This window comes from Ruegeria sp. C6 (assembly GCF_056537625.1).
Genome location: NZ_JBQFRW010000004.1, coordinates 1 through 108,644, shown reverse-complemented (window position 1 = coordinate 108,644; position 108,644 = coordinate 1). Strand labels below are relative to the sequence as shown.

The window sequence follows — 108,644 nt, the reverse complement described above, 5'->3', positions numbered from 1 at the left end:
TTTTCAAGGGCACGAGACATGGCGCCGATCCGCACACGCCAATACCCGGACAGGGCTTCGGTGCAGGATGGAACGAGGATCAAATCGGCCTCGCTCAGGGCCCGACCCAAGAGAGGGAACTCACTGTCATAGCAGATCAGAACGCCGATTTTACCCAATGCGGTATCAAACAGTTTCAACGAACCGCCCGGGGCGATGTCCCAGGCCTCGCGTTCAAACCGTGTCATGATCTGCTTGTCCTGATGATCGAGACGACCGTCAGGAGCGTAGAACACTGCGCGGTTCACCGGGCGCCCTGGTCCGTCGATGACCGGGGCGGAAGCCCCCAGAATGTATGTGTTGTACATCTTTGCAAGGCGCGAATGCACAACTTGTACATCTTCCATCCGGTCGGAAACCGCCCGGATTGAGCGTTCGAGATCACCGGCCACCTTAGGGCCGTCGAGCGTCGACAACTCCATTGCGCCATATTCGGGAAAGACCAGAAGGTCGGCACCTTGTCCTGCGGCCTCGGAAACCCATGCCTCAAGCTTGTCTTCATATTGAGCCCAACTATCGAGCCAATCGAGGTCGTAGGCGGCGGTGGCGATTTTCATTCCCGAGTCCTATGTCTGGTCGCTGCGCGACACTAGAACAGCAGATCGTCCAGGGCTACTGCAATCGCGGCACGGGTGGTTTTGAAACCTACGTTGCGACTTACTGTTTCTAGGCAGGGGGCTGTGTATTGGCAGGCTTTCTCGGCCGCCGGTGCAGAGATTGCATCGAATGGCTGATAAGAGGTCGATTTGACCTATCGAAGAACCTGAACGAAACAGGCAAGGAACTCCACCTCGGGCATCAACTTTGCAACTTCTTCAAGCGCGCGAAGAGGCAGTTTTACATCAAGAACATTGGCCCCGGGGATATCGACTCACAGAAACAAGGCGTTGTCATTTGTAACGGTATCGTGCACCAAGGATGCGGCCAGAAGGGCAAATCCGGGGATCAGGTATGTCCTCGATCTGGTCGGTCAGGCTGGTTTGCGAAATCCCGAAAAAGCGGTGAAACGCTTTGTCCAGACCTTCGTGAATCTCGAACCCTTCATCGAAAGCGAGGAAGGCGAACCCCAGTGTAATCAGCAGCCAGATAATATGCTTGCGTTGCAGGAAAACCTGAAAATTAGCCAAGGCGACTTAATGGACGCGATCAGGCTGTCGCAAAACGGTCACTAACACGCGCTCTGATCGTCGGTAAACTGCGGCTCAATCGGGGCTTCAAGTTCATTTTGGGTGTGGATGTCGGGCTTGATTACCGGATCGGATCACTCGGGATTTTCCGCACGGAACAGGGCCCATGCGTCCTGCGAGGTGCCGTCCGGCTTGGTGCATATACCCACCTGACCCGAACCAGTGTCTTTGATCTTGTAGCTGCCTCCGGTCTCAAGGCAGTAGGCTGCTGCTGGGTTCACCACCTGATGCGTTTTTCCATGTGCCTTGCGGTACAGCTCCCATGCATCGGCGGACGTACCGTCGCTCAGTGCGCAGCGAGACGTGGTCAGGTCATATTCGCCTCCAATTGAGCCACAGTACACGGCGGCGGGATTTGCAAGGCCGACCGGCTTGCTGCCATCCGCGCCCGCATGGTGTTCACGAAAATAGGTCCAGGCATCGATCCGGGTGCCGTCGGGCAATTGGCAGATACCGCTCTGACCGTCCGGACCGTCATGGATACCGTAGAGCCCGCCTTGCGCGATGCAATATGTTGCCGCGGGATTGGCCAGACCGGTGTTGGCAGAGCTTGCGGCGGGCAGGGCCATTGAAAAGGCCATCGTCAGGGCCGCAATCGGGCCTGCGGAATTCAATAGACGCTTTGTCATGGTCACCTCGCAAAATTGTGGACAGGGCAGGTTCTGAGGATTTTCGCCGTTTTGCAGATCGATCCGGTCCTGCACGGATACTTGGATCAGAGTTGTTCCACCTTGATCGAGTCTGCGGGATAAAAGGCCAAGTGATCCTTGATTTCGGCCACCGCGTCGATCGGGTTTTCATAACTCCAAGCGGCGTTTTCGGTGACTGAGGATTTGTTTACGATCGAGAAATGCGTGGCGTCTCCCTTGCCTGCGCATTGGGTGACTTTGTTGGTCCGATCCAGAAAGGCCATCGCAATGTCCGCACGCGGGAAGTAGATAACCGGGTCTTTGTCGCCTTCCAGAAGTTCCAGCGCGTTGTTGGTTTCACCCAAAATCGCGCCGCCTGAACGGACGCTCCATTTGCCCGGTGCTTTGCGGATCGTGATGGTGTCTGTCATTCCTGTTCCTTCCCTCGTCGTGTCAGGGCTTCTCCTCTGCCCAAACTATGTAACAATCCGGTGTCAGACCGGTGCGGTTGCGGCATCCAACCACAGTTGAGCGGCGTCGCCCAGCCTTGGCCGGACTTTTTCCGCCACGTCGCGGTGATAGGCGTTCAGCCAAGCACGTTCCTCTCGTGACAGCATATCGACTACAATCAAACGCCTGTCGATTGGGACATAAGTCAGCGTACGCCAGTTCAGCATGGCGCGTTCGTCGTCACCGCTGGGCAGGTTTGGGGCCTCTTCCACTACGACAAGGTTCTCAAGCCGGATGCCAAAAGCACCCTCGCGGTAATATCCCGGCTCGTTCGACAGGATCATACCCGGCTCAAGCGGGACATGGCTGACCCGAGATAGGCGCTGAGGGCCCTCATGCACGCTGAGATAGGTACCGACCCCATGACCGACCCCATGGTTGAAATCCTGCCCGGCCAGCCACAGCGGCAGGCGTGCTACGCATTCGATATCGCGTCCTGCTAAGCCAACAGGCCAGCGTAGCATCGACATGGCGATCATTCCTTTGAGGACGCGTGTAAAGCAGTCCTTTTCCTCATCCCCAACATCGCCGATTGCAATTGTGCGGGTGATATCGGTGGTGCCGTCCAGATATTGCCCACCGCTGTCCAACACCAGCAGGTGACCGTTTTCCAGCCTGCTGTCGGTTTCCTCGGTCACGCGATAATGCATGATGGCCCCGTTCGGCCCGGTGCCCGCGATGGTGTCGAATGAGATATCCTGCAGCGCGTTGTCCCGGCGGCGGCTTTCTTCCAGCCGCGTTACTACCTGTGTCTCGGTCAGGGTGCCGGGCTTCTGCGCGTCCAACCAACACAGCAGTTCGATCACCGCTGCGGCATCTCGCAGATGTGCCTCGGCCGTGCCTGCGATTTCGGCCGGGTTCTTGCGGGCTTTGGGCAGGGCGCAGGGATCGCCGCCATCGACCATACGGTCCCCCAACGCATCCGCTACGATCTGCGGAACCGTTCCCGGATCGACCTGTACCTTGCCTTCAAGTGCCTCAACCGCTGTCAGGAACGCGTCGGGTTGGTGTTGGGTGACCTCCGGGCCCAGATGATCCTTAAGCCCGTTCAGTTTGGCAGCGGCCATGAACAGATCCACCCGCCCATCACCGTGCAGGATGGCAAAGCCATGGGCCACAGGGTTGTATGCGATGTCCGCGCCGCGGATATTCAACAGCCACATGATCGAATCCGGCAAGGTGATCACCGCTGCCGCGCGATCTGCGCTCTGCAGGTCACTCGCGAGGCGCTTGATTTTGCGCTCGGCGCTTTCACCTGCAAATTCAATCGGATGTGCCCTGACAGGATTCATCGGAGGGTCGGGTTGATCCGCCCAAATTCGGTCTACAAGGTTATCACAGCGCACCAGTTCGACGCCGCTGCCTTCAAGCTCTTTCTGTGCAGACGAAATCTGTCCTGCAGCGTGGAGCCACGGATCAAACCCGACTTTGCCGCCATTTGGCAATTGCTCTTTCAACCACGCGCTCAGGCTGACATCTGGCCATGGGACCGGCGTGTAATCCTGTGCGACCTGGGCCTTTACCTGAGTGCGATAGCGCCCGTCGATGAAAACCCCGGCAATGTCCGTGAGCGCCGCGCAAAACCCCGCAGAACCGGTGAACCCGGTAAGCCAGGCCAGCCTTTCATCCCGAGGGGCCACATATTCACCCTGATGCGCATCCGCACGCGGGATCAGGAAGCCCTGCAGGCCTTCGCGCGCCAGCTCGTCCCGCAAAGCGGCCAGTCGTGGTGGGCCTTGCTCGGGGCGTGCGGTCACTTCGAAACTCTGGAACATGGGCGGCCTCATTCGTCGGTCTTGCTGCGCGCAAACCTGCGGCCTGCGGTAGGAAATGTCCAGCGCCTCGGCGCACACTATTCTTCTGTCTCAAGAAAGCGTTGAATGGCCTGGATATACGGGTTGTAGGCCTCATTTCCAGGCAATGGTATCTGGTTGCCGGTCTCAAGGATCACAAGCGAGGCATTGGGGATTCCAGCCGCCAGTTTGCGCGCCTCGGACAGGGGGTGAACGGCTGTGTGCCGCCCGTGCAGAACCAGAGTGGGGCATTGCACCATCGGAAGAAGTTGCAGCACCGAGGTGCTATTGGCGATGTCACGGTAGTGAAGTCTTTCCTCGCTTGAATAAAGTGTCTGCAATTCATTGACCATGTGCCGAACGCTATCCAGCGGACCTTCTGGAAAATAGCTGAATTCAGCGCCCATAGCATAGCCGCTGCCCGGCGTGTTCCAGCCTTCCGCGATCAGTGACCGGATCGAGTCGGGTTGTTTGGTATCTTCCCGGTAATCTCGCCCTTCTGCCCATCCGCCGGAGATAATCAGCTTGTCAATCCGCTCGGGGTGCCTTGCGGCGAAGTGTAGGGCAGGGAAGGTGCCGCCCATTTCACCGAGAATGGAAAAGCGATCAAACCCCGCTGCATTCACGACGGTCAGGATTTCTTCTATTCTGCGGTCATACACCGCCTGATGGTCGATGTTTGAGCTGACGTCATTGTCCTTGTTGTAGCGTAACAGGCGGAAACGGTTTGCCATGTCCTGTAACCGGGTACGCTCGGACGGGATGCGCCATTCCGCCTCCAGATCGTGCACGACCGAACCGATGCGCAGCACCGGCAACCCATCACCGGAAAGCGTGTAGGGAACAGCGCGGCCCTTCGCACCGCGCGCGTAACGCAGCCGTTGCGTATGGTTTTCTACGCCTGAATCGGTGTCGGCGTCACAGGTCACATCCGCCGCCATTTGCAACCCGCGCCGTACGACTGTCCGAATGATCCGCTGCGCTTTGCCATCATCGCCGACTGCTTTACGCGCTGCTGCAATTCGTGCGCTGATGGTAGAATCCGAGACAAAGCGGCCACTCCATACCCGCGCGATGATCTCGTCCCGGGGCACCAGCTTACCTGGGTGCTGGGCCAAGAGGACCAACAGATCGAATACCTGAGGTTCGATTGCGACGGGCTCGCCCCGGCGGGTCAGGACGTGTCGATCCACATCCAGAATACAGTCTGCAAACTCATAGCGCATGGGGCAAATACACTCCGTTTCTCGCGGAACGACAAGGTTCAACAACAATCTCAAGGGTTTCTAGGGCGTATCTCAGGACCAGCTACAAGCAGGCCGGACAGGGTTGGGACACTATCCAAGCAGATAAACAGGAGAACGAATGATGTTCCTGCCCTTCGATATAGCGCTTATGCGCTATCCGTTACGCCACCATAAGCAAAGTCGCCTTCAGCGGTGCAAAAACTGGCTTGGATGGCACTAAGTCTGCACTGTCGAAGCAGGGCCGTCAACTGGCCCGCTTCATCCCCATCACGCGCGCGCGGGCGCGCGGGTCGCTGTCGAACAGTGCGGCCAACTGCTCGGTCATAGCACCTGCAAGCTGCTCGACATCGGTGATCGTGACGGCGCGGTCATAATAGCGCGTCACATCATGGCCGATCCCGATGGCCAGCAATTCCACCATCTTGCGTTTTTCCACCATCGCAATCACGTCGCGCAGGTGTTTTTCCAGATAGTTCGCCGGGTTCACGCTGAGCGTTGAATCATCGACCGGCGCGCCATCCGAGATCACCATCAGGATCTTGCGGGCCTCACGCCGCGCGAGCATCCGGCGATGCGCCCATTCCAACGCCTCACCGTCGATGTTTTCCTTCAGCAGGCCCTCTTTCATCATCAGACCCAGATTGGGTCGCGCGCGACGCCATGGGGCATCGGCGCCTTTGTAGATGATGTGGCGCAGATCGTTCAGACGCCCCGGTTGCTGCGGGCGGCCATCGTTCAGCCACGCCTCGCGCGCCTGACCGCCTTTCCAGGCCCGGGTGGTAAAGCCCAGGATCTCGACCTTGACGTTGCAACGTTCCAGCGTCCGCGCCAGGACATCTGCACAGATCGCGGCAATCGAGATCGGACGGCCCCGCATCGAGCCGGAATTGTCCAGAAGCAGCGTCACCACCGTATCGCGGAATTCGGTATCTTTTTCGACCTTGAAGCTTAGTGGCGTGGTCGGGTTGGCCACGACGCGCGCCAGACGTCCGGCATCCAGAATGCCTTCCTCGCGGTCGAACTCCCAAGACCGGTTCTGCTGTGCCTGCAAGCGGCGTTGCAGCTTGTTGGCGAGACGGCTGACCGCACCTTTCAGCGGCTCCAACTGCTGATCCAGATACGCACGTAGGCGCTCCAGCTCTGCCGGTTCCGCCAAATCTTCAGCTGCGATCTCTTCGTCGTGGGTGTTCAGATAGACCTTGTAATCCGGGTCCGCCTCGGACGCAGGTGGCGGGGCAGGCGGTTCTAGCGGAGCCTCGCCCTCGGGCATTTCAGCCTCATCACCCATCTCATCCTCGGCCATCTCGTCCATCGAGACCTGAGCCTGAGACTGGTCCTGCTGTTCTTCCTGAGTTTGTTCAGGGGTTGCATCGGCGTCCTGTTCGTCCTGATCATCCTGCCCGGTGCTGTCGGGATCGGGCTGCTCTTCGGCGTCATCTTCGGCCTGATCTTCCTGTTCGTCGTCCAGTTCATCCGGGTCATCACCCAGCTGATCGCCGTAACCCAGATCTTTGATCATCTGTCGGGCGAATTTGGCAAATTCGGCCTGGTCTGAGAGGATTTCGTCAAGGTTTTCCAGCGTCCCGCCGGCCTGTTCCTCGATAAATCCGCGCCACAGGTTCATGACATTCTCGGCGGCAGGCGGCATGTCGCGGCCCGTGGCCAGATGCCGGATCAGATAGCCTGCCGCCACAGCCAATGGCGCATCCGCAGGCTGTTTGCACTGATCATAGCCGCGCCGGATCGCCTCATGCCCGATCTTGACGTCGATATTCGACGCGGTGCCGGGCATGTCCCGCGCACCCATCGCCTCGCACCGGGCGGTCTCCATCGCCTCATAAAGATCCCGTGCCATATCACCCGGAGGGGCATATCGCGCATGGGTCGCGTCATCATGATATTTGCGTTGTAAAGCTAATGCGTCTGCCGTCCCGCGCGCCAACAGAACCTCTTCGCGCGTCATCCGGCGTGAGACCTGCGGCAAACGCATCGACTCGCCCGACAGGCCCGATGGATCAACAGTGTAGCTCACCGACAATTCGGGGTCGTCGGCCATAACTTTAGTAGCCTCGGCCAGAGCCTTCTTGAACGGATCAGCAGGATTGTCGTTCTTCTGCACCATGTTCAATCGCCCTTTGTGTTGCAGTGACCCGCCGCATCAATGCGAAATCGGATCCCCCTTCATTTGGCCAAAAATACCTCCGCCGGAGGCATTGCGCCCCGCAGGGCGCAATTCATATTGCTTAGCCCAAGCTCGCGCTCGCCGCGCTTTCCGGCAGTTCCTCATCAAAACAGCGCTGATAGAACTCAGCAACCGTCTGGCGCTCTAGCTCGTCACATTTGTTCAGGAACGACAGGCGGAAGGCATAGCCGATGTTGCGGAAGATTTCTGCGTTTTGGGCCCAGTTGATCACGGTCCGGGGGCTCATGACGGTCGACAGATCGCCGTTCATGAAGGCGGTCCGGGTTAGGTCGGCGACGGTGACCATCTGGCTGACGGTCTTGCGGCCCTCGGCGGTGTTGTAATGCGGCGCTTTCGACAGAACGATCATCGTCTCGGCATCGTGGCTGAGATAGTTCAGCGTCGAAACCAGCGACCAGCGGTCCATCTGCGCCTGGTTGATCTGCTGTGTACCGTGATAGAGGCCGGTGGTGTCGCCCAGACCCACAGTGTTGGCGGTCGCAAACAGGCGGAAGTTCGGGTTCGGTGTGATGATCTCGTTCTGGTCCAGCAAGGTCAGTTTGCCGTCATGTTCCAGCACGCGCTGGATCACGAACATCACATCCGCACGGCCCGCGTCGTATTCGTCGAAGACGATGGCAACGGGGTTGCGCAGCGCCCAGGGCAGGATGCCTTCGTGGAATTCAGTGACCTGCTTGCCGTCGCGCAGTTTGATCGCGTCCTTACCAATCAGGTCGATCCGGCTGATATGGCTGTCGAGGTTCACGCGCACGGCAGGCCAGTTCAGACGGGCTGCAACCTGTTCGATATGGGTCGATTTCCCGGTGCCGTGATAGCCCTGAATCATCACCCGGCGGTTATGGGTAAAGCCCGCAAGAATCGCCAGCGTGGTTTCGGGATCGAACTTGTAGGTCGGATCGATCACCGGCACGCGGTCGCTGCGTTCGGCAAAGCCTTTGACTGCCATATCGCTGTCAATGCCAAACACCTCGCGAACCGAAATGTCCTCGGTGGGTTTTGCGTTGATGTCGATTGATCCGTCAGCCATGCGCCTTGTCCTTATCCTTTGGCCCGTTCACCGGGTTTGAACCCGTGTGTGGTGCAACATATTGCGGGCAAGGGCAAGGGAAAGAGGTGACCGGATCACGTTAGCCAGATGTTTCTTTGAAACTGGCCTTATGTTGGCGCGGGTTCTAGTGAAAATCCCGGCTTGGGAACAGACGCTTGGCCTGTTCGCGCGGATGGCGGGCGCTTGGGCCGTTCTGCCGGGGGCGCGGGGTGTCATCCGCTTGCGGTTGGGTGATGCCGATGGCCTCATCCAGCGGATGCCCAAGCTCGGACAGTTTATGCGACATATCGGTGATTTCCTGCGCGATCAGATGCACGACGATCCCCTCGCGCTGCAGATACCCGCGGACCTGCAGCAGCCGCCCGCCCATCACGATGCGGCGAAATCGTTCATAGACCTTGGGCCAGACAACCACATTGCTGACACCGGTTTCATCCTCGAGCGTCAGAAAGATCACGCCCGAGGCGGTTCCCGGCCGTTGGCGTGTGATCACCAGCCCACACACGCTGTAGCGGCCCAGCGGGATGTCCTGCAGCGTGGCATGCGGCACAAGGCCGGGGATGGAGGGGCGCAACAGCTCCATCGGGTGTGAACGCAGGGTCAGGCGGGTCGAGACATAATCCTCGACAACCTCCTCGCCCAGATGCATCACCGGCAGGTTCACTTGCGGTTCGTTGATGCTCTCGCCATCGATGGGGTCATTGAACAGCGGCAGGGCGGTTCGGCTGCGGATGGCTTTGACATGCCACAGGGCGTCGCGTCGGGTCAGGTCCATGCCGGAGAATGCATCCGCTTCGGCCAGACGGGTCAGCACATCCGGGCGCAGCCCCGCCCGCAGCCACAGTGTTTCGGGATCCGGATACCCATTGCCGCGCGCGGCCACGATCCAGTCTGCGTCTTCCTGCTTAAACCCCTTGATCTGGCGAAAACCCAGCCGCAGGGCCAGCGCCCCGTCAGCACGGCGTTCCAGCAGATTGTCCCAGGTCGAGGCATTGACGCAGACCGGACGAATCTCGACCCCATGCTCGCGCGCGTCCCGCACGATTTGGGCAGGCGCGTAAAACCCCATGGGCTGCGAGTTCAGCAGCGCGCAGGCAAAGATCGCCGGGTGGTGGCATTTCATCCAGGCCGAGACATAGGCCAGCATGGCAAAAGCTGCGGCATGGCTTTCGGGAAAGCCGTAATCGGCAAACCCTTCGATCTGGCCAAAGCAGCGGTCGGCGACCTCGGGCGTATAACCATTGTTCAGCATCCCCGCGATGAACTTGTCACGATATGTGCCAATCGTCCCCATGCGCCGGAACGAGGCCAGCGAGCGGCGCAGGTGATCCGCCTCTTCCGCCGAAAACCCTGCACCAACCACGGCGATTTGCAGGGCCTGTTCCTGAAACAGCGGCACGCCCAGCGTGCGCCGCGTCACCTCTTCCAAGGCAGGGCCGAAGGGTTCGGATTTTTCCAGCCCGTTGCGCCGTCGGATATAGGGCTGCACCATATCGCCCTGAATGGGGCCGGGGCGAACGATGGCGACCTCGATCACCAGATCGTAGAATTCGCGCGGTCGCATCCGGGGCAGGAAATTCATCTGCGCCCGGCTTTCGACCTGAAACACGCCCACCGCATCAGCGGCGCACAGCATGTCGTAGGTCGCCGTGTCCTCTTGCGGGACGGTGGCGATGCTGAGGGTTTCGCTGTTGTGCTGTTGCATCAGGTCAAACGCCTTGCGGATACAGCTGAGCATCCCCAGCCCCAATACATCCACCTTCAGAATGCCAAGCGCGTCGATGTCATCCTTGTCCCATTCGATCACGGTGCGGTCTTCCATCGCGGCGTTTTCGATCGGGCATAGCTCATCCAGCCGCCCTTTGGTGATGACGAACCCGCCCACATGCTGCGACAGGTGGCGGGGGAAGCCGATGATCTCGCCAATCAGGCGAACCGTCTGCATCAGGCGCCGGTCTTTGAGGTCGAGGCCCAGTTCCTGCAGCCGCTCGGCATCAACGCCGCCATTGCTCATCCCCCAGATCTGGCCGGACAGACCTGCGGTGACGTCCTGGGACAGGCCCATCACCTTGCCCACCTCGCGGATTGCCGCGCGAGATCGGAAATGGATGACCGTGGCACAGAGGCCCGCGCGGTGGCGGCCATATTGCTCGTAAATCCACTGGATCACCTCTTCGCGCCGCTCGTGTTCGAAATCCACATCGATATCCGGCGGCTCGCCTCGGTATTTCGAGACAAAACGCTCGAACACCATGGCGATCATGTCGGGGCTGACATCGGTGATGCCCAGCAGATAGCACAGGATCGAATTGGCGGCCGAGCCCCGCCCCTGACACAGAATGCCCTGCGAGCGGGCGAATTGCACAATGTCATGCACGGTCAGGAAATAGGCCGGGAAATCCAGATCGGCGACCAGGGCCAGCTCTTTCTGCATCAATTGCAGCGCACGCTCGGGCGGGCCACCCGGATAGCGTCGTTTTAGCCCCTCGTGGGCCAAACGTTCCAGCCGCGCTAGCGGGGTTTCAGTGCTGGCGATCTCGTCTGGGTATTCGTAAGACAGCTCGCTCAGGTCAAAGCTGCAGCGGTCGGCGATTTCCAGCGTGCGGCGCAGCGCGCCGGGGTGGTCCTGAAACAGCCGGGCCATATCCGCGTAGCCTTTTAGCCGCCGCTCGGCATTGGGCAGGGCGCGGGTGCCGATCTGGTCAATCGTGATGTGTTCGCGCATGCAGGTCAGCACATCGGCCAGTTGGCGGCGGTTGCCACGGTGCATCAGCACATCACCTACCGCCACCATCGGGGCCGAGGCCCGCAGCGCCGCCTGCGCACAGGCCGCCAGATAGGCCCGGTCACTGCCGTCATAACGCGGCACGGCCCCCAGAAACACCGCATTGGGGAACTGCCGCCGGACGGTCTGAATGTCGGGGATGGCCTGTTTCAACCCTGCCTGAGGCAGCGCGATTAGGATCATCCCCTGACAGGCCGCCAGCATGTCCTGCAGGTCCAGATGACAGTCGCCTTTCTCGGCCCGTCGCTTGCCCAGCGTCAGCAGCCGGGTCAGCCGCTGATAGGCGGCTCGGTCGCGGGGCAGGGCCAGCCAGTGCACCGCGCTGTCGCGCAGAACCAGACGGCAGCCGACGATCAGCTTGGGCAGAGCGGGCACATCCGGTTTGTCGATCGGCTGCACATGCCCGACCTCTTGCCGGGATGAGGAATCGAGCCGGTGTTGCGAGCGGATTTGAACTGCGCCTTCCGCCTCGCGCCGCAGTTCTTTCAACGCGCTCCAGCCCCGGACCACCCCGGCCAGTGAGTTCCGGTCGGTGATCGCGATGGCCTTCAGGCCCAGCTCTGCCGCGCGGGTCACCAGCTCTTCTGGGTGTGAGGCTCCGGTCAGGAAGGTGAAGTTGGTGGTCACGCCCAGCTCGGCATAGCCGGGGTCCTGCGCGTGCGAGCTGGGCGGGTTCGGTTTGCTCATGCGAATTCCCCATGCACAAACCATCCCGGATTTTGCGGCGTGTAATACAGCCACAACCGCCGCCCCTGCCGGGTTTCAACCTGCCAGTAATCGCGCAAGCCCGTGCGCCAGTTCTCATCCTCCAGCCACCATTCGGGGCAGATGCGTTCGGGGCCGGTTGATCGGCCTGTGGTCAGCGACATGCGCCGCCAGCGAAAGCGGCGCGGCGGGTGCGGGCCTGATCCGGCGATAGGTTCTGGCGGAAACAGCTGCAGGGGGCGGGGGCGCAGGGCGACCCAACCGCCTGCAGGGTCGGAATAGGCGGCGGGCGAGATGATGAAGCTGCGTTCGGGGATATGGCTTTGCGCGGGCAGCAAGCGGTGGACCTGCTCTAGCCCGATCCGGGTGCCGATGCGGGTGATCAGGTCATCCAGTTGATCTTTGCCCCGGCTTGCGGCGCGGCTGATCTGGCGCACCGGCAGGGGTTCCACCAGCGTGGCCTCCAGCCGCAGCTGATCGACGCCAAAGCCTGCATCCACCTCGGTCAGTCCACGCTCAAACAGGGGCAGGATGCGATATGGATCACGCAAGGGGCGGGCCAGCCGCAGTTCGACCTGCTGATGATCCTGATCCACCCGGCGCAAGGTGATGCACAGCTTGCGCGCGCCCATTTCCTGCGCTTTCAGCTTGTCGCAGAGCCGTTCCAGCAGCCGTTCCGCCCCGGCCATCATGTCGGACAGCAGGCCAATGGGCTCGGGCAGGGTCATGCGCACGCCGTAATGGGGCGGATCGGCCAACGGGGTGATCTGTTCAGGTTGATCCCCCAAAGCCTGATCCAGCCGCATCAGTACCTCGGGGCCAAAGCGGCGTGTCAGCGGCGCGCGCGGGGTTTGCGCCAGCTCACCAATCCGGCGCAGGCCTAGCCGTTGCAGCGCGACCGAGGTATCCTCATCCAGCCGCAGCGCTGCCACCGGCAGGGCGCGGATGGCCTTCAGCGTATCTTGGGTTGCGACCCCCTCGCCATAATGTGCCAAGGCCCAGGCCGCGCCGCGTGTCGGGGCCAGACCGATCTGCACCGTCAGCCCGGCCCGGGCCAGACGCCTGCGCATGTCGGTCAGCATCATCTCTTCCCCGCCCGCCAGATGAGCCGATCCGGTGATGTCCAGAACCAGCCCGTCCTCACCTTCCAGCCCGACCCAGGGGCAATAGCGCGTGGCCCAGCGGCGCAGGGCGTGCAGAAACCGCTGATCCCCTTGCGGGTCGGCAGGATGGCTTTGCAGATCGGGGCAAAAGGCGCGGGCATCGGAATAGGGCATGCCGCTGTGCAGGCCCTGCCGCTGGGCCTGTACATTCAGGCAATACACCCGGTTTGCATTGTTCTGTTTCAGCGTCAGAACAAACGGCCCATCGACCGGGCGCACACGCAAAGCCCGGTCACTTGCCAGCCGGGGAAACCAGAGTGAAACGATGCGGCGCTGCATCCCGCCGAACATATAAAACCCCCAAATGTTCTACATTTGTTCTTATATGTTCTTGACCCTCAAAGAGTCGAGTCCTTGAGGGCCAGATCGTCAGGAATTCAGAGCCCAGGCGCTTACTTCAACGCCCGCGCCAAAAAGGCCTGCGTGGTCTGGTGCGAAGGGTGGTCAAACACCGCCTCGGGCGGGCCTTCTTCAATGATCCGTCCGCTGTCGAGGAAACAGATCTTGTCGGCGGCCTCGCGGGCAAAGCCCATTTCATGCGTGGCCATCACCATCGTCATGCCCTGTTTCTTCAGCATCAGCAGAACATCCAGCACCTCGCCCACAAGTTGGGGATCGAGGGCCGAGGTGATTTCATCAAACAGCATGACCTCGGGCTGCATGGCCAAGGCGCGTACGATGGCGACGCGCTGCTGCTGCCCGCCCGACAATTGGTCGGGATAGTTGTGCATCCGGTCGGCCAGCCCGAACCGGGCAAACAGCGCCTCGACCTCGGGCTGCAATTCGGCACGCGTAAGTCCACGCACCCGGCGAGGTGCGAGCATGACATTCTCAAGCGCGGTCATATGCGGAAACAGGTTGAAGCTCTGGAACACGATCCCGATCCGGGCGCGCACCGATTGCGGGTTGAGACCGGGGATCGAGATATCCTCGCCATCCAGAAAGATCGCACCGTCTTCGATGGGTTCCAGCAGGTTGATACAACGCAGCAGAGTCGACTTGCCCGACCCGGATGCGCCGATCAAGCAAACCATTTGGCCCTCATCAACGGTGAGATTAATCCCGTCACAGACCGTGCGGTCGCCAAAGCGTTTCACCACGCCCTGAAGTTCCAGTTTGGGCATCAGCGCCTCTCTCGCATTTGGCGGGCCATCAGGTGATCGGCGTAGCGTGTGGCGGGGATGGTGACGATCAGGAAGATGATCGCGGCCCCCACATAAGGGGTGAAATTAGCCAGTAGCGATTTGAATACCCCCGCCTGACGGAAGATCTCGACCGGGCCGATAAAGCTGAGCAGAGAGACATCCTTTTGCAGCGCAATCAGCATGTTCATCTGTGAGGGCACCACGTTGCGGATCGCCTGCGGCAACACCACGTCGCGCATCACTTGCCGTTCCGACAGACCCAGCGACAATGCGGCGGCGCGCTGGCTGTGGTGGACGCTGTCGATGCCCGAGCGGAAGATTTCAGCCACATAGGCCGAATAGGTCAGGATCAGCGCCAGCGAGCCCCATATGTAAGGCGAATTCCACGGGCGCGGCAGGCCGAGCCCCGGAATGCCGAAGCCGATCAGATAGACCGTCAGGATCACTGGCACGCCGCGGAAAATGTCGGTGAACGCCGCGCCAAAGATGCGCAGCGGAAACAGGGCGGGGGATTTGGCATCCCGCGCCAAGGCAATCAACAGGCCAAGCACGGCGATTGCCGGTGCGGACCACAAAAAGATCATCACGTTGATCCGAAACGCCTCAAGCAGTTTCGGGAAGGTTTTGACAAGCGTCTCGCCGTTAAAAAAGCTTTGCTGAACCTTCGACCAGCCCGGCGCGAGCGGCACCAGAAAGTAGATCGCGGCCACAACAGTGACCGTGCTAATCGTGGCGATCACCAACGACCTGCGTCGTTGGTGCGCCTCATACCGTTCGCGGCGGGTCATCCCCGCCGCCTTATGATCTGCCATGTTATTTGATCAGAGGGACACCGGTGGTGTCCTGCAGCCATACGGCTTCGATTTCGGCCAGTTTGCCGTTAGCTGCCAGTGCCGCCAGCGCCTCGTCCACGCAGGCTTTCAGAGGGTTGCCTTCTTCCATCAGCATGCCGAAATGATCCGGATTGTCATTTTCATCCGCCGGGAACTGACCGATGACCTTTGAGCCTTCGATCATCACTGCGCTCAGGAACAGGGCGGTGGGCAGGTCGAACAGGGCCGCATCGATCTGGTTGGCCGACATGGCGGCGTTAACGTCAGCATTGTCACCATAAAGCAGCGGATCGCTGTCGGGCTGGATGATGCTGGCCAGTTTCGGCACCGCCGTGGTCGAGCCGACGGCCCCCCATTGCAGGCCTTTCAGCGCTTCAAGCGTCGGGGCAGTGTCGGTCGAATTGGGGCTGACCAGAACTGCCATCGGGGCGGTGTAGTAAGGGGCAGAGAAATCGACCACCTGATCCCGTTCAGGCGTGATCGAATATTGCTGCATGTTGACGTCAAATTCCTTGGCGCCGGGCTGGATCGCCTCGTCGAAGGACGAGCGGACCCAAACGACATCATCAGCTGCAAACCCCATTTCTTCAGCCACGGCATAAGCAACGGCTGCCTCGAACCCTTCGCCGCTTTCTGGCGCGTCGTCGATCACCCACGGATAGTAGGCCGGGTTGCCCGTTGCGATGGTGAATTTGCCGTCTGTCAGCGTTTTGCCAGCAGCGCATTGTTCTTGCGCATAGGCCGCTGTTGACAAAAACAGAATTGAAGTTGCCGCGATCGAGAGTGTCTTGGACATCCGATACAAACCTCCTGTTGGATTGGGTTGCGGTCAAAGTAATTCTGCCTAACCCGACTGTCCAGCGGATGCTTGATCGTCGACCTGCGGGACGGGTTGGCGTTCATGTGTCCGATGACATTGTGCCGGTCTCTTCGCCTGCCATGAATCCCAGGGACGGCACAGGGAGGAAACCTTTTGAATAAGTGACCGCACGCTCGGCCAACGGCCGGAATGCGGCGCAGGAACTGGCAATATTCTGCCGGGGAACAGTTGGGCTCTTTTCTTTTTCCTAAAGATATTATTAAAACTGCTTCACCACTCAAACCGGCAAAGAACCTTCTTGCAGTACAACGCACGCAATACCGATACGATCTGGTCGCGCCTGCCCGGCGTCGCGCGAATTGCCGTTGTTTTGGGACTTTTCAGTCTGATCTCGGCCTGTGCCAAGAATCCGAATGAGGTGGACTTGGATCCCGAACGTCAGGCCATGGCGTTGCAAGAGGTCTCAAGAAAACATGCGCTGGGACAAAGAGTGTGGTGCGTGCCCTACGCACGAAATCTCAGCGGCATCGAAATTCGTGGCAACGCCAAGGATTGGTGGGGCAAGGCCCGCAATGGGTTTGACCGGGGTAATGAACCGGAGGTCGGTGCGGTGATGTCGTTTCGGGCCACCAGAGGGATGCCCCTGGGACATGTGGCTGTCGTGTCCGATATTGTCACCGAGCGGGAAGTCATTGTGAACCACGCAAACTGGCTCCGGAATAAGGTGTCGTTGCAGATGGGCGTGAGGGACGTGTCCAAAAACAATGATTGGACGCTTGTCCGGGTTGAAAGCCGGCCGGGCAGTTACGGCAGTTCGTACCCGGTGAACGGGTTTATCTATCCGAATTTTGGTGAGTAATCTGAGCTCTCCGCGCCCCGGCCGGTAGCTGGTACGGTGAAGCCGAGCGTCCGACGTGCCGCTGTCATCCGTGCGCGTGTGTTCGGTGGCGGGTATGTTTACATTGACACATGATCAATGACTGCAGGGCAGCGCAAAGCAGCCACTTGAAAACCAGGTGGCTTCCTCATCTAACGATATCCGTCTGGGTCGTTAGGGGTGTGTAGCAATGTGCCTTCAAACGCGTCGAGATCATCAGTCATTTGCAGCCAAGGCAATTTGCTTTGCTTGTTGACGTGAAAAGTCGGTTTGAAATCTTCCGGGTTTTCGAGCGACGCTGCGTAAAGGTGCATACCACCAGGATAATGATCGGCTTCAAATCCAATAGGTGATCCGCACGTCCCGCAAAAGTGCCTGAAAACGCCTTTGGAACTTTCATAAGTGCCGGGTTTATCGCCGGTCCACTCAAAGTTCTCTATCGGCACGCCTAACCAGGCAACCACCGGCGCGGCACAATTCCGACGGCAATCGTCGCAGTGGCAATAGCATGCCCATGTTTGACTGCCCTGGTAGGCCCAGCTCGTTCTTTTACACAGACAATACCCGTGCGTCGCCATTCGATTTCCCTCCCAACCTCCTGAAACATAGGACGCAGGTAAGTTTTGAGATGGATATTTTGGGACGTTTCATCAGCAGAAAACGTCGGCGCTCAGGGCCAATTTGGACTCTTTCCCGCCATTTGAATGAAAATTGAGTATCTTTGGCATCAGCTCATACGCTTGGCTGATGTCCTCATGAAAAGAAACCCGCCGAAATTTGGCGGGTTTCATGTGGTTCAATGGTAGTTCGTTGCCTAGATCAGCCGAACACACGCCCCAGCGCGCCGTCTACGGCGTCGGTGATCTGATCGATGTCGTCCGCTGTCGCGATCAGCGCCGGTGAGAAGCACAGCGTGTTGTTGCGGCTGGGGATCGAGCGGTTGGTGGCACCGATGATGACGCCCTGCGCCATACAATCTGCGACAACGGCCTGAACGCGCTTTTCGTCCATCGGATCCTTGGTGGTCCGATCGGTTACTAGCTCGGCGCCAAGGAACAGACCCTTGCCGCGCACGTCGCCGATGACTTTGTGCTTTTCCATCAGCGCCTGCAGGTTGCCCATCATGCGATCACCCATGTCGACGCAGTTCTGCAGCAGGTTTTCATCCTGAATGATGCGCATGTTTTCAACCGCTGCCGCCGGACCGGCAGTGCAGCCGCCAAAGGTCGAGATATCACGGAAATAGTTCATCGGGTCTGCCGCGTCGTCTTTGAACATGTCAAAGACTTCCTCGGTGGTGACCATGCAGGCGATCGCGGCATAACCCGAGGCAACGCCCTTGGCCATGGTCACGAAGTCCGGCTTGATGCCGTACTGCTGATAGCCGAACCACGTGCCGGTCCGACCTACGCCGCAGACAACCTCGTCAATGTGCAGCAGGATGTCGTATTTCTTACAGATCTCCTGCACGCGGGGCCAATAGCCTTCAGGCGCTTCGATGACGCCACCGCCTGCGGTCACGGGCTCAAGGCACAGGGCGCCAACGGTGTCGGGGCCTTCGCGCAGGATGACCTCTTCGATCTGATCTGCAGCCCATTCGCCAAAGTTCTCTTCCGGTGCGCCGTCCAGCTCGTGCTTGCGGTACTCCATGCAGTGAGGCACGCGCACGAAATCGGGTGCAAAGGGACCGTACTGCGCGGTGCGCTCGTCCTGACCACCTGCCGACATGGTCGCCAGGGTGGAGCCGTGATAGTCGCGGTCGCGATACAGGATCTTGGTTTTCTTGCCGCCATATTTCTTGTGCGCGATCTGGCGGATCATCTTGAACGCCTTCTCGTTCGCCTCAGAACCTGAGTTGGTGTAGTATACGCGGCTCATGCCCGGCATCTTGTCGATCAGCATTTCCGCGAAATTCGAACCGGGGATCGAGCCAGCGGTGTTGGCGAAGTAGCACAGCTTCATCAGCTGGTCATAAACCGCCTTACAGATAGATTCGCGGCCATAGCCCACGTTCACGGTCCAGACACCGCCTGATACGGCATCCAGGTGCTCTTTGCCCTTTTGGTCCCACACGCGCATGCCTTTGCCTTCGACAATGATACGGGGATCGTTGGTCTCAAACGGCTTGTGCTGGATCAGGTGATGCCAGAGGTGGGCGCGGTCGGCTTCGACGACGCGGGAAAGATCGTTTTCGTTGAACGTGCCGTCCATGACATGTCCTTTCAAAAGTGGGGCGCGCGGGGAATCAGTAGGTCCCGGCGGGCGCAAAGTGACGTGATACTGCAGATCAACGCGAATGGTGCGCGTGAAGTAGGGCCAGATTAGCCCATAGGATATCTCCAGTGTAGCTCAAACGCGTATTAATACGGGTTTGTTATGACGTAAACTTTGTGCTCAATACGACAATCTGACGAGTTTGGGAGGATCGCCGGATGACAGCCACACCTATCTACCAGCAACATCTGGATAAAACCCCGGCGAATTTCACGCCGTTGTCTCCGCTGAGCTATCTTGAGCGGACGGCGGCAGTGTATCCGGATTACCCATCCGTTGTGTATGGCGAGCGCCGGTATAGCTGGGCAGAAACCTATGCGCGGAGCCGACGTCTGGCCAGCGCGCTGACTACGCGTGGCGTAGGCGTGGGCGATACAGTCTCGATCATCGCGGCCAATATCCCCGAGCTGTATGAGGCGCATTTTGGCGTGCCCATGGCAGGGGCGGTGCTGAACGCGATCAACACGCGGTTGGATGCGCCGATCATCGCCTTCATTCTGAACCATGCCGAAGCCAAGGTTCTGCTGGTCGATCCCGAGTTTTCAGGCGTCGTGAAACAGGCGTTAGCGCAGGTGGATCACAACATTCTGGTGATCGACATCGAAGACGCCAGTTTTGACGGTGGCGAGCGATTGGGAGATCTGACCTATGAGGGTCTGCTGGCCGAGGGTGATCCAGAGTTCGACTGGTCTTTGCCCGCAGATGAATGGGATGCGATCACGCTGAACTATACTTCGGGCACCACCGGCAACCCCAAAGGTGTAGTCTATCACCACCGCGGCGCGGCGCTGAATGCAACGTCGAACATTCTGACATGGGGGATGCCGCAGCATTCGGTCTATCTGTGGACCTTGCCGATGTTTCACTGCAATGGCTGGTGCTTCCCGTGGACGATGGCGGCCAATGCGGGCACCTCCGTCTGCCTGCGCGCCGTGCGGGACGAACCGATCTATCGCGCCTTCCGAGAAGAGGGTGTGACCCATTTCTGTGGCGCACCGATCGTGTTGAATATGCTGGCCAACGCGCCCGATCATCTCAAGGATTTCACGCAGCAGATCAAGGCGATGACCGCTGGCGCTCCACCGCCGGCCAAGGTGATCGAAGCGATGGAAGGGATGGGTGTTGAGGTTACCCATGTCTATGGCCTGACCGAGACCTATGGTCCGTCCGTTGTCTGTGCATGGAAGGACGAATGGAACGAGAAAGGCGCGGAAGATCGCGCCGCGCTGAAGGTGCGTCAGGGGGTGAAATACGTCGCCCTGTCCGGGTTGATGGTGGCTGACCCCGAGACGATGGAACCCGTGCCTTCGGATGGCGAAACCATGGGTGAGATTTTCATGCAGGGCAACATTGTCATGAAGGGCTATCTCAAGAACGCTGAGGCGACAGACAAGGCCTTCAAGGGCGGGTGGTTTGCCTCGGGCGATCTGGGGGTGATGCATCCGGATGGCTATATCGCGCTGAAGGATAGGTCCAAGGACATCATCATCTCGGGCGGTGAGAACATCTCGTCGGTCGAGGTCGAAGATACGCTGTATAAACACCCGGCTGTGATGGAGGCGGCGGTGGTGGCCCGCCCGGATGAGAAATGGGGCGAAACGCCATGTGCGTTTGTGGAATTGAAGCCTCAGGCAGAGGCGAATGAGGCTGAGATCATCGCTTTCTGCCGGGATCATATGGCCCATTTCAAAGCCCCCAAGACGATTGTCTTCGGGGCGTTGCCGAAAACGTCGACGGGGAAGATTCAGAAGTTCATCTTGCGCGATCGCGCGCGTGAGCTGGGTTAATCAAAGATCGACAGATCAAGCTCCAGCATCTCGCCCATCCAAATGGCGCGATCCCGATGATCGGCCAAGTGATCGCCGGTTTCTGGATGGGTAAAGATGGTCAGCCCTTGCCGGTTTAGGATCAGCCAGGGAAAGACCTGATCAAAGGCTTCGGCGGGAAAGCCCAGCTGGCAACTCCAACGCGGATGAGGGCCAACGTTGCGCGCATGCATGCGGCCCATTTGCACGGTGGGAAACAGACGCGCGGCCTCTTCACAGACCTGCTGTGCCGTATCCTGCGTGTCGGCATCGAAATAGACATGGGCGTGGTAGCCGGTGATCTTGGGCATGGGGTTCTCCATCTGTCGTTGCATAGAAACCTAAGGACGGCGCGAGGATTTGTGCACCCGCACCGCCACACAGACTCTGTGCGCCGGTTCAGAGCGGAGCGTGCAGGTCAGGATGGGCTGCGGCAAAGGCCGAATGCTCGGCGCAGACGGCCTCGACCGCTGTCAGGCGTGGCATCTCGGATAGATCAACTTCCCACCGGCGCGCATTATAAAGCTGCGGGATCAGGCAGATGTCGGCCAGACCGGGCGCGTCTCCGGTACAGAACGGGGATTGATCAAAGCCACCCAGCAGCGATTCAAACGCGAGCAGACCCGGCCGGATGAAGTGACGCATCCAGTCGCCGGGCATGTCGCCTGCACCATCACTAAGCGCGGTGGCATGTTTGGCAACCGACAGATTGCAGACCGGATGGATATCCACCGCGATACTGTGCGCCAATGCCCGCGCCGCGGCTCGCTTGGCCGGATCGGCTGGCAGCAGACCCAGTTCGCGGGTCTCATCCAGATAATCGATGATCGCCAGCGATTGGGTCAACCGAACCCCATCGATATCCAGCACCGGGACCAGACCTTGCGGGTTGCGGTCCAAATGATCCGGGGCGCGATGCGCCCCGTTCACCAGATCCACGACGACCGGGCGGTAGGTGATCCCAGCCAGATTCAGTGCAATCCGCACCCGGTAACTGGCGGACGAACGCCAGTAATCAAACAGAACCACTTCGGACATACGATGGTTAGCCTTTGCTTAGTTCCTTGGCATGCAGCCAGTCGGCATGCTGAGGGGCTCGTTTGGTGCGCGACCATTCTTCGAGCATATCCCATTTGACCGAATCCAGCCGGGCCAGCATGGCCTCTTCCTCGGGGTCGGGGCAAGCCAGTTCCACCCGGTGACCGTTCGGATCGAAGAAATAGATCGAATGAAAGATCGAATGATCCGTGACACCCAGAACCTCGACGCCGTTGGCTTCGAGATGGTCCTTGAATGCGATCAGCTCATCACGGTCCTTCACCTTGAATGCGATGTGCTGCACCCAAATCGGCGTGTTGGGATCGCGCCCCATTTCCGGCTTGGTAGGCAGCTCAAAAAACGCCAGCACATTGCCATTTCCGGCATCCAGAAACAGGTGCATGTAGGGATCAGGTTCATGGGTGGAGGGCACATGGTCTTCGGCAATCGCCAGAATGAAATCCATGTTCAGCATCTTGCCATACCATTCAACGGTCTCTTTCGCGTCCTTGCAGCGATAGGCGACGTGGTGAATCTGTTCGATTTTCATAGGCTTACTCCTGTTTCAGGGCTGCGGCGTCCAACGCCTGCTTCAGCACCGCGTTGTCGCCGATGTGGTTTGCCAGAACCAGCACAAGGCGCGCGTTGAACGCATCGCTTTCGGCTTTCTCAAGCCCTTCATGGGCGGCCACCAGATCGGCATAGAAATCGTCTGCCTGGGTCAGATTGGATGAGAGGATCAGATCAGCCATGTCGCTTACTCCTTGCCTGTGGCGCGGCGCACCGCGTGCCGGAATGCATTTTCTTCGTAGGTGTCGCGGCGGGCGGCCACGTGCTGATCGGGACGGATCAGATAGACCGCTCCGCTGGCATCGCCCAGATAGCGGCGCTTCAGCGTCAGGGTCGGGTCGTCTTTGACCGAGAGTGCCAGGCGTTTGACGATGATGCCATCGACCTCGATCTCATCTGGTGCATCGGCGTCGATGGTCAGCAGCGTGAACTGTCCAGCCAGTTTAGGCAGTAGAAAGCCATCACCCAAAGGCGCATCGGGACAGGACGCTCCGGGACGCGTCTGCGTCGGCCCGTTCAACGCATCCGCCGAATTCAGCGACGAGCCGTCATAGACGCAAGGTACGCTCAGGCGGCCAGAATTCACCATCGGGCGGGCGAAGTCATAGTGCTCGCTCAAGTCCAGCACCGCGTCGCGCAGGATGCGGGACATCTGCGATTTCGGGGTGATGAAATCGGTCGAGCGGGTCGAGTTCAGGATGTTTTCGTCCGCACCGTGAATACGTTCCTGATCGTAGCTGTCCAGCAAAGATTCAGGTGCGCTGCCATCGATCACCAGTTTCAGTTTCCAGCACAGGTTGTCGGTATCCTGCACGCCCGAGTTTGCGCCCCGTGCGCCAAACGGGCTGACCTGATGGGCACTGTCACCGGCAAAGATCACGCGGCCATGGCGGAATTGCTCCATCCGGCGGCACTGGAAGGTGTAGATGCTGACCCATTCCAGCTCGAAATTTACCTCCTCGCCCAGCATGGCCTTGAGGCGCGGGATCACGTTTTCCGGGCGCTTTTCGCGTTCCTTGTCGATATCCCATCCCAGTTGCAGATCGATGCGCCAGACGCCATCGGGTTGTTTATGCAGCAAAGCAGATTGGCCTTTGTTGAACGGCGGATCGAACCAGAACCAGCGCTCCGAGGGGAAATCGGCCTCCATAATCACATCAGCGATCAGGAAGTTGTCTTCGAACACGCGGCCCACAAAATCCTTACCCATCATGGCGCGCATGGGTGAGCCCGCGCCGTCGCAGGCGATGACCCAATCCGCCTCGATGGTGTACGAACCCTCAGGCGTTTCGACCTCAAGCTTGACGTGATCGGGGTGGGTTCCAACGGCTTCGACCTTGTTGCGGCCGCGGATTTCGATCGGTGCACCCTGCGCTTGCAATTCGCGGACGCGGTCGACCAGAAACTGCTCGAAATAGTATTGCTGAAGGTTGATGAAGGCCGGGCGCTGATCGCCGCTGTCGGGCTGCAGGTCGAACTCGTAAACCTGACGTTCGTCGAAGAACACTTTGCCCTTGTTCCAAAGAACGCCTTTGTCGACCATCGGCTGCCCGCAACCCAGACGGTCGAGGATTTCCAGCGGGCGCTTGGCAAAACAAATGGCGCGGCTGCCGAAGCTGACCTTGTCGTTGTCGTCCAGCACCAGCACCTCGACCCCTTGCTGGGCCAGATCGATGGCGGCGGCCAGACCCACCGGACCGGCCCCGACAACGATGACCTTGTGGCGCACGGGCGCTGGCGCGGATTGATCCGGGCTGGCCTCGTAGGCATAAAGTGGAACTTCAAAAATCTTGTTCACTCTCTCTCTCCCATTTCTGGCGCATCGGGCGCACCTCATCTGTTCCCCGGCACAGTTGCGCCGGAGGTCTTGCGTTAGAGTTTCACTGTCAAATCCGGGCCGCCACGATCTGGATCAAATCCGGCCCGGAATTCTTAGCCCTGCAGGGCCTCCCACATCTCCAGATCGCGCTGGGCGGTCCAGATACGGGGCGTGTCGATGCCGCGGGCCTCGTCATAGGCGCGGGCAACATTGAAGGGCAGGCAGTGTTCGTAGATCGCATAGTCGGCGAATTTTGGGTCGCATTCTGCGCGCACGGCGTCCCAGGCTTCTTTCAGCGAACCGCCACGCGCCGCGACCTTTGCTGCCGGGCGGTAGGTGCTTTCCACGAAATCGCGGGTGTTTTCGATGGCCGCGTTGACCATGTCCTTACCGACCAGAGCGTCGCCGCGCCCCGGCGCGATAGCGTCTACGTCGAACCACTTGATCTCATCCAGCGTATCTCCCCAATCGCTGAAATGCCCATCGCCGCAGTAGCAGGCCGAATGGTATTCGACGATGTCACCGGTGAACATGACATTCTGATCGGGCACGTGGATGACGATATCGCCAGCGGTATGCGCACGGCCCAGATGCATCAGGTCGATCCGGCGGTTGCCCAGATAAACCGTCATTTTGTCGCTGAAGGTGGTGGTGGGCCATGTGAGGCCGGGGATGCTTTCGTGTCCTTCAAAGAGACGCGGGAAGCGTTGGAATTCGCTGTCCCAGTCTTCCTGACCGCGTTCAACCACCATGGCGCGCGCCATATCCGACATCAGGATCTGTTGCGCACCAAAGGCGCTCGCGCCCAGCACGCGTACTGCGTGGTAATGGGTCAGCGCCACATGGGTGATCGGCTTGTCAGTCACCGACCGCACGCATTCGATCACCTTGTTGGCCAGACGCGGGGTCGCCTGCGCCTCGACAATCATCACGCTGTCATCGCCGATGATCACGCCCGAGTTCGGGTCGCCTTCGGCGGTGAAGGCATAGAGCCCTTCGCCCACCTCGGTGAACGAGATTTTCTTTTCCGACATGTCCCCCTGGGACGCAAATGCCTTGGCCATATCAGTGATTTCCCTTCTGGACAGCGACTGGCTTTGATGATGTTGTCGCCATATGTTTGAACGTCGATTTTTGCCTTATTGGGCAACCGCTTGTGTTGTCATTGCCTGCGCCATCATCCTGCTGTGGATGGGCCGCGAACCGATTTGCAAATGCGGGTTTGTCAAGCTGTGGCATGGTGAAACCTTCAGTTCCGAAAGCTCGCAGCATCTGACCGATTGGTACACGCCCAGCCACATCATTCATGGCTTTCTGTTTTACGGTTTTCTGTGGCTGGTGGCGCGCCGCCTTGCCGTTGGCTGGCGGTTGTTCATCGCCACCTTGATAGAAGTCGCGTGGGAGATTTCCGAGAACACCAATGCCGTGATCGAACATTACCGCGCGGTCACGATCTCGCTGGATTACTACGGCGACAGTGTCGTCAACTCGATCGCCGATATTGGCGCGATGATGCTGGGGTTCTGGTTGGCGCGTCGCCTGCCGATCTGGATGACGGTCACCATTGCGCTGGGGTTCGAGATCGTGACCACCGCGCTGATCCGCGATGGTCTGACGCTGAACGTGCTGATGCTGCTTTATCCCATCGAGGCCGTTAAGGACTGGCAGAGCGCGCTCTGAATATGCGGACTGGACCTGCATCAATCTCTGGCGAATGGATTTTCGAGTGCGGGCAGCACGGTGCCGGTGCAATCGCCGAACCCGATGGTATAGCCGTCGCCCTTGGCTGCGCCGGTCAGGGTCAGCGTGTCGCCGTTCTCGATGAAGGTGCGGGTCTCGCCTGTGTCCAGCGTCAGTGGCTCTTTCCCGCCCCAGCTGAGTTCCAGAAGTGATCCGCGCTCTGGCTTGTTCGGCCCCGAAATGGTGCCGGACCCCAACAGGTCGCCCGTGTTCATCGGACACCCAGACGTCGAGTGATGCGCCAACTGCTGCGCCGCCGAGTAGTACATCTCGCGATAATTGGTTCGTGCGATGGTCGTGGCGTCTTTATTCTCGGGCGCCATCGTCACGGCCAAATCGATGTCATAGAGCATCGGGCCGCAATCCTTCAGGTGGTCCAGCAGGGCAAACTCACGATCGGGCGTATCGCAGCGGAACGGTTCCAGCGCCGCTTTGGTCACGATCCACGGGCTGATCGAGGTCGCGGTCGCCTTGGCCTGAAATGGCCCCAGCGGCTGGTATTCCCAGGCCTGAATATCGCGCGCGGACCAGTCGTTTAGCAGGACATAGCCAAAGATGTTGTCATCGGCTTCCTGCACTGAAATTGGGCCGTCAGACGGTGTGCCCACGATTGCACCCATCTCTAGTTCGATATCAAATCGACGGCTGGGCAGGAAAGCAGGCAGGTCCTGATCGGGCGATTTCAACTGACCCCAGGGGCGACGGATATCTGTGCCTGAAACGACAACAGACGACGCGCGGCCGTTATAGCCGATGGGGATGTGCAGCCAGTTCGGCGGCAATGCGTTTTCCGGGCCGCGGAACATGGTGCCCACGTTCTGGGCATGGTGGCGGCCCGCGTAGAAATCGGTGTATTCGCTGACGGCAAAGGGCATGTGCATCTCGGCCTCGTCCTGCGGGATCAGCAGACCTTCGATCTTGTGCTGTTCGTCCGAATCTTCAGCCAATAGCGTAGAAAGGCGGTCGCGCAATGCAGCCCATACGGCAGGGCCTTCTTCCATTAGCGGATTCCAGAAGGGCAGATCGAACAGCGGCTCATCCGACAGCGCGATTAATCCATCAGCTTCGGCAGCAGTCACGTCGAAGATCATGTCGCCGATGGCAACGCCGCAGCGGGGCTCGGTGGTTTCGGTCGAGAACACGCCATAAGGCAGGTTGTTCAGCGGGAAGGGGTGGTCGGCGGAATTGGCCGATGCGACCCAGGATTTCTTCAAAGGCATATTGCGTCCTTATGTCTTTCGGTTACGAGGCGGCGCGCAGGGATTTGAAGCCCAGCAGGACTGCCGCCAATATCATGAAGCTGCCACCGATCCGGTCGAGCCAAAGCCTTGCCGGCCCCTGCAGGCGCCGGGCCAGCCAACTGGCAGTGGAGCCATAGGCCATCAGAAACAACCCGTCTATGATCAGATATGTGGCCGAGAGGATGGCGAATTGCGGCCAGAATGGCAGCGCGCCATCGATGAACAGCGGAAACAGAGCGGCGAAGAACACCACCGCCTTGGGATTCGCGGCAGAGGTGATGAAGCCCTGCATCCAGAGCGCCTTGCGGCTGGCACGTGGCGCATCGTTGGTTTCGGCAACGCGTGCCTTCACGATTTGCTTGACGCCGAGATAGACCAGATAGGCCACGCCCAACCACTTGATCACGGTAAAGGCGGTCCCGGACGTGGCGATCAGGGCAGCCAGACCCAGACCGGCGGCCAACATTTGAAAGAAATTGGCCGTCAAATCACCCGCAGCGGTAAAAAAACCTCGCCGCAGCCCATTGGTTGCCGAGTTCGACAGCATCAGCAACTGGCTTGGCCCTGGTGTGCTCATCAGCAGCAACACCGTCGCCACATAGGTGATCCAGATATCAAAACTCATCTCGTCTCCGGTGATCCTTCAACTTGTCACTTGTCGAATAATAGTTGATTTTGTAACTAACAAGGATGACCCAGCCTAAAAATGACCAAAAAGATGAGTTTGATTTGCGAAATTTCCTGCCGTTCCTGTTGAATCAGGCGGCCGAGGAAAGTTCGCTTGAGTTTCAGCGCGTTTACAAGGATCGCTACGGAATGCTGCGCACCGAATGGCGGGTGCTGTTTCATCTGGGCAATCATGGTGAGATGACCGCACGCGACATTGTTGAGCGTGCCAAAATCCACAAAACCAAGGTCAGCCGTGCGGTCAGCCGATTGCAACAGCGCCGATATTTGCAAAGGTTGCGGGATGAAAATGACCGGCGGGTTGAGCGGCTATCGCTGACCTCGGCTGGCCAGAAGGTTTATCGCGAGTTAAGCGGTATCGCGCAGGATTATGATCAGAAACTGGCATCGCGTTTCACCACGGGTGAGGCCGCTTTGCTGCGCATGATGCTGCGACGTCTGGCCGGAATGGATTAGGGTACTGGTAATCCGGTACAGCTGCCCCCAGATCAACGTCATAACGGACACAGGAACGACACATGACAGCGCCGGATTCCCCAACGGCAAAATCCCATGATCTGATAGATTGGTTGGTGACCCGCGGCCTGGAAGGGGCCGACAAACAAGAACTTCTGGACGGGTATTGCACCCGTTTAGTTGATCTTGGTGTGCCCTTGATGCGCTTTCATGCGGCGCAACCGGCCTTGCATCCCGTCTATGGCGGAACGGGCTATAGCTGGTACCGCAGCAAAGGAAGTAATCTGGAAACCTTCGAGTATTCCGAAGAGCCCAGTGAAGTTTGGACACAAAGTCCGCTGTATGCCGTATTGCACGAAGATATCGATGCTATCCGTGAACGGCTGGTCGATCAGAACGAACCCAGCCGTTTTCCCCTGCTAAACGAGTTGCGGGAAAACGGAGCCACGGACTATTACGCGACTGGCATCAGCTTTGATGTGCCGGCTCAACGCAACCCCTATGATGCGAAAGAGGCAATCGACGGTGTCTTGATGTCCTGGTCCAGCAATGCGCCGGAAGGATTCTGCGACGATGATCTGGACGTGATCAATACGGCGCTACCGCATCTGGGGCTGGCTCTGAAGTCAGCCTCGAACGCGCGGGTGTCGAAAGATTTGATGCGGGTTTATCTGGGGCGCGATGCCGGTCGTCGGGTCTTGTCCGGTGAAATCCGTCGCGGGTCACTGCAGCAGATCGATGCGGTGATCTGGAACTTCGATCTGGAAGGGTTCACCAGCTTGTCGGAAGAGATGCCAGGGATCGAAGTCATAGATATGCTGAATGACTACCTGGGTGTGGTGGTCGATGTTGTTCATCAATGCGAAGGCAACATCCTGAAGTTCATGGGCGACGGTGTCATGGCGATGTTTGATGTCGGCGAGATCGATGCCGATGCCCGCGCCGCGCTGGCTGCGGCGACCATGCTGCAAGAGCGCATGGCCGAATTGAACACTCAGCGGAGTTCACGGGGGCAACCGGTTTCGAACTATACGCTGGCATTGCACTCTGGTGAGATCCTCTATGGAAACATCGGCTCCGAAAGTCGGCTGGATTTCACGGTAATTGGTCCGGCGGTCAACCAGACTTCGAGAATCGCGGGAATGCACAGGTCACTGGGGCAGCGCATCCTGATTTCCGACGATGTAGCCCGCGCGGCCCATCCCTGCGATCAGGATCTGATCTCGGTCGGTCGCTATATGTTGCGGGGCGTGGCAGAGCCGAAAGAGCTGTTTACGATTTACAGAACGGCGGGCTAACCGATCACTGACACCCGTGCCAACGCGTGCGACTGCTGCTGCGCACGATTTCATAGAATGAAATCGATCCGGAAACTTTTAAATTTTCCGGGGTCTTGGGCGGATATGTTGGGTAATTCGAGCTGTGGTCGCTCAGAAATCGATCTCAACACCCGGCAAGCTCAGTTCCTTCATCATGTCGCGCAATTCCTGGCGTGCGGCGATGTTGGAGATATTGAGCTGCTTGACCCCGATATCCTTGAGGTCCAGCAAAGTCAGTCCGCGCGGGAACAACTCGCGGAAAATCACTCGCTCGGAAAAGCCCGAGGCGACGCGGAAGCCGATGCGCTGTGACAGCATTTCGATCGCGCGTTGCATCTTCTCCTTGTTGACCATGCGCTGGGTCCCGACCCGGTTGCGCACCACTACCCAATCGATGGGTTTCAGCCCGGCCTGTGCACGCAATTGGCGCGCGTTCCAGACCATCTCGGAATAGACCGAGGGGCCAAGGATTCTCTCACCTTTGGAATCGATCCGCGCCAGCAGGTCAAAATCGATGAAACTGTCGTTCAGCGGTGTAATCAGCGTATCGGCCAGCGAATGTGCAACCTGGCTGAGTCGAGTGTGCGAACCGGGGCAGTCGATCAGGATGAAATCGCTATCGCTTTCCAGTTCGGCCACGGCGGCCGAAAGGCGGTGGTCATAGATGTTTTCACCGGGTTGCAGAGCGCTGGCGTCAATCTCGGGCAGGTCGTGGTGGCGTGGGCTGGGCAGAGACAGGTCCGAGCCGTTCAGGAAGTTCAAGCGGTTCTCGAAATAACGACCCAGACTGCGCTGCCGCAGGTCAAGATCGAGTGTGCTGACCTTGTGCCCCAGCCGTGCCAATGCAGTGGCCACATGCATCGACACGGTTGATTTGCCTGCGCCGCCCTTTTCGTTCCCGACCACAATGATATGTGCCATGCCTGTATTCCCAAGTCCCGCCGTGTTTGCCTACACGTTGTTGGCAGCCACTATATGTTGTGTAGGCCGGGAAGGGAAGAACCTCGGGCCGTCTTGAGCGCTATTATCAAGCCTCAAATTGGAAAAGTGCTTGGTACTTGGGGGTTAGGGTAAATCCTTGCCAAACACACACCCCTGTTTCACTGTCCATCCTATGGATTTGTGATCGAGGGCCGCCGTTGGACCATCTGTTTCTGAACGTTTTGAACGTGGTTCTGCCTGTCCTGATTTGCGCTGGAATCGGTTACGCTCTGGCTGTGATCAGGGCCCCTTATGACAACAAGGTTATTGGCGGGATCGTCTCGCGGGTCGGGTATCCGACGCTGATTATCTCGCACCTTTCAACCACCCAGATTGCGGTCGGCACCTTTCTTGATGTCATGATGGCCGCCGCTTTGGCGATTGCAGGTTTTGGGCTGTTGGGGCTTGTCGCGCTCAAACTGATGCGGCTGCCGGTGCGAGCATTTCTGACGCCACTGATGCATGGCAATGTCGGCAATATCGGCCTGCCCATTACCCTTTTGGCGCTGGGCGATGCGGGAATGGCCTATACGATGGCATTTGTGGTGGTTGTGCTGATCAGTATCTTCACGATCGGCATGTGGATTCCGGCCGGAGAATTCTCGCCCAAGAAACTGGCCACTTCGCCGATTATTTACGCGGTCGCACTGTCGCTGGTGTTGATGGCGACGGGCACCAGCCTGCCGCAACCGGTGGCCAAATCCTTTGATATTCTGGGTGGGCTCTCGATCCCGCTGATGTTGCTGACGCTGGGCCACACGCTGGCGACCCTGCGGATCAAAAGCCTTGGCCGAGCCGTTTTGCTGACAGCGCTGCACCTGCTGATGGCTGCGGTGATTGCCAGCGCGTTGGTCTGGAGCTTCGGCTTCACCGGGGCCGAGCGGGGCGCGGTGATCCTGTGCTGTTTGATGCCCTCCTCTGTCGCGACCTATTTGTTCATCGATCAGCATGTGCCGGAATACGGACCCGATGTGGCCGGGTTCATTCTGGTTTCGACTCTGTCCACGATCCTGGTGCTGCCATTGGCGCTGTCCTACTGGATCTAATAGGCGCTGCGCGCGCAGCGCGCTAAAAACAGTATCTATCAGCAAAAAACCGTTTAATAATAGGCACAACACGGTGCCCGAAGGGCCAGCGCGCTATTCCTGAACGGGGGACAGGCAGATGCCAAAAGACGTCACTGACGACATATCCGGCGCGGGAGGGGCACGTCTGGTTCTGGTGATGACCGCGCTGTGCATGATGGTTGTTGGCTTCAACACAACCGCCGTTGCGACGATCCTGCCAAATCTGAAGGCCGAGTTCGATCTGTCGCCTTCCAGCCTGCAATGGGTGATGGCGATCTATACGGTGGTTAGCGCGACCCTCGTTACCATCGTCAGCCGACTTGGCGATATCACCGGCAAGATGGGCGTCTTCTTTGCCGGAATGATCGTGTTCGGTCTTGGCTCGGCCCTTGTGTTGTTTTCACAGGATGCAGCCATGTTGCTGGCAGGCCGCGGGGCCCAAGGTGCCGGGGCGGCAGCGCTGTTTGGCACCTCGCTTTCGCTGCTAACTGCCGCCACGCCCGAGGAACAACGGGCCAGCGTCACCGGTGCCTGGGGCGCGATCGTCGGGCTGGCAATTGGTGTTGGTCCGATCGTTGGCGGCGCGTTTGCGCATTACCTCAGCTGGCGGGGCGTGTTTGCCACCGATCTGGCGCTGCTGATCGTGGCGTTTGCGGTCGGGTTGCGGGTCAGCAAAGAGCATTACGTCCCCGACACCCGTCTTGCAGGCGCAAAGTTCGATCTTGCGGGTGCAGTCGCACTGGTCCTGCTGCTTGGCCCGCTATCCTTCGCCCTCAGCAATGGGGAAAGCCACGGATGGGCCACAAGATCGACCCTGATCCCGCTTGCCGTGTCGGCTGTAGCGGTGATTGCACTGATCATCACCTCGCGCCGCAGCGCGGACCCTCTGATCGAGCTGCGCTACTTCCGCCACCCCCGTTATTTCATGGCGGCGGCAGGGATGTTCATTACCGGCTTCGCGCTGTTCAGCTTTTTCGTCTATTTCAACGTCTTCGTGCAATCGCCAGATGCGTTTGGCCTGTCCGCTGTTGGGGCGGGGGTGGCGATCCTGCCGTTGAGCCTCAGTATGTTCGTCGTGTCCGTGGTGGCTCCGCGTTTTCTTGCACCTTACAGTTTTCGATGGCCGGTGATCCTGGGCATGGGGTTCATGACCTGTGGGTTCATGCTGTTGACGACAACGACGAACACAACAGGCATGGGTGCGATTTGGTGGAAGCTGGTGATTATCGGGATCGGGCTTGGCATCGGTTTTTCGTTATTGCCGCGTCTCGGGCTGCGCTTGTTGCCGGAAGAACATATGGGGCAGGGCTCGGGCGTAGTGAATGCGTTCCTTTATTTTGGGGCCACGCTTGGTGCGGTTGTCGGCGGGTTGGCTGAAGCGATCACCACCCGGCGCGGCCTGACCGAAGTGATCAACGCCTTGCCCACCGGGTCCGAGCAACGGGCTGATCTGGCCCATGCGTTGACACATGGCACTGCAAGTCAGGTGCAACAGCTTATCGCTGGGCTTGATCCGACCACAGGCGAAACGCTGGCGCGTGCCCTGCGGGATTTGCAGGATGATGCATTTAACAGTGCCATGCTTGTCGCCGCTATCGCTGCGCTTTTGGGGATGATCCTGGCTGCCGTAATGCTGCGAGGCCCGGTGCCTCCACCGCACAGCGCGGTTGATCTGACAAAGGACTGATCGTCGGTGGGGCCACTTGTGACCGGCACTCAATCGGCCTAGGCTTTTGTCATGTGTGGAAAGTTTGCAGCCGGTCACCTGACGCAGCGGGAAATGCTGGCGATTACCGAGTATTTTCTCTACGGCAAGGTCTCGCCTGATCTGCCCGAGCAGCTGCCTTCGGGTGGGTACAATGTGTCTCCGACCAATCGGGTTGGCATGGTCCGTTGGGACGGCGATCAGGCCGAATTGGCTACTGCGCGCTGGCAAATCAAGGATCCGCGCAGCAAGAAGCCGATGATCAATTCGAAGATCGAAAATGTCAGCTTCTGGCAGCAATACTGGAACAAGGGGCGCTGTCTAATTCCGGCACTGGGATATTACGAGTGGCCCAAGGACCAGGGCCATGATTGCCCGGTCTACATCACGGTTCAGCGCAATGCCCCGGTGATGTTTTTTGCGGGGTTTTACCGAACGGATGATGGCAGCCATAGCTGTACGATCCTGACCCGGCCACCCAGCCCGCAGATCGCGCATATTCACAACCGCATGCCAGTGATCCTGACCCCGGATGAGATCGAAAACTGGCTATCAGGCGTCACGACCGCGCAAGAGGCGCAGCAGTCGTTGGGTGCGCAATACGAAGGCCGGTTTGAATATCACACCGTCAAACCCATCAAGCGCGGAGCTGAGGGCGAAGATATGATCGAGCCTTATACGCCCCCGGTCCAGACCGGGTTTGATTTCTGAAACAGCTGCAAAGTGCAGTGGGGTAATTCCAAACAAAAAAAGGCCGCCCAATTGGACGGCCTTTCGCATTTCAACCAAGTCGGGATTAGAAGCCCAGACCTTCGTATTTCTTCTTGAACTTCGACACGCGGCCGCCTGCGTCCATCAGGCGCGACGAACCACCGGTCCATGCGGGGTGCACGGAAGGGTCGATTTCCAGAGCCAGCTGGTCGCCTTCGCTGCCCCAGGTGGATTTCATCTGAACCACAGAGCCATCGGTCATTTTGACGTTGATGACGTGATAATCGGGATGGATGTCTTTTTTCATCTTTCCGCTCCTTACGCCTCGGCGCCCGCCTTGGGCTTGTAGTTGGTGACTTCTGCGATACGAGCGGATTTACCACGGCGCGAGCGCAGGTAGTACAGTTTGGCGCGACGAACGCGGCCACGGCGGACAACGGTGATGCTGTCGATATTGGTCGAATGCAGCGGGAACACACGCTCCACGCCTTCGCCAAACGAAATCTTGCGAACGGTGAACGAACCGGCGATGCCGCTGCCACCTTTGCGCGCGATGCAGACGCCTTCATAGTTCTGCACACGGGTACGCGACCCTTCGGTCACTTTAAAGCCGACACGGATGGTGTCACCGGCTTTGAAATCGGGGATGTCTTTCCCCAGGGCGGCAATCTGTTCCGCCTCAAGCTGTGCGATCAGGTCCATCGCAGTTACTCCTATCTGCTCGTGGTTGGTCCACGAAGTTTGGGCACGGCCTGAGAGCTCTTGGTCTTCACCGGGTCCTGCGTACAGCCCGCCAGAGGTCAGATCGAATGTTCCTTTTGGTCCGGTCCGCCCTGTCGCGCCGGTGCCGAAGAAAGCTGGGCGTCACGTCAGGATGCAAACCAAAAACACCGGAGTCGCGCAAAGCCACACCGGATTGCGCTGCTTTACGGGCTTTGCGGGCGGGGATCAAGCCTTATTCTTGGTGAAACAGGTGAGTTTTTGCCACCCGTCAATTCCACCGTTGCCTTGTTCACCAGATCAGGCATTCTGGGATTAATTATAAGAGCAGATTTTTGATACAGGATCATAAGATGCGCAAAGCACTTCTGCTGGCCGTTATGGCGCTTGCACTTGTCTCATGTGGTCGCCGCGGCCCGCAACCTCAGGTGGTTGAGCCGCAGGCCTTCGCGGACACGACCCCGCCTTCGATCATCTACCCCGCCTTTGGTGACGCTGACCCGCACCCGTGGGAGGGACGTCATCCCGGCCAGTACCCCGTGCACGGGCTGGATGTCTCGCGTTGGCAGGGGCCGATTGATTGGCGCACCGCACAGAAGAACGGTGTCAGCTTTGCCTTCATCAAAGCCACCGAGGGCGGGGATTTTACCGACCCGATGTTCGACGAGCACCGACGCGGCGCACAAGCTGCCGGAGTGCCGTGGGGGGCCTATCACTATTATTATTTCTGCCGTCCGGCCCATGAACAGGCGCGTTGGTTCATCCAGAACGTGCCCAAAGGGGCCGACCTGCCGCATGTGCTGGATATGGAATGGACGCCCCATTCCAAGACCTGCACCCTGCGCCCTGATGGCCGAACAGTTCGGGCCGAGGCGCAGCGGTTCCTTGATATTCTCGAGCGCCACTATGGCCGACGCCCGATTGTCTACACGACGGTAGATTTCTACGGCGACACCGATATCGGACGACTTCCCAAAACTGAGTTCTGGCTGCGTTCGGTCGCGGGCCATCCACGCAACGTTTATCCAGGCTCGGTCTGGCGGTTCTGGCAATACACCGGCACCGGGCTGGTGCCGGGGGTTCAGGGTAAGGTGGACATCAACACCTTCAACGGCACACCGGAAACCTGGGCGTTGTGGAAGGCAACCCGTTAGTCTTAGCCCTTATCTTCTGATTTTCGATAGGCGTCCCACAGATCGGGCCGCCGTTCGCGGGTGATCTGTTCCGACATTTCATGACGCCAATCCGCAATGCGTCCATGGTGGCCTGACATCAGGATCTCGGGGATCGGGCGGCCTTTCCAGTCGGCGGGGCGGGTGTATTGCGGATGCTCCAATAAGCCAGAGGAAAAGCTCTCCTCTTCGGCTGAGGCCTGATTGCCCAGAACGCCCGGGATCAGCCGCACGGTGGCGTCGATCAGGGCCTGCGCGGCGATTTCACCCCCGGTCATGACAAAATCACCCAAGCTGATCTCTTGCACGCCGTAATGTTCCAGCACCCGCTCATCGACGCCTTCGAAACGACCACATAGCAGGGTCATACCATCGCAGCGAGCCAGGTTTTGCATCATTTTCTGATCCATCCGACGCCCACGCGGGCTGAGGTAGATCAACGGCCAGTTGCCCCGGATGCCCGCCATCGTATGCTCAATGGCCTCACCCAGCACATCGGCACGCAGGACCATGCCCGCACCGCCGCCCGCAGGGGTGTCATCCACATTGCGGTGCTTGCCGATCCCGAATTGGCGCAAATCCACAGTTTCCAATTGCCATAGCCCTTCTTGCAGGGCCTTGCCAGTCAGGCTTTCGCCCAGAACACCGGGGAAGGCAGATGGGAACAACGTGATGATCTTGGCCTTCCACACCCCGTGCAGATCGGGCGTCGGCGTCATCAACTCGCGCGGCTTCAACGTTGGACGGATGGCTTTGCGGCCATGGGACTTTCCGGGTTTATCTGTCATCTCGAGCCGATCAGATCATTCTGGGTGCTTTGAACCAAAGCCGTCTTTTGATCGATCAGCGCAGCATCGTCCAGATCGGATCGGTTCATTTCCAGCATCTGCTGCAAGACATCCTCGGGCAGGCGTGGGTTTGATCGGGTCGGGCCTACCAATTCGGCGGCTTTGTCCGCAGGCAGGTCAAGGAATTCAGCAAAAGTGCTTCCAAGCCCATGTCGCTGGCCCTGCAGGTCTTCCAGCCATTCGGTGCGGACCGAGACCGAGGGCAAACGGTCGCGCACAGCCGCAGCAGCAATCTGAGGCGACGGCACCGGTTCAAGCCGGGCGCGAAAGGTCTCAAAATCCTGAATCAGGCGCGATCGTTGCAGATCATGCGCCCACAGGCTGCGCAGCCAGCTTCCCCGTTGGCGCAGCGAGTAGTAGATCGTGATATGCACCTCTTCCCCGGCAAATCGGTCGCGGATCAGGCCGACAAGGCACGAGGCAAGCTCGGGCGCGGCCTCATATCCCACCGCGACATTGCGGCTAGGGCGCAGGCCTGAGAAATTCTCTTCGCTCAGAACCAGCCCGCGCTTCTGGCCGAATTCCAGTGAATTCAGGAAGTGACGCATCTGATCCTTGAAATCGCTCATCGCGCCGGGGGTGCCGTAGACGGAATAGCGTGTGGCTGCTTCGGACAAGCCGGTTTTGCGGGTCCGATAGGGCAGGACCAACGCATGGTGCGGCCAGATCAGTGAGCGGTTTTCGAACAGAAAGGACTGTGCCGCCGTTGTCCCGGTCTTGTGCAGACCCAGATGCAGCAACACGCGGCGCATTACAGCAGGCCCTCGGGCGGGTCGGCGATGATGCGGCCTTTTTCCAGATCAACGGTCGGAACGGATTCGAGTGTAAACGGCAGCAGCACGGTGGCCTTTAAGCCCGGACCGTGCAGTTCCAACAGATCCGCCGCGCCGTGATTTTGAACCGATTTCACCCGGCCCAGCAGCGTGCCGCCGGTATCATAAACCTCAAGCCCGATAAGGTCGGTGTGGTAAAACTCATCATCCGGCAGCGACGGCAATTGATCGCGCCGCGCATAAAGGCGCAGACCGTTCAGCGCATCCGCCGCTTCCTTCGTCTCAATGCCACCCAGCCGGGCGGCAAAGCCGTTCTTGATCGCGCGGGTCAGGACTACGGGATAGCGCTCTTTACCTTCTTCGTCTGTCAGCGGCGAATAGCCTTCGATATCCTCGGGGACGGCACAGAAACTTTTCAGCCGCACCTCGCCGCGCACCCCATACGAGCCCGCGATGCTGCCTACGCAGATCAGATCACTCATTTCGACCATCCGTCACACATAGCCCGTCCCGCCATTGTCCGATCACCTCGCACGCCTCGCGCTGGTTCGAGCGTTCGAAGAATACGCCCACAATAAATGCGATCGCCAGCAGGATGGGAAGCCGTAACAAACCGAACATGACTAACGCACCTCGATCGGCAGAGAGGTGTCTCTGCATTCCCAGCCGACCTGCTCCAGTTCCGGCGTATCGGATTGGGCCTCGGGCCAGCCCAAGCAGAAATATCCGATCAACCGCCAGTCCTCGGGGACATCCAGATCGCGCACCAACTGGTCCGGGTCGAGGATCGAGACCCAACCCAGCCCCAGCCCTTCTGCCCGTAAGGCAAGCCAGAACAGGGTGATGGCAGAGACCACAGAATAGCGCCGCATCTCGGGCATAGTACCTGCGCCCAGACCTTGACCCTTGTCGGTGGCATCGTCGCAGAACACGGCCAGCTGCACCGGAGCTTCTTTCATCCCGGACAGTTTCAACTGGCTGTACAGCTGCGCCTTTTCGCCGGAATACCCGCTCAGCGCCCGCTCGTTGGTCGCTTGGAAATTCTTCAGCGCCGCGTCGCGCGCGGCCTGACTTTCGATGCGGATCACACGCCAGGGTTCGCTGAGCCCAACAGAAGGGGCCAGTCGAAACGCGTCGAGGCAGCGCGTAAGCACTGCCTCGTCAATTGCATCGGTGCGAAACCGGCGCACATCACGCCGGAGCCGCATCAACAGATCGAACTGCGTGCGAAAATCGTCGGAAAAGGCCTGATCCTGCACGCGCCCGACTGCTTATTCTTCTGCAGCAGCTTCTTCAGCCGGTGCAGCAGCCGCTTCGGCAGCTTCAGCAGCCTTGGCAGCTTTCTCTTCCGCGCGTTCCTGAGCTTTCTTGCCCGGAGTACCCTTGTTGGGGTTGTTGCGCTCGGCCTTGTCACGGGCGCCGGCAGCTTCCAGCATACGTGCGATCCGGTCGGTGGGCTGTGCGCCCTGATCCAGCCAGTACTGGATGCGCTCCATGTTCATTTTCACGCGCTCTTCGCTGTCTTTCGGCAGCAGCGGGTTGTAGGTGCCCAGTTTTTCGATGAAACGACCATCGCGCGGCATACGGCTGTCAGCCGCAACAATGCGATAGAAGGGACGCTTTTTCGAGCCGCCGCGGGCGAGACGAATTTTCATTGCCATGGTGGTATCTCCTTTGAATGGCGTATCCGGTGCTAGACCGGCTTAGTTCTGGTGTTTCTTGTGGTGTCGGATGACTTCCTGAATGATGAAATTCAGAAAAGCCTTGGCGAAATCGGGGTCCAGATCGGCCTCTTTCGCCAGGTCTTCTAACCGTGCGATCTGCGCAGCCTCGCGCGACGGATCGGACGGGGGAAGGTCGTGTGCGGCCTTGAGCTTGCCAACGGCCTGCGTGTGCTTGAACCGCTCGCCCAGCGTATAGACCAGGATCGCATCCAGCCGGTCGATGCTTTCTCGATGGTCTTTCAACAGCGCAGCAGCCTGTGTCACGGGGTTGTTCATTGGCCGGTCCTTTCGGTGGTCAAATCAATCTGCGGATGACGCCAGATCTGAGCGTGCTTGCCCAAAAGCTCGGCTCTCTCAATCTCCAGCGTTGCGCCCAGCCGTTCGGCCAGCGCGCGCGAGCGATCATTGGCATGGGCGATGTAAGAAATCACACCGTTAAGCCCCTGATGCCGCGCTGCATAGTCGCGTGCAGCCGCGGCGGCCTCAAAGCCCAGACCTTTGCCTTCGGCCTCGGCCATCAGCGTCCAGCCCAGCTCGGGCTCCGCCCAGCCGGGTACGTAGATCATGCCTGCCCATCCCACGAATGCGCCGCTGGCCTTTTCAGTCAGATGCCACAGACCATAACCGCGCAGCGCCCAATGACCCAATCTGTTCGAAAGAGAGCTCCAGCTTCCAAGCGCGTCCTTGGGACCACCAACCATATGGCTGCGCTCGGTCGCGTAGAACGCGGTCATCGCAGGCAGATCGTCCAGATGCGGCGCGCGAAGGATCAGGCGATCGGTTTCGACGGTGGGTATAGTGAACGAGGTCATGCATATGCCTCCACGCCACCATTTACCAGATCGGCAGGCGCAGAATGACGCCAGACCTGCATCGCCCCGAAAGCCGGGTGTTCGAACATATATTCAAACTGCGCGCCCAGCCGTTCCGCGACAGCCTTGCTGCCCAGATTATCCGGATCGATCAGCGAGATTGCGGTTTCCCAGCCCAGCACGTCATAGGCATGTGCACGTGCAGCCAGTGCCGCTTCGGTCGCATAACCCTTGCCGGTGGCGTGGTTCATAAGCGTCCAGCCAATTTCGGGCTCGGGCCAGCCGTGAGGGTTCCACAAGCCAACATGGCCTACATAGGTGCCGGTGTCTTTTTCCTCGACACCCCAGAAGCCATATCCCCGCATCGCCCAGTGGCCTAATAGCATCGCAACAGCGCGCCATGTCTCATCCGGGCGTTTCGGGCCGCCGACGAATTTCGAGGCGTCGCTGGCAAAAAACTCTGCCTCAGCCTCAAAATCGGCCTCGCAGGGGGGCCGCATGATCAGGCGTTCGGTTTCCAGCGTTGGTATGGCCATGGCAAGTGTCATGCCTGCACCTCGCCGTATCGCCAGACATGCTGGGTTGGGCCAAAGGCGCTTTCGGCAACGGCGTCGCGCGTTGCACCCAGACGCTGAGCCAAAGCGTTCGAACGAGCGTTGGATTGCGAAACGTAACTTACGAACTGGCCGGATCCGAGCAGATCAAGCCCAAAATCGCGAACGGCGCTGCACGCTTCGGTCGCGTAACCTTGCATGCGGAACTTGCTATCGAACATATAGCCAAGCTCGGGCTCGTGATCGTCCCATTCGAGGCCCAGAATGACGAAGCCAATGACCTGATCATCGTCTTTAAACGTGACGGTGAACAAGCCGTGACCATGCAAAAGCCAGCCTGATGTGTAGTAGGAAAACTCAGTCCAGGCGTCCTGCTCGGTATCGCCAAAGCTGTCCTTGCAGATCGATGTCCACACCGGCAGGTCGTCCAGAGTGGGTGCACGCAGAACCAGCCGCCGGGTCTCAATGACCGGCAGGGCCGCGCGATACTGCGCTGCTGCCATCGCCGCCTTTCCGGACGGGGGCTGGGTGCAGCGTGCTGACGTCACTTTTTCTTTCCAAAACCGCTCAACCCCGGGGGCAGGCCCATGCCGCCACCCAGTCCGGGCAGACCGCCGGGCATCTTACCGCCCATCGCTTTGGCGGCTTGTTCCAGCGCCTTGGGGTCCATGCCCGCAGCCATTTCCTCAGGCGAGGGGCCGCCTTTGCCGAACATGCCTTTCATGGCCTGTTTCAGCATCTTGCCTTTGCCCATTTTGCCCATCTTTTTCATCATGTCGGACATCTGCCGGTGCATCTTGAGCAGCTTGTTGAGATCGCTGACCTCCATACCCGAACCGGCGGCGATGCGTTTCTTGCGGCTGGCTTGCAGCAGTTGCGGGTTGGCGCGTTCGCGTTTGGTCATCGACTGGATCAGCGCGATTTGCTGGCGCAGGATTTTATCGTCCAGACCGGCCTGATCCATCTGCTTGGCCATCTTGTTCATGCCCGGCATCATGCCCATCATGCCCTGCATGCCGCCCATCTGGATCATCTGCTCCAGCTGCATTTTCAGGTCGTTCATGTTGAACTGACCTTTGACCATGCGCTTCATCATGCGCTCGGTCTGTTCCATCTCCATCGTTTCCTGGGCTTTTTCGACCAGAGCAACGATGTCGCCCATGCCCAGAATACGACCGGCGATCCGGTCCGGCTCGAAGGTTTCGAGCGCGTCCATCTTCTCGCCCAGACCAACAAAGCGGATCGGCTTGCCGGTGACCGCGCGCATCGACAGCGCCGCACCGCCGCGCCCGTCACCGTCCATACGGGTCAGGACCACGCCCGAGATGCCGACCTTGGCATCAAACTCTTCGGCCACTTCAACAGCGACCTGACCGGTCAGGCCGTCGACCACCAGCAGCGTCTCACGCGGGTCGACCACGTTACGAACCTGCTCGACCTCGTCCATCAGGACTTCGTCGATATGCAGACGGCCCGCGGTGTCGAGCATATAGACGTCATAGCCGCCCAGCGTTGCCTGTTGCTTGGCGCGCTTGGCGATATCAACCGGCGTCTGACCGGGTACGATCGGCAGCGTATCTACACCAACCTGCGTGCCCAGAACCGCAAGCTGATCCATCGCCGCTGGGCGATAGACGTCGAGCGAGGCCATCAGGACCTTCTTGCCCTCTTTCTCTTTCAGGCGTTTCGCCAGCTTACTGGTGGTGGTTGTCTTACCGGAACCCTGCAGGCCGACCATCAGGATCGGGGCAGGCGGGTTGTCGATCTTCAGCGCACCGGGGTCTTCTTCGCCGCGCAGTGTATCGACCAACGCGTCGTGCACGATCTTAACGACCTGCTGGCCGGGCGTGATCGATTTGGTGACAGCTTGACCGGTCGCTTGTTCCTGTACTTTCTTGACGAACTCGCGCGCCACCGGCAGCGAGACGTCGGCCTCAAGCAGGGCAACGCGGACTTCGCGCAGGGCGGTTTTCACGTCTTCTTCAGACAGGGCACCCTGTTTGGTCAGCCGGTCAAAGACGCCGGAAAGGCGTTCGGATAGATTTTCAAACATGCCTTCGGCCTCCTTAGCCGGTTATCTGGTGGCGTGCCCTAGATAGGACGCGTCGGTTAAATGCACAAACGCCCCCACGGGCGAAACTCGCTGGTGGGGGGCGATCCCTGAACGACTCAAGGGACCGGAAGATCAAACGCTTCCGGATGTTGGCGGCGATTTAGGCCGATTGGCTGGCAGAGTCAACCTTGCGTGCCGGAAGCCAATCGTTGACCGCATCCACCAGCCGATGCGCACCGCGCCCGCTGGAATAAGCCTCGACAATGGGATGCCGCCCGGCGCTCATGCCTTCATCCAGTATCAGGACAGGGCGATAGAGGGTCGATGTGCCATTGTCGCTACGTGAGGTCGTGCTTTCAGTTTCCGCGTGCGAGAGGTGCGAGAGCTCATGTTCCACCGCATCATATCCAAAGACTGACTGTCTGCGGATCAGGATGCTGTTTTTATTGCGATCCAGTATGACCTGCACGCGGCGGACAAAGGCGCAAAATGCACCAAAACCCATGCCTCCGCCGAATAGTGCGAAGAAAATGCCGAACAAGATACCCTCGCCACCTTCACTGGCCAAGAAGACGCCCGCGCCGACAAATGCAAGAATGAAGAAAACCAGCGTGATGCCGATGAACCATGGCGTATTGGACAGGATCAGTTGGCTCGGAGTGTTGCGCGTGACTTTCATGGCGGCACGCTAGCACCGAATGCCGCGCCTGTCGTGGCTTGAATTTACCTGTCGGTTGGGCGATGAGCGCGCCATACGAGGAGGTTCCCATGGACGCATCATCTGTCTTTCAGGATACGTTGCCGCTCAGCTCGGATGCGCTTTTGGCGCAGTTGGATGAATGGGGGCTGCCCTATCGGTTGCATACTCATATCCCGCTGCGCACCGTTGAGGATGCCAAAGGGGTCGAGGGCCAGTTCATGGTGCCGGGTGAAAACACACTGCGGCTCAAGAACCTGTATCTGCGCGACAAGAAAAAGCGGAATTATCTGGTGACGCTGGAACAGAGCCGCGAGATCGACCTCAAGGCGCTGGGCGCGGAGTTGGGGGTTGGCAACCTGTCCTTCGGCTCGGCGGATCGGCTGTTCCAGAACCTCGGCATCCGCCCTGGCGCGGTCAGTCCGCTGGCGATGATCAACGGCGTTGAGAACAACGTTAAGTTCTTCATGGACGCCGCCGCGCAACAGGCCGATGTCATCAACATGCACCCTTTGGTCAACGACCGAACCGTCGTTTTGTCGCGCGAAGAACTGATGGTGTTCTTTGATAAGATCGGGTGCGAGATAAACTGGCTGCCGTGATCACCCTTCAAGCGCTTCGTTCAAAGCGGCAGCGACATGGGCGGCGGAGGGGTTGACGAACAGGTGACCGTCCGCCTCGAACACCGGATCGTCCAGATGATCGGGGAAGGCCAGAGGCAACTCGGTACAGGCCAGCAAGATCGCGGTTCCGGGTGTGGCGTGTTTGTTGCAGAAGGCCAGCAGGCGCGCATGTGCGGTGTCGGATGCGCCGCCGTAGAAATCACTGTCGATCATCGCCTGCATCTCGGCGATCTCAGGCTCGGGCAGGCGTGTGTTTGCCGTGATACCCTCGGCGGCCAGCCGGTCGGCATAGTTTGTGGCCTGCATGGTGACTGCGGTTCCAAGGACCAAAGCATTGGTGGCACCGGTCGAGGCGGTCGCGTCGGCGGTTGCGTCAAAAATGCTGAGAATAGGCATGGAGACGCCTTCGCGGATCGCGTGAAGCCGCGCGTGTGGCGTATTGGAGGCGATGATGCCGAAATCGCAGCCTGCGTGTTCCAAAGTCAGCAGCGCTTCGCGGAACACCGCGTCGAAAGCGGCCCAGCTGTCTTCGTCACCGGCCACGCCGCGCAAGGCACGGGTTTTGGCTTGGGTGACGGATTCGATGGTCATGGGTGGGATGGGCAGCGGCGATCCGTGGCCGCGTTCGGCAAAATGCCGACCCGCGCCCTCAGCGATCGCCCGGTAGTAGTCGACAGTTGAGGCCCAGCCAACACCGCCCAATATTCCAATCTTTTTCATGTGAACCGCCCAGTCTGCCGATTTGCCTCGGCGCAGACTGGACGGTTCAAGGGGGTCAGGTCAATCAGGCTGCCAGCTTGGTGACAGCTTTCTGCGCATTGGACAGGGTTGTTTCGGGGTCCAGTGCCATGCGATCTGCGGCGATGACCTCGACATCATGGATGCCGATGAAGCCCAGAACATGCCGCGCATAGGTGGTGGCAAAGTCGATCTCGGAGCCCACCGCCGTACCGCCCGATGCAACAGCAAGGATGGCGCGTTTGCCTTCCAGCAGACCTTTCGGTCCTTCTTCGGAATAGGAGAATGTCAGACCGGCACGGGCGACCAGATCAATCCAGGCCTTGAACGCGGCGGGAACTGCGAAGTTGTAGATCGGCAAGCCGATGACGATCGTGTCGGCCTTTTGCAACTCGGACACCAATTCGTCCGACAGGGCCAGCAGGTCTTTCTGTACCGCGTCACGCTGGTCGGCGGGGGTGAAATTGGCGCCGATCCAGTCTTCGGTCAGCAGGGGCAGGGGGGTGGCCAGATCGCGGCGGATGATGCGGCTGGCGTTCAGGTGGCGAACCACGCGGTCGGACAGATCGCGGGTGGCAGATCCAGTGCGGCGGGCCGAGGCGTCGATATGCAGGATGGTTTTGGTCATTTCGGGGCGTCCTTTGTTGCGGAATTAGCTTCTGTTGCCCCAATATGGCTGTTGCGTGCATGAACAAAACTCGGATATATCAACAAGCATTGTTAGAATTTGCACATTGGATCAGATGCAATGGACAATTGGGATGAAGTGAGAACCGCCTATCAGGTGGCGCGCATGGGAACGGTCAGCGGCGCGGCGGATGTGCTGGGTGTGCACCACGCCACCGTGATCCGCCATATCGATGCGATCGAGGCACGGTTGGGCGTCAAACTATTCCAGCGTCACGCGCGTGGGTACACACCAACCGAAGCGGGTGAGGACTTGTTGCGGGTCGCGCAGGCAACCGAAGATCAATTCAACCAGTTGGTTGGTCGCATGAAGGGGCGCGGAGACGATGTCTCGGGCGAGATCGTGGTCACCTCACTGGCCTCACTGGCCCCGCTCATCGTACCGACGCTGACCGAGTTCCAGCAGACCCACCCGGGATTGATCGTGCGCTATCTGACCGGCGACCGCCTGTTCCGGTTGGAATATGGCGAGGCGCATGTGGCGATCCGCGCCGGGGCCGCGCCGGATCAACCGGACAATGTGGTGCAGCCGTTCATTCCACAAGAGGTCGGACTATTCGCTAGCAAGGCCTATCTCGCGCGCCACGGCAAACCTGCAAACGTTGCAGATTTCGCCAATCACTACTTCGTGGGCAATGATGATGAAAACAGCCGCGCGCCGTTTTCCCGCTGGCTGCGTGTCAACGCGCCGGAGCAGGCGATCACTTTCCGCTGCACCAATAATTTCTGTATGCGAGAGGCTGTTCTGGCCGGTGCAGGCATCGGCTTTATGGCCCGTTGGGAGGCCGCGCGCGATCCCGATCTTGTCGAGGTGATGGCACCGTTGCCCGAGTGGTCTGGCAAGCTGTGGCTGGTGACTCATGTGGATCTGCACCGGACCACTAAGGTGCAGGCTTTTCTATCCTTCCTGAAAGATCAATCCAAGGGCTGGCTGCCGTGACACCGCAGGCGCGCGGCCATCTGGCCATGCTGACATTCTCGGCTTTGGTGGCGGGCAGTTTCTCGCTTGGCTCAATGGCGGCAAATGAGATCGCACCGTCGGCGATCACGGCAGCGCGCTTTGCGATTGCGGCGGTTGTGATCGGCATCGCTGCGATTGCCACAACGGGCATTCCGCGCAGCGCGGCTCGGGCACCATGGCGCTATCTGGTGCTTGGCGGATTGTTCGGAGCCTACTTTGTCCTGATGTTCTACGGATTGAAAACCGCTCCCCCGGTCAGCGCGGCGGCGGTCTTTACGCTGACCCCGGTCATGTCGGCGCTGGCCGGGTGGGTGCTGCTGCGCCAGATCACCACCCCACGCATGGCGCTGGCCCTGACGGTCGGTGCGGTCGGTGCGCTGTGGGTGATCTTCAGAGCGGATTGGCAAGCCTTTCAGGTCTTCGAGATCGGAGGCGGCGAGATCATCTATTTCTGGGGTTGCGCCGCGCACGCCGTCTATACGCCGATGATACGGCGATTGAACCGGGGCGAGCCTGCGGTGGTGTTCACCTTCGGTACGTTGGTTGCGGGGTGTTTGATCCTGACGGTCTGGGGCTGGTCCGATATCCGTGCAGTAGATTGGGGCAACCTTCCCGGGATTGTCTGGGTGACGCTGCTTTATATCTCGTTGTTTGCGACCGCCGCCAGTTTTGTACTGGTTCAGTTTGCAGCCCTGCGTTTGCCCGCGGCAAAGGTCATGGCTTACACTTACCTGACGCCCAGCTGGGTGATCCTGTGGGAAATCGCCCTGGGACGTCCTGCGCCGACGGCATTGGTGTTGGTTGGTGCCGGGCTCACCGCTGTTGCGTTGTTGTTGCTGCTGAAAGGAGAAGACGCGCCTGCAAACACTCCGGTGCGCTCGAATTGAAGCTTGTGATTTCTACCTGATGTGGCAGCCTGCCTGTCACCACCAAGGAGCTGGGCCATGAAAACAATGTCACTTATTCCCGCATTGCTGGCGTTGTCCGCCTGTGCCCCCGGTGGCGCGAAAGACGCTGCAGAGGCGGACCTGCAAGCCAGCTGCGAAGCTCTGGTGGGCGCCGAAACCGGCACAGGGCCTGATGGTGTCAAAGCGATGTCTACCCAGTCCAGCCCGACAGGCTCGGTCACCAGTGTATTCGTGGCAGGGGCCGAGGCTCCGTGGCTCTGTCGTGCCGACCCAACGGGGGTTGTGACCGGGGTGGAATATAGCCGCGAGGGCTGAGCCTGCCGTTTGGATCGTCCCTACGGGTCAGACTGGCGAACCGCCCAGGTCGACATATCTCAGGATCAGGAGGACGCCAATATGTTCAAACACATCATGGTCCCGGTCGACCTGCACTTGCCGCCCGAGGTCAAGAAAGCCACCGAGGTTGCGGCGCAATTGGCCAAATGGCAGGGCGCAAAAGTGACCATCGTCAGCGTCACCGGCCCGCAGCCTGGGGATAGCCACCTGACAACAGACGCGATCAAACAAGAATTACTGACCTGCGCCAATGAAATCGCGATGCAAAGCGGGGCGCAGGTGGACACACGCAACATTCATTCGGTTGATGTCGCGGTCGAGATCGACAAGGACCTGACCCACGCAGCAGAGGAAATGGGGGCCGATCTGATTGTTGTGGGAACCCACGCACCCCGGATCACAGACTATATCCTGTCCAGCCACGCGGGATATCTGGCCAAACACGCCAGCATGTCGGTCTTAGTTGTGCGTTAGGCCTCATCCGGGGGCAGTTCAACTTCAAGAAACCGCTCGAACGCATCCAGATTGACCGGTTCGAACTGTCCGAACCCCTGCATCCAAACCGAGGCCGCTCGAAGCGCGTCGGGTTCTAGTTTGCACCACTTCACCCGTCCGCGTTTTTCCTGAGAAATCAGACCTGCTTTGGTCAGGATCACCAGATGCTTTGAAATCGCGGCTAGCGACATTTCGAACGGTTCGGCCACGTCGGTGACGGCCATGTCATCTTCCAGCAGCATCGCTAAGATGGCACGGCGGGTGGGATCGGCGAGGGCTGCGAAGACAGTGTCGAGGTCGTTGGACATGGTTCCGCTGAACCATAGCCTGTGAGTTTGGTCAACCATTTGGTTGAATATGCGGATTCAGGCTTATCCGCCCGGTCAGCGAACTATACGCCATCGGAAGGTTTCACGCGGTCTGTTATTTTAATATATAAATCATATACTTAGCGACGTTCATGCTGCGGCTTCATTGCCGTTGACTCTGCGCCCTCAGCCCCTTAGCACCCTACCCAAGACTGTGCGAGGGAAACGCCCGTGACCGAAGATGACCAAAAGCAGCGTATGGCGCAGCTGGAGGCCAAGATCGAAGCGGCGAAAAAGGCCAAAGCGCCGAAACCTCGTGCGGATGCTGACGTATCCGGAGGCGAGCTTGCCTGGAGGATGGTCATCGAAATGGTTTCCGGTCTGGGGATCGGATTTGGCATCGGATACGGGCTGGACAGCCTGCTCGGGACGATCCCGATCTTTCTGGTGCTGTTCACATTGCTGGGCCTTGTCGCGGGCGTGAAGGTTATGCTCCGCAGCGCGAAAGAGGTTCAAGAGAAACAAGCGGCCGCAAGCGCGACCGAGAAGGACGAGAGGGACTGAACGTGGCAACCGAGACCACCGCAGAAAAAGGCAGCAGCCTGGCTTTCCATCCAATGGACCAGTTTATCGTCAAGCCGTTGTTCGGCGACGGTGCGATTGCCTGGTACACGCCCACCAACGTGACCCTGTGGTTGTTCCTGGCGATTGCGGCGATCTTTGCCCTGCTGGTTCTCAGCACGTCCAAGCGCGCCATTGTTCCGACGCGGATGCAGTCGGTGGCCGAGCTGGCCTATGGTTTCATCTACAAGATGCTGGAAGACATCTGCGGCAAGGAAGGCGTAAAGTACTTCCCCTATGTCATGACCCTGTTCATGTTCATCGTCTGCGCGAACTTCCTGGGCATGTTGCCCATGTCCTTCACCACCACATCGCATTTCGCCGTGACCATCCCGCTGGCGCTGGCCGTGTTCCTGACCGTGACTGTTTTGGGTTTCGTCAAGAACGGCGCTGCGTTCCTGGGCTTGTTCTGGGTCTCCAGCGCGCCGCTGGCGCTGCGCCCTGTTCTGGCGATTATCGAGCTGATCTCGTACTTCGTACGCCCGGTCAGCCACTCCATTCGTCTTGCCGGTAACGTCATGGCAGGCCACGCGGTTATCAAGGTGTTCGCAGGCTTTGCCGCGATTGCCGTGATCTCGCCCGTGTCGGTTCTGGCGATCACCGCAATGTATGGCCTTGAGGTCCTCGTGTCCTTCATTCAGGCCTACGTCTTCACCATTCTGACCTGTGTGTATCTGAAAGATGCGCTGCATCCGTCGCACTAAGGTCCGAACCCCCAACATCGAAACTTCCAAATCGTAAGGAGAATTCTCATGGAAGGCGATCTCGCACACATCGGCGCAGGCCTGGCAGCAATCGGTTCCGGCGCAGCCGCAATCGGGGTGGGCAACGTTGCAGGCAACTTCCTGGCCGGCGCCCTGCGCAACCCTTCGGCGGCTGCTTCGCAGACCGCAACCCTGTTCATCGGTATCGCGTTCGCAGAAGCGCTGGGCATCTTCGCATTCCTGGTCTCGCTGCTGCTGATGTTCGCCGTATAATCTGCGGAACCTGATCCTTACGCGCAGATGGGCCCAAGCCATAGCGGCCCATCTGTTGTAAAGACAACGTTCCGACGGAGGACATCATGGCGACTGAACCCATTGCTGAAGAAGTAGTAGGCACATGCGTTGATTCCAGCGGCTACGCCGTCGGGATGCCGCAGCTCTGCTTCGATTGGTTCCCCAACCAGATTTTCTGGCTGGTCATCACGCTGGTCGTCATCTTTCTGGTCCTGTCCCGCGTGGCTCTGCCCCGCATCGCGGCAATCCTGGCTGAACGCCAGGGGACCATTACAAATGACCTGGCTGCGGCCGAAGATCTGAAGGCCAAAGCGGTCGAGGCCGAAGAGGCCTATAACAAAGCGCTGGCCGATGCCCGTTCTGAGGCTCAGCGTATCGCAGCGGAAGCCCGCGCCGAAATCCAGTCTGGTCTGGATGACGCGATTGCCAAGGCGGATGCGGAAATCGCTGCAAAGGCGGCTGAATCGGAAAAGGCAATTGCCGAAATCCGTGCCGGTGCGCTGGAAAGCATTCAAGTGGTTGCCAAGGATACGGCGGCTGAACTGGTCACAGCACTGGGCGGCGAGGCGGATGCCAAAGCCATCAACAGTGCAGTAGATGCGCAGACGAAAGGATAAGTGACATGCGGAACACTCTTGCCCTTATCCTGACCGTTGGTGCCGCCAGCCCCGCGCTGGCCGCAAGCGGCCCGTTCTTCTCGCTTGCCAACACTGACTTTGTCGTCACTCTGGGCTTCATCGTCTTTATCGCGGTCCTGTTCTACTTCAAGGTCCCCGGTATGATTGGTGGTGCGCTGGACAATCGCGCCGAAGGTATTCAAGCCGAGCTGGACGAAGCCCGCGCCCTGCATGAAGAAGCACGCAGTCTGTTGGCCTCGTACGAGCGCAAGCAGCGCGAAGTTCAGGGTCAGGCCGATGCTATCGTTGCCGCGGCCAAGGAAGACGCGGTTCTGGCGGCTGAACAAGCTAAGGTGGATCTGGAAAAATCCATCGCGCGCCGTCTCGCGGCAGCGCAGGATCAGATCGCATCGGCTGAGGCATCTGCTGTCAAGGAAGTCCGCGATCAGGCCATCACCGTAGCGGTTTCGGCAGCCAACGCCGTGCTGGCCAAACAGATGACCGCAACGCAGGCGAACAAGCTGATCGATGCATCCATCGCGGATGTGGGTGAAAAGCTACACTGATCGCCTGGATCATATGATTTGAAAAACCCGAGGGCTTCAGGCTCTCGGGTTTTTTCTTTTCGTGGCTTCCAGTTTGAAGGATCAGACCTCTCCAGTCTCGTGCTTCAAACGCTGTTGCGCGATCTCTTCATTGCGCAGGGCCTTCTGCTGATCGGCCATGCAGCTTTTGACAAAGTTCAGATGATCCTCGACCGCCTTCCGTGCCCCTTTCGGGTCGCGGTCCTGCAGGGCTGTGTTGATGGCGCGGTGCTGGTCCAGAATTGCGTCGCGGGTGGTGCGTTGCTGGAACATGATCTGTCGGTTGTAGAATACGCCCTGCCGCAGCAGATCGAACATCGACCGCATCATATGCAGCATCACCACGTTATGACTGGCCTCGATGATCGCCATATGGAACTGGGCGTCCAGATGCGCCTCTTCTTCGGCTGCATTGCGGGCGTGGGCGTCTTCCATCTTGTCCAGTATGGTCTGCACCACCTTCAGATCGCTGCCCGAGCCCATGCGGGCGGCACGCTCAGCCGCTAGACCCTCCATGTCACGCCGGAATGAGAGATAGTCGAACACTGCCTCGTCGTGATTGCCGAACAACCGGATCAAAGCTGGCGCGAAGGCCGAGCCCAGAACCTCGGCCACATAGATGCCCGATCCGGCCTTGGCAGTTAGCAATCCCTGCTCCTGGAGGTCCGAGATTGCCTCGCGCAGCGACGGGCGCGACACGCCCATCCGCTCGGCCAGCTCCCGTTCCGAGGGCAGGCGTTCTCCGGGGCGCAGAATGCCGCGCAGGATCAGCAGTTCGATCTGGCGCACAACAGCCAGTGACAGTTTTTCGGTTTGAACTTTTTGAAAAGGCATCTGGCTACCACTTGGAATTGGTCAAATCACTTGACCACGTTTGTAAGGGGCGTTCAAGTCGCTCACAGAGGTTGAAACATTAGGTCAGAATTATTGACATAAGAGGCGCATTGCCTAATCTGCGACCCAAGGGCGGAGGAGGCCCCCTACGATGGATCAGCTCTACGCCACCCGAACCGCTCGGATGAAGGCTTCCGAAATCCGCGAATTGCTGAAACTGCTGGGCGAGCCCGGTATCATTTCCTTCGCAGGCGGTATTCCCGACCCCGCTTTGTTTCCAGCAGAGGCTTTCGCCGAAGCGTTTCAAAATGCGCTTGGCCCAGATCAACAGGCGCAGGCGCTGCAATATTCGGTCAGCGAGGGCTATGCCCCGCTGCGTGAATGGCTGGCCGACCATATGCGTGGGATCGGCGTTACGTGCGGCATCGACAACATCCTGATCACCTCGGGCTCGCAGCAAGCGCTGGATTACTTGGGTAAGTTGTTCTTGTCACCGGGTGATACTGCGTTGGTTGGGTGGCCCACATATCTGGGCGCGCTCAATGCGTTTGACGCTTATGAGCCGCGCTTTGACCAGCTTAGCATCAATGGCAATCGTGGGGCTGCCGAATACCAGGCCGCCGCCGGCAACAGCCCGATCAAATTCGCTTATCTCTCCGCCGATTTTGCAAATCCGACTGGTGAGACGGTCGATCTGCGGGGCAGGGAGGCGCTGCTCGATCTGGCAGATGAATTGGATTGCGCAGTGATCGAGGACGGAGCCTATCAGGCGCTGCGCTATGACGGCGATCCGATCCCACCGATCCTCGCGTTAGAACAGGCGCGCAAGGGATCGATCGAGAACTGCCGGACGATCTATTGCGGCAGCTTCTCGAAAACTCTTTCACCGGGGTTGCGGCTGGGTTGGGTGGTTGCAGCAAAACCGGTGATCTCGCAACTGGTGCTGCTGAAACAGGCGGCTGATCTGCATTCTTCTACGATCAACCAGATGGCGGTGTATCAGGTGGCACGGGATCGCTTCGACACTCATGTCCCCATGCTACGCCAGACCTATGCCGCGCGCCGCGATGCGATGCTTGAGGCGCTCAACCAGCACATGCCCAATGGCGTCGACTGGACCCGACCCGAGGGTGGCATGTTCATTTGGGTCACTCTGCCCAAGGAAATGAACGGCGCCGACCTGCTGGCGAGGGCGCTGGAAACGGTCAAGTTGGCCTTTGTACCCGGTCAGGCTTTCTATCCCGACGACACCGGGTCGAATACCATTCGACTGAGTTTTTCCAACTCGGATGAGGACACGATCCGCGAGGGTATACGCCGGTTAGGAGAAGTGTTGCGCGCCTGAACCGGGGAAAGGTTTCATTAACCATATTGTCGCTAATAAAGCAGCATGATCCGCGTGCTCGCTTTCCTGTGCCTCGCCGCCTGCTCGGGTGGTACACCCTATTTTCGCGACTTGCCCGCAACGCGCGTCGCGGTGAATGGCAGTATCTTCGACGTCCGCGTCCGCAATGAACTGGCCGAGGCCGTCCGCGTGAACCCGCAATACGCGCCGCGTCTGGGTCCGATCCGTGACCGGGCCGCGCTGGCCATGGCGCAGGTCTCGGGCTGTCCGCTTCTGGACGTTCTTGGCGATGCGGCCGTCACTGTGGGCGTGCTGGGCTGCGACCAGGAACTGGGGAAAAAACTGATTTTCGGCGCACTCCTTCGCCGTCCCTATGAATGCGTTGATTACGGATATTACGAAGACTACGGATATCAGGTCTTTGAATGCTCGCCTTACTGAGATACGCGAGACTCCGCGTAGTTTTGCCAAGATGTTGTGGATAACTTGGTCCAATCTCCCATATCCTGCGCAATCACGTTGACACCTCCCCCATCCGTTGCGCAGACTTCTTACCCATAGGAATCATACCAAGAGCAGCCATTGCGCTTTAGCAAACTCAAACTGACAGGCTTCAAAAGCTTCGTGGACCCGACCGATCTGATCATCGCGGACGGGCTGACCGGAGTGGTTGGTCCGAATGGCTGCGGCAAGTCCAATCTGCTGGAAGCGTTGCGCTGGGTGATGGGTGAAAACCGTCCCAAATCCATGCGCGGTGGCGCGATGGAGGATGTGATCTTTGCGGGCGCTGCCACTCGGCCTGCGCGCAACTTTGCCGAGGTGGTCCTGACGATGGACAACTCGGAACGTTTGGCGCCATCCGGCTTCAACGACAGCGACCAGTTGGAAATTGTCCGCCGCATCACCCGCGATGTGGGCAGTGCCTACAAGACCAACGGCAAGGACGTGCGCGCCCGCGACGTTCAAATGCTGTTCGCGGACGCATCGACCGGTGCGCATTCGCCTGCGCTGGTGGGGCAAAACCGCATTGCCGAGCTGATCAACGCCAAACCTCGCGCACGACGTCGCATTCTGGAAGAGGCCGCCGGCATCTCCGGGCTTTACCAGCGACGCCACGAGGCTGAACTGAAACTGAAAGGCACCGAGGCCAACCTGACCCGTGTGGATGACGTTTTGGAACAGTTGGGCGGGCAGTTGGCGCAACTCGCCCGTCAGGCCCGTCAGGCAGCGCGTTATCGTGAGATCGGCGAGCTGTTGCGTCAGGCCGAAGGGATGCTGCTCTATCGCCGTTGGAAAGAGGCCGACATGGCCCGTCAGGCGGCCGAGGAAAAGCTACGCGACCGGATCACCGAAGCCTCTCGCGCCGAGGCATCCGCCCGTGAATCCGCCGCCAAACGCGCTGAGATCGAGGAAACCCTGCCGCCCCTGCGTGAGGAAGAGGCCATCGCCGCAGCCGTCCTGCAGCGCCAGCAGGTGCAGCGCGATCAGCTGTCGGATCAGGAAACCCGCGCACGCCAGACGATCGAGACTCTGACCAACCGTATCCAGCAATTGGGCAACGACATCGAACGCGAATCCGGTCTGAACCGGGACGCGGGTGAGATGATCGAACGGCTGGAATGGGAGGCCCGCGAGCTTGCAAAAGCCGCCGATGGCTATGACGAAAAGGTCGCTGAAGCTGCTGAAGTTGCGCGCGAGGCCGCGTCGGTGTTGCAGGATCGCGAAGATCACCTGTCGCAGGAAACCGAAGACATGGCCCGTCTGGTGGCTCGCCACCAATCGGCGCAACGACTGGTTGAAGACAGCCGCAAGACACTGGCTCGTTCCGAGGGCGAGGAAGAAAAGGCCCGCGCCGCCGTGGACGAGGCGCGCAATGCCCTTTCCCGCGCCAGCGAGGCGTTCGAGACCGCGCAAGAGGGTGAGGAAGAAGCCCGCGAAGCTGCTGAGGCAGCGGAAGAAGCACTGGCCGCCGCCGACGAGCTGCGCAACGACACGCAGGCGCGTGAGGCCGAGGCCCGCGCCAAACGCTCCGAGGCTGAGGGTGAACTGGGCGCGATAAGGGCCGAGACCACCGCGCTGGCCAAGCTGGTCGAACGCGACACGGCTGAGGGTGGGCAAGTGCTCGACATGCTGCGGGTGGCAACGGGCTTTGAAAAGGCGTTGGGGGCTGCGCTGGCGGATGACCTGCGTGCACCGTTGGTCGAGGGCGACGGACCTTCAGGTTGGGTGCAGGTAGCGGGCTATGACAGCGACCAGCCCTTGCCCGACGGGGCCGAGCCGCTGGCGTTGCATGTGTCCGGCCCCGACCGCCTAAGTCGCCGTATTGCGCAGATCGGTCTGGTCGATGCGGATCAGGGCGCGCGCCTGCAGGCGTCGTTGAAACCGGGTCAACGCTTGGTCTCACGCTCGGGAGATTTGTGGCGCTGGGACGGATTCCGCGCCTGGGCCGAGGATGCACCAAGCGCTGCCGCCCTGCGTTTGGAACAGCTCAACAAGCTTGAGGCGCTGAAACAGGAACTGACCCGCACCGAGGCGCAGGCCGAAGGTGCCCGCGCCGCGCATGAAGCGCTGTCACAGCAACTGGCCAATGTAACCGAGGCTGACCGCCGCGCCCGCGAGGCCCGCCGTGCCGCGGATCAGCGCATGGCGGAAACCGCGCGGATGCTCAGCCGGGCTGAGGCGGATCGAAATCTGGCGCAGGGCAAGCTGGAAACACTGACACTCGCGGTCGACCGTCATAAGGAAGACGCCATGTCCGCCCGCGCACAACTGCGTGAGGCTGAAGGCGCGTTGACTGGCCTGGGCGATCTCGACAGCGCCCGCGCGCAGGTCGAGGACATCAAGCAGACTGTCGAGGCGGCGCGGATCACCATGCTGACCCACCGCTCGACGCATGATGAATTGCGCCGCGAGGGCGAGGCGCGCACCCGGCGCACGCAGGAGGTGACTAAGGACCTCAGCGGTTGGCGGCATCGTCTGGAAACGGCGGAAAAGCGGATATCGGAACTGGCCGAACGCAAGGAAAGCTCGGAAGAAGAACTGACCGAGGCGATGGCGGCCCCCAGCGAAATCGCCGAGGCACGGGAAGAACTGAACGAGCTGATCGAAACCGCTGAGGCTCGGCGCGCCGAAGCCGCCGACAAGTTGGCCGAGGCCGAGACCCAGCAGCGCGAGGTGGTTCTTGCCGAGCGCGAAGCCGAACGTCTGGCCTCGGAGGCGCGCGAAAGCCGCGCGGCGGCTGAGGCGCGTTGCGACGCCGCCAAGGAAAGCGTAGTCGCCGCAGCAGAACGCATTGCCGAGGATCAGCAACTGACGCCGAACCAGCTGCTGAACCAACTGGACGTGAACCCTGACCAGATGCCCGCCGCCGACGCACTTGAAGCCGAAGTGAACCGCCACAAGCGTCAGCGCGACGCCATGGGCGCAGTGAACCTACGGGCTGAAGAGGACAGCAAAGAAGTTCAGGAAGAATTCGACACGCTGAACGGCGAAAAGGCCGATCTGGAAGAGGCGATCAAGGCCCTGCGCAGCGGCATCGCCAGCCTCAACCGCGAGGGTCGCGAACGCCTGCTGACCGCGTTCGAGCAGGTGAATTCCAACTTCGCCATGCTGTTCAAGCACCTGTTTGGTGGCGGTGAGGCCAATCTGGTCATGGTCGAAAGCGACGATCCGCTGGATGCGGGCCTTGAGATCATGTGCCAGCCGCCGGGCAAAAAGCTCTCGACTCTCAGCCTGCTTTCGGGCGGCGAACAGACCCTGACCGCGACGGCGTTGATCTTTGGCGTGTTCCTTGCCAACCCCGCCCCGATCTGTGTGCTGGACGAGGTCGACGCCCCGCTGGACGATGCCAACGTCACCCGCTTCTGCGACTTGCTGGACGAGATGTGCCGCCAGACCGATACGCGTTTCCTGATCATCACCCACCACGCGGTGACCATGGCGCGGATGGATCGGCTGTTCGGTGTGACGATGCAGGAACAGGGTGTCAGCCAACTGGTTTCGGTCGATCTGAAAAAGGCCGAGCAGATGGTCGCTTGATCGATCACTGCAACGTTATGAGCCATCACCCGTGTATGAGGGTAGGCTAGCATCATGATCCGATATTTCACCCTCGCATTGCTCGCGGCCAACCCCCTCTGGGCTGCCGAATGGCCCACGAAACCCGGTGACGTCCCCTTGACGCCAGAAGAATTGGAGGCTTTGGCCGGCCGCACTCTCACTTTCTACGACGACGGCCAGTCCAAATACTCGGCTGGAGGGGCCTATTCTTATACCTATGCCAGCGGAGAATCCGCCTTTGGCACCTATTCCATCGCCGGGGACGGCAGTGTTTGCATAGCGTATCGCAATGGGTTCAGCCGATGCGACCTATATGTCCGCAGTGGTGAGCGGTTGATCCTGATCGACGAGAAAGGCGATCGCTACCCGGTCAGAGCGAGTAATTGATCTGTTTTTCCCGATCAATTGGTAAATTTGATAGAGGCTTTGAGTAAAAACGGAAGAAAACGGGATAATCATCGTCAAATCAAGTTGTAGAATGCCCTGGATCGAAAAACTGATGGGGATGCCAAATGTGCCGCTTTTTGGCTTGGGTTGGGGAGCAGCGATATCTGGATGAATTGATCCAGGAGCAAGAGCAATCGCTTGTCATCCAAAGCCGCAACGCGTTGATCGGGAAGACACCAATCAATGCCGATGGGTTTGGACTGGCCTGGTATTCTGATCGCGAAACGCCTTGTTTCTACAAGGACACTCATCCCGCATGGTCCGATGCAAATCTCAAACAACTGGCTCATCACACACGATCACGACTGTTTTTGGCCCATGTAAGAGCGTCGACAGGCACTGCGACCTCGCGCAACAACTGTCACCCATTTGGATTTGGCAAATGGAGCTTCATGCACAATGGCCAGGCTGGAGGGCATGACCAAATCCGGCAGCAGCTCGATGCTATGATCCCGGCACATTTATACGGGCACCGAATGGGTGCGACAGAAAGTGAAGCGATCTTTTTGATTGCTCATGGCGAAGGTCTGGATTCAAATCCGATCGACGCAATGGCACGGGCCGTGGGGCGGGTGGAAGCGCTGTCCCGACAATGCGGATCGTCGCCTTATATGCGGTTCGCTGCGTGCTGGTCAGATGGCAGCCGTGTATTTGCGGCGCGCTATGCGTCTGATCGTTATGCACCCAGTTTGCATTACCGGGCCTCTGAAGACGGGATAGTGATATCTTCCGAGCCGCTTGATGCAGACAGTGACGGCTGGGTTGAAATACAGCCCAATACCGCCATCGTCACAGAAGGCTCGCTGGTATCTATCCATGCGTTTGATCCGTCAGTGAAACGTGAACCTGCAAAGGTTGCCTAGGCGCTGACCCTTATAGCTGCTTCAGCAGCTGTGTCGTTGGCCACGCATCCGCTGGCAAACCCAGACGCAGTTGTTCAGCCTGCACAGCCGCACGCGTTCCGGCCCCAAGGATGCCGTCGATCTTGCCTACGTCGTGCCCGCGCGCCTGCAGTTTGCTCTGCAACTGTTTCATTTGCGCGCCCGTCAGCCCCGGCGCTGGATTACCTGCATCGTAAATCTGCGCGCCTTCCAGCCGTGTGCCGAAATAAGCGGCGGTCAGGACGTAAACGAAGCTCTGGTTCCATTCGAAATATACGTCGAAATTCGGGTAAGCCAGAAAGGCGGGGCCCTTGTGCCCTTGTGGCAGGATCAGTGAGGCAGGCAGATTTGCCAACGACCCACTGCGCGCCTGCACGCCCATCGCCTGCCATTCGGACACCGGGCGGGGCTTGCCGGGGCCAGAGAGAGACCAGTCCATCTGCGCGGGCACGGTGACCTCTTGCAACCATGGCTGACCCGGTTGCCAACCCAGATGCGACAGCATCTTGGCCCCGGACATCAGTGCATCCGGCGCCGAGGTTTTTAGCGAAACCTTGCCGTCTCCGTCCCCATCCACGCCGTTTTCCAGAATGTCGCGGGGCAGCATCTGGACCATGCCGATTTCACCGGCCCAGGCTCCGGTGGTGCGGGCCGGGTCAAAATTGCCCTGGCTGTACAGCTCGATCGCGGCGAAAATCTGCGGGCGGAACAACTCGGGGCGGCGGCAGTCGTGGGCCAGCGTCACCAGCGCGTTGCGAGTGTTGAAATCGCCCTGAAAGGACCCGTAGTCGGTCTCGAACGCCCAAAATGCCAGCAGCACACCGCGCGAAATGCCGTATTCCTGCTCAATCCGGTCAAACACCGCGTCGTATTTGCCCGACATGGCCTTGCCCCGGTCGATCCGGTTCTGTGAAATCAGGCGCCGCGAGAAGTCGATGAATGGTTTCTGGAATACGCCCTGCGCGCGGTCGGCTTTCAGAACGGCTCCGTCCTGCTGCACGCCCCTGAAAAAGCTGTTGACGGTGGATTTGTCGAAACCCTGCTGAATGGCTTCGGCTTTCAGCCCTTTGACGAAGGTATTGAACCCACCGCCGCATTGGGCGAGTGCAGGCGAGGCGAAGAGGGCGGCGGCAATAAGGCCGGAAAGGAAACGCATAAGGCTGATCCGTCAGAATATGAAGTTGAACCCAACCCACACCGACACGAGCCCAAGCGCAAGCCCCCATACCTGCCAGAGCATGTCTGATGCGCGAAAAACCTCCGCCGCGTCGATATTCTGCCGCGCATTCCCGTTCACCCAAGCAAGATCCCGCATCTGGCCATCATAGCTGCGCGGTCCGGCCAGTGCGATATCAAGCGCACGTGCCATCGCGGCCTCGGGCCAGCCTGCGTTGGGTGAGATATGGCGGCGTGCATCCTCAACCATCTCTCCCCAGCGCGACCATTGGCTGGACAGCGCGACGATCATTACGAAGGTCAGGCGTGCTGGGACAAGGTTCAGCACATCATCCAGCCGCGCCGCTGCCCAGCCGAAGGCGCGGTATTTGTCGTTGCGATAACCGATCATACTGTCGGCGGTGTTGACGACCTTGTAAACCAGCAGCCCCGGCAGACCTGCGACCAGAAACCAGAAGGCTGGGGCAATCACCCCGTCGCTCAGGTTTTCGGCGGCGCTTTCGATGGCCGAGCGCGCCACCTGCGCCTCGGTCATATCTCGCGTATCGCGCGAGACAATCATGGCGACCTGCGCGCGCCCTTCGGCAAGCGAGGTCAACAGGCCTTCGCCAACTGCGCGAACATGGGTGATCAGGGATTTCTGGGCCAGAAGGATGGCGCAGACCACGATCTCGACGATCGGACCAAGCAGCTCCAGCAACCGGCCAAGGATGAGTGCCACCGCAACCAGGATGAGCACCGTCGCAACCCCTTTGAGGCGGCGATACGCCCCATGGTTCAGCCGGTTGTCCAGCCAGCCAATCGCGTTGCCCATCAGTACGGCAGGGTGGCGAATCCGCGACCACAGCCAATCCGGCTCACCCAATGCTGCGTCCAGACACATAGCGCAGACCAATAGGAACGCGGTGCTCACAGCGCTGCTTCCAACCGGGCCCAACCATCTGCTGGCGGTAATCCAAGGCGCAGGTAGGTCCAGGAATAGGGGAAAATTCGGCTCCAGATATGCGCCCGCGCCAATCGGTCTTGCCAGGCGGTCGCGTCATCAACGTCGTAGAGGCGGAACAGGCTGGTGCCGCCAATCAGCCGCGCATCCTTGGCCGTTACAAGCTGATCCAACCGTGTTGCTTCATTTGCCAGACGCATGCGCGTTTCATCAGCCCATTTTACATCGTGCAACGCTTGCGCGCCGATCCGCAGTGCCGGGCCGGATACGGCCCATGGTCCGGTCAGGTCGTTCAATCGTGCAATCAGATCGGGATGGCCAATTGCAAAACCCAGTCGCAACCCGGCCAACCCCCAAAATTTGCCAAAGCTCTTCAGCACCACGATGCCGGGCCGCTGGGCCAGATGAATCAGCGAGGCTTCGGGCGTTACGTCGCAGAAGCTTTCATCGATCACCGTCAGCGGCGCGTCGACATCCGCGTCCTGCCAGATGCGCCCATCAGGATTGTTGGGGTTTACGATGACACGTGCCTGAGCCGGGCCGCTCTCGTGCACCGTCCAATCCTGAGCGGTGAATGCAGCGGCATGTTCGTTATAAGTGGGCATCGTGATCTGCACGCGGCCGGCTTTGGTCAGCGCGGGCACGCGGGCAATCACCGCAGAGGCACCAGGCGATGGCAGAATCTCGGCCCCATCAGGCACGTTCCAAAACACCCGCGCCGCGTCCGAGAGGCGTTCGAACGCGCCATGATCCGGCAGTTCCATCCAGTCCGGAGGCTGCAGGCCCGAGACCTCATAAGCATGCGGATTGATCCCCGTGGACAGATCGATCCAGTCTGCGCGCGTGCCCCCAAACCGAGTCATCGCGCCATCCAGCCCACCGCCATGATCGCGTGCAGCCCGAGGGTTCAATCTGTCATCCTGTCCAACCATCTGCCCCAGCCGGAATTGCCTATTTCTCATGCTTCAAGCGGATTTTTGCCGTTCTTACAAGCGAATCCGCCCGATCACGGCGCTGTGCGGGCCTTGTTAACACTTTGTTAAGGAAATCGCGTGATCACGGACAACAGGGGTCGGCACCACTCACCCATATCACGTGCCGAGGTTGTTGCAAATGAAAGTACTGATTGTTGAGAGTAACCCCGATCTAGGTCGGGTCTGGCAGCGGCATCTGCAAAGGCAGGAGGCCGAAGTCACGCTGGTCGAAACGCAAGAGGCCGCGATCCTGGCACTGTATGGTACCGCATTCGATATCATCGTGCTGGATCTGGTTCTGGAAACCGGCAGCGCCTTGGCGGTTGCCGATTTCGCAAGCTATCGCAGGCCCGAGGCGCGAGTGATCTTCGTCACCAACACCACATTCTTCTCGGACGGATCAATCTTTGCCCATAGCGCCAATGCCTGCGCCTATGTCCAAAGCTCGACCCCGCCCGAGGATCTGGCGGCCATGGTCGAACACTACGCCGCCGGGCGCTGATCTCGTCCATGAGGTTCTGAATAGTCCAACGTTGGATTCACTGGAATAATTCGGTGCGGATTGATGCTGTCATGGCTGAAGTGATAGTGGCGCACGATGTGGTTCATGTTCACTGTCTGCGCCACGCCGGGCCATTGATATAGCTCCCGCGTAAAGGCCCAGAGGTTCGGGTAGTCCACCAACCGACGCTTGTTGCACTTGAAATGTAAATGATAAACCGGGTCGAACCGGATCAATGTGGTGAACAGGCGCCAGTCGGCCTCAGTCACGCGGTCACCCATAAGATAGCGGTTCCGGGCCAGACGATCCTCAAGCCAGTCCAGCGTGTCGAACAGAGGGCCAACCGCGGCGTCATAAGCTTCTTGCGAGGTGGCAAAGCCGGATTTGTAGACCCCGTTATTGACATCGGAATAGATGCGCGCGTTGACCTCTTCGATCTCGTCCCGCATTGCCTCGGGCCAGTAGTCGTCTGTGTTGCCGGTGATCCCGTTGAAAGCCGAGTTGAACATGCGGATGATTTCCGAGCTTTCGTTCGACACGATCGTTTTCTCAACTTTGTCCCACAGGATCGGAACCGTAACGCGGCCCGAATAGTGAGGGTCGGCACGGGTGTAGATTTGATGGGCAAATTCTGATCCGAACAGTTTGTCGCCGGTCGCGCCATGGTCGTCGGTCTCAAAGGTCCAACCTTTATCCAGCATATCCGGATGCACGACCGAGACCGAGATGTGGTCGCTCAACCCTTTCAACTCACGAAAGATTAGTGTGCGGTGCGCCCAAGGGCAGGCGTGCGAGACATAAAGGTGATAGCGCCCCGATTCCGCCTCGAACCCGCCGCGCCCCGAGGGGCCGGGCGCGCCATCGGCGGTGATCCAGTTGCGAAACTGTGCGGCCGAGCGTTTGAACGCCCCGCCTGTGGATTTGGTGTCATACCAGGTGTCATGCCATTCGCCGTCGACAAGCAGGCCCATCGTTATTCCTTTCGCATTGCGATTGGGTCAAAGATAGGCCGTCTTGCGCCACGATCCTATTTCACCGGGCGCGCATCAGGCCTGCATGCGCGCACAGGTGGGATGCGGTGTCTGGGCACCAGAACCGCAATGCCAAAACTTATGTGACGCCGTTCACTGGATTTTTACAGGAATCGCGTCAGACTAATGAGTGTTAAGGGGGGAAGTTTATTATGAGTACCTATGTTTCCAAGGAAATTCGCGCCGAATTGGATGCGGCCCGAATCGCTACCCTCAAGAAATCCAGCCGTTTGCGGGTGGAGGTTGGCGACAATAGCTTCAAAATTTTGACATTGTGGAAGGATGGTTTCACCGTCGAGGCAGAAACCACGCCGCGCCTGCGTGGGCTCGTCGATATCTATGACGGTGCCAACCACATGTATCAGTGCCTGATCATCGCAGATGAAGAAGCGGTGGGTGAGATGCGCTATGAGTTCAAGCGCAGCACCGTGGCAGCCGACAAGGCCCCGCTGGATTTCTACCGCGCCCCGGATGCACCGATCGCATTGCTCGAAAACCGCGACTGACGCGCGCACCGTTTGACCTTTGGCACCGACGCGCCACCGGCGCTGGGGCGGCAATGGTGCCACGAGATTCTCGGTATCAGGCCGGACGGTTTAGTCGGAGGCCGTCAGGGTCAGGTGCACAGGAGCCAAACCATCGATGCCGCCTTCAATTCGGTCTCCGGCGACCACAGGCCCGACCCCGGCGGGTGTGCCGGTCAGGATCAGATCGCCGGGGCGCAAATGGTAGAAACCCGATAGATGGGAGATCAGTTCATCGATCTTCCAGACCAGCTCTGACAATGTGGCGTCTTGTACGACCCGCTCATTGACGCTCAGATAGATGCGCTTGTCATCAGATGGGCTCCAGTCATCGGCGCGGGTCAGCGGAGCGAAGACCGCGCCGTTTTCCACATCCTTGCCCAGATCCCAGGGGCGCTGTTTGTTGCGCTCGCGGATCTGCAGGTCGCGGCGCGTCATGTCCAGCGCACAGCCATAGCCAAAAATCGCGTTGCGGGCCTCAGTGGCTGTGGCCTGAAAAACCGGCTTGCCGATGGCAACGGCCAGTTCCATTTCATGATGATAATCCTCGGTCCCTGCCGGATACGGCACATGCGCTCTGGTCAAAACCGCGTTGGGCGCGGATTTGGTGAAGTAAAACGGCGCCTGACGATCCACCTCATGCCCCATCTCGGCAGCGTGGGCGGCATAGTTGCGGCCGACGCAAAAAATCCGCCCGATCGGATAGGTCGCCTGTTGCCCCTGCACCGGGATGCTCGGGATGTCCGGAAGCGTAAAAAGGTGGTTGGGCATGACGTGCCTCCGTTTATTTTTGAACGGGGTTCATTGTAAATCGCCAAAGGCTGCCTTCAATCGCTCACAGGCCTCTTCAACCCGCTCGCGTTGGGTGGCCAGATTGAAGCGCTCGAAGGTTTCTCCACCGGTGCCAAAACCGGGGCCTGAGGATGTCGCGATCCGCGCATCTTCGCGTAGGCGGCGGACAAACTCATCGTGGCTCATACCCGTGCCCGAAAAATCGACCCATGCCAGATAGGTCGCCTGCAGAGGCATCGACCACAGGCCCGGTATCTCGGCGATGGCAGCATCAAACAGCTTCCGGTTCGCGTCCAGGTGGGCAATTTGTTCATCGACCCATTTTGCACCTTCCGGCGAATAGGCGGCAGTGATCATCGCCACACCCAACGCACTGGGGTCATAGTCCAGCGTGGTGATCCGGTGCCGCATCTCGGCCCGCAGCTTGGCATCGGGAATGATCATGTTGCCGGTACGCTGACCGGCGATGTTGAATGTTTTCGACGCCGCGGTCAGTGTCACCGTCCACGGGCGCGCGTCGGGGGCGGCCGTATCCATCGGTACGAAGGTATTGCCCGGATAAACCAGATCATGGTGAATCTCGTCCGACAAAAGGATCAGCCCGTTGCGCTCCGCAAACGCCGCCACAGCGCGCAGTTCTTCCGGCGTCCAGACCCGACCTGACGGGTTCTGCGGCGAGCACCACAGCAGCAGCTTTTCTGATCCGTCCAACCGCGACTGCGCATCGTCCAGATCAAGCCCATAGCTGTCGCCATCGCGTACCAGCGGGCATTCCACCACGCGGCGGCCGGATTTGTTCACCTTATGGGCAAACTCATGGTAGACGGGCGTGAAGATCACGACGCCATCTCCCGGTTCACTCCAAACATCCAGACACAGGGCAATCGCATTGCCCAACCCTTGCGAGGTCAGAATCCAATCGGTGTCGATCTCCCAGTTGTGGCGTGTCTTCATCCACCACTGGATTGCATTCAGATAATCCGGGTGCATCCATGAATATCCAAACGCGCCATGATCGGCCGCTTCCCGCACCGCCTCGATCACGCAAGGGGCCGTGGCATAGTCGGAATCAGCCGTCCACATGGCCAGCCCATCCTCGGGGGCGACACCGTAAAGCTGCTCCATCTTGTCCCATTTTGAAGAGTTGGTGCCCCGGCGGTCGATCAGGTCGTTGAAAGTCATGTCATCTCCATCTGTCGAGGCGAAAGCTAACCACAAATCCATAAGGTGCAAGGGGGCCGTTGCGGAGGCGGGCGCGATGGCCTAAATCAGCCCCATGAAACGCAATATCCTGATCCATCCCGATCCCCGCCTGAAAAAGGTCTGCGCGCCGGTGGCCGACATCACCGACGATCTGCGCAAACTGGCCGATGACATGCTGGAGACGATGTATGACGCGCCCGGCATTGGCCTTGCTGCGCCGCAGATCGGTGTGCTCGACCGGCTGATCGTGGTGGACTGCGTCAAAGAAGAAGGTGAGGCCCCACGCCCACTGGTGATGTTCAACCCCGAGGTCATCGCCTCCTCGGATGAGACCAACGTCTACGAAGAAGGCTGCCTGTCGATCCCTGAGCAATATGCCGAAGTCACGCGCCCGAAGACGGTTGATGTCACCTGGCTGGACCGTGACGGTAATCTGCAGCAGGAAACCTTTGATGATCTCTGGGCGACTTGTGTGCAGCATGAGATCGACCATCTGAACGGTAAGCTGTTCATCGACTATCTCAAACCGCTCAAGCGTCAGATGATCACGCGTAAGATGCAGAAGCTCAAGCGCGAAAAGGCCCGCACATGACGGTGCGGACCTGCCTGCCGTGGCCCGACAAGCGCCTGCGCACCAAGGCCGAGGATGTCACGGAAATCACCGACGACATCCGCACCATCTGGGACGATATGATCGATACGATGGAGGCGATGCCGGGTGTTGGCCTCGCTGCGCCGCAGATCGGAGTGATGCTGCGGCTGGCTGTCGTGGATGGCTCGACCCAGCGAGGCAAAGCTGTGCGACTGGCCAACCCCGAGATTCTGCACAGCTCGGTGGAGCTGCGTGAACATGACGAGGCCAGCCCGAACTTGCCCGGCGTGTCCGCCAAGGTGAAGCGACCGCGCGCAGTGACCGTGAAATTTCTCAACGAACAGGGCCAGATCGACCGCCGTGATTTTGTCGGCATCGAGGCCACCAGCGTGCAGCATCAGATCGACCACCTGAACGGGCGGATGTATTTCGACCGGCTCAGCAAGGTCAAACGCGACATGCTGCTGCGCAAAGCACAGAAGAAGGGGTGAAACCCCATCCTACGGAGGGACGGATGCGTATCATCTTCATGGGAACGCCAGATTTCTCGGTGCCGGTGCTGGATGCACTGGTCCGTGCCGGGCACGAAATCGCCGCCGTCTATTGCCAACCGCCACGCCCCGCCGGTCGCGGTAAAAAAGACCGTCCAACCCCGGTGCACGCGCGTGCCTTGGCGCTGGGCTTAGACGTTCGCCACCCGACCTCGCTGAAATCGCCCGAAGAACAGGCCAGCTTTGCCGCGCTGAACGCCGATATCGCGGTGGTCGTCGCCTTTGGCCTGATCCTGCCACAACCTATTCTGGACGCGCCAACCCATGGCTGTCTGAACATTCACGCCAGCCTGCTGCCACGCTGGCGTGGGGCCGCGCCTATACACCGCGCGATCATGGCAGGCGATGCGCAAACCGGTATTTGTATCATGCAAATGGAGGCCGGGCTAGATACAGGCCCTGTTCTGCTGCGCGAGGCCACCGAGATCGGGATTGAGGAAACCACGGCGGAACTCCATGACCGCCTGTCGGGCATGGGTGCGGCGCTGATCGTTGAGGCGCTGAACACGCTGCCGAGCCTGACCCCCGAACCGCAGCCCGAGGTCGGCGTAACCTACGCCGCCAAGATCGACAAATCCGAGGCGCGGATCGATTGGTCGGCCCCCGCATCCGAAGTCGATAGAAAAATCCGCGGTCTCTCCCCGTTCCCCGGCGCATGGACCGAGGTCGAGGGTCACCGGATCAAACTACTGGCTTCGCGGCTGGCCGAAGGACGGGGCACTCCGGGCGAGGTGCTGGACGACCACCTGCGCGTGGCTTGCGGCGAAGGCGCAGTTGAGTTGCTGCGCTTGCAACGGGCAGGCAAGGGCGCGCAGGATAGGGAAACTTTTCTGCGGGGATGGCCCATGCCGGCCGGGACCCGCCTGTCATCGGAGTAGGCGTACATGATCATGATCATGATGGGCACGGTCGTGATTGCCGGGATCGTAGGCTATCTGTCTGAACAGACTGGCTTTACCCATAACGGCTATCTGCAGTCGATCATCATCTGCGTGGGTGGTGCTTTCCTGTTCTATTTCGTGCGCATCATGTTCGGCATCAGCTTTGGCCCGCCGGGGTTGGACGCGGTGCTGTCCTCGATCGGTGCGCTGATCATCGTGCCCACGCATTGGAGGAAATGATATGCCGATCATCGCCCTGATCATCGCCCTGATCATCGTCGGAGCCGCTGCAAGTTTCCTCGCCACCCGCCTAATGCGGATCGAGGCCGATATTCCAACCACCATGCTGATCGGCATTGTCGGCGCTTTGGTGGGCGGTTTGGTCCTACGCACGCTCATCACCGTGATGGGATGGCTCTCAGGGTTTATCGGCGCCGTTCTGGGGGCGCTCTTGGTGATCTGGATCTGGCAGACATATATCCGCCGCTGATCGCTTGACCCGACCGTGATCTGCGACCAATGTCCCGTCAATTCTTTGTTGAAAGGCCTCTCATGTCGCATGATCTGACCGCCGGAGTCGTCGCCCTGATGGGTGTGCCGTTGGACCTGCATTCCTCATTCCTGCAAGGCCCCGCGTTTGCCCCGGGTCGCATCCGCGAGGCGTTGCATTCCGGCGCGGCCAACCTGACCGCCGAGGATGGCACTGATCTGGGCGCAACCGACCGTTTCAAGGATACCGGCGATCTGGATGTGTTCGAGATGATGGGGCAGGAACCCATCGACCGGATCGAGGCAGGGGCCGCCGCCCGGATTGAAACCGGCGCACGGCTGCTGTCATTGGGCGGTGATCACTCGGTGGCCTTTCCGCTGATCAAGGCGCATGCGGACCGGTATGATGGGCTGAATATCCTGCATATCGACTCACATCCCGACCTCTATGACAGTCAGCAGATCGGCCCGCTGGGCCATGGCTGCCCGTTTGCCCGCGTGATGGAGACAGGCAAGATCAACCGTCTGGTGCAGGTCGGGATCCGCACCATGAACAAGCACCAACAGGAACAGGCCGACAAGTTCGGTGTCGAGGTGATCGACATGCGCAACTGGAGCCCCGATCTTGAGATCAGCTTTGATGGCCCGGTCTATCTGTCACTGGACCTCGATGCGCTGGATCCGGCCTTTGCCCCCGGCGTTTCACATCACGAACCCGGCGGTCTCAGCACGCGTGAGGTGATCGACCTGATCCACCGGTTCAAGGGCCAGTTGATTGGCGCGGATATTGTCGAGTTGAACCCGCACCGCGACCCCTATGGCATGACCGCCATGGTGGCGGCGAAATTCGTCAAGGAAATCGGCGCGCGACTGCTGACGCGCTAACGTTCGTCGCAGATTGCGGCAGTGCCAAGGCGAGGGGCGGACCGTGTAGTCATGTCGAACCGATTCGCCTCGGACGCCGTCATCCAGTGCATCTCTTCCTCGGATGCTGCATCCAGCGTGAACCAGTAGAAGTCGGGATCGACGCCGATATCTTCGAAATAGTTCAAATACCGGTCATGCTCGGGGTGATCTTCGGGTAGCTCCGCAGCGACATAGCCGCCGCCGCCCCAGCTGTGGACCCCCACGCAGGCGCCGGGTTCCAGCACGCGTCGGTTACCCGCTAGAAACAAATCGGTGCCGCCCGAGGCCACCAGCCCGTTTGACGGAACCACCGTGTCGAACCCTTCCTCACGCACTACGCGACTGAAGACCACATTCGAGTCATCATCGACCGAACCTTCGATATTTTGCAGCACCAGTGTCTTAATCTCGGGGTTTTCGTCCATCACTTCTTCAAACGCGCTGAGCGTTGTGTGGTCGATCGTTCCGGATGCGACGATCTGATTGCCCACTGCCGTGAAGCTGACCGGGGCGTATTGCTCTGCACATGCCGTTAGCAGCAGTGCCGTGGCCAGAAACGAAAGTCTGTAGGTCATCGCGATCTCTTGTCCGTTTCTATCCTATTGCCGAGGCGGTCGGGCCTTGTAAACCGGCAACTGCCAACCGAACAACAGAGATCCGGCGCGCAACGCCCAGCAAATCAATGCACATAAGCCCAATGCCAGCAGGCCTTCCAGCCCGAGGCGGGTGGCAAACACAGCGGTCAAGGCTCCGATAAAGGCGCAGGATACGTAAAGCTCACCTTGTTTCAGTACCAGTGGCACCTCGTTGCACACCACGTCACGCATCAAGCCGCCCAAACAGCCCGTGGTCACCCCCATCAGCACTACGATGATACCGGATTGATCCAACGACAACGCCGCACCCGTGCCAGCAGCGACCGCGATGGACAGGGCGAAACTGTCCAACCAGACTAGCCAATTATACCGGCTTTCCACCAGATGAGCGGTAAAAAATACCAGCACCGCAGCGCCGCAAGCGATCAGGATATAAGCGGGCTGACCGACCCAGAAGATCGGATGTCGGTCCAGCAGCAAGTCGCGTACGGTACCACCGCCCACTGCCGTCAGACAGGCGATGAAGGCAAACCCGACCAGATCAAGCTGCGCTCGGCTGGCCACCAGCGCACCGGTCAGCGCAAAGACCAAAACCGAGGCGTAATCCAGCAGGGCAAGCCCGCTCACGCCTGCGCCTTCTTAGGTTTGAATGGGGCCATGCCGGCGCGTGCCAACTCATCCGCGCGTTCATTTTCGGGATGGCCCGCATGGCCCTTGACCCATTCCCAGGTCACCTGATGCCGCTCTTGCGCCTCATCCAGCCGCTGCCACAAATCGACATTTTTGACCGGCTTCTTGTTCGACGTCTTCCAGCCGTTCCGCTTCCACCCGAAAATCCATCCCGTAACGCCGTTCTTCACATAAGCGCTGTCGGTGACGATAGTCAGTTTCGAGGGCCGCTCCAGCGTCTCCAAAGCACTGATTGCAGCCAGCAGTTCCATCCGGTTGTTGGTTGTCTCGGCTTCGCCTCCGCTCAGCTCGCGTTCTTTCAGGATGGTATCGCCATCCATCGCGCGCAGCAGTACGCCCCAGCCGCCGGGGCCGGGATTGCCGGAACAGGCACCATCGGTATAGGCAAAGAGATCAGGCATGGGCAAACACCAGAATGAAGCCGTCGTAAGATCCGGCCAGACCCTTGCCCATCCCTTGCACGGTACGGTCAATGGTGAAGCCTGCTGTGGTCAGGGCGTCCTCGATTTCGGCCTCCGAATAATAGGTATAGTAGCGGTCCAGATCATCGCGATGCTCGCCCGTGCCCAGCTTCATTCCCAGAAACAGCTGCCCGCCCGGCTTCAGTGCGGTGTGGATCGCGTTCAGATGACGCGGGAAATCGGCGCGCGGGGCGTGCAGCAGGCAGAAACTGGCATAGACGCCGTCATACTCTGCTACCTCTGTGACGTCATCGAAGGTGCCAAGGTGGGCGTCAACACCGTTGCTCCGCGCATGTTCAACAAAGGCAGGGGTTGCATCCAGCGCCCGTACCTTCAGCCCTTGCCGCATCAGAAACGCGCTGTCTGATCCGGGACCCGAGCCCAGATCCAGCACATATCCACCCTCGCGGACCGCATCTACAAAAGCCTGACGCGCCTCTAGCTGCTCGGCGGGCAGGGGGATCCTTAGGTAATCCGCAACGCGATCCGAGTAGGCCTTGATGGTCCGTTCATCACTCACAGGTAAACTCCCACTGCAAGACAGGTCAGCACGCCAGCGGTTAACAGGACGCGCAGCCGCATCCACCAGACCGGGGTCAACCGCCAATATGAGAACATGGCGTCCAGCAAAAGCAAGCCCGCAAACCCATACATCAGGTTGGTGCCCGCATTCACCGGACCGCCGCCGGTCGTGAAAAATGCCCAAAGTGCAGGCAACACCGACAAGGTGTAACAGGCCGCAGCTTTGCTGCCTGAGGTTTTGGTGGCGAAGCCCCACAGCACGCCCGACATGAAACTCAGGATCACCGAGCCATAGAATAGCTGAATATACGGCCCCACGAAGCGCGACCCCAGCGTCTGCCGACCCCAATCGTTCAAATCACCGTTCAGATAAGTCAGCGCGCCCCAGACAAACGGGATCAGCCCAGCCAAACCAAGGAATAACGGCGCGCGGGGGATGCCGCTCATGCTAGTTCCCGCAATACGCGGGGAACTTTGAACTCGACATTCTCGACAGCGGTTTCGACCAGCTCGACGGTGACATCGTAGTGGTCGCGGAATGCATCGATCACCTCGTTCACCAGCACCTCGGGCGCGGATGCCCCGGCGCTAACCGCAATGCTGGAAATTCCTTCCAGCGCACGCCAGTCGATCTCGGTCGCGCGCTGCACCAGCTGCGCATAACTGCATCCGGCGCGCGAGGCGACCTCGACCAGACGACGTGAATTCGATGAGTTCGGCGCACCCACCACCAGCAAGGCATCGGCTTTCGGAGCGACGGCTTTCACCGCTTCCTGCCGGTTGGTGGTGGCATAACAAATGTCTTCCTTGTGCGGCCCGACGATGGCGGGGAAGCGGGCCTCAAGCGCGGCAATAATGTCCTTGGTGTCATCCACCGATAGGGTTGTCTGGGTGACAAAGGCCAGCTTTTCGGGGTTACGCACAGCGACCTGCGCCACATCTTCTACCGTTTCAACCAGCAGCACCTCGCCATCGGGCAGCTGTCCCATGGTGCCGATTGTTTCGGGATGGCCCTTGTGACCAATCATGATCATCTGCAGCCCGGCATCCGCGTGGCGCTGCGCTTCGACATGCACCTTGGATACAAGCGGGCAGGTGGCGTCGACATATATCATCTCGCGCTGGGCTGCTGTGGCGGGTACCGATTTGGGCACACCGTGGGCCGAGAAGATCACCGGGCGATCATCAGGGCATTCGTCCAGCTCCTCGACAAACACGGCACCCTTGGCGCGCAGACCGTCGACGACGAATTTGTTGTGAACGATCTCATGGCGCACATAGACAGGCGCCCCCCATTTTTGAAGGGCCATTTCCACAATCTTGATGGCACGGTCCACACCGGCGCAGAACCCGCGCGGGGCGGCCAGATATAATGTCAGCGGCGGCTTTGTCATTCGGCGATCTCCTGGACCGAACACCTAGGTCTTTTCATTGCCATGGTCCAGACAGCACTGCGTCATTTCACTGACATGAATCGCTGTTAGCACAAGGGTGTTTTCAGCACCTATACCTTTAAAGTCGCGCGGCCAGGGCTTCTGGCCCTGGCCGCGCATATTCTTGCCAACCCTCATTGGTGAGTGGTGGGGTTTGGTGGGGTCAGTGCCCGCCTGCAGCTGCGACGCTGCGGGGTTCAGTCGGCATCTCGCGCGGAGGGCGGCCGATCACGTCGCGCAGGTCTTCCAGCTCAATGAAGTTATCGGCCTGGCGGCGCAGTTCGTCCGAAATCATCGGCGGCTGGCTACGGATGGTCGAAACAACGGAAACACGTACGCCCTGCCGTTGCAGGCTTGCGATCAGCGGGCGGAAATCCCCATCGCCCGAAAACAGTACGATATGATCAACGCGTGGTGCCAGTTCCATGGCATCGACGGTAAGCTCGATATCCATGTTTCCCTTGACCTTCCGACGCCCCATGCTGTCGGTGTATTCCTTGGCCGGTTTGGTGACCATGGTGAAGCCATTATAGTGCAGCCAGTCCACCAGAGGCCGGATCGGGGAATACTCGTCATTTTCCAGTAGCGCTGTGTAGTAGAAAGCTCTAAGCAGTTTGCCTCTGCGCATAAATTCCTGACGCAGCAACTTGTAGTCGATGTCAAACCCCAGTGCTTTGGCGGCTGCATAAAGATTCGAGCCGTCGATGAACAGCGCTAGCCGTTCGTCCTTGTAAAACATAAAATGGTCCTTCCGGTATAAGCCACCGCACCGTGAGCTCCGTGAGTGATAAAGTAATAGGTCAGTGCAATGGTGTCCTTAAAATAGGTGTTTTAGGCTTTATCGCAAGTATTCTCTGGTCCGAATATGGGGTCTGAAGTGGACAAAACCTTGTCAAAAGCGGTCATTGCCCTAGGGGCAAATCTCAGTCTGAGAGGTTGTGGGCCCAAGGTGACACTTGAGCGGTCGCTGATCGCGATGGCCGAGGCGGGCTTGGTGATTCGCAAGACAAGCCAGTTTTTTGCCACCCCATGCTTTCCGGCAGGGGCAGGGCCGGACTATGTCAACGCAGCGGTTTTGATCGAATCGGACCTCACGCCACAGGGTGTTCTGGACCTGCTGCACCGCATCGAACATGATTTTGAGCGCGCCCGTGAACAGCGTTGGGGCATGCGCACTCTGGACCTCGATCTGGTCTGTTGGGATGAACTTGTGCTGCCGGATGACGCCGAATACCAGCGCTGGCTGACCCTTCCCCCCGAAGATCAGACCAAATCTGCGCCGGAACACCTTATCCTGCCCCATCCGCGCTTGCAGGACCGCGCTTTTGTGCTTGTTCCCATGATGGATGTCGCCCCCGATTGGCGCCATCCCGTTCTGGACCGGACAGTGACGCAGATGGTTGCAGCCTTGCCGCCCGATGAGGTGGCAGAGGTCAAGCCTCTGTGATCCTCGCATTTGCGGCATTTCTTGCTTGTCAAGGCGGGGATTCGCGCTTAGATAAACTCCTTCCTGCCACGGATTCATTTACGGAGAGCGCCCCATGGCCCGCGTTACGGTCGAAGATTGTGTAGACAAGGTCCCGAACCGGTTCGAACTGGTGATGCTTGCAGCCCACCGGGCGCGCGAGATTTCTGCTGGTGGCCCGATCACCGTTGACCGCGATAACGACAAGAACCCTGTCGTCTCGCTACGCGAAATCGCCGACGAAACCCAAAGCGCTGATGAGCTGCGCGAGCGTCTGATCGAAGCCAACCAGACCCAGATCGAGGTTGATGAGCCCGAAGAAGATCAGATGGCCCTGCTGATGGGTGCGGAATCTGACAAGCCTGCGGATGACGACATGTCGGAAGAAAAGCTCCTGCGCGCTCTGATGGAGGCCCAGGGCCAGGGTTAACCCAAGCGACAAAGGTGCGGACCGGATGATTTCAGAAGAAGACCTGATTGCGCTGGTCCGCAATTACAATCCCAAGACAAATGCCGACCGCATCGAAAGGGCCTATGAATTTGGGCAACAGATGCATGAAGGCCAGTTCCGCCATTCCGGCGAGCCCTATTTCTCTCATCCCGTTGCAGTTGCCGCCATCCTGACTGAACAGCGTCTGGATGATGCAACCATTATAACGGCCCTGTTGCACGACACGATCGAAGACACCAAAGCCAGTTATGGCAAGGTCACCGAACTGTTCGGGGATGAGGTCGCCAAGTTGGTCGATGGCGTCACCAAGCTGACCAACCTGCAGCTGTCCAGCCGTGAGACCAAACAGGCCGAGAATTTCCGCAAGCTGTTCATGGCCATGTCCAAGGATCTTCGGGTTATTCTGGTCAAGCTCGCCGACCGTCTGCACAACATGCGCACGATCAAGGCGATGCGCCCTGAAAAGCAGGTGCAAAAAGCGCGTGAGACAATGGATATTTACGCGCCGCTTGCGGGCCGCATGGGGATGCAATGGATGCGCGAGGAACTCGAAGACCTTGCCTTCCGCGTCCTGAACCCCGAAGGCCGCCAGTCGATTATTCGCCGCTTTATCACTCTGCAACGCGAAACCGGCGACGTGATCCATCGCATTACCGGCGACATGCGGCACGAATTGGAAAAGGCGGGCATTGAAGCCGAAGTCTTTGGCCGTGCCAAGAAACCCTATTCGATCTGGCGCAAGATGCAGGAAAAGGATCAGGGTTTCTCACGTCTGTCCGACATCTACGGGTTCCGCATCATCACCCAGACCGAAGAAGACTGCTATCGCACACTCGGTGCCATCCACCAGCGCTGGCGCGCGGTGCCAGGGCGATTCAAGGACTATATCAGCCAGCCGAAATCGAACGGTTATCGCTCGATCCACACAACAGTTTCGGGGCGCGACGGCAAACGGGTCGAGGTTCAGATCCGCACCCGCCAGATGCACGATGTGGCCGAAACCGGCGTTGCAGCGCACTGGTCCTATCGCGACGGTGTGCGGTCCGAAAACCCCTTTGCGGTCGACCCGGCAAAGTGGATCGCAAACCTGACCGAGCAATTCGACAGTGAGGATGATCATGAGGATTTCCTCGAAGCTGTGAAGCTCGAGATGTATTCGGACCAGGTGTTCTGCTTCACCCCCAAGGGCGATGTGGTGAAACTGCCGCGTGGGGCGACGCCGATTGATTTTGCTTACGCAATCCACACCCGCATTGGTCATGCCTGCGTGGGGGCCAAGGTTGATGGCATTCGTGTGCCGCTTTGGACCCGGCTCAAGAACGGGCAGTCGGTGGACATCATCACCGCCGATGGCCAGAGCCCGCAGGTCACTTGGCTTGAGATCGCAGTTACCGGCAAAGCCCGCACCTCGATCCGCCGCGCCTTGCGCGAGGTCGACCGGGAACGCTTCATCAAGCTGGGTAAGGAACTGGCCCGCGCCGGGTTCGAAAACTTGGGCCGCAAAGCCACCGACAAGGCGCTGGAAACCGCTGCCAAACACCTGCGTTTAAAAGATCGGGACGAGTTGCTGGCCCGTCTGGGCAGTGCCGAGTTGACCGCCCATGAGGTGGTCGAAGCGGTATACCCCGAACTCACCAAGGATGATGGCGACGCGATCTCGCCCCGCCGCGCTGTGATCGGGCTTGAACCGGGCCAGAAATTCGATCGTGCCCCCTGTTGCCAGCCACTGCCGGGCGAGCGCATCGTCGGAATTACATATCGCGGCAAGGGTGTTGTCGTGCACGCCATCGACTGCGATCGCCTGACCGAGTTTGAAAATGAACCCGAGCGCTGGGTTGATCTGCACTGGCATTCGGGCACCCACCCCGCCGTCTATGGCGCGACGCTGGATTTGACCATCGGCAATGATGCCGGGGTACTGGGGCGTATTTGCACATTGATCGGCGAGAAAAAGGCCAATATCTCGAACCTCGAATTTGTCGACCGCAAACCGGATTTTTATCGGCTGATGATCAATGTCGAACTTCGCGATCTTGAACAGTTGCATTCGCTGATGCTGATGCTCGAGGCTGAAAGCGACGTTGCTGCGGTCGAACGGTACCGGGAAAGTGCGAAACCCGCCGTTGCGGCTGGCTGAGAAGGGGTGATCACGAGTGGTTTTCAAGCGCCGAGATCGCCGCTCGCCTGTCCAAGTCGCGTCAGAGTTCGTCTATCCGCGCGGCGGATGGACCCGTGCCTTTCACTATGTCAAACATCGGGTTCGGCGCCTGCCTGACAGCCCGGAACGCATCGCGCGTGGCATCGGGGCAGGGGTGTTTGCCTCGTTCACGCCTTTCTATGGCTTGCATTTCCTGGTCGCCGCCGTGCTGGCGCGGCTGCTGAACGGCAACATTCTTGCCGCGCTCAGCGGCACGTTCTTTGGCAATCCCCTGACCTATGTGCCGATCGCGGTCATCAGCCTGCAAACCGGGCATTTCCTGCTGGGGACCAAGTTCCGCAAAGACGATACCGATGGGTTGATGGGGAAATTTGCGGATGCGATGGGCGATCTCAAGGACAATTGCATCGCCATGTTCACCCATCGCGAGGCGGACTGGCACGGGCTTAGCCGGTTCTATGACGATGTGTTCTTTCCTTATACGATCGGCGGGGTCATTCCAGGCATCGTGGCCGGAGTGATCTGCACCTATCTTAGCCTGCCGCTTATCCGTACTTATCAGCAACGCCGCCGCGCCAGAATCAAAGCGAAGTTTGAACAAATCAAACGCCTTGCTCAGGCAGAGGCTGACGTTCCCCCGACAAAACCACTAGGCTCGACCTCAGGGACAATGAAGGATTCGAAAGATGTCTGACAACCGTTTGCGTCTGGGCGTGAATATCGACCACGTAGCCACCGTGCGGAATGCGCGCGGCGGGGCCTATCCGGACCCACTACGCGCCGCCCGGATCGCGGAAGAGGCCGGGGCCGACGGCATCACAGCACATCTGCGCGAAGATCGCCGCCACATCTCGGACGCCGATATCGACGGGTTGATGGAGATCCTGTCGGTGCCGCTGAACTTCGAGATGGCCGCAACGGACGAGATGCAGAAAATCGCCCTGCGCCACAAGCCGCACGCCGTCTGCATCGTTCCCGAAAAGCGCGAGGAACGCACAACCGAGGGCGGGTTAGAAGTCGCGCGCGAGGAAAACAAGCTGGCCCATTTCATTGCGCCCTTGCGCGATGTGGGCTGCCGCGTGTCGATCTTCATCGCCGCCGACCAACGCCAGATCGACGCCGCCCACCGCATCGGGGCCGAGGTGATCGAACTGCACACCGGTGCCTATTGCGATTTCCACGCCGAAGGCGAACTGGACGACGCCGCGCGCGAACTGGAAGCCCTGCGCGAGATGTCCGCCTATGCCCATTCGCTGGGTCTTGAAGTTCATGCGGGTCACGGGCTGACTTACGACACCGTGCAACCGGTGGCAGCCTTCCCTGAAGTGCGAGAGCTGAACATCGGCCACTTCCTGATCGGCGAGGCGATATTCCGGGGCCTCACCCCTGCGGTTCACGAAATGCGCCGCCTGATGGACGAGGCGCGGGCATGATCACACCCGGCTTTGTGGCGATCTGGTTTGCATGGCTCATGGCCGGGGGCTCTCCGGGCCCTGCCACCATGGGCATCGCCGGAACCGCCATGAACGAAGGCCGCACCGCCGGTCTGGCCTTTGCGCTGGGCATCTGCGCCGGGTCCGCCGCGTGGGGCATCGCCGCCGCACTGGGGCTGTCGGCGATTATGCTGGCCAATGTCTGGGTGTTCGAGGTGATCCGCTATATCGGCGTCGCTTATCTGGGCTGGCTGGCGCTCAAGGCGCTGCGCCGCGCGCTGACTTCGGATGAGGTCGCGCTGGGCAATCCGGTCACCGGCTCATTGGGTACGATATTTGCCAAAGGTGCGGCGATCCACTTGACCAACCCCAAGGCGATCCTCAGCTGGGGCTCGATCTACGCCATCGTTGCGCCAAATGACGCCAGCCTTGCTATGCTGCTGGGTTATTTCGCCATGCTCTATGCGGGTTCACTGCTGATCTTCATCGGCTACGCCTTCCTGTTTTCGTCTGCGCGCATGGTCAACGCCTATCGCTGCGCCCGCCGCTGGTTTGATTTTGCCTTCGCGGGTTTCTTTGGCGTGGCCAGCTACAAGATCCTCACGGTGCGCCTGTCATGACCTCTGAGGTGCAAGGATGATCCGACATTGCGTGATGCTGCGACTCGAGCCCGATCACGACACCGCAGAGCTTTCCGCTGTGATGGATGGGCTGGGCGCGGTCGCAGACCGTTTGTCGGGCTGCGGTGGCTTCATCCACGGCCCCAACCGCGACTTTGAGGCAAAATCCCCAAGCTATCCCTACGGATTCACACTGGATTTCGCGGCTCAGGCCGACCTACAGCGCTATGCCAGTGACGAAACCCACCAGCAACTTGGCGCGCGGCTTGTCGCGCTGTGCGTGGATGGGGCCGAGGGCGTCTTGGTGTTCGATCTGGAAACGCCCGACGCGGCTGACCAATAGCTGACCAATAGGAGACGAGGGAATGTCATGAAAGCAATCACCTATCGCGGATTTGGTGCGGCGGCGGATGTCCTTGAGTTGGTCGATCTGCCCACGCCCAACCCCGGCCCAGGCGACGTTCTTGTCCGGGTCCATGCCAGCGGCATCAACCCCTCCGACGTCAAGCTGCGCGGCGGCGCGCGCCCAGGCGCTGTGATGCAATACCCGATGGTTGTTCCCCACTCGGACGGGGCCGGAGTGATTGAGGCCGTAGGCGAAGGGGTCGATCCCGCGCGCGTCGGCGAACGTGTCTGGATCTGGAACGGCCAATGGCAACGCGCTTTTGGCACTGGGGCCGAATACATCGCACTACCTTCCGAACAGGCCGTATTCCTTCCAGATACGACCGGCTTCGCCGAGGGCGCGTGTTTTGGTATCCCCGCCTTGACTGCATGGTACGCGCTCTATTGTGACGGACCGATCACCGACCAGACCGTGCTTGTGACCGGCGGTGCGGGAACGGTCGGGCGCTACGCCTGCCAGATGGCCGCACTGGGCGGCGCACGCGTTATCACAACGGTCAGTTCAGATGAAAAAGCCGCCCATTCCGGCGCGTCCGAATGGATCAAGTACCGCACGCAAGACGTGGCCGAGGCGGCGATGGACATGACCAACGGCGCAGGCATAGACCGCATTGTCGAGGTTGATTTCGCCGCCAACCAACCCGCTTCCCTTTCTATGATCCGCCCCGGTGGCACCATCGCCAGCTATGCCTCGGCTTCGCAAATGAAGCCCAAACTGGATTTCTATGGCTTCATGTTCAAGAACATCCGCCTGCATATGCTGATCGTCTACCAACTCGACGCCGCCGCCCGCCGTCGTGGCGAGGCGCAGTTGGGCCAGTGGCTGGAACAAGGCGCACTGTCCCACGCCGTCGTCCCTGGCGGAGGGCTGATGGATGCGGCAAATGCACACGCAATGGTCGAGGCGGGGCAAAAGCTCGGGACCGTTGTGTTGGAGGTCTGACATGATCCTCGGCATCGGCACCGACCTCGCAAATATTGATCGCATTCAGGGCACGCTCGACCGGTTCGGCGACCGCTTCCGTAACCGTGTCTTCACTGAAACCGAACAGCGCAAGGCTGAGCGTCGCGCCGATACTGCGGGCACCTACGCCAAACGCTGGGCCGCGAAAGAGGCGTGCTCGAAGGCGTTAGGCACCGGCCTGCGGATGGGGATCGCGTGGAAAGACATGGCGGTGACCAACCTGCGCACCGGCCAGCCCGTCATGCATGTCACCGGTTGGGCCGCCGAGCGTCTGAAAGAAATGACTCCCGAAGGCCACGAGGCGATCATCCACGTCACCCTGACCGATGATCACCCCTGGGCGCAGGCCTTTGTGGTGATCGAGGCCCGTCCGCTGCAAGAAGCACCCGCGCAGCCTTGACTTGCCTCCACCCGACACGCATGTAGCACCCCAACCACGCATAGACTGGAGAGAGCAGTATGGCCGAGGAAGCCAAATCCGGAAACGCCGTCTGGGAGACGATCAAAACTATCGTCTACGCCCTGCTGATCGCGGGCGTTTTCCGCACGCTTTTCTTTCAGCCGTTCTGGATTCCCTCAGGCTCCATGAAGCAGACGCTGCTGATCGGTGATTTCCTCTTCGTCAATAAGATGGCCTATGGCTATTCCTACGCGTCCTGCCCTAGCCTGATCATCCCCAGCGTCGGCCTGAACATCGATGCCGAGGATGTGTGCGGTTGGATGCAGGGTGATGACAACTCCCGTCTGCTGGGTGGCGATCCCGAGCGCGGCGATGTCATCGTCTTCCGCCATCCGGTGACAGGGCGCGACTATATCAAGCGACTGATCGGTCTGCCGGGTGATCGTATCCAGATTCGTGAAGGTCAAATCATCCTCAACGACACTCCTGTGCCGCAGCAACCCGACGGTGTGTTCACCGAAGTTGCTGAACCGCAGGGCCCACAAGGCCTGCGCCCGCGCTGTTCCAACGGTCCCGTCGGGATCGGCGGTGTTTGCGAAAAGAACCGCCTGATCGAGACCCTGCCAAATGGCGTGTCCTACGACGTGCTGAACATCGGCAATCAGGGATCGGACAATACCGGGGTCTATACTGTACCCGAGGGCCACTATTTCTTCATGGGCGACAACCGCGACAACTCGGCCGACAGCCGCTTACCGCAATCCGCTGGTGGCGTGGGCTATGTACCTTACGAAAACCTGATCGGTCGCGCCGACAGGATCATGTTCTCCTCCGCTGGCCGGTCCATGCTGTTCTTCTGGACATGGCGCGGTGACCGCTTCTTCAAGGCGGTCAATTGAAGCTATCGGCTGAGATAAGGGCGTTCCAGCAGCGCTTGGGGTATGAGTTTTCCGACCCTGAACTGCTGGTGCGTGCGCTGACCCACGGCTCGGTGTCCTCTGCCACGCGCCCCGACAATCAGCGTCTTGAATTTTTGGGCGACCGCGTCCTGGGTCTCGTCATGGCCACTGCTTTGCTTGAGGCCGACAAGAAAGCTTCCGAAGGCCAACTGGCCCCCCGTTTCAACGCGCTGGTGCGCAAGGAAGCCTGCGCCGATGTGGCCCGCCAGATTGATCTGGGTGCGGTGCTGAAACTGGGCCGGTCCGAGATGCTGTCCGGAGGTCGTCGCAAGCAGGCCTTGCTGGGCGACGCGATGGAGGCGGTCATCGCGGCCATCTACCGCGACGCAGGGTTCGAGGCTGCCCGAGACGTGATCCTCGCCCTCTGGGGCGATCGCATCCACAAGGTCGAGGCCGACGCCCGCGATGCAAAAACCGCCCTGCAGGAATGGGCACAGGCCCGCGGCCAGAAACCACCCAGCTATGTCGAGGTCAAACGCACCGGCCCTGACCATGCCCCGATCTTCACGATCGCCGCTCGTCTGCAGAATGGTACCGAAGCTCAGGCCACCGCAGGCTCCAAGCGACAGGCCGAACAGGCAGCGGCAAAGGCGTTGTTGGAACAGTTGTCTTGATCCGTTTTGCGGCCAGATCATGAAGATCAGACCCGCCCAGAAATCCGATGCCGCCAGCCTCGCCGCCTTGTCGATTGAGGTCTGGATCGGAACATATCTAAAGCGTGGTGTGAACGCCTTCTTTGCCGAGTTCGCACTGTCCGAGTTCACGACCGCCCGGTTCGAAGCCATATTGGAGGACGGCCAAGACCTCTTGATGGTTTCCGAAAACGAAGACGGGATCGACGGATATATTCGGCTTGCGGAAAATCGCATCGCACCTGTGGACGGGCTTTCTGACCTAGAAATCGTGACGTTCTATGTCCAGCACCGCCATCAAGGTAAAGGCATCGGCTCAGCGCTGCTCGACATCGCGATTGACTACATGCGTGAAAAAGGGCGCCCGTCGATTTGGCTGACAACCAATTCCGAGAACACGCCCGCAATCGACTTCTATCTAGCCAAAGGGTTCCGGCAGGTCGGAGTCACAGATTTTCGGATCGGGGACCAAGCCTATCCGAACCAAGTTCTGGCGTTGAACACTACAACCTGATCGCGCGATCAAGCCCGGCCAATGCCGGCACCGGCCGACCGGGCAGCGTCGCCCTATGGGCCGCAGACTGGCCTTCGCTCACTGATATCCGCAATGCGACAAATCCCTCTGGCCCGTCCGCGCATTCTGCTATAGGGGTGCGCACTTGCAAACAGGATCGCAGGACACATGAGCACACGCGCCGGATTTATCGCCCTGATCGGAGAGCCCAACGCAGGCAAATCCACCCTTCTGAACCGCATGGTCGGGGCCAAGGTCTCGATCGTGACGCATAAGGTGCAAACCACCCGTGCTCGCATCCGTGGCGTGGCGATGGAGGGCGATGCGCAACTGGTCTTTGTCGACACGCCGGGCCTCTTCAAACCACGCCGCCGTCTGGACCGTGCCATGGTCGCCGCCGCTTGGGGCGGGGCTGCGGATGCGGATGTGGTCGTGCTGATGATCGAGGCGCATCGCGGTATCACCGAAGGTGTCGAGCGCATCCTCGAAGGCCTGGAAGAGATCGGGCAGGGCCGCACCATCGCACTTGCGATCAATAAGGTCGACAAGGTGCCGTCCGAGAAACTGTTGGCCCTGACCAGCAATCTGAACGCGCGCTACCCGTTTTCTGAGACCTTCATGATCTCGGCCGAAAAAGGCCACGGCGTTGACGATTTGCGCAGATGGCTGGCCTCGGAACTGCCCGAGGGCCCGTGGCTCTATCCAGAAGACCAGATTGCGGATCTGCCTCTGCGCATGATCGCGGCTGAGATGACGCGCGAGAAACTGACCCTGCGCCTGCATCAGGAACTGCCCTACCAGCTGACCGTCGAGACCGAGAACTGGGAAGAGCGCAAGGACGGCTCGGCCAAGATCGATCAGGTCATCTATGTTATGCGTGATGGCCACAAAGGGATCGTGCTGGGCAAACGTGGTGAGACCATAAAGGCCGTCAGTCAGGCGGCGCGTGCCGAGCTGGAAGAGTTTTTGGACCGCAAGATTCACCTGTTCTTGCAGGTGAAAGTCCGACCAAACTGGCTGGAGGAGTCCGAGCGCTACTCGGAAATGGGTCTGGATTTCAAAGACGGCAACGCATGACCCGGGCCAAGAATTTTCGTCGAAAATTCTCAACCCCTACGGAAAGGTCAGAACCATGACCCGGCTGACAGCTGAATTCTGGGTGCATGCCTATCTGGCGCGGCTGCGGTTTCAGGAAATACCGGCTTTTGTTGTGGCGCATGGGGATGACACCGCTGGGGCGGTGCTTATCAAACTCAACACACTCAACGGGCGGGCCGCAGCCTTTCAGCGCAGTTTTGATCTGATGAGCGGCGAGCGCAAATGGGTGGAGCTCTCATCCGGAGAAGAGGCAGACGTAGATGCCGCCATCACCCGCCAACGCAGTTTTGACCCCGACCTTTGGGTGATCGAGGTGGAAGACCGCCAAGGCAGGCACCTGCTGGGTGAAGAAGGTCTGGACTAACCCGCGCCAAATGATCTTGGACGTGCGGCGCAAAGCGACTATTTTGCTTTGCAACCGGCTGAATGAAACGGCCCAATCTTCCGGGGGCCGCAGGAACAGGAGGGGGTTGAGTGGCTGAAACGCTTGCCCAGAAACTGGAAAACTCAAATCTCGGTCACTGGATGCAGCGGTTCGAGGGGTTCATGGTCTTCATCGGCGTCGTTGGCCCCTTCGCCACGCTTCCACAACTGATTAAGCTTTATTTCACCCACTCCGAACACGCGACCGGACAGTCGCTGCTGTCCTGGTCTCTGTATGCTGGGCTGTCGTTTTTGTGGTTCGCCTATGGGCTGGTGGTGGGCAAGTTGCCCATCTATGTGGGCAACGGTATCTCAATGGTGCTGAACCTGCTGATGGTTATCGGCATTCTGATTCACGCTGGTATGACGTTCTAGGGCGCGCGATCAGCCTGCATCGCTAAAATAGACAAAGCTCATCTTGTTGCCATCAGGATCGCGCGCATAAGCGCCATAGAAGTTCGGGCCATATTGAGGTCGATCTCCGGGATCACCTTCATTTGTTCCGCCATTGGCAAGAGCCTCCGCATGCACCTCGCGAACTTCCGCTTCGCTTTCGCAGAGCAAGCCAACCATGTTGCCGTTTCCAACCGTCGCGGCCTCTTTGTCAAAGGGCGTCGCGACCCACATGGACCCACCGCCCCGCAGCTCGTAACAAACAGCGTGGGGCATATATTCAGCAATAACCTTGCCGCCGATTTTGGGTACAACCGCATCGTAAAAGCTTCGCGCTTTGACGACATCATTTGAACCGATCATGACATAGTTAAGTGACATTTCTTAAATTCCTCCGTGCAGAACATAAAGTGAACACTATTGCGTGAACAGATGTCACGCAACGTGTTTTTGGTGTTCCACAGGGTCAACCTGACGCGTTTCTACCTTGAACCTGCAACCGCCATAAGATTTCCTGCGTATATATCTGGTGACCTGACGAGGCCAAACTTGGACTGGCGTGATCACGGCATTCTTCTGACCTCTCGCCGTCATGGTGAGACAGCGGCGATCATCGAGGTCTTTACCGAAGCCCATGGTCGTCACGCCGGCATTGTGCGCGGTGGCACCAGCCGCAAGATCGCCCCGATCCTGCAACCCGGCGCGCAACTGGACGTGCTTTGGCGCGCGCGGCTCGAAGAACATCTTGGCACCTTTCAGGTCGAACCCCTGCGTTCGCGCGCTGCAGCGGCGTTTTCAGGGCGGCTGGCGCTGGCCGGATTAAATGCGGTGGTGGCGCTGCTGTCCTTTTGCCTGCCCGAACGCGAGCCTCATCCGGCGATCTATCAGCAAACAGAACAGTTGATGGACCTGCTGGGTCAGGATGAGGTCTGGCCACTGGCCTATCTGCGCTGGGAACTGGCGCTGCTGGAAGAGCTGGGCTTTGGCTTGGATCTTTCGGCCTGCGCAGTGACAAGGGCGACCGAGGGGTTGGTCTATGTCTCTCCGAAAACCGGCCGCGCGGTCAGTGCGGCGGGGGCAGGGGACTGGGCCGATAAGCTGCTGCCTTTGCCCCCCTGCCTGCGCGGCGAAGGCGCGGCTCCGGATACCGAGATTGCTGAAGCCTTACGCACAACCGGGTATTTTCTGGAAAACCATCTGGCTCCGTCGCTGGGTCATACGCCGTTGCCGGACGCACGCGCGCGATTTGTGGCGCAGTTTACTCGGCGGCTTTGAACACCATTTCGTGCCCGTCCTCATTGCGCAGGATCAGCACATCGCCGGACACCTCGGACTGGGTCATCGCCATCAGTGCGGCGAAATAAAACCCCTCGGCTTCAAGCCCGGCGCAAGCCGCGCGGGTGGCGACAAGATCGGTGATCTCAAACCACGGGTAGGGTGCATTCAGTGTACCTGAATAGGTGTTGCACGGGGCATTGCCCTCAATCCGACCCTCTGCGGGGAATCGCAAAAGGGCGCTGGCCTCAAAAGGCTGCCCGTCGATCTCTTGCAAAGCCCATGTCTGATCCGCTGCGCCATAGGCGGCGACAGTCTCATCCTTGTCGCATTGGAACAGGGTCAAAAGGGGCAGGAACAAGGCCAGACGTAACATCGCAATATCCTGTCAATAGGGGTTCACACCGCTGATTAACTCTTCGCGCACTTCAAGGCGGGGGCGCCAGTTGTATTTGATATCCTCGCGCACCTGATCCCAATAAAGCACCCCGCTGTTGCGCCACGGGTCAAGGATGATGCCTTCATACATTGAATCTCCCTTAGCGCTGATCAGAGCCGAATGGTGGATGATCCGGAACGCAGTTGGAGGCGACGTGGCCCAGTGCAGGTCCAGCGTGCGAAAGTTCTCTTGCTTCAAACGCGTGGTCATGGCCTGCGCCCAATCATTGCACAGACCTTTTTCGCGAAATCCGTTGATGACCTTTGCGTTGTGGATGATGGCTGGATCGGTGACGTTCCAGTCCTGTTTCAGTTGATTGGAATAGGCATAAGATATCTCGGCTGCACGCCGCGCCTCGGCAGGGTCAACCTTGGGGTCAAGCTGCTGGATCGCTTGTGCCAACTGGTCCACATCATCGGGCCCGGTGTTTGGTGCCATGGCGCATCCGGCAAGGGCCATGCAGGTGGCCAAAACTGCGATGATGATCTTCACGCTCGATTCTCCTCTGGCCAGCTTGGGCGTTGGGTTTGGTTGACGCCCTTTACCCGATTTCTGCGCTCGATCCGAGGGGGAAGTTTCGCCCATTAAGCCCTGAAACCGAGTTGTACAACTCGGAAGAAATAGGCCTGAAGATCCGTACAACACGGAAGAAAAAAGAAAACCCGGCGCAAGGCCGGGTTCAGTTGGGGAAACCGCGTCGCTTCGGGCGTCAGCCCAGCAATCGACGCGCGATGACTTGCGCCTGTATTTCTGCGGCGCCTTCAAAGATATTTAGGATGCGCGCGTCACAAAGCACGCGGCTAATTTTGTATTCCAGAGCGAAGCCGTTTCCGCCATGAATCTGCAGCCCGTTATCCGCCGCAGCCCAAGCAACTCGAGCGCCCAGCAGCTTGGCCATCCCGGCCTCAAGGTCGCAACGTTGACCGTGATCTTTTTCCCAAGCAGAATAATAAGTTAGCTGTCGCGCGATCATGATCTCGACCGCCATCATCGCCAGCTTGCCCGAGACGCGAGGGAAATTGATCAGAGATTTGCCGAACTGCTTGCGGTCTTGTGCATATTGCATGGCAATGTCCAAAGCACTCTGCGCTACGCCGATGGCACGGGCAGCCGTTTGGATGCGGGCAGACTCGAAGGTTTCCATTAACTGCTTGAAACCTTTGCCTTCTTCGCCGCCCAGCAGGTTTTCGCCCTTCACTTCGAAGCCGTCAAATCCCAGCTCGTATTCCTTCATGCCACGATAACCCAACACCTCAATCTCACCACCAGTCATGCCGGGCGTGGGGAAGGGGTTCTCGTCGGTTCCAGGTGTCTTTTCAGCCAGGAACATGGACAGCCCACGGTGATCGGTACTGTCGGGATTAGTCCGCGCCAACAAGGTCATCACATGGGTGCGCGCCGCGTGCGTGATCCATGTTTTATTTCCTGTTATCTTATAGTTACCATCTTCACCCTTGACGGCCCGCGTGCGCAGGCTGCCCAAATCCGATCCGGTATTGGGTTCAGTGAAAACAGCGGTTGGCAGGATCTCGGCGCTGGTCAGTTTTGGCAGCCAGTTGGCCTTTTGTTCATCCGTACCGCCCGCGATGATCAGTTCTGCGGCGATTTCGGACCGTGTGCCCAGAGAACCCACACCGATGTACCCGCGCGAAAGCTCTTCCGAGACCACACACATTGAGGCTTTGGATAGGCCGAACCCGCCGAATTCTTCGGGGATGGTCAGACCGAACACGCCCATCTCGGCCAGTTCCTCGATAATCTCGATTGGGATCAGTTCGTCCTTCAGGTGCCATTCGTGGGCATTAGGCTCAACCTTTTCAACGGCATAGCGGCGAAACTGGTCTCGGATCATCTCCAGTTCTTCGTCCAGACCAGACGCACCAAACATGGTGGCACCGGACTGGTCCTGCATCAACTCAACCAGACGCGTGCGCGCGGCCTGAGAGTTGGCTTGCGCCATCAGTGTCTGCACTTCGCTGCATTGGAATCCCGACAGAGCATCCCAGCCAAGGCCAAGATCCTGCAAACGTACAACCTCGCCCTGGTTCATCGGAATACCACCGGCGATCTGATGCAAGTATTCCCCAAAGGCGATCTGATGCAACAGCTGCTCCATCTCGCCGAATTTTCCCTCGGCCTGAAGCGCCTCGGCCCAGCGCTGCATCTGCTGCAGCGACTGGTGGTATGTGGCCAGCCAAGCCAGCCCATGTGCGGCTGTCTGATTGGCCTCGATCAGTGCGCCCGATATTCGCCCTTCGCTAGTCACCTGCGCGCGAACCGATTCGACCGCCTTATCGAACACGGCTTGAACGCCGGGCAGGGCGGCTGCGCTGAGTGTTAGAAGATCGGGCAAAACCGCTGGCTGCGTCATGTTCGTCACATCCTGTCCGTCATGGGCCATGAATCACGTCCTCTGCTGGGTTGTCTGGTCATATCATGCTGCACATGCAGCGCAACAAAAATACGCAAATCATCCATAAAAAGTTCAAAAATTGCTTAGTGACTTTTGCAGTGCAGAAATTTTTTGGACTGGTATGAAGGGTCGATGGGACTGTTTTCACTTATGTCGCCGCAGGATTTCTGTCTGGCTTTGGTCGTTGCCTTCGTCGCGGGCTGGGTCAAAGGCATGGTTGGTTTTGCCATGCCAATGGTGCTTGTTTCTGGTCTTAGCATGATGCTGCCGCCTGAGCTGGCGCTGGCAGGTCTAATCTTGCCCACGCTGGTGACCAATGGGGTGCAGGCCTTGCGGGAAGGTTTACCTGCGGCGGCGGCGTCAGTTCGAAAGTTCAAGGTATTTCTGAGCGTTGGACTGGTCTGTCTATTGGCCAGCGCGCAGCTGATCAACATCTTGTCGCCCAAGGCATTTCTGCTGATCTTAGGCGCACCAGTTTCGTTCTTCGCTCTGATGCAACTACTGGGGCTGAAACTGACGCTGCAAGCGCCCTCAATGCGGGTTGAGGCTATGGTGGGTGCGGTGGCCGGTGCTGTCGGCGGCATCTCGGGCGTGTGGGGACCACCAACCGTGGCCTATCTGACAGCCTTGAATACACCGAAGAAGGATCAGATGCGGGTACAGGGCGTGATATACGGTCTGGGCGCCGTGGCGCTTATTGTGGCGCATCTGGGTTCGGGTATTCTAAGGACTGACACAGCGGTGTTCTCAGCGCTGCTGATTATCCCTGCCTTGGTGGGAATGCGCGGGGGTCAGTTTCTGCAGGATCGTATCGATCAGGCACAGTTCCGCAAACTCACTCTGCTTGTACTGCTGATTGCAGGGCTGAACCTGCTGCGCAGGGGTCTTTTGGGTTAATTGCGTCTTTCAGCAAATCGAAAGGCGAAATAGAGGCCCAACATTAGGAAAAAAAGACCTGAGATATCACCGATCAGATAGGCGATATACTCGGCCGTTGCGCTGCCGAAGGCCATGTTGGTGAGAACGGACACCAATACCGATGTGATGATTCCAACGCCCATCACGCACAGCCAGCATGGCTTCCGATCGACGCGCGGAAACAAATCCCAGCCCAACGCCTTGCAGACATAAAAAACCGCTGGAACTGTGGTGACCGCGATAGTGATCGCCAGCAATCTGCTGGGCAGAAGAACATCCCAACCGCCCACAAGGGCAAAGACGATGGCAACGCCGGGCAACAGTGCGAATATCGCCCTCCATCCCAATAACCAAGCCGACAGAACCCGCACGCCGTGCGGCAGGAACAATAAGCTGGCATAGCTGGGGTATGCGGGAAAAAACACGTTCTGAAGCGGCATCAGCACCTGGAATGTTAGGAACGATGCAGCGACATAGGCCAAAGAGGCATAGAATGTTTCAGAGGCCCATCTGCGCACGAGGTCAGCCGATTACAGATCTGGGGTGGCGATCACCTGGGCGCATGAACCAGATACCGTCCGCGATTGGCGCTACCGCTTTGCGACAGATAACCCTTTTGAACCAGAGATTTCAGCGCGCGGAAAAATGTCGGGCGAGATACGCTTTTGACCAGCGTGTGTTCGATCAGACCAAAGGTGCGTACTTCGCGATCATCTTTCGACAGTTCTTCGGCGGCATAGTAGATGTCGCGCTCAACCGGTGAGAGTTCTTCCAGCCCAAGAGTGCGCTCCATGCTTTGCATCAGTTTGCGCAGTTCGGTGAGTTTTGAGATTTCAGTCATTACTTGCCTATAGTTTCCGTGACGGACCGAGGCAGTTCGAAAGGCTGACCTTTTGAACACATCACGCCGACACCCATCCCCGTGTAGAAATAATCATTACCTTGTTGAACGGCCCGAGACATGATGTGAGTAAGCTAGCCCGGATCGCCCGATGTTCAATTTTAACAGAAGCCGCTGCCAAAGGACGCCGGGCTTCGAAGCGTCTTGGGTAAATTGCGATAGCGCATGTTGCACGTTATCGCAATGAACTTGTCTGTGTGCACACAAGGTGCCGAAGCGTAAGCTTTGGTGGGTCAGGGGCCATGATGGCCCCTGAATTCGATCAACCGATCGCGACAGCTTTGATGTCTTCGTCGATGAAGGGCAGGTACTGCTCGAAGTTTTCCGCGAACATGTGCACCAGCTTTTCCGCCTGTTTGTCGAACGCTTCCTGATCGTCCCAGGTTCGGCGCGGATCCAGCAAGACCTCGGGCACACCAGGGACAGAGACCGGCACATCGAAGCCGAAATTGGCGTCCTTGCGGAATTCCGCATCGGTCAGTGATCCTTCCAGCGCAGCCGTCAGCAGCGCGCGGGTGGCCTTGATTGGCATGCGGCTGCCCACGCCGTAGGCACCTCCAGTCCAGCCAGTGTTGACCAACCAGCAGGTCGCGCCATGCTGAGCAATCTTATCGCGTAGAAGGTTGCCATAAGCCTCTGGGCGGCGTGGCATAAAGGGCGCGCCAAAGCAGGTCGAGAAGGTGGGCTGCGGTTCGGTCACGCCACGTTCGGTCCCGGCGACCTTCGAGGTAAAGCCGGAAAGGAAGTGATACATCGCCTGCGCAGGCGTCAACCGCGCGATCGGAGGCAAAACGCCGAACGCATCGCAGGTCAACATGATGATGTTCTTAGGGTGCCCACCCAATGCAGTTTTCGACGCGTTGGAGATGTATTCCAACGGGTAGGCGCAGCGCATATTCGCAGTCAGAGAGTCGTCGTTGAAATCCAGCTCTTTGGTCTCGGGATCAAAAACCATGTTCTCGATCACGGTGCCAAATTTCGAGGTGGTGGCGTAGATTTCTGGTTCGGCCTCGGCGTTCAGGTTGATGGTCTTGGCATAGCAACCACCTTCAAAGTTGAAGGTGCCTCGATCTGACCAACCGTGTTCGTCATCACCGATCAAGGTGCGCGACGGGTCGGCAGACAGGGTGGTCTTGCCGGTGCCGGACAGGCCGAAGAACACGGCGGTGTCGACCGGGTTGCCAACCGCGTGGTTAGCCGAGCAGTGCATCGGCATCACGCCTTTTTCGGGCAGCATATAGTTCAGCAGGGTGAAGACGGACTTCTTGTTCTCGCCGGCGTATTCGGTGCCGCCGATCAGGATCAGCTTGCGATCAAAGTTCAGTGCAATCACCGTTTCGCTGCGGCAGCCATGCTTTTTGGGGTCCGCATGGAAGCTGGGACAGTTGATGATGGTGAAGTCAGCCGTGAAATCATCCAGATCCTCACGATCCGGGCGGCGCAGCAGGTGGCGGATGAACAGGTTGTGCCACGCCAGCTCGGTTATCATGCGCACATTGATCGAGTAGCTGGGATCAGCCCCGCCCACGAGGTCCTGCACGAAGTAGTCGCGGCCTTTCATATGGGTCAGCATATCTTCATAGAGCGCGTCAAAACCTTCAGGGCTCATGGCGGCGTTGTTTTCCCACCAGATGCTGTCGGCAACACTGTCTGTCTTGACGACATGCTTGTCCTTGGGCGAGCGGCCAGTGAATTTGCCGGTGGTGACCAGAAAGGCGCCGCCATTGCCAAGGGTGCCTTCGCCGCGCTTCAGCGCTTCTTCGATCAGCGCCGGTTCCATGAAGTTGTAATAGACATTGCCCAGACCCTCGATGCCCTGATCTTCGAGGCGGAATTGCGGGTTAACCCGTCCAGATGTCATGTGTGTCTTCTCCTGTGGCGGCGCGAGGGCCTTGGGCCGGGTGCACCATTGGGGCGGATACCGGAAAGAGCCGGCGGTCAAGCGCCTCTTATCACGGTATTTTGGGACATGAACAGGAGGGTTGGGGGTAGTTAGCGCAACCAAGTTGAGGTTTAGCGCCATCACGATTTGTCTGCCGTAAATCAAGGCAGCTATTTGGGCGCAGCAAGGCAAATTTGCCGCATACCTGCCGCAAGAATGGCACGATTCGAGGTTACGAGTTGATTCGGTGGCTCAAAACCGCCAACAATGCCTTACAAAAAAGCGTATTATTGCGCGAGTGAGCAGGAATAGGGGTGAACCCGATGTCAAAGATTGCACTGGTGGACGACGACAGAAATATCCTGACGTCCGTGTCCATGACACTCGAAGCCGAAGGGTTTGAGGTCGAAACATACAACGATGGTCAGGCTGCGCTGGACGCTTTCAACAAAAAGCTGCCAGACATGGCCGTACTGGATATCAAGATGCCGCGGATGGACGGCATGGATCTGCTGCAAAGGCTGCGGCAGAAAACCCAGATGCCCGTGATCTTTCTGACCTCCAAAGATGACGAGATTGACGAGGTTCTGGGTCTGCGCATGGGTGCAGATGACTACGTCAAAAAACCATTCTCTCAGCGGCTGCTGGTCGAACGGATTCGCGCCTTGTTGCGCCGTCAGGAAGCGGTCGATGGTGATGTGACCAACGCGGCCTCGGGCGATACAAAAGTGATGGAGCGGGGCGAGCTGCGGATGGACCCGCTGCGCCACGCAGTCAGCTGGAAGGGCAATGATGTCTCGCTGACAGTTACCGAGTTTCTGCTGCTGCAGGCCTTGGCGCAACGTCCGGGCTTTGTCAAAAGCCGCGATCAGCTGATGGATGTGGCTTATGATGATCAGGTCTACGTGGATGACCGCACCATTGACAGCCATATCAAGCGTCTGCGTAAGAAGATGCGCGCCGCCGATCCCGAGTTTTCGGCGATAGAAACGCTGTACGGTATCGGGTATCGTTATAACGAAGAATAGGCGCGGCCGTTTTATTAAGCCGAAGGGGTCTCGTGCGCGATACTGAACAAGCCAACCAAGAGCACGACGCAGGCGTCGTTCTTGGGGATGACTGGGTCATCCCCCAAGACCCTGATGCTGCCGAGCTACAGGCCAAGCGTTCGCGACGAAACCTGTTTTCGCTGCGCTATTCGCCCCTGGCGCGCAGGATCATCACCTTCAACCTCATTGCCCTTGTCATTTTGGTGGCAGGGCTGCTGTATCTGGACGACACGCGAAAAGAACGGGTTCAACAGACCGCGCAGAACCTGGTCGGTGATGCGCAACTTGTAAGCAACGTTTTTGAAACCCAGCTGCGTCAACCCTCTGCCAATGGTGCAAGGACATTAGATGTCCGCGACACGCTGGCAGGCCTCAGCTTGCCCGAAGGCGGTGAGGTCTTTGTATATGACGGCACTGGCACTCTGATTGGTTGGACACGCGGAGCGCCCATGGCTGACAAATTGCCCAGCCTTTTGCATCTGGACGCCGACAGCGCCGCTGGAAGCACTTTGATCAGCGACGCATTGAACGCGGTTTGGAATGGTGTTTCTGCGATCTTTAGCGGTTCTTCCGAAAGCGAGGCTCCGACGCTGGCGCAACGGGTGCAGGAAATGATCCCGCAAGCGCTGAACGGCGGATTGCAAGTACAGGCCGTGCACGACGATAAAGGCAAGACGGTGATTGTCGCCGTGGCCCCGATCCTATTGGACGATACGCCTGTGGGTGCCGTTGCTATGGCGGGCCCGGCGGGCGAGATCGATGCGCTGGCCCGCAAGGAGCAAGAGCGGATCCTGCAGATGTTTGTGGTGGCACTGCTGGTCTCGATCGGTCTGAGCCTCGTTTTGGCCTCAACGATTGCCAATCCTCTTGCTGATCTGGCCGCCGCTGCCGAGATGGGCAAGGACCGCGGAGCCGGAGTGAACCCCGGACGTATCCGCATCCCGGATCTCAGTGCGCGCCCGGATGAAATCGGCCGTCTGAGCCAGGCTTTGCGCGGGATGGTCACGGCGCTTTATAACCGCATTGACGCGAACGAACAATTTGCGGCCGATGTCGCGCATGAGATCAAGAACCCGTTGGCCAGCCTGCAATCCGCCGTGGGCACCATGCGCATGGTCAAACGCGATGATCAGCGCGAAAAGCTATTGGGCGTGATTGAGCATGATGTGCGGCGATTGGATCGACTGGTCAGCGATATCTCGAACGCATCGCGGCTGGACGCGGAACTGGTGAAAGAAGAAGAGCAGCCCTTTGACCTGCTCAATCTGCTTGGCAATATCAGTCAGTTTCTGGGTGAAGATGCCCGTTCGAAAGGCATCGAATATATCACTGACCTTCCCTCGGACCCCATCGTGGTCAACGGGCTCGAGGCGCGTCTGGCGCAGGTCTTTGTCAACCTGATCACCAATGCGATTTCGTTCTGCGAGGACAAAGACGCCATCCGGGTCTGGGTCCGCCGTCGTGACAACCGCGTGCTCGTGGTGGTTGAAGACACCGGTCCCGGCATTCCTGATCAGGCGCTGACCAAGATATTCAAGCGTTTCTACTCCGAACGCCCCGAAGAGCATTTCGGCAACAATTCGGGCCTTGGATTGGCGATTTCGAAACAAATCGTCGAGGCGCATGGTGGTGTGATCTGGGCAGAAAACATCCGTCCGACCGAAGCCGATATCACCTCGGACCCGCTAGGTGCGCGGTTTGTTGTCGGGCTTCCCGTCTAGGTTATGAGCACCACCCCACTTTCTGAGATAGCGGGTCAAGGGTCGGCCTGCATTCATGGGACCTGTGTTGTGGTTCAGGAAAAAGGCTTATTGATCATTGGCGCCTCGGGTACGGGCAAATCTTCTTTGGCGCTACAGATGATGGCGCTTGGGGCGCAGCTTGTCGCGGATGACCGGGTCGAATTGACCGGAAAGGCCGATCACGTGATGGCAGCTGGACTTCCGCAGATCCGCGGCCTGATTGAAGCGCGCGGCATCGGGTTACTGCGAGCTGAAGCCGCGAGGCCGGTCCGATTGGCATTTGTTGTGGATATGGACCAACCCGAGCCCGCGCGATTACCTGAACCCGCTGAAATTCTTGTGTTGAAGCAAACTGTTCCCTTGCTTCGCGGGGCTGGCGTGCCCAATTTGGCTGCAGGACTTATTCAACTTGTGAAAATGGGGCGCGTAGCCCCGGAATGGCCGAATACATGACAGCACAACAGCGCGTCGTTCTGATAACAGGTCCTTCCGGTGCAGGGCGATCGACCGCAATTCATGTGCTTGAAGATCTGGGGTTCGAGGCGATTGACAACCTGCCGATGGGGTTGCTGGCTCGCCTCGTCGACAATTCGGAGCCTGCGCGCCCTATGGCTTTGGGTATAGACGCGCGCAACCGCGATTTTTCAACCACCGGGTTTATCGAACTTGCCGCCAAACTGGGCCGGATGGAGAATGTCGACCTGACGATCCTCTATCTGGATTGCCGGGACGAGGTGCTGCTGCGTCGCTTCTCGGAGACCCGCCGCCGTCACCCGGTTGCGACTGATGCCAGCCCGGAAACCGGCATTTGTCAGGAAAAGGAACTGTTAGCCCCAATTCGCGAGTTTGCCGACACGCTGATCGACACCAGCGCGTTGAATGTGCATCAGCTGCGGGAAGAGGTCGAACGCTGGTTCGCCCCAAAGGGCGGGCGGCATCTGGCGGTGTCGATCGAATCCTTCTCGTACAAGCGGGGCTTGCCGCGCGGTTTGGACATGGTGTTCGATTGCCGGTTTCTGGCCAATCCATACTGGCGGCCTGAACTGCGGGATGCGGATGGTCGAAACTCGGATGTGGCGGCCTATGTTCAATCAGATGCAAACTATGGCGTCTTCTTTGACCGGGTGGTCGACCTGCTGATCGAACTGCTTCCGGCCTTCCGTGAGGAAGGCAAAGCGCACCTTTCAGTTGCATTTGGGTGCACCGGAGGGCAGCACCGCTCGGTCGCGGTGGCTGAAGCAGTTGCAAAGGCCCTTGCAGAAGGGGGGCAGCAGGTGGCAATTAGGCATCGCGAAATGGAACGACGCGCGATGAATGTGAGGCCGGAGTGATCGGGATCGTTATTGTTGCACATGGTGGGTTGGCTCAGGAGTATCTTGCGGCCACGCAGCATGTGGTTGGAAAGCAACCCGGACTGGTGGCCATCCCGATAGAAGCCGACCATGATCGCGAAGCGAAACAAGTTGAAATCTGCCGCGCGGCGGACGAGGTCGATATGGGCGATGGCGTCGTTGTGGTGACCGATCTGTTTGGCGGCAGCCCCTCGAATCTGAGCCTGCGCGCATGTGCGCCACAAGACCGGCGAATCCTTTACGGGGCCAACCTTCCCATGCTGATCAAACTGGCCAAAAGTCGCCACTTGCCACTGGCCGAGGCCGTGCGTTTGGCTTTGGAAGCTGGACGAAAGTACATCAATGCGCAAAATGTGACATTGGATTGACACCGGATAGATTCATATGACGACCAAGAGTTTGAAAATTATCAATGAAAAGGGCCTTCACGCCCGCGCTTCTGCCAAGCTGGTCGAGGTGGTCGAAGGCTTTGATGCGCGCGCCGAGGTGTCACGAGACGGGCTTTCTGCCTCGGGCGACAGTATCATGGGCCTTTTGATGTTGGCAGCGTCGCGCGGAAGCACTATTGACGTCGAGACGTCCGGCCCGGATGCTGAGGCGTTGGCAGAGGCTTTGGAAACATTGGTGAACGATAAGTTCGGCGAAGGGTTCTGACAGCCACGACACCAAGGACGGAAAGACAAGGCAATTGGCGGAAACCACGCACGATACCAAGACAGGTCCTGTAGTGGATCACGACACCGATCAGGGTGAAATCTACGACCGCAGAACCCTGACCTACGCCAACTCGTTTGACGATGCCTGGACGTCTACGGCCATTCGCGCCATCGAATGGTGCACAGGCAAGCTGACCATCTTGCGCATGGTCAACAAGTTCGAGAAGCAGAACGAACGCTATCGAGGTCAGAAGTTCTGGGGCGGTGCGCTCAAGACCATGGGTATCGAGCTGACAACCCCAGCCGAACAGATCGCCCGCATCCCAAAAGAAGGCCCCGTAGTGGTCGTCGCGAACCATCCGCACGGCATGGTTGATGGCATGATCTTCGCTGAACTCATCGGCCGGGTCCGCAGTGACTATCGCATCCTGACCCGCTCAGTCCTGACCGGGTTGGATGAAGCTGCGACCTCATTCATGATCCCGGTGCCGTTCCCGCATGATCCTGAAGCGCAGGCCAAGATGCTCGAGATGCGCAGCAAGACGATGAAACATCTGGCAGATGGGGGCGTTGTCGCGTTATTCCCGTCAGGTGTTGTGATGTCTTCGGATGATTGGTTCGGACCAGCCATCGAGCGGGAGTGGAATGTCTTCACCGCGAAGATGATCCGTAGGTCGGGTGCCAAGGTCGTGCCGATCTTCTTCCCTGGCAGCAACTCGCGCTGGTATCAAATTGCCAACCGGATATCGCCCATCCTGCGCCAGGGCCTACTGCTGCACGAAATCGTCCGATCCTGCAACAGGCCCCAGTCGCCGGTGATCGGTGACCCGATTTCGGATAAAGACATGGACCTGCTGGAACGCGACCCCCGCGGTTTCATGGCATGGCTCCGTGATCACACCATGGCGCTGGGCAAGACGCTCAAATCCTGATCCGCCCCTTCATCTGGCCAAAAATATCTCGGGAGTGAATTGAGCCATAGGCACAAGAGAGGGCTGGCCCTCTCAGATTCTACCGTGTGGGTACCGGAACCTCGCCTCGATAATCATAAAACCCGCGTTCGGTTTTGCGTCCCAGCCATCCGGCTTCGACATATTTCGTCAACAGCGGGCAGGGACGATACTTGGTGTCTGCCAGTCCGTCATGTAACACGTTCATGATCGCCAGACAGGTATCCAAGCCGATGAAGTCCGCCAGTTCCAATGGGCCCATAGGGTGGTTTGCGCCCAGTTTCATCGATTGGTCAATGGACTGCACATTCCCGACACCTTCATACAATGTGTAAACCGCCTCATTGATCATGGGCATCAGAATGCGATTCACGATAAAGGCCGGAAAATCTTCGGCGCTGGCTGAGGTTTTGCCAAGCCGGTCCACTACGGCTTTACAGGAGTTAAAGGTTGCTTCATCGGTGGCGATGCCCCGGATCAACTCGACGAGCTGCATCACAGGGACCGGGTTCATGAAGTGGAATCCCATGAAACGTTCGGGCCGGTCGGTGCGGCTGGCCAGCCGGGTAATTGAGATCGACGAAGTGTTCGATGTCAGGATCGTATGTGGCTGTAGGTGCGGCAACAGGTCTTCAAAGATTGCCTGTTTCACCGTTTCCCGCTCGGTCGCGGCTTCGATTACAAGATCGGTCTGCCCCAAATCCGGCAGATTCAGCGTCGTCGTGATCCGACCCAACGCGGATTTCACTGCATCATCCGAGATTTTGCCGCGCGACGCTTGACGCGCCAGGTTGGTTTCAATGGTTGCCATCGCGCTGTTTAGCGCGTCCTGGCTGACATCGTTCAGTAGAACATCATACTCTGCCAACGCCATAACATGAGCAATCCCGTTGCCCATCTGTCCAGCGCCGATCACTCCGACTGATTTTACGTCCATTTGTTCGATGCCCTTGTTCGCAGAATATGGCGACATTATCGGCAGTTCCCTATGGGCGGCAAGGGGACGGGGACAGTCAATTTCGCTTCAAATGCGCGCATTAGGACTTTCTCAAGACTTGCGGCGGCAAAATGGCGGTTGGGTGAATATTTGGGTGAGTGTGATGAGCTATCAATCGATCAATGCGGTCCATTCCGCGGAAACGACGTGCGAATATGAAAATTCGAAACTACGTTTCAGGGGCCCTCAAAGGGCGTTGAACAACCCCTATGTGGCATGTTTGGGGGGCGAAGAGACTTTTGGCCGTTTCGTGGAAACCCCCTTTCCCAATGAGTTGGAACGTCGTCTGGATCGTCGATGCCTCAACCTTGGCAGCCTGTTCTGCGGTGTCGAAGCGTTGACGCAGGACAAAGGGCTACTGGAGATCGCAAACCGGTCTGACATATGCGTCCTGCAGTTACCCGGCATGCTGGGGCTATCGAACCGATTCTACCGGGTGCACCCACGACGCAATGACCGTTTCGTTGCGCCAAATGCCGATCTGGTTGCGCTGTATCCCGAAGAAGATTTTACGGATGTCCATTTTGTACAGCACTTGCTGACCCGCCTGTCGGCACGCTCGGATGCCCGTATTGAACTTGTGGAACAAGAGCTGCGCAATGTCTGGATCGAAAAGCTCGGCAAGTTTCTTGCAGAAGTAGGCCCGCCCGTCCTGCTTTTGCATCTGCAAGTGGAGAGAAGCGATTTGGATTCGACACCGGGTGACGGCTTTGCAATCAACCCCGAGATGATTGAGCCTTTGAGACCCCATTGTACGGATATTTTGTCCTTGCAGGTTCAGGTATCCGGCGTATCCGATGAGCTTGAAGACATGTTGTTTGGCACCCTGCAACAACCGATTGCCGAGCATATGATCGGCCCAGCCACACATCGCAATATCGCTGGCTCACTTGCCCAAGTGATCAACGACCTGGGCGTATAAACAGCAAAGGCCCGCCAGTGGCGGGCCTTCTAAGATTTTTCGTCGAGAAATCTTTGTCTGAAATCAGCCGAGTTTTTCAGTGAGTTCCGGTACGGCCTGGAACAGGTCTGCGACCAGACCGAAGTCTGCGACCTGGAAGATCGGCGCTTCTTCGTCCTTGTTGATCGCAACGATGACCTTGGAGTCCTTCATGCCCGCCAGATGCTGGATCGCACCCGAGATGCCGACTGCAACGTAAAGGTCAGGGGCAACAACTTTACCGGTCTGACCCACCTGCCAGTCGTTCGGGGCGTAGCCCGAGTCAACTGCGGCGCGTGAGGCACCAACGGCGGCTCCCAGCTTATCGGCCAGGCCTTCGATCAGTTTGAAGTCGTCTTCCGAGCCAACACCACGGCCACCCGAAACAACAACACCAGCCGAAGTCAGTTCAGGACGGTCGCTTTCAGCAACCTTGTCCTCGACCCACGACGACAGTCCGGGGTTTTCGCCGACCGAGATGGTCTCGACCGCCGCCGAACCACCTTCGCCCGCCGCATCGAAGCTGGCGGTCCGGATGGTCACGACTTTCTTGGCGTCGTTCGATTTCACGGTCTGGATCGCGTTACCCGCGTAGATCGGACGCTCGAAAGTGGTGGCATCGACCACGCCAGACGCGTCCGAGATCACCATCACGTCCAGCAGGGCTGCAACGCGCGGCATCACGTTCTTGGCGTCGGTGGTGGCAGGGGCAACGATATGCTCGTACCCATCGGCCAGACCCACGATCAGGGCTGCGGTCGATTCCGCCAGGCGATGACCCAGCGAGGCGTCTTCGGCCACCAGAACCTTGGATACGCCATCGATCTTGGCAGCGGCCTCACCAGCAGCAGCGGCAGAACCACCTGCGGCCAAAACGGTGATGTCGCCCAGCGATTTGACAGCCGCTACGGTCTTTGCGGTGGCGTCAACCGACAGCTCACCATTGTTAACCTCTGCGAGAAGAAGAACAGCCATTACACAGCCCCCGCTTCTTTGAGTTTCTCGACCAGCTCATCAACCGAGCCCACGATGATACCAGCAGCACGTGCCGGCGGCTCTTCGGTCTTGACGACTTCCAGACGAGGAGTGACGTCGACGCCATAATCGGCGGCGGTTTTTTCATCCAGCGGCTTTTTCTTCGCCTTCATGATGTTCGGCAGCGATGCATAACGCGGCTCGTTCAGGCGCAGGTCTACGGTCACGATGGTTGGCATCTTGACGGAGATGGTCTGCAGACCGCCATCCACCTCGCGGGTGATCTTGGCGGTGTCGCCTTCGATGTCCAGCTCGGACGCGAAAGTGCCTTGGCTCCAGCCCAGCAGGGCCGACAGCATCTGACCGGTGGCGTTCATGTCGTTGTCGATCGCCTGTTTGCCCGCCAGAACGATGCCCGGCTGCTCTTCTTCAACCACTTTGGCGAGGATCTTGGCAACGGCAAGCGGTTCGATGTCCTGATGCACGTCATCCGCCGCGACAACCAGAATGGCGCGGTCGGCGCCCATGGCCAGTGCGGTCCGCAGGGTTTCCTGCGACTGTTTCACACCGATCGAAACGGCAACAACCTCATCGGCCTTGCCCGCCTCTTTCAGGCGGATCGCCTCTTCCACGGCAATTTCGTCGAACGGGTTCATCGACATTTTTACATTGGCGAGATCAACGCCGCTGCCATCCGCTTTCACACGAACTTTCACGTTGTAGTCAATCACGCGCTTGACAGGCACGAGTACCTTCATTTTTGCGTATGCTCCTTACAAAAACGGCAAGCCGCGCAGCGACTCCACCAATGCTCTCGCTGGCTTAGATAGCGGGTCGTGATGTTCTGCGACAGAGCAAAATCGTCACGTCATGGTTTCGAGACGTCGCGTTTTGTCATTTTTTGGACCAGAAACGAAAATTAGTTTCCCGACGGCAGGCGCGATCACCGGTTTGCGCCGGGAATCCAGAGCACATCATCGTGCCCGCCGTTGTTGGCACAGCGCGCGGCGACAAAGAACCAATCGCTCAGGCGGTTGAGGTATTTGACAGCCACCTCATTGACCGGTTCCATGTTTGTCAGCTCAACCGCCAACCGCTCGGCCCTGCGCGAAACTGTTCTGCACACATGCAGATGCGCGGCCAAACGTGAGCCACCGGGCAGGATGAAACTGCGCAAGGGCTGGAGCGCTTCGTTCATCGCGTCGATCTCTGCTTCAAGCCGGTCGATCTGAGCGGAAACGATACGCAGGGGCGGGTAGTCGGCCTCGGCATCCTTATCCATGTCGGGGCGGCAGAAATCGGCACCCAGATCAAACAGGTCATTCTGGATACGGGACAAGGCGGCTTCGACTTCTCCGTCTGCTTCGGTCCGTGCCACGCCGACAAAGGAATTCAGCTCATCCACAGTGCCATAGGCCGCGACACGCCCGGAATATTTGGCGACGCGCTCGCCATTGCCCAGAGCGGTTTTCCCATCATCGCCGGTGCGCGTGTAAATCTTGTTGAGAACGACCATGCCTTACCCTCCCTGCCCACGCAGATAGACGTAAAGTACGATCAGCAGCACCGCAATGAACTGAAACAGGATCCGCAGGCGCATCAGTTTGTTGCTTTTCAGCGCGGCCTCTTTGCCGGGTTTTCCAAAATTGGCAATGCCCATCACCAGCACGACGACGACCGCCGCCATGGCCAGAAGCAGTATGACCATCGTCAGGTCCATAGCTCACCGTCCGTGTTTGTTCAGTTGTTGAGCCGTCATCTAGCGTTGATAGCGGCAAAAGCGAACAGGTAATTTCGCCTCATATGTCCGAGAGGATGCGATCAATGGCCCGGGTAGGCAGAATACGGCGCAGATATCCGGCGATATAGGTGGGCGTCGTCACATAGTATCGCGGACGTGGGCGCTTGGATTCAACCGCATGCGCCAATTTGGCGGTAACAGCCGAGGCAGGCAGTTCGAACTTGTCAGGTCCGGAGGATTCGTAGAGGCGTTTCAGCAGCGTTTCCTCGTATCTCTGTCGCAGGGCTGAGCCTTTCCAGTCAATAAAGCGTTCGAAGACAGGGATCGCGTTCGCACGGATCTTCGAGGTGACCGGGCCTGGTTCGATCAGGATGACCTTGATGTCGGTGTCTCGCAGCTCTAGGCGCAAGGTATCGGTCAGGCCTTCGATGGCGTATTTGGTGGCGACGTATGCCCCGCGCCAGGGGAACGCGACCAGTCCCAACACTGATGAGTTCTGCACGATGCGCCCATGGCCCTGAGCCCGCATCACGGGAATCACTTGTCGGGTTAGTTCGTGCCAGCCAAATACGTTGGTCTCAAAAATTAGGCGAAGCCCTTCGATTGGGACATCTTCAACCGCGCCGGGAAGGCCGTGAGCGCCATTGTTGAACAACGCATCCAGCGTGCCACCGGTCGCGTCCAAAACCTGCTGCAGGCCTGAGGTAATGCTATCGGAATCGGTATAGTCGATCAGCGGGCTGTCGAAACCCTGTGCCCGTAGCCGATCACAGTCACGCTGTTGACGGCATGAGGCAAAAACGCGCCAACCGCGCGCGCGCATCCCGTGCGCCGCGTCCAGACCGATCCCGGATGAGCAGCCTGTGATCAGAATCGATTTCTGCATATTGCCCCCGCCTGTGTACTTCGCCCATAACTATGGCGAGCTTTAGGTCAGGACAATGACACAGTTGCGTCAGTTTGTTGGTTTCCGAACCAGTGAGGCAGAAATCCAACCCACCCGCTGATCAGGGTATAACCGCAAACGCAGCCAGCCGGTGCCGGAATCGCTGAGAACCTCAACGCGCTGGCCAAGTTTGGCTTTGGCGATGATGGGGTAAATCGTTCCGGGCCCATCGCGCATATTGACCCGCGTGCCCGAGATTTCGCGGATATCTTTCTCGGGCTCGATGACTTGATTCACAGGTGTGATGTCATCCTGCACCTCGGCCTCGACCTGCAACAGTCCGGCGGCTCCGTCTTCAAGCGAAGCCAGAGTAAAGCTGACGCCGTTCTCGTCAAATGCAGAGAACTGAGACAGCGGATCGTTGGTGACTTGTGACAGGACGACTGCGGCATCCTCCTCTACTTGTGGCTCGGGCTGAGCGCGCGCCTGTACAATGCGCGCGGCAACGTTGGTCACAAGGTCTTCAGCCCGAGGTGCGTGGTCGTCTTTAGCCTGAGGTGCGTGGTCGGATGCAGGCTCATGTTCTGGCACAGAGGCAACGCGAACCGGTTGCTCGGTGCGGGTGCCGCGCGGTTCGAAATCCGGGCCCCCGCTCATCACATAGAAGCTCCAGCCGAGCATGGCGAAAGTGATAACAATAACACGCTTCATGGCGCACCCCCTGGCAATCGTAACATCAATAAAAGGCAGCAGTCTTAATGTTCGAAAGCCTACCATAGATTCAGCTTCGAGTCGAAAAGCGGGGGAAATCCGATACTTGCCTCCCCCTGTTGCAAAAAGCCCGACTTGTCCCCAGCTAAATATGCGCCGATTGCTTTACCCGCGCGCGCTTGCGTCGTATCACATCATGTATGAACGATACGATCGACGACCCCAATATGGAGACCCCTGACAATGGGGGCGAGGTAGCCGAGCCGCTGCGCCGCGCAATTGGCGAGCGCTACCTGACCTACGCGCTTTCCACCATCATGCACCGCGCTTTGCCAGATGCGCGCGATGGATTGAAGCCGGTTCACCGGCGAATCCTCTACGCGATGCGCGAGTTGCGACTCAGTGCGACGGGCGGTTTCCGTAAGTCAGCGAAAATCTCTGGCGACGTGATGGGTAACTATCACCCTCATGGCGACGCGGCGATTTACGATGCAATGGCGCGACTGGCACAGGACTTCAACGTCCGATATCCACTGGTCGACGGGCAGGGGAATTTTGGCAATATCGACGGCGATAATCCGGCGGCCTCTCGATACACCGAGGCGCGGATGACCATCGTGGCCGAAGCCCTGTTGGAAGGGTTGAACGAAGACGCTGTCGATTTCCGCGACAACTATGACGGCACACTGACCGAACCGGTCGTGTTGCCCGCACAGTTCCCGAATCTACTGGCCAATGGCGCAAGCGGCATCGCGGTGGGCATGGCGACTAATATCCCGCCGCATAATATTTCCGAGCTGTGCGACGCTTGTCTGCATCTGATCAAGACGCCGGATGCGCGTGACGATACGCTATTGAATTATGTTCCCGGCCCGGATTTTCCGACCGGCGGCGTCATTGTCGAGCCGCCCGAAAATATCGCACAGGCCTACCGCACCGGGCGTGGATCCTTCCGGCTGCGCTGTAAATACGAGGTTGAAGATCTGGGGCGTGGCCAGTGGCAGATCATCGTCACCGAGATTCCCTATCAGGTTCAGAAGTCCAAACTGATCGAAAAGATCGCGGAACTGATCCAGACCAAGAAGATCCCGATCCTCGCCGACGTGCGCGATGAATCCGCAGACGACATCCGCCTGATCCTCGAGCCGCGCTCCAAGAACGTGGACCCCGAGGTGCTGATGGGCATGCTCTATCGCAACTCGGACCTTGAGGTGCGCTTCAGCCTCAACATGAACGTGCTGATCGACGGGGTGACGCCCAAGGTCTGTTCGATGAAGGAAGTGCTGCGCGCGTTCCTTGACCACCGGCAAGAGGTGCTGATCAGGCGGTCGCGTCACCGCATGGCCAAGATCGACCACCGCCTTGAGGTATTGGAGGGCTTTATCGTCGCCTTCCTGAACCTCGACCGGGTGATCGATATCATCCGCTACGACGACGACCCCAAGGCCGCGCTGATGCGCGAGGACTGGGGCATAGATCACGTCCGCGCCACGGATGAGTCCGACTATATCTCGCCCAAACCGGGTGAGGGTGAGTTGTCCGAAGTTCAGGTCGACGCCATCCTCAACATGCGCCTGCGTAGCTTACGCCGCCTGGAAGAAATGGAACTGGTCCGCGAACGCGACGAGCTGATGCTGGAACGCGCCAATCTCGAAGACCTGCTGGCCGACCCCGCCCTGCAATGGGCCAAGATCGCCGAGCAACTCAAAGAGACCAAGAAGACCTTCGGCAAAGACTATGAAGGCGGCGCGCGCCGGACACAATTTGCCGAGGCAGGTCAGGTCGAGGAAGTGCCGCTTGAGGCGATGATCGACAAGGAACCGATCACGGTCGTCTGCTCTCAGATGGGTTGGATCAGGGCAATGACCGGCCATATCGATCTGAAGCGCGAGTTGAAGTTCAAAGATGGTGACGGCCCACGTTTCATTTTCCACGCGGAAACTACGGACCGCCTGCTGGTCTTTGCGTCAAATGGCCGATTCTATACCGTCAGCGCCGCTAACCTGCCCGGCGGGCGTGGCATGGGCGAACCGCTACGTCTGATGGTCGACCTGCCGAACGAGGCGCAGATTATCGACATCCTGATCCACAAACCGGGGCGCAAGCTGCTTGTGGCCTCGGATGCGGGCAACGGCTTTATGGTGCCGGAAGATGACGTTCTGGCGCAGACCCGGAATGGCAAACAGGTGCTGAACGTCAAAGGAGACGAGACGGCGATGATCTGTAAGCCGGTTGAGGGCGATCATGTTGCTGTTGTCTCGCAGAACGGGAAATTCCTAGTCTTCCCGACAGAGGAGCTGCCCGAGATGACCCGTGGTAAGGGTGTCCGCTTGCAGAAGTACAACATGGCGCGTGGACGGCAGGGCACACTGGAATTGGATGGTGGGTTATCCGATATCACCACCTTCAACTGGGAAGAGGGCCTGAAATGGTCCATGGGCGGCGACAAAACCCGGCACGAGGCGGATATGTCCCAATGGCTGGCCAAGCGTGCAGGTGTTGGGAAAAAAGCACCTTATGGCTTTCCGAGGGATTACAAGTTCTCGTGATATGCTGTCCGCTTGGTGAAAATCTGCCGATACGGCTTGGCACAACCCGTATCGGTGCGCTACATCCAAAGAAAACAGGCCTATCGAGACGAGAGACATGCTGCGCATTCTGACACTGATCACCGGGTTGGCCCTGATGGGCGCATGCACCCAAACGCAGGTTTATGAAGACCCCGAGTCGCTGGGTGAATTCAAGCTACGCGTGAATTATGCCTTTGCGGAAAAGGCCGTTCAGGGACCGGTTTCGCGGGATGCCACGCCGGATGAATGGACCAAAGCGATCCAGAATGCAGTGGACATCAGGCTTGGCCGGTATGAAGGTTCGCAGGAATACGACATTGGCATCAGTCTCGAGGGCTACATGTTGGCACCTCCGGGAATTCCTGTGATTTACAACCCCAAAAGCACCGCCATCGTTCTGGTAAACGTCTATGATGTCGAAAAGAAAGAGTTCCTTGCTAAAGGCAAGCAGTTTCAGGTGCTCGAAGATACCACCGGTGAAAGCGCCCTTACTGGATCAGGAAATGCGCGCACCCGAGAAGAACAGATGAACGGTCTGGCCTTGAAGGTTGCCGACCGGGTTGAGGAATGGCTGGCCGAAGAGCACAAGGATGATGGCTGGTTTGACAAGCGCCCCAGCTTGATCCAGCCGCTTGAAACCGAAGCTGTCACACAAAATCCGGCGTGATGGATGCATTTCCCTCAGGATGTGCTTGATTTTCCCCCCTGAACCAAATATCTCGCGCGCGCAGATGTAACCACGGGACCAAGGGTCCCCCAAATTGCAAAAAGGGCGCCTGAGGAATGGCAAAGGAAAAGTTTGAGCGTAATAAGCCGCACGTCAACATCGGCACGATTGGCCACGTTGACCACGGCAAGACCACGCTGACCGCAG

The 108,644-nt window shown here is 59.0% G+C and carries 129 protein-coding genes (1 of these 129 running past the window's edge); 60 read left to right on the top strand and 69 right to left on the bottom strand.

Going from position 1 to position 108,644, the window contains the following annotated elements; all coding sequences use genetic code 11:
- The 13 genes from ACR0MJ_RS14425 to ACR0MJ_RS14365 all read right to left on the bottom strand — a co-directional run.
- Window positions 1–596, bottom strand: partial view of a carbon-nitrogen hydrolase family protein gene (locus tag ACR0MJ_RS14425; protein WP_170402459.1) — the 5' portion only. It extends 280 nt beyond the left edge of the window; the window shows 596 of its 876 coding nt (coding positions 1–596); it begins with the start codon at window positions 594–596; its stop codon lies off the left edge, out of view.
- 333 nt (window positions 597–929) lie between these two features.
- Window positions 930–1,166 carry a hypothetical protein gene (locus ACR0MJ_RS14420; RefSeq protein WP_480761435.1) on the bottom strand — a complete coding sequence of 79 codons (237 nt, stop codon included), beginning with the start codon at window positions 1,164–1,166 and terminating at the stop codon, window positions 930–932.
- A 134-nt stretch (window positions 1,167–1,300) separates the two neighbouring features.
- The gene (locus ACR0MJ_RS14415) at window positions 1,301–1,855 is read right to left on the bottom strand and encodes a DUF333 domain-containing protein (protein WP_170609811.1); all 555 of its coding nucleotides are present in this window, start codon (window positions 1,853–1,855) and stop codon (window positions 1,301–1,303) included.
- Between the two features lie 86 nt (window positions 1,856–1,941).
- The gene (locus tag ACR0MJ_RS14410; protein ID WP_170392698.1) at window positions 1,942–2,286 is read right to left on the bottom strand and encodes a DUF427 domain-containing protein; all 345 of its coding nucleotides are present in this window, start codon (window positions 2,284–2,286) and stop codon (window positions 1,942–1,944) included.
- A 63-nt stretch (window positions 2,287–2,349) separates the two neighbouring features.
- Window positions 2,350–4,140 carry an aminopeptidase P family protein gene (locus ACR0MJ_RS14405; RefSeq protein WP_480761432.1) on the bottom strand — a complete coding sequence of 597 codons (1,791 nt, stop codon included), beginning with the start codon at window positions 4,138–4,140 and terminating at the stop codon, window positions 2,350–2,352.
- Between the two features lie 77 nt (window positions 4,141–4,217).
- Entirely contained in the window at window positions 4,218–5,384 is a 1,167-nt protein-coding gene (locus ACR0MJ_RS14400) for an alpha/beta hydrolase (protein ID WP_170733710.1), read from the bottom strand.
- Window positions 5,385–5,649: 265 nt separating this feature from the next.
- Window positions 5,650–7,527, bottom strand: coding sequence for a cobaltochelatase subunit CobT (gene cobT / locus ACR0MJ_RS14395; RefSeq protein ID WP_170513326.1), 1,878 nt, complete (start codon window positions 7,525–7,527; stop codon window positions 5,650–5,652).
- Window positions 7,528–7,648: 121 nt separating this feature from the next.
- The gene (gene cobS / locus ACR0MJ_RS14390) at window positions 7,649–8,635 is read right to left on the bottom strand and encodes a cobaltochelatase subunit CobS (RefSeq protein ID WP_010437533.1); all 987 of its coding nucleotides are present in this window, start codon (window positions 8,633–8,635) and stop codon (window positions 7,649–7,651) included.
- Between the two features lie 145 nt (window positions 8,636–8,780).
- Window positions 8,781–12,128 carry an error-prone DNA polymerase gene (locus ACR0MJ_RS14385; protein WP_480761430.1) on the bottom strand — a complete coding sequence of 1,116 codons (3,348 nt, stop codon included), beginning with the start codon at window positions 12,126–12,128 and terminating at the stop codon, window positions 8,781–8,783.
- Entirely contained in the window at window positions 12,125–13,600 is a 1,476-nt protein-coding gene (locus ACR0MJ_RS14380; RefSeq protein ID WP_170508558.1) for a Y-family DNA polymerase, read from the bottom strand. The genes ACR0MJ_RS14385 and ACR0MJ_RS14380 overlap by 4 nt, the downstream gene beginning before the upstream one ends.
- A 101-nt stretch (window positions 13,601–13,701) precedes the next feature.
- Complete coding sequence (locus ACR0MJ_RS14375) at window positions 13,702–14,433, bottom strand: amino acid ABC transporter ATP-binding protein (RefSeq protein WP_010437537.1); 732 nt, start codon at window positions 14,431–14,433, stop codon at window positions 13,702–13,704.
- Window positions 14,433–15,266, bottom strand: a complete 834-nt coding sequence (locus tag ACR0MJ_RS14370; RefSeq protein WP_010437538.1) for an amino acid ABC transporter permease — start codon at window positions 15,264–15,266, stop codon at window positions 14,433–14,435. Before ACR0MJ_RS14370 ends, ACR0MJ_RS14375 begins: the two co-directional genes overlap by 1 nt.
- 1 nt (window position 15,267) lies before the next feature.
- On the bottom strand, window positions 15,268–16,083 hold the full coding sequence (locus ACR0MJ_RS14365; protein WP_170662947.1) for an ABC transporter substrate-binding protein: 816 nt from the start codon (window positions 16,081–16,083) through the stop codon (window positions 15,268–15,270).
- Between the two features lie 322 nt (window positions 16,084–16,405).
- On the opposite strand from ACR0MJ_RS14365, the gene ACR0MJ_RS14360 reads away from it, so the two are divergent.
- A complete protein-coding gene (locus ACR0MJ_RS14360; RefSeq protein WP_170392689.1) occupies window positions 16,406–16,966 on the top strand; it encodes a CHAP domain-containing protein in 561 nt (186 codons plus the stop codon).
- A gap of 170 nt (window positions 16,967–17,136) precedes the next feature.
- On the opposite strand, the gene ACR0MJ_RS14355 is transcribed toward ACR0MJ_RS14360, so the two are convergent.
- On the bottom strand, window positions 17,137–17,562 hold the full coding sequence (locus ACR0MJ_RS14355) for a GFA family protein (protein WP_223116959.1): 426 nt from the start codon (window positions 17,560–17,562) through the stop codon (window positions 17,137–17,139).
- 241 nt (window positions 17,563–17,803) lie between these two features.
- Window positions 17,804–19,195, bottom strand: a complete 1,392-nt coding sequence (locus tag ACR0MJ_RS14350) for an aminotransferase class III-fold pyridoxal phosphate-dependent enzyme (protein WP_170392687.1) — start codon at window positions 19,193–19,195, stop codon at window positions 17,804–17,806.
- 221 nt (window positions 19,196–19,416) lie between these two features.
- Between ACR0MJ_RS14350 and ACR0MJ_RS14345 the strand changes: the two genes are divergently transcribed.
- Window positions 19,417–21,045: an acyl-CoA synthetase gene (locus ACR0MJ_RS14345; protein ID WP_480761427.1), complete on the top strand. Its 1,629-nt coding sequence runs from the start codon at window positions 19,417–19,419 to the stop codon at window positions 21,043–21,045.
- Here the strand turns inward: ACR0MJ_RS14345 and ACR0MJ_RS14340 are convergent.
- From ACR0MJ_RS14340 to ACR0MJ_RS14315, 6 genes are all read right to left on the bottom strand, one after another.
- Complete coding sequence (locus ACR0MJ_RS14340; protein ID WP_480761426.1) at window positions 21,042–21,374, bottom strand: DOPA 4,5-dioxygenase family protein; 333 nt, start codon at window positions 21,372–21,374, stop codon at window positions 21,042–21,044. The genes ACR0MJ_RS14345 and ACR0MJ_RS14340 overlap by 4 nt on opposite strands.
- An 88-nt stretch (window positions 21,375–21,462) precedes the next feature.
- Window positions 21,463–22,101: a maleylacetoacetate isomerase gene (maiA, locus tag ACR0MJ_RS14335; RefSeq protein WP_480761424.1), complete on the bottom strand. Its 639-nt coding sequence runs from the start codon at window positions 22,099–22,101 to the stop codon at window positions 21,463–21,465.
- Between the two features lie 7 nt (window positions 22,102–22,108).
- Entirely contained in the window at window positions 22,109–22,651 is a 543-nt protein-coding gene (locus tag ACR0MJ_RS14330) for a VOC family protein (protein ID WP_170392683.1), read from the bottom strand.
- 4 nt (window positions 22,652–22,655) lie between these two features.
- Window positions 22,656–22,853 (bottom strand): DUF2783 domain-containing protein, encoded by a 198-nt coding sequence (locus ACR0MJ_RS14325; RefSeq protein WP_170392682.1) that lies wholly within the window; start codon window positions 22,851–22,853, stop codon window positions 22,656–22,658.
- 5 nt (window positions 22,854–22,858) lie between these two features.
- Window positions 22,859–24,469, bottom strand: coding sequence for an FAD-dependent oxidoreductase (locus tag ACR0MJ_RS14320; RefSeq protein ID WP_170402424.1), 1,611 nt, complete (start codon window positions 24,467–24,469; stop codon window positions 22,859–22,861).
- 134 nt (window positions 24,470–24,603) lie between these two features.
- A complete protein-coding gene (locus ACR0MJ_RS14315) occupies window positions 24,604–25,554 on the bottom strand; it encodes an MBL fold metallo-hydrolase (protein WP_480761421.1) in 951 nt (316 codons plus the stop codon).
- Window positions 25,555–25,606: 52 nt separating this feature from the next.
- On the opposite strand from ACR0MJ_RS14315, the gene ACR0MJ_RS14310 reads away from it, so the two are divergent.
- Window positions 25,607–26,170, top strand: coding sequence for a DUF2585 domain-containing protein (locus ACR0MJ_RS14310; protein WP_170818894.1), 564 nt, complete (start codon window positions 25,607–25,609; stop codon window positions 26,168–26,170).
- A gap of 20 nt (window positions 26,171–26,190) precedes the next feature.
- On the opposite strand, the gene fahA is transcribed toward ACR0MJ_RS14310, so the two are convergent.
- On the bottom strand, window positions 26,191–27,450 hold the full coding sequence (gene fahA, locus ACR0MJ_RS14305) for a fumarylacetoacetase (protein WP_170392678.1): 1,260 nt from the start codon (window positions 27,448–27,450) through the stop codon (window positions 26,191–26,193).
- Window positions 27,451–27,472: 22 nt separating this feature from the next.
- Complete coding sequence (locus ACR0MJ_RS14300) at window positions 27,473–28,096, bottom strand: LysE family translocator (protein WP_170392677.1); 624 nt, start codon at window positions 28,094–28,096, stop codon at window positions 27,473–27,475.
- Between the two features lie 65 nt (window positions 28,097–28,161).
- Between ACR0MJ_RS14300 and ACR0MJ_RS14295 the strand changes: the two genes are divergently transcribed.
- Window positions 28,162–28,614, top strand: a complete 453-nt coding sequence (locus tag ACR0MJ_RS14295; RefSeq protein ID WP_170392676.1) for a MarR family winged helix-turn-helix transcriptional regulator — start codon at window positions 28,162–28,164, stop codon at window positions 28,612–28,614.
- A gap of 62 nt (window positions 28,615–28,676) precedes the next feature.
- The gene (locus ACR0MJ_RS14290; protein WP_170392675.1) at window positions 28,677–29,912 is read left to right on the top strand and encodes an adenylate/guanylate cyclase domain-containing protein; all 1,236 of its coding nucleotides are present in this window, start codon (window positions 28,677–28,679) and stop codon (window positions 29,910–29,912) included.
- A 132-nt stretch (window positions 29,913–30,044) separates the two neighbouring features.
- On the opposite strand, the gene ACR0MJ_RS14285 is transcribed toward ACR0MJ_RS14290, so the two are convergent.
- The gene (locus tag ACR0MJ_RS14285; protein ID WP_170402416.1) at window positions 30,045–30,854 is read right to left on the bottom strand and encodes a division plane positioning ATPase MipZ; all 810 of its coding nucleotides are present in this window, start codon (window positions 30,852–30,854) and stop codon (window positions 30,045–30,047) included.
- Window positions 30,855–31,072: 218 nt separating this feature from the next.
- Here ACR0MJ_RS14285 and ACR0MJ_RS14280 point away from each other — a divergent pair, with 218 nt between their 5' ends.
- The 3 genes from ACR0MJ_RS14280 (at window position 31,073) to ACR0MJ_RS14270 (ending at window position 34,397) form a co-directional block, all read left to right on the top strand.
- Entirely contained in the window at window positions 31,073–31,960 is an 888-nt protein-coding gene (locus ACR0MJ_RS14280) for an AEC family transporter (protein WP_480761418.1), read from the top strand.
- Window positions 31,961–32,078: 118 nt separating this feature from the next.
- Window positions 32,079–33,668 carry an MFS transporter gene (locus tag ACR0MJ_RS14275; RefSeq protein ID WP_480761416.1) on the top strand — a complete coding sequence of 530 codons (1,590 nt, stop codon included), beginning with the start codon at window positions 32,079–32,081 and terminating at the stop codon, window positions 33,666–33,668.
- A gap of 51 nt (window positions 33,669–33,719) precedes the next feature.
- Entirely contained in the window at window positions 33,720–34,397 is a 678-nt protein-coding gene (locus tag ACR0MJ_RS14270) for an SOS response-associated peptidase (RefSeq protein ID WP_480761414.1), read from the top strand.
- Between the two features lie 85 nt (window positions 34,398–34,482).
- Here the strand turns inward: ACR0MJ_RS14270 and rpmE are convergent, their stop codons facing one another.
- Together rpmE and rplS are read right to left on the bottom strand one after the other, a co-directional pair.
- Window positions 34,483–34,704, bottom strand: a complete 222-nt coding sequence (gene rpmE, locus ACR0MJ_RS14265; protein WP_170392669.1) for a 50S ribosomal protein L31 — start codon at window positions 34,702–34,704, stop codon at window positions 34,483–34,485.
- Window positions 34,705–34,715: 11 nt separating this feature from the next.
- On the bottom strand, window positions 34,716–35,099 hold the full coding sequence (rplS, locus tag ACR0MJ_RS14260) for a 50S ribosomal protein L19 (protein WP_170328369.1): 384 nt from the start codon (window positions 35,097–35,099) through the stop codon (window positions 34,716–34,718).
- A 371-nt stretch (window positions 35,100–35,470) separates the two neighbouring features.
- Here rplS and ACR0MJ_RS14255 point away from each other — a divergent pair, with 371 nt between their 5' ends.
- Window positions 35,471–36,271, top strand: a complete 801-nt coding sequence (locus ACR0MJ_RS14255) for a glycoside hydrolase family 25 protein (protein WP_480761413.1) — start codon at window positions 35,471–35,473, stop codon at window positions 36,269–36,271.
- 2 nt (window positions 36,272–36,273) lie between these two features.
- Here ACR0MJ_RS14255 and trmD read toward each other — a convergent pair whose 3' ends face one another.
- The 12 genes from trmD to ACR0MJ_RS14195 all read right to left on the bottom strand — a co-directional run bounded on the left by trmD (window position 36,274) and on the right by ACR0MJ_RS14195 (window position 43,732).
- Window positions 36,274–37,077, bottom strand: a complete 804-nt coding sequence (trmD, locus tag ACR0MJ_RS14250; RefSeq protein ID WP_170392667.1) for a tRNA (guanosine(37)-N1)-methyltransferase TrmD — start codon at window positions 37,075–37,077, stop codon at window positions 36,274–36,276.
- Window positions 37,074–37,889, bottom strand: a complete 816-nt coding sequence (locus ACR0MJ_RS14245) for a hypothetical protein (protein ID WP_170425117.1) — start codon at window positions 37,887–37,889, stop codon at window positions 37,074–37,076. The genes trmD and ACR0MJ_RS14245 overlap by 4 nt, the downstream gene beginning before the upstream one ends.
- Entirely contained in the window at window positions 37,889–38,392 is a 504-nt protein-coding gene (rimM, locus tag ACR0MJ_RS14240; RefSeq protein WP_170802230.1) for a ribosome maturation factor RimM, read from the bottom strand. Before rimM ends, ACR0MJ_RS14245 begins: the two co-directional genes overlap by 1 nt.
- Window positions 38,385–38,531, bottom strand: coding sequence for a hypothetical protein (locus ACR0MJ_RS14235; protein WP_170392664.1), 147 nt, complete (start codon window positions 38,529–38,531; stop codon window positions 38,385–38,387). Before ACR0MJ_RS14235 ends, rimM begins: the two co-directional genes overlap by 8 nt.
- Window positions 38,532–38,533: 2 nt before the next feature.
- A complete protein-coding gene (bluB, locus tag ACR0MJ_RS14230; RefSeq protein ID WP_480761411.1) occupies window positions 38,534–39,169 on the bottom strand; it encodes a 5,6-dimethylbenzimidazole synthase in 636 nt (211 codons plus the stop codon).
- Window positions 39,170–39,181: 12 nt separating this feature from the next.
- Window positions 39,182–39,571, bottom strand: a complete 390-nt coding sequence (gene rpsP, locus ACR0MJ_RS14225; RefSeq protein WP_010437590.1) for a 30S ribosomal protein S16 — start codon at window positions 39,569–39,571, stop codon at window positions 39,182–39,184.
- 42 nt (window positions 39,572–39,613) lie between these two features.
- Window positions 39,614–39,910, bottom strand: coding sequence for a chorismate mutase (locus tag ACR0MJ_RS14220; RefSeq protein WP_170392662.1), 297 nt, complete (start codon window positions 39,908–39,910; stop codon window positions 39,614–39,616).
- A complete protein-coding gene (locus ACR0MJ_RS14215) occupies window positions 39,907–40,446 on the bottom strand; it encodes a GNAT family N-acetyltransferase (protein ID WP_170513361.1) in 540 nt (179 codons plus the stop codon). Before ACR0MJ_RS14215 ends, ACR0MJ_RS14220 begins: the two co-directional genes overlap by 4 nt.
- Complete coding sequence (locus ACR0MJ_RS14210; protein WP_480761409.1) at window positions 40,443–40,994, bottom strand: GNAT family N-acetyltransferase; 552 nt, start codon at window positions 40,992–40,994, stop codon at window positions 40,443–40,445. The genes ACR0MJ_RS14215 and ACR0MJ_RS14210 overlap by 4 nt, the downstream gene beginning before the upstream one ends.
- Window positions 40,991–41,503 carry a GNAT family N-acetyltransferase gene (locus tag ACR0MJ_RS14205; protein ID WP_170776226.1) on the bottom strand — a complete coding sequence of 171 codons (513 nt, stop codon included), beginning with the start codon at window positions 41,501–41,503 and terminating at the stop codon, window positions 40,991–40,993. Before ACR0MJ_RS14205 ends, ACR0MJ_RS14210 begins: the two co-directional genes overlap by 4 nt.
- 41 nt (window positions 41,504–41,544) lie before the next feature.
- A complete protein-coding gene (gene ffh, locus ACR0MJ_RS14200; RefSeq protein ID WP_480761407.1) occupies window positions 41,545–43,053 on the bottom strand; it encodes a signal recognition particle protein in 1,509 nt (502 codons plus the stop codon).
- Window positions 43,054–43,213: 160 nt separating this feature from the next.
- Entirely contained in the window at window positions 43,214–43,732 is a 519-nt protein-coding gene (locus ACR0MJ_RS14195) for a hypothetical protein (RefSeq protein ID WP_170565122.1), read from the bottom strand.
- 89 nt (window positions 43,733–43,821) lie between these two features.
- On the opposite strand from ACR0MJ_RS14195, the gene ACR0MJ_RS14190 reads away from it, so the two are divergent.
- Window positions 43,822–44,352 (top strand): prolyl-tRNA synthetase associated domain-containing protein, encoded by a 531-nt coding sequence (locus ACR0MJ_RS14190; protein WP_170513374.1) that lies wholly within the window; start codon window positions 43,822–43,824, stop codon window positions 44,350–44,352.
- On the opposite strand, the gene ACR0MJ_RS14185 is transcribed toward ACR0MJ_RS14190, so the two are convergent.
- Both ACR0MJ_RS14185 and ACR0MJ_RS14180 read right to left on the bottom strand, forming a co-directional pair.
- Entirely contained in the window at window positions 44,353–45,093 is a 741-nt protein-coding gene (locus ACR0MJ_RS14185) for an aspartate/glutamate racemase family protein (protein WP_480761405.1), read from the bottom strand.
- 64 nt (window positions 45,094–45,157) lie between these two features.
- Window positions 45,158–45,739 carry an FMN-dependent NADH-azoreductase gene (locus tag ACR0MJ_RS14180; protein ID WP_480761402.1) on the bottom strand — a complete coding sequence of 194 codons (582 nt, stop codon included), beginning with the start codon at window positions 45,737–45,739 and terminating at the stop codon, window positions 45,158–45,160.
- Between the two features lie 120 nt (window positions 45,740–45,859).
- Here ACR0MJ_RS14180 and ACR0MJ_RS14175 point away from each other — a divergent pair, with 120 nt between their 5' ends.
- From ACR0MJ_RS14175 to ACR0MJ_RS14160, 4 genes are all read left to right on the top strand, one after another.
- The gene (locus ACR0MJ_RS14175) at window positions 45,860–46,738 is read left to right on the top strand and encodes a LysR family transcriptional regulator (RefSeq protein ID WP_480761400.1); all 879 of its coding nucleotides are present in this window, start codon (window positions 45,860–45,862) and stop codon (window positions 46,736–46,738) included.
- Window positions 46,735–47,646 carry a DMT family transporter gene (locus tag ACR0MJ_RS14170; protein WP_170392652.1) on the top strand — a complete coding sequence of 304 codons (912 nt, stop codon included), beginning with the start codon at window positions 46,735–46,737 and terminating at the stop codon, window positions 47,644–47,646. Before ACR0MJ_RS14175 ends, ACR0MJ_RS14170 begins: the two co-directional genes overlap by 4 nt.
- 57 nt (window positions 47,647–47,703) lie before the next feature.
- Window positions 47,704–47,982 carry a hypothetical protein gene (locus ACR0MJ_RS14165; protein ID WP_170425150.1) on the top strand — a complete coding sequence of 93 codons (279 nt, stop codon included), beginning with the start codon at window positions 47,704–47,706 and terminating at the stop codon, window positions 47,980–47,982.
- Between the two features lie 81 nt (window positions 47,983–48,063).
- Window positions 48,064–48,477, top strand: coding sequence for a universal stress protein (locus tag ACR0MJ_RS14160; protein ID WP_170402365.1), 414 nt, complete (start codon window positions 48,064–48,066; stop codon window positions 48,475–48,477).
- On the opposite strand, the gene ACR0MJ_RS14155 is transcribed toward ACR0MJ_RS14160, so the two are convergent.
- Entirely contained in the window at window positions 48,474–48,806 is a 333-nt protein-coding gene (locus ACR0MJ_RS14155) for an ArsR/SmtB family transcription factor (protein WP_170392649.1), read from the bottom strand. The two genes, ACR0MJ_RS14160 and ACR0MJ_RS14155, sit on opposite strands and share 4 nt — an antisense overlap.
- 231 nt (window positions 48,807–49,037) lie before the next feature.
- Here ACR0MJ_RS14155 and ACR0MJ_RS14150 point away from each other — a divergent pair, with 231 nt between their 5' ends.
- The 5 genes from ACR0MJ_RS14150 (at window position 49,038) to ACR0MJ_RS14130 (ending at window position 51,608) form a co-directional block, all read left to right on the top strand.
- The gene (locus tag ACR0MJ_RS14150; RefSeq protein WP_170392648.1) at window positions 49,038–49,370 is read left to right on the top strand and encodes an AtpZ/AtpI family protein; all 333 of its coding nucleotides are present in this window, start codon (window positions 49,038–49,040) and stop codon (window positions 49,368–49,370) included.
- Between the two features lie 2 nt (window positions 49,371–49,372).
- Window positions 49,373–50,131: a F0F1 ATP synthase subunit A gene (locus ACR0MJ_RS14145; RefSeq protein WP_170392647.1), complete on the top strand. Its 759-nt coding sequence runs from the start codon at window positions 49,373–49,375 to the stop codon at window positions 50,129–50,131.
- A gap of 48 nt (window positions 50,132–50,179) precedes the next feature.
- On the top strand, window positions 50,180–50,404 hold the full coding sequence (locus tag ACR0MJ_RS14140; protein WP_005981269.1) for a F0F1 ATP synthase subunit C: 225 nt from the start codon (window positions 50,180–50,182) through the stop codon (window positions 50,402–50,404).
- 86 nt (window positions 50,405–50,490) lie between these two features.
- Complete coding sequence (locus ACR0MJ_RS14135) at window positions 50,491–51,042, top strand: F0F1 ATP synthase subunit B' (RefSeq protein WP_170392646.1); 552 nt, start codon at window positions 50,491–50,493, stop codon at window positions 51,040–51,042.
- Between the two features lie 5 nt (window positions 51,043–51,047).
- Complete coding sequence (locus ACR0MJ_RS14130; RefSeq protein ID WP_170818875.1) at window positions 51,048–51,608, top strand: F0F1 ATP synthase subunit B; 561 nt, start codon at window positions 51,048–51,050, stop codon at window positions 51,606–51,608.
- Between the two features lie 81 nt (window positions 51,609–51,689).
- On the opposite strand, the gene ACR0MJ_RS14125 is transcribed toward ACR0MJ_RS14130, so the two are convergent.
- Entirely contained in the window at window positions 51,690–52,460 is a 771-nt protein-coding gene (locus ACR0MJ_RS14125; protein WP_170392644.1) for a FadR/GntR family transcriptional regulator, read from the bottom strand.
- Between the two features lie 151 nt (window positions 52,461–52,611).
- Between ACR0MJ_RS14125 and ACR0MJ_RS14120 the strand changes: the two genes are divergently transcribed.
- The 5 genes from ACR0MJ_RS14120 to ACR0MJ_RS14100 all read left to right on the top strand — a co-directional run bounded on the left by ACR0MJ_RS14120 (window position 52,612) and on the right by ACR0MJ_RS14100 (window position 59,174).
- On the top strand, window positions 52,612–53,805 hold the full coding sequence (locus ACR0MJ_RS14120; protein WP_170625092.1) for an aminotransferase-like domain-containing protein: 1,194 nt from the start codon (window positions 52,612–52,614) through the stop codon (window positions 53,803–53,805).
- Window positions 53,806–53,850: 45 nt separating this feature from the next.
- On the top strand, window positions 53,851–54,246 hold the full coding sequence (locus ACR0MJ_RS14115) for a hypothetical protein (RefSeq protein ID WP_170625093.1): 396 nt from the start codon (window positions 53,851–53,853) through the stop codon (window positions 54,244–54,246).
- Between the two features lie 141 nt (window positions 54,247–54,387).
- The gene (locus ACR0MJ_RS14110; RefSeq protein ID WP_170609763.1) at window positions 54,388–57,843 is read left to right on the top strand and encodes an AAA family ATPase; all 3,456 of its coding nucleotides are present in this window, start codon (window positions 54,388–54,390) and stop codon (window positions 57,841–57,843) included.
- A 54-nt stretch (window positions 57,844–57,897) separates the two neighbouring features.
- Complete coding sequence (locus tag ACR0MJ_RS14105; protein WP_170392640.1) at window positions 57,898–58,251, top strand: hypothetical protein; 354 nt, start codon at window positions 57,898–57,900, stop codon at window positions 58,249–58,251.
- A 125-nt stretch (window positions 58,252–58,376) separates the two neighbouring features.
- Window positions 58,377–59,174 (top strand): class II glutamine amidotransferase, encoded by a 798-nt coding sequence (locus ACR0MJ_RS14100; RefSeq protein WP_170425170.1) that lies wholly within the window; start codon window positions 58,377–58,379, stop codon window positions 59,172–59,174.
- Window positions 59,175–59,184: 10 nt separating this feature from the next.
- Here the strand turns inward: ACR0MJ_RS14100 and ACR0MJ_RS14095 are convergent, their stop codons facing one another.
- From ACR0MJ_RS14095 to ACR0MJ_RS14085, 3 genes are read right to left on the bottom strand one after another with little or no spacing between them, the layout of a single operon-like run.
- On the bottom strand, window positions 59,185–60,348 hold the full coding sequence (locus ACR0MJ_RS14095) for a lytic murein transglycosylase (protein ID WP_480761397.1): 1,164 nt from the start codon (window positions 60,346–60,348) through the stop codon (window positions 59,185–59,187).
- A gap of 12 nt (window positions 60,349–60,360) precedes the next feature.
- Window positions 60,361–61,281: an adenosylcobinamide-phosphate synthase CbiB gene (cbiB, locus tag ACR0MJ_RS14090; RefSeq protein ID WP_480537032.1), complete on the bottom strand. Its 921-nt coding sequence runs from the start codon at window positions 61,279–61,281 to the stop codon at window positions 60,361–60,363.
- Window positions 61,278–62,243: a threonine-phosphate decarboxylase gene (locus ACR0MJ_RS14085; protein ID WP_480761395.1), complete on the bottom strand. Its 966-nt coding sequence runs from the start codon at window positions 62,241–62,243 to the stop codon at window positions 61,278–61,280. Before ACR0MJ_RS14085 ends, cbiB begins: the two co-directional genes overlap by 4 nt.
- A 181-nt stretch (window positions 62,244–62,424) precedes the next feature.
- Between ACR0MJ_RS14085 and ACR0MJ_RS14080 the strand changes: the two genes are divergently transcribed.
- Window positions 62,425–62,787, top strand: coding sequence for a response regulator transcription factor (locus tag ACR0MJ_RS14080; RefSeq protein ID WP_008756687.1), 363 nt, complete (start codon window positions 62,425–62,427; stop codon window positions 62,785–62,787).
- On the opposite strand, the gene ACR0MJ_RS14075 is transcribed toward ACR0MJ_RS14080, so the two are convergent.
- Entirely contained in the window at window positions 62,769–63,758 is a 990-nt protein-coding gene (locus ACR0MJ_RS14075; protein WP_170597432.1) for a glutathione S-transferase family protein, read from the bottom strand. The two genes, ACR0MJ_RS14080 and ACR0MJ_RS14075, sit on opposite strands and share 19 nt — an antisense overlap.
- Window positions 63,759–63,970: 212 nt before the next feature.
- On the opposite strand from ACR0MJ_RS14075, the gene ACR0MJ_RS14070 reads away from it, so the two are divergent.
- Window positions 63,971–64,324, top strand: a complete 354-nt coding sequence (locus ACR0MJ_RS14070) for a hypothetical protein (protein WP_170513411.1) — start codon at window positions 63,971–63,973, stop codon at window positions 64,322–64,324.
- Window positions 64,325–64,414: 90 nt separating this feature from the next.
- On the opposite strand, the gene ACR0MJ_RS14065 is transcribed toward ACR0MJ_RS14070, so the two are convergent.
- A complete protein-coding gene (locus tag ACR0MJ_RS14065) occupies window positions 64,415–65,113 on the bottom strand; it encodes a fumarylacetoacetate hydrolase family protein (RefSeq protein WP_480761392.1) in 699 nt (232 codons plus the stop codon).
- A 30-nt stretch (window positions 65,114–65,143) separates the two neighbouring features.
- Entirely contained in the window at window positions 65,144–66,316 is a 1,173-nt protein-coding gene (locus ACR0MJ_RS14060) for a MalY/PatB family protein (protein ID WP_480761390.1), read from the bottom strand.
- Between the two features lie 94 nt (window positions 66,317–66,410).
- Between ACR0MJ_RS14060 and def (ACR0MJ_RS14055) the strand changes: the two genes are divergently transcribed.
- The 6 genes from def (ACR0MJ_RS14055) (at window position 66,411) to speB (ending at window position 69,735) form a co-directional block, all read left to right on the top strand.
- Window positions 66,411–66,929 (top strand): peptide deformylase, encoded by a 519-nt coding sequence (def, locus tag ACR0MJ_RS14055; protein ID WP_170392632.1) that lies wholly within the window; start codon window positions 66,411–66,413, stop codon window positions 66,927–66,929.
- Window positions 66,926–67,420, top strand: coding sequence for a peptide deformylase (gene def / locus ACR0MJ_RS14050; protein WP_480592533.1), 495 nt, complete (start codon window positions 66,926–66,928; stop codon window positions 67,418–67,420). Before def (ACR0MJ_RS14055) ends, def (ACR0MJ_RS14050) begins: the two co-directional genes overlap by 4 nt.
- 23 nt (window positions 67,421–67,443) lie before the next feature.
- Window positions 67,444–68,358 (top strand): methionyl-tRNA formyltransferase, encoded by a 915-nt coding sequence (gene fmt, locus ACR0MJ_RS14045; protein WP_480761388.1) that lies wholly within the window; start codon window positions 67,444–67,446, stop codon window positions 68,356–68,358.
- A gap of 6 nt (window positions 68,359–68,364) precedes the next feature.
- Window positions 68,365–68,601: a hypothetical protein gene (locus tag ACR0MJ_RS14040; protein WP_170392629.1), complete on the top strand. Its 237-nt coding sequence runs from the start codon at window positions 68,365–68,367 to the stop codon at window positions 68,599–68,601.
- Window position 68,602: 1 nt separating this feature from the next.
- Window positions 68,603–68,851: a GlsB/YeaQ/YmgE family stress response membrane protein gene (locus ACR0MJ_RS14035; RefSeq protein WP_480761386.1), complete on the top strand. Its 249-nt coding sequence runs from the start codon at window positions 68,603–68,605 to the stop codon at window positions 68,849–68,851.
- Between the two features lie 62 nt (window positions 68,852–68,913).
- Window positions 68,914–69,735 carry an agmatinase gene (gene speB / locus ACR0MJ_RS14030; RefSeq protein ID WP_480761383.1) on the top strand — a complete coding sequence of 274 codons (822 nt, stop codon included), beginning with the start codon at window positions 68,914–68,916 and terminating at the stop codon, window positions 69,733–69,735.
- Here speB and ACR0MJ_RS14025 read toward each other — a convergent pair.
- The 7 genes from ACR0MJ_RS14025 to ACR0MJ_RS13995 form a co-directional block, all read right to left on the bottom strand.
- On the bottom strand, window positions 69,732–70,331 hold the full coding sequence (locus ACR0MJ_RS14025; protein ID WP_170392626.1) for a COG3904 family protein: 600 nt from the start codon (window positions 70,329–70,331) through the stop codon (window positions 69,732–69,734). The genes speB and ACR0MJ_RS14025 overlap by 4 nt on opposite strands.
- A 24-nt stretch (window positions 70,332–70,355) precedes the next feature.
- A complete protein-coding gene (locus tag ACR0MJ_RS14020; RefSeq protein ID WP_170392625.1) occupies window positions 70,356–70,979 on the bottom strand; it encodes a trimeric intracellular cation channel family protein in 624 nt (207 codons plus the stop codon).
- Complete coding sequence (gene rnhA / locus ACR0MJ_RS14015) at window positions 70,976–71,443, bottom strand: ribonuclease HI (RefSeq protein ID WP_480592527.1); 468 nt, start codon at window positions 71,441–71,443, stop codon at window positions 70,976–70,978. Before rnhA ends, ACR0MJ_RS14020 begins: the two co-directional genes overlap by 4 nt.
- Window positions 71,436–72,023, bottom strand: a complete 588-nt coding sequence (locus ACR0MJ_RS14010; RefSeq protein ID WP_480761382.1) for a class I SAM-dependent methyltransferase — start codon at window positions 72,021–72,023, stop codon at window positions 71,436–71,438. Before ACR0MJ_RS14010 ends, rnhA begins: the two co-directional genes overlap by 8 nt.
- A complete protein-coding gene (locus ACR0MJ_RS14005) occupies window positions 72,020–72,472 on the bottom strand; it encodes a DUF3429 domain-containing protein (protein WP_480761380.1) in 453 nt (150 codons plus the stop codon). Before ACR0MJ_RS14005 ends, ACR0MJ_RS14010 begins: the two co-directional genes overlap by 4 nt.
- Window positions 72,469–73,419 (bottom strand): 4-hydroxy-3-methylbut-2-enyl diphosphate reductase, encoded by a 951-nt coding sequence (gene ispH / locus ACR0MJ_RS14000; protein WP_170802257.1) that lies wholly within the window; start codon window positions 73,417–73,419, stop codon window positions 72,469–72,471. Before ispH ends, ACR0MJ_RS14005 begins: the two co-directional genes overlap by 4 nt.
- Before the next feature lie 202 nt (window positions 73,420–73,621).
- A complete protein-coding gene (locus ACR0MJ_RS13995; RefSeq protein ID WP_039541714.1) occupies window positions 73,622–74,197 on the bottom strand; it encodes a LabA-like NYN domain-containing protein in 576 nt (191 codons plus the stop codon).
- A gap of 126 nt (window positions 74,198–74,323) precedes the next feature.
- On the opposite strand from ACR0MJ_RS13995, the gene folK reads away from it, so the two are divergent.
- The 15 genes from folK to ACR0MJ_RS13920 all read left to right on the top strand — a co-directional run bounded on the left by folK (window position 74,324) and on the right by ACR0MJ_RS13920 (window position 85,355).
- Window positions 74,324–74,905: a 2-amino-4-hydroxy-6-hydroxymethyldihydropteridine diphosphokinase gene (gene folK / locus ACR0MJ_RS13990; protein ID WP_480761376.1), complete on the top strand. Its 582-nt coding sequence runs from the start codon at window positions 74,324–74,326 to the stop codon at window positions 74,903–74,905.
- Between the two features lie 94 nt (window positions 74,906–74,999).
- Window positions 75,000–75,353, top strand: coding sequence for a DNA-directed RNA polymerase subunit omega (rpoZ, locus tag ACR0MJ_RS13985; RefSeq protein WP_010437681.1), 354 nt, complete (start codon window positions 75,000–75,002; stop codon window positions 75,351–75,353).
- Window positions 75,354–75,378: 25 nt separating this feature from the next.
- Window positions 75,379–77,511: a RelA/SpoT family protein gene (locus ACR0MJ_RS13980; protein ID WP_170392619.1), complete on the top strand. Its 2,133-nt coding sequence runs from the start codon at window positions 75,379–75,381 to the stop codon at window positions 77,509–77,511.
- A gap of 16 nt (window positions 77,512–77,527) precedes the next feature.
- Window positions 77,528–78,226, top strand: coding sequence for a DUF2062 domain-containing protein (locus ACR0MJ_RS13975; RefSeq protein ID WP_480761374.1), 699 nt, complete (start codon window positions 77,528–77,530; stop codon window positions 78,224–78,226).
- On the top strand, window positions 78,219–78,965 hold the full coding sequence (locus ACR0MJ_RS13970) for a pyridoxine 5'-phosphate synthase (protein ID WP_480761372.1): 747 nt from the start codon (window positions 78,219–78,221) through the stop codon (window positions 78,963–78,965). Before ACR0MJ_RS13975 ends, ACR0MJ_RS13970 begins: the two co-directional genes overlap by 8 nt.
- Complete coding sequence (locus tag ACR0MJ_RS13965) at window positions 78,962–79,585, top strand: LysE family translocator (RefSeq protein WP_480761370.1); 624 nt, start codon at window positions 78,962–78,964, stop codon at window positions 79,583–79,585. Before ACR0MJ_RS13970 ends, ACR0MJ_RS13965 begins: the two co-directional genes overlap by 4 nt.
- A gap of 16 nt (window positions 79,586–79,601) precedes the next feature.
- Entirely contained in the window at window positions 79,602–79,928 is a 327-nt protein-coding gene (locus tag ACR0MJ_RS13960; RefSeq protein WP_170587919.1) for a Dabb family protein, read from the top strand.
- Between the two features lie 27 nt (window positions 79,929–79,955).
- A complete protein-coding gene (locus ACR0MJ_RS13955; protein WP_480761369.1) occupies window positions 79,956–80,933 on the top strand; it encodes an NADPH:quinone reductase in 978 nt (325 codons plus the stop codon).
- A gap of 1 nt (window position 80,934) precedes the next feature.
- Window positions 80,935–81,354 (top strand): holo-ACP synthase, encoded by a 420-nt coding sequence (acpS, locus tag ACR0MJ_RS13950; RefSeq protein ID WP_170392613.1) that lies wholly within the window; start codon window positions 80,935–80,937, stop codon window positions 81,352–81,354.
- Between the two features lie 59 nt (window positions 81,355–81,413).
- Window positions 81,414–82,253 (top strand): signal peptidase I, encoded by an 840-nt coding sequence (gene lepB, locus ACR0MJ_RS13945; RefSeq protein WP_170392612.1) that lies wholly within the window; start codon window positions 81,414–81,416, stop codon window positions 82,251–82,253.
- Complete coding sequence (gene rnc, locus ACR0MJ_RS13940; RefSeq protein ID WP_170402298.1) at window positions 82,250–82,927, top strand: ribonuclease III; 678 nt, start codon at window positions 82,250–82,252, stop codon at window positions 82,925–82,927. Before lepB ends, rnc begins: the two co-directional genes overlap by 4 nt.
- A 19-nt stretch (window positions 82,928–82,946) precedes the next feature.
- Window positions 82,947–83,459, top strand: a complete 513-nt coding sequence (locus ACR0MJ_RS13935; protein WP_170609734.1) for a GNAT family N-acetyltransferase — start codon at window positions 82,947–82,949, stop codon at window positions 83,457–83,459.
- Window positions 83,460–83,627: 168 nt separating this feature from the next.
- Window positions 83,628–84,536, top strand: a complete 909-nt coding sequence (era, locus tag ACR0MJ_RS13930; protein WP_480761367.1) for a GTPase Era — start codon at window positions 83,628–83,630, stop codon at window positions 84,534–84,536.
- Between the two features lie 55 nt (window positions 84,537–84,591).
- Window positions 84,592–84,921 (top strand): DUF1491 family protein, encoded by a 330-nt coding sequence (locus ACR0MJ_RS13925; protein ID WP_170402292.1) that lies wholly within the window; start codon window positions 84,592–84,594, stop codon window positions 84,919–84,921.
- Between the two features lie 110 nt (window positions 84,922–85,031).
- The gene (locus tag ACR0MJ_RS13920) at window positions 85,032–85,355 is read left to right on the top strand and encodes a SemiSWEET transporter (protein ID WP_170392607.1); all 324 of its coding nucleotides are present in this window, start codon (window positions 85,032–85,034) and stop codon (window positions 85,353–85,355) included.
- Between the two features lie 9 nt (window positions 85,356–85,364).
- Here the strand turns inward: ACR0MJ_RS13920 and ACR0MJ_RS13915 are convergent, their stop codons facing one another.
- On the bottom strand, window positions 85,365–85,754 hold the full coding sequence (locus tag ACR0MJ_RS13915; protein WP_170402289.1) for a VOC family protein: 390 nt from the start codon (window positions 85,752–85,754) through the stop codon (window positions 85,365–85,367).
- Window positions 85,755–85,922: 168 nt separating this feature from the next.
- On the opposite strand from ACR0MJ_RS13915, the gene recO reads away from it, so the two are divergent.
- Window positions 85,923–86,648 carry a DNA repair protein RecO gene (gene recO / locus ACR0MJ_RS13910; protein WP_480761365.1) on the top strand — a complete coding sequence of 242 codons (726 nt, stop codon included), beginning with the start codon at window positions 85,923–85,925 and terminating at the stop codon, window positions 86,646–86,648.
- Here the strand turns inward: recO and ACR0MJ_RS13905 are convergent.
- The 3 genes from ACR0MJ_RS13905 to ACR0MJ_RS13895 all read right to left on the bottom strand — a co-directional run bounded on the left by ACR0MJ_RS13905 (window position 86,632) and on the right by ACR0MJ_RS13895 (window position 89,488).
- Window positions 86,632–87,024, bottom strand: coding sequence for an META domain-containing protein (locus ACR0MJ_RS13905; protein WP_223116929.1), 393 nt, complete (start codon window positions 87,022–87,024; stop codon window positions 86,632–86,634). The two genes, recO and ACR0MJ_RS13905, sit on opposite strands and share 17 nt — an antisense overlap.
- A gap of 12 nt (window positions 87,025–87,036) precedes the next feature.
- Window positions 87,037–87,579: a hypothetical protein gene (locus ACR0MJ_RS13900; RefSeq protein ID WP_223116928.1), complete on the bottom strand. Its 543-nt coding sequence runs from the start codon at window positions 87,577–87,579 to the stop codon at window positions 87,037–87,039.
- 217 nt (window positions 87,580–87,796) lie between these two features.
- Window positions 87,797–89,488, bottom strand: coding sequence for an acyl-CoA dehydrogenase family protein (locus tag ACR0MJ_RS13895; RefSeq protein ID WP_480761363.1), 1,692 nt, complete (start codon window positions 89,486–89,488; stop codon window positions 87,797–87,799).
- A gap of 144 nt (window positions 89,489–89,632) precedes the next feature.
- Here ACR0MJ_RS13895 and ACR0MJ_RS13890 point away from each other — a divergent pair, with 144 nt between their 5' ends.
- Window positions 89,633–90,397 carry a sulfite exporter TauE/SafE family protein gene (locus ACR0MJ_RS13890; RefSeq protein WP_170392601.1) on the top strand — a complete coding sequence of 255 codons (765 nt, stop codon included), beginning with the start codon at window positions 89,633–89,635 and terminating at the stop codon, window positions 90,395–90,397.
- Here ACR0MJ_RS13890 and ACR0MJ_RS13885 read toward each other — a convergent pair.
- The 3 genes from ACR0MJ_RS13885 to ACR0MJ_RS13875 all read right to left on the bottom strand — a co-directional run bounded on the left by ACR0MJ_RS13885 (window position 90,394) and on the right by ACR0MJ_RS13875 (window position 93,180).
- On the bottom strand, window positions 90,394–90,936 hold the full coding sequence (locus tag ACR0MJ_RS13885; RefSeq protein ID WP_255611805.1) for a hypothetical protein: 543 nt from the start codon (window positions 90,934–90,936) through the stop codon (window positions 90,394–90,396). The two genes, ACR0MJ_RS13890 and ACR0MJ_RS13885, sit on opposite strands and share 4 nt — an antisense overlap.
- Window positions 90,937–90,968: 32 nt before the next feature.
- The gene (locus tag ACR0MJ_RS13880; protein WP_170392600.1) at window positions 90,969–91,259 is read right to left on the bottom strand and encodes a hypothetical protein; all 291 of its coding nucleotides are present in this window, start codon (window positions 91,257–91,259) and stop codon (window positions 90,969–90,971) included.
- A 322-nt stretch (window positions 91,260–91,581) separates the two neighbouring features.
- Window positions 91,582–93,180 (bottom strand): phosphoenolpyruvate carboxykinase, encoded by a 1,599-nt coding sequence (locus ACR0MJ_RS13875; protein WP_480761362.1) that lies wholly within the window; start codon window positions 93,178–93,180, stop codon window positions 91,582–91,584.
- A gap of 344 nt (window positions 93,181–93,524) precedes the next feature.
- On the opposite strand from ACR0MJ_RS13875, the gene ACR0MJ_RS13870 reads away from it, so the two are divergent.
- The 7 genes from ACR0MJ_RS13870 to ACR0MJ_RS13840 are packed head-to-tail and all read left to right on the top strand — an operon-like array spanning window position 93,525 to window position 98,932.
- Complete coding sequence (locus ACR0MJ_RS13870; protein ID WP_170392598.1) at window positions 93,525–94,229, top strand: response regulator transcription factor; 705 nt, start codon at window positions 93,525–93,527, stop codon at window positions 94,227–94,229.
- Window positions 94,230–94,261: 32 nt separating this feature from the next.
- Window positions 94,262–95,971, top strand: a complete 1,710-nt coding sequence (locus ACR0MJ_RS13865; protein ID WP_170402267.1) for a sensor histidine kinase — start codon at window positions 94,262–94,264, stop codon at window positions 95,969–95,971.
- A 3-nt stretch (window positions 95,972–95,974) separates the two neighbouring features.
- A complete protein-coding gene (locus ACR0MJ_RS13860) occupies window positions 95,975–96,445 on the top strand; it encodes a phosphoenolpyruvate carboxykinase (ATP) (RefSeq protein ID WP_170402264.1) in 471 nt (156 codons plus the stop codon).
- On the top strand, window positions 96,442–97,323 hold the full coding sequence (rapZ, locus tag ACR0MJ_RS13855; protein ID WP_480454360.1) for an RNase adapter RapZ: 882 nt from the start codon (window positions 96,442–96,444) through the stop codon (window positions 97,321–97,323). Before ACR0MJ_RS13860 ends, rapZ begins: the two co-directional genes overlap by 4 nt.
- Window positions 97,320–97,712: a PTS sugar transporter subunit IIA gene (locus ACR0MJ_RS13850; protein ID WP_170392594.1), complete on the top strand. Its 393-nt coding sequence runs from the start codon at window positions 97,320–97,322 to the stop codon at window positions 97,710–97,712. The genes rapZ and ACR0MJ_RS13850 overlap by 4 nt, the downstream gene beginning before the upstream one ends.
- A gap of 16 nt (window positions 97,713–97,728) precedes the next feature.
- Window positions 97,729–97,998, top strand: coding sequence for an HPr family phosphocarrier protein (locus ACR0MJ_RS13845; protein WP_170392593.1), 270 nt, complete (start codon window positions 97,729–97,731; stop codon window positions 97,996–97,998).
- Between the two features lie 34 nt (window positions 97,999–98,032).
- Entirely contained in the window at window positions 98,033–98,932 is a 900-nt protein-coding gene (locus ACR0MJ_RS13840) for a lysophospholipid acyltransferase family protein (protein ID WP_170392592.1), read from the top strand.
- 79 nt (window positions 98,933–99,011) lie between these two features.
- Here the strand turns inward: ACR0MJ_RS13840 and ACR0MJ_RS13835 are convergent, their stop codons facing one another.
- Window positions 99,012–99,887, bottom strand: coding sequence for a 3-hydroxybutyryl-CoA dehydrogenase (locus ACR0MJ_RS13835; protein WP_170392931.1), 876 nt, complete (start codon window positions 99,885–99,887; stop codon window positions 99,012–99,014).
- A 163-nt stretch (window positions 99,888–100,050) separates the two neighbouring features.
- Between ACR0MJ_RS13835 and ACR0MJ_RS13830 the strand changes: the two genes are divergently transcribed.
- Complete coding sequence (locus ACR0MJ_RS13830) at window positions 100,051–100,869, top strand: DUF6473 family protein (RefSeq protein ID WP_480761359.1); 819 nt, start codon at window positions 100,051–100,053, stop codon at window positions 100,867–100,869.
- A gap of 63 nt (window positions 100,870–100,932) precedes the next feature.
- Here ACR0MJ_RS13830 and ACR0MJ_RS13825 read toward each other — a convergent pair whose 3' ends face one another.
- The 6 genes from ACR0MJ_RS13825 to ACR0MJ_RS13800 all read right to left on the bottom strand — a co-directional run bounded on the left by ACR0MJ_RS13825 (window position 100,933) and on the right by ACR0MJ_RS13800 (window position 105,200).
- Window positions 100,933–101,862, bottom strand: coding sequence for an electron transfer flavoprotein subunit alpha/FixB family protein (locus ACR0MJ_RS13825; protein WP_170402252.1), 930 nt, complete (start codon window positions 101,860–101,862; stop codon window positions 100,933–100,935).
- Window positions 101,862–102,620 carry an electron transfer flavoprotein subunit beta/FixA family protein gene (locus ACR0MJ_RS13820; RefSeq protein WP_170392589.1) on the bottom strand — a complete coding sequence of 253 codons (759 nt, stop codon included), beginning with the start codon at window positions 102,618–102,620 and terminating at the stop codon, window positions 101,862–101,864. The genes ACR0MJ_RS13825 and ACR0MJ_RS13820 overlap by 1 nt, the downstream gene beginning before the upstream one ends.
- Window positions 102,621–102,805: 185 nt before the next feature.
- Complete coding sequence (locus tag ACR0MJ_RS13815; RefSeq protein WP_170425243.1) at window positions 102,806–103,378, bottom strand: cob(I)yrinic acid a,c-diamide adenosyltransferase; 573 nt, start codon at window positions 103,376–103,378, stop codon at window positions 102,806–102,808.
- A 3-nt stretch (window positions 103,379–103,381) separates the two neighbouring features.
- Window positions 103,382–103,582, bottom strand: a complete 201-nt coding sequence (locus ACR0MJ_RS13810) for a twin transmembrane helix small protein (protein ID WP_170392587.1) — start codon at window positions 103,580–103,582, stop codon at window positions 103,382–103,384.
- A 79-nt stretch (window positions 103,583–103,661) separates the two neighbouring features.
- Window positions 103,662–104,489, bottom strand: coding sequence for an SDR family NAD(P)-dependent oxidoreductase (locus tag ACR0MJ_RS13805; protein WP_480761357.1), 828 nt, complete (start codon window positions 104,487–104,489; stop codon window positions 103,662–103,664).
- Between the two features lie 69 nt (window positions 104,490–104,558).
- Window positions 104,559–105,200, bottom strand: a complete 642-nt coding sequence (locus tag ACR0MJ_RS13800; RefSeq protein WP_480761355.1) for an SH3 domain-containing protein — start codon at window positions 105,198–105,200, stop codon at window positions 104,559–104,561.
- Window positions 105,201–105,400: 200 nt separating this feature from the next.
- Between ACR0MJ_RS13800 and parC the strand changes: the two genes are divergently transcribed.
- From parC to ACR0MJ_RS13785, 3 genes are all read left to right on the top strand, one after another.
- The gene (parC, locus tag ACR0MJ_RS13795) at window positions 105,401–107,749 is read left to right on the top strand and encodes a DNA topoisomerase IV subunit A (RefSeq protein ID WP_170609722.1); all 2,349 of its coding nucleotides are present in this window, start codon (window positions 105,401–105,403) and stop codon (window positions 107,747–107,749) included.
- 97 nt (window positions 107,750–107,846) lie between these two features.
- Window positions 107,847–108,437 (top strand): hypothetical protein, encoded by a 591-nt coding sequence (locus tag ACR0MJ_RS13790; protein ID WP_170392584.1) that lies wholly within the window; start codon window positions 107,847–107,849, stop codon window positions 108,435–108,437.
- Window positions 108,438–108,553: 116 nt separating this feature from the next.
- Window positions 108,554–108,644: GTP-binding protein (locus ACR0MJ_RS13785; protein ID WP_036223564.1), on the top strand; the 91-nt coding region annotated here is incomplete at its 3' end.

Excerpts from the sequence above, each read along its gene's own strand:
- cobS (WP_010437533.1), bottom strand. The coding sequence starts at position 8,635 with ATGGCTGACGGATCAATCGACATCAACGCAAAACCCACCGAGGACATT.
- ACR0MJ_RS14255 (WP_480761413.1), top strand. The coding sequence starts at position 35,471 with ATGCGCAAAGCACTTCTGCTGGCCGTTATGGCGCTTGCACTTGTCTCA.
- ACR0MJ_RS14080 (WP_008756687.1), top strand. The coding sequence starts at position 62,425 with ATGAAAGTACTGATTGTTGAGAGTAACCCCGATCTAGGTCGGGTCTGG.
- ACR0MJ_RS14160 (WP_170402365.1), top strand. The coding sequence starts at position 48,064 with ATGTTCAAACACATCATGGTCCCGGTCGACCTGCACTTGCCGCCCGAG.
- ACR0MJ_RS14275 (WP_480761416.1), top strand. The coding sequence starts at position 32,079 with ATGCCAAAAGACGTCACTGACGACATATCCGGCGCGGGAGGGGCACGT.
- ACR0MJ_RS14295 (WP_170392676.1), top strand. The coding sequence starts at position 28,162 with ATGACCCAGCCTAAAAATGACCAAAAAGATGAGTTTGATTTGCGAAAT.
- ACR0MJ_RS13860 (WP_170402264.1), top strand. The coding sequence starts at position 95,975 with ATGAGCACCACCCCACTTTCTGAGATAGCGGGTCAAGGGTCGGCCTGC.
- ACR0MJ_RS14205 (WP_170776226.1), bottom strand. The coding sequence starts at position 41,503 with ATGGCAGCAGCGCAGTATCGCGCGGCCCTGCCGGTCATTGAGACCCGG.
- ACR0MJ_RS14385 (WP_480761430.1), bottom strand. The coding sequence starts at position 12,128 with ATGAGCAAACCGAACCCGCCCAGCTCGCACGCGCAGGACCCCGGCTAT.
- ffh (WP_480761407.1), bottom strand. The coding sequence starts at position 43,053 with ATGTTTGAAAATCTATCCGAACGCCTTTCCGGCGTCTTTGACCGGCTG.
- ACR0MJ_RS13925 (WP_170402292.1), top strand. The coding sequence starts at position 84,592 with ATGACCCGGCTGACAGCTGAATTCTGGGTGCATGCCTATCTGGCGCGG.
- def (WP_480592533.1), top strand. The coding sequence starts at position 66,926 with ATGACGGTGCGGACCTGCCTGCCGTGGCCCGACAAGCGCCTGCGCACC.
- ACR0MJ_RS13905 (WP_223116929.1), bottom strand. The coding sequence starts at position 87,024 with ATGTTACGTCTGGCCTTGTTCCTGCCCCTTTTGACCCTGTTCCAATGC.
- fmt (WP_480761388.1), top strand. The coding sequence starts at position 67,444 with ATGCGTATCATCTTCATGGGAACGCCAGATTTCTCGGTGCCGGTGCTG.
- ACR0MJ_RS13880 (WP_170392600.1), bottom strand. The coding sequence starts at position 91,259 with ATGACTGAAATCTCAAAACTCACCGAACTGCGCAAACTGATGCAAAGC.
- acpS (WP_170392613.1), top strand. The coding sequence starts at position 80,935 with ATGATCCTCGGCATCGGCACCGACCTCGCAAATATTGATCGCATTCAG.
- rapZ (WP_480454360.1), top strand. The coding sequence starts at position 96,442 with ATGACAGCACAACAGCGCGTCGTTCTGATAACAGGTCCTTCCGGTGCA.
- ACR0MJ_RS14355 (WP_223116959.1), bottom strand. The coding sequence starts at position 17,562 with ATGGCGACGCACGGGTATTGTCTGTGTAAAAGAACGAGCTGGGCCTAC.
- lepB (WP_170392612.1), top strand. The coding sequence starts at position 81,414 with ATGGCCGAGGAAGCCAAATCCGGAAACGCCGTCTGGGAGACGATCAAA.
- ACR0MJ_RS14155 (WP_170392649.1), bottom strand. The coding sequence starts at position 48,806 with ATGTCCAACGACCTCGACACTGTCTTCGCAGCCCTCGCCGATCCCACC.
- ACR0MJ_RS14270 (WP_480761414.1), top strand. The coding sequence starts at position 33,720 with ATGTGTGGAAAGTTTGCAGCCGGTCACCTGACGCAGCGGGAAATGCTG.
- ACR0MJ_RS13790 (WP_170392584.1), top strand. The coding sequence starts at position 107,847 with ATGCTGCGCATTCTGACACTGATCACCGGGTTGGCCCTGATGGGCGCA.
- ACR0MJ_RS14310 (WP_170818894.1), top strand. The coding sequence starts at position 25,607 with ATGTTTGAACGTCGATTTTTGCCTTATTGGGCAACCGCTTGTGTTGTC.
- ACR0MJ_RS14070 (WP_170513411.1), top strand. The coding sequence starts at position 63,971 with ATGAGTACCTATGTTTCCAAGGAAATTCGCGCCGAATTGGATGCGGCC.
- ACR0MJ_RS14410 (WP_170392698.1), bottom strand. The coding sequence starts at position 2,286 with ATGACAGACACCATCACGATCCGCAAAGCACCGGGCAAATGGAGCGTC.
- ACR0MJ_RS14185 (WP_480761405.1), bottom strand. The coding sequence starts at position 45,093 with ATGAAAAAGATTGGAATATTGGGCGGTGTTGGCTGGGCCTCAACTGTC.
- ACR0MJ_RS13815 (WP_170425243.1), bottom strand. The coding sequence starts at position 103,378 with ATGGTCGTTCTCAACAAGATTTACACGCGCACCGGCGATGATGGGAAA.
- ACR0MJ_RS13960 (WP_170587919.1), top strand. The coding sequence starts at position 79,602 with ATGATCCGACATTGCGTGATGCTGCGACTCGAGCCCGATCACGACACC.
- ACR0MJ_RS13995 (WP_039541714.1), bottom strand. The coding sequence starts at position 74,197 with ATGTTTTACAAGGACGAACGGCTAGCGCTGTTCATCGACGGCTCGAAT.
- ACR0MJ_RS14365 (WP_170662947.1), bottom strand. The coding sequence starts at position 16,083 with ATGTCCAAGACACTCTCGATCGCGGCAACTTCAATTCTGTTTTTGTCA.
- ACR0MJ_RS13890 (WP_170392601.1), top strand. The coding sequence starts at position 89,633 with ATGGGACTGTTTTCACTTATGTCGCCGCAGGATTTCTGTCTGGCTTTG.
- ACR0MJ_RS13810 (WP_170392587.1), bottom strand. The coding sequence starts at position 103,582 with ATGGACCTGACGATGGTCATACTGCTTCTGGCCATGGCGGCGGTCGTC.
- def (WP_170392632.1), top strand. The coding sequence starts at position 66,411 with ATGAAACGCAATATCCTGATCCATCCCGATCCCCGCCTGAAAAAGGTC.
- ACR0MJ_RS13805 (WP_480761357.1), bottom strand. The coding sequence starts at position 104,489 with ATGCAGAAATCGATTCTGATCACAGGCTGCTCATCCGGGATCGGTCTG.
- ACR0MJ_RS13830 (WP_480761359.1), top strand. The coding sequence starts at position 100,051 with ATGAGCTATCAATCGATCAATGCGGTCCATTCCGCGGAAACGACGTGC.
- rnhA (WP_480592527.1), bottom strand. The coding sequence starts at position 71,443 with ATGCCTGATCTCTTTGCCTATACCGATGGTGCCTGTTCCGGCAATCCC.
- ACR0MJ_RS13965 (WP_480761370.1), top strand. The coding sequence starts at position 78,962 with ATGATCACACCCGGCTTTGTGGCGATCTGGTTTGCATGGCTCATGGCC.
- ACR0MJ_RS14235 (WP_170392664.1), bottom strand. The coding sequence starts at position 38,531 with ATGTTCGGTTTGTTACGGCTTCCCATCCTGCTGGCGATCGCATTTATT.
- ACR0MJ_RS14315 (WP_480761421.1), bottom strand. The coding sequence starts at position 25,554 with ATGGCCAAGGCATTTGCGTCCCAGGGGGACATGTCGGAAAAGAAAATC.
- ACR0MJ_RS14380 (WP_170508558.1), bottom strand. The coding sequence starts at position 13,600 with ATGTTCGGCGGGATGCAGCGCCGCATCGTTTCACTCTGGTTTCCCCGG.
- ACR0MJ_RS14210 (WP_480761409.1), bottom strand. The coding sequence starts at position 40,994 with ATGACACTTGCCATGGCCATACCAACGCTGGAAACCGAACGCCTGATC.
- folK (WP_480761376.1), top strand. The coding sequence starts at position 74,324 with ATGGGGTCTGAAGTGGACAAAACCTTGTCAAAAGCGGTCATTGCCCTA.
- ACR0MJ_RS13870 (WP_170392598.1), top strand. The coding sequence starts at position 93,525 with ATGTCAAAGATTGCACTGGTGGACGACGACAGAAATATCCTGACGTCC.
- ACR0MJ_RS14220 (WP_170392662.1), bottom strand. The coding sequence starts at position 39,910 with ATGAACAACCCCGTGACACAGGCTGCTGCGCTGTTGAAAGACCATCGA.
- rpmE (WP_170392669.1), bottom strand. The coding sequence starts at position 34,704 with ATGAAAAAAGACATCCATCCCGATTATCACGTCATCAACGTCAAAATG.
- ACR0MJ_RS13820 (WP_170392589.1), bottom strand. The coding sequence starts at position 102,620 with ATGAAGGTACTCGTGCCTGTCAAGCGCGTGATTGACTACAACGTGAAA.
- ACR0MJ_RS14325 (WP_170392682.1), bottom strand. The coding sequence starts at position 22,853 with ATGGCTGATCTGATCCTCTCATCCAATCTGACCCAGGCAGACGATTTC.
- ACR0MJ_RS14095 (WP_480761397.1), bottom strand. The coding sequence starts at position 60,348 with ATGCGTTTCCTTTCCGGCCTTATTGCCGCCGCCCTCTTCGCCTCGCCT.
- ACR0MJ_RS13825 (WP_170402252.1), bottom strand. The coding sequence starts at position 101,862 with ATGGCTGTTCTTCTTCTCGCAGAGGTTAACAATGGTGAGCTGTCGGTT.
- ACR0MJ_RS14370 (WP_010437538.1), bottom strand. The coding sequence starts at position 15,266 with ATGGCAGATCATAAGGCGGCGGGGATGACCCGCCGCGAACGGTATGAG.
- ACR0MJ_RS14180 (WP_480761402.1), bottom strand. The coding sequence starts at position 45,739 with ATGACCAAAACCATCCTGCATATCGACGCCTCGGCCCGCCGCACTGGA.
- cobT (WP_170513326.1), bottom strand. The coding sequence starts at position 7,527 with ATGGTGCAGAAGAACGACAATCCTGCTGATCCGTTCAAGAAGGCTCTG.
- ACR0MJ_RS14330 (WP_170392683.1), bottom strand. The coding sequence starts at position 22,651 with ATGAAAATCGAACAGATTCACCACGTCGCCTATCGCTGCAAGGACGCG.
- ACR0MJ_RS14415 (WP_170609811.1), bottom strand. The coding sequence starts at position 1,855 with ATGACAAAGCGTCTATTGAATTCCGCAGGCCCGATTGCGGCCCTGACG.
- rpsP (WP_010437590.1), bottom strand. The coding sequence starts at position 39,571 with ATGGCAATGAAAATTCGTCTCGCCCGCGGCGGCTCGAAAAAGCGTCCC.
- fahA (WP_170392678.1), bottom strand. The coding sequence starts at position 27,450 with ATGCCTTTGAAGAAATCCTGGGTCGCATCGGCCAATTCCGCCGACCAC.
- maiA (WP_480761424.1), bottom strand. The coding sequence starts at position 22,101 with ATGTCCGAAGTGGTTCTGTTTGATTACTGGCGTTCGTCCGCCAGTTAC.
- rimM (WP_170802230.1), bottom strand. The coding sequence starts at position 38,392 with ATGAGTGATCTGATCTGCGTAGGCAGCATCGCGGGCTCGTATGGGGTG.
- ACR0MJ_RS14290 (WP_170392675.1), top strand. The coding sequence starts at position 28,677 with ATGACAGCGCCGGATTCCCCAACGGCAAAATCCCATGATCTGATAGAT.
- ACR0MJ_RS14100 (WP_170425170.1), top strand. The coding sequence starts at position 58,377 with ATGTGCCGCTTTTTGGCTTGGGTTGGGGAGCAGCGATATCTGGATGAA.
- rplS (WP_170328369.1), bottom strand. The coding sequence starts at position 35,099 with ATGGACCTGATCGCACAGCTTGAGGCGGAACAGATTGCCGCCCTGGGG.
- era (WP_480761367.1), top strand. The coding sequence starts at position 83,628 with ATGAGCACACGCGCCGGATTTATCGCCCTGATCGGAGAGCCCAACGCA.
- ACR0MJ_RS14215 (WP_170513361.1), bottom strand. The coding sequence starts at position 40,446 with ATGACCTCGTTCACTATACCCACCGTCGAAACCGATCGCCTGATCCTT.
- ACR0MJ_RS14005 (WP_480761380.1), bottom strand. The coding sequence starts at position 72,472 with ATGAGCGGCATCCCCCGCGCGCCGTTATTCCTTGGTTTGGCTGGGCTG.
- rpoZ (WP_010437681.1), top strand. The coding sequence starts at position 75,000 with ATGGCCCGCGTTACGGTCGAAGATTGTGTAGACAAGGTCCCGAACCGG.
- ACR0MJ_RS14130 (WP_170818875.1), top strand. The coding sequence starts at position 51,048 with ATGCGGAACACTCTTGCCCTTATCCTGACCGTTGGTGCCGCCAGCCCC.
- ACR0MJ_RS14285 (WP_170402416.1), bottom strand. The coding sequence starts at position 30,854 with ATGGCACATATCATTGTGGTCGGGAACGAAAAGGGCGGCGCAGGCAAA.
- ACR0MJ_RS14400 (WP_170733710.1), bottom strand. The coding sequence starts at position 5,384 with ATGCGCTATGAGTTTGCAGACTGTATTCTGGATGTGGATCGACACGTC.
- ACR0MJ_RS14120 (WP_170625092.1), top strand. The coding sequence starts at position 52,612 with ATGGATCAGCTCTACGCCACCCGAACCGCTCGGATGAAGGCTTCCGAA.
- ACR0MJ_RS14300 (WP_170392677.1), bottom strand. The coding sequence starts at position 28,096 with ATGAGTTTTGATATCTGGATCACCTATGTGGCGACGGTGTTGCTGCTG.
- ACR0MJ_RS13845 (WP_170392593.1), top strand. The coding sequence starts at position 97,729 with ATGACGACCAAGAGTTTGAAAATTATCAATGAAAAGGGCCTTCACGCC.
- ACR0MJ_RS14175 (WP_480761400.1), top strand. The coding sequence starts at position 45,860 with ATGGACAATTGGGATGAAGTGAGAACCGCCTATCAGGTGGCGCGCATG.
- ACR0MJ_RS13835 (WP_170392931.1), bottom strand. The coding sequence starts at position 99,887 with ATGGACGTAAAATCAGTCGGAGTGATCGGCGCTGGACAGATGGGCAAC.
- ACR0MJ_RS14065 (WP_480761392.1), bottom strand. The coding sequence starts at position 65,113 with ATGCCCAACCACCTTTTTACGCTTCCGGACATCCCGAGCATCCCGGTG.
- ACR0MJ_RS14345 (WP_480761427.1), top strand. The coding sequence starts at position 19,417 with ATGACAGCCACACCTATCTACCAGCAACATCTGGATAAAACCCCGGCG.
- ACR0MJ_RS14195 (WP_170565122.1), bottom strand. The coding sequence starts at position 43,732 with ATGAAAGTCACGCGCAACACTCCGAGCCAACTGATCCTGTCCAATACG.
- ACR0MJ_RS13915 (WP_170402289.1), bottom strand. The coding sequence starts at position 85,754 with ATGTCACTTAACTATGTCATGATCGGTTCAAATGATGTCGTCAAAGCG.
- speB (WP_480761383.1), top strand. The coding sequence starts at position 68,914 with ATGTCGCATGATCTGACCGCCGGAGTCGTCGCCCTGATGGGTGTGCCG.
- ACR0MJ_RS14115 (WP_170625093.1), top strand. The coding sequence starts at position 53,851 with ATGATCCGCGTGCTCGCTTTCCTGTGCCTCGCCGCCTGCTCGGGTGGT.
- ACR0MJ_RS14245 (WP_170425117.1), bottom strand. The coding sequence starts at position 37,889 with ATGCGCCGCGTGTTGCTGCATCTGGGTCTGCACAAGACCGGGACAACG.
- ACR0MJ_RS14350 (WP_170392687.1), bottom strand. The coding sequence starts at position 19,195 with ATGGACGGCACGTTCAACGAAAACGATCTTTCCCGCGTCGTCGAAGCC.
- ACR0MJ_RS13970 (WP_480761372.1), top strand. The coding sequence starts at position 78,219 with ATGTCTGACAACCGTTTGCGTCTGGGCGTGAATATCGACCACGTAGCC.
- ACR0MJ_RS13980 (WP_170392619.1), top strand. The coding sequence starts at position 75,379 with ATGATTTCAGAAGAAGACCTGATTGCGCTGGTCCGCAATTACAATCCC.
- ACR0MJ_RS14085 (WP_480761395.1), bottom strand. The coding sequence starts at position 62,243 with ATGGTTGGACAGGATGACAGATTGAACCCTCGGGCTGCACGCGATCAT.
- ACR0MJ_RS14190 (WP_170513374.1), top strand. The coding sequence starts at position 43,822 with ATGGACGCATCATCTGTCTTTCAGGATACGTTGCCGCTCAGCTCGGAT.
- ACR0MJ_RS14035 (WP_480761386.1), top strand. The coding sequence starts at position 68,603 with ATGCCGATCATCGCCCTGATCATCGCCCTGATCATCGTCGGAGCCGCT.
- ACR0MJ_RS14125 (WP_170392644.1), bottom strand. The coding sequence starts at position 52,460 with ATGCCTTTTCAAAAAGTTCAAACCGAAAAACTGTCACTGGCTGTTGTG.
- ACR0MJ_RS14025 (WP_170392626.1), bottom strand. The coding sequence starts at position 70,331 with ATGACCTACAGACTTTCGTTTCTGGCCACGGCACTGCTGCTAACGGCA.
- ACR0MJ_RS14405 (WP_480761432.1), bottom strand. The coding sequence starts at position 4,140 with ATGTTCCAGAGTTTCGAAGTGACCGCACGCCCCGAGCAAGGCCCACCA.
- ACR0MJ_RS14060 (WP_480761390.1), bottom strand. The coding sequence starts at position 66,316 with ATGACTTTCAACGACCTGATCGACCGCCGGGGCACCAACTCTTCAAAA.
- ispH (WP_170802257.1), bottom strand. The coding sequence starts at position 73,419 with ATGACAAAGCCGCCGCTGACATTATATCTGGCCGCCCCGCGCGGGTTC.
- ACR0MJ_RS13935 (WP_170609734.1), top strand. The coding sequence starts at position 82,947 with ATGAAGATCAGACCCGCCCAGAAATCCGATGCCGCCAGCCTCGCCGCC.
- ACR0MJ_RS14375 (WP_010437537.1), bottom strand. The coding sequence starts at position 14,433 with ATGCCCAAACTGGAACTTCAGGGCGTGGTGAAACGCTTTGGCGACCGC.
- ACR0MJ_RS14040 (WP_170392629.1), top strand. The coding sequence starts at position 68,365 with ATGATCATGATCATGATGGGCACGGTCGTGATTGCCGGGATCGTAGGC.
- ACR0MJ_RS13800 (WP_480761355.1), bottom strand. The coding sequence starts at position 105,200 with ATGAAGCGTGTTATTGTTATCACTTTCGCCATGCTCGGCTGGAGCTTC.
- ACR0MJ_RS13955 (WP_480761369.1), top strand. The coding sequence starts at position 79,956 with ATGAAAGCAATCACCTATCGCGGATTTGGTGCGGCGGCGGATGTCCTT.
- ACR0MJ_RS14075 (WP_170597432.1), bottom strand. The coding sequence starts at position 63,758 with ATGGGCCTGCTTGTCGACGGCGAATGGCATGACACCTGGTATGACACC.
- trmD (WP_170392667.1), bottom strand. The coding sequence starts at position 37,077 with ATGACAGATAAACCCGGAAAGTCCCATGGCCGCAAAGCCATCCGTCCA.
- ACR0MJ_RS14135 (WP_170392646.1), top strand. The coding sequence starts at position 50,491 with ATGGCGACTGAACCCATTGCTGAAGAAGTAGTAGGCACATGCGTTGAT.
- ACR0MJ_RS13875 (WP_480761362.1), bottom strand. The coding sequence starts at position 93,180 with ATGACATCTGGACGGGTTAACCCGCAATTCCGCCTCGAAGATCAGGGC.
- ACR0MJ_RS14165 (WP_170425150.1), top strand. The coding sequence starts at position 47,704 with ATGAAAACAATGTCACTTATTCCCGCATTGCTGGCGTTGTCCGCCTGT.
- parC (WP_170609722.1), top strand. The coding sequence starts at position 105,401 with ATGAACGATACGATCGACGACCCCAATATGGAGACCCCTGACAATGGG.
- ACR0MJ_RS14340 (WP_480761426.1), bottom strand. The coding sequence starts at position 21,374 with ATGCCCAAGATCACCGGCTACCACGCCCATGTCTATTTCGATGCCGAC.
- ACR0MJ_RS13895 (WP_480761363.1), bottom strand. The coding sequence starts at position 89,488 with ATGGCCCATGACGGACAGGATGTGACGAACATGACGCAGCCAGCGGTT.
- ACR0MJ_RS14140 (WP_005981269.1), top strand. The coding sequence starts at position 50,180 with ATGGAAGGCGATCTCGCACACATCGGCGCAGGCCTGGCAGCAATCGGT.
- ACR0MJ_RS14105 (WP_170392640.1), top strand. The coding sequence starts at position 57,898 with ATGATCCGATATTTCACCCTCGCATTGCTCGCGGCCAACCCCCTCTGG.